Source organism: Isoptericola haloaureus (genome assembly GCF_036689775.1).
GTDB lineage: Bacteria > Actinomycetota > Actinomycetes > Actinomycetales > Cellulomonadaceae > Isoptericola > Isoptericola haloaureus.
The window spans coordinates 170,890-284,579 of record NZ_JBAGLP010000110.1 but is presented as its reverse complement, the minus strand read 5'-3'; the positions used below and the strand labels follow the sequence as shown (position 1 = coordinate 284,579).

General features: G+C 73.5%; 100 protein-coding genes and 1 tRNA gene (2 of these 101 only partly in view). 48 read left to right on the top strand and 53 right to left on the bottom strand.

The annotated features are described in order from the left end of the window. Both V5O49_RS05170 and V5O49_RS05165 read left to right on the top strand, forming a co-directional pair. Positions 1-2,207 carry the 3' end of an FtsK/SpoIIIE domain-containing protein gene (locus tag V5O49_RS05170; protein WP_332901287.1) on the top strand. 2,254 nt of this gene lie to the left of the window's left edge, so the window shows 2,207 of its 4,461 coding nt (coding positions 2,255-4,461); its start codon lies beyond the left edge, outside the window; its stop codon occupies positions 2,205-2,207. A 181-nt stretch (positions 2,208-2,388) separates the two neighbouring features. Beyond that, a complete protein-coding gene (locus tag V5O49_RS05165) occupies positions 2,389-2,637 on the top strand; it encodes a WhiB family transcriptional regulator (protein ID WP_171247655.1) in 249 nt (82 codons plus the stop codon). 76 nt (positions 2,638-2,713) lie between these two features. Here the strand turns inward: V5O49_RS05165 and V5O49_RS05160 are convergent, their stop codons facing one another. Continuing rightward, entirely contained in the window at positions 2,714-4,189 is a 1,476-nt protein-coding gene (locus tag V5O49_RS05160; protein WP_332901339.1) for a sensor histidine kinase, read from the bottom strand. Between the two features lie 63 nt (positions 4,190-4,252). Between V5O49_RS05160 and V5O49_RS05155 the strand changes: the two genes are divergently transcribed. The 6 genes from V5O49_RS05155 (at position 4,253) to V5O49_RS05130 (ending at position 11,287) form a co-directional block, all read left to right on the top strand. Continuing rightward, positions 4,253-4,753, top strand: coding sequence for a DUF2505 domain-containing protein (locus V5O49_RS05155; RefSeq protein WP_332901286.1), 501 nt, complete (start codon positions 4,253-4,255; stop codon positions 4,751-4,753). A 270-nt stretch (positions 4,754-5,023) separates the two neighbouring features. Beyond that, on the top strand, positions 5,024-6,370 hold the full coding sequence (locus V5O49_RS05150) for an ABC transporter substrate-binding protein (protein ID WP_332901285.1): 1,347 nt from the start codon (positions 5,024-5,026) through the stop codon (positions 6,368-6,370). Between the two features lie 134 nt (positions 6,371-6,504). Next, entirely contained in the window at positions 6,505-7,689 is a 1,185-nt protein-coding gene (locus tag V5O49_RS05145; protein WP_332901284.1) for a carbohydrate ABC transporter permease, read from the top strand. Beyond that, positions 7,686-8,606, top strand: coding sequence for a carbohydrate ABC transporter permease (locus tag V5O49_RS05140; RefSeq protein WP_332901283.1), 921 nt, complete (start codon positions 7,686-7,688; stop codon positions 8,604-8,606). Before V5O49_RS05145 ends, V5O49_RS05140 begins: the two co-directional genes overlap by 4 nt. A 78-nt stretch (positions 8,607-8,684) precedes the next feature. Next, the gene (locus V5O49_RS05135) at positions 8,685-10,256 is read left to right on the top strand and encodes a glycoside hydrolase family 1 protein (protein ID WP_332901282.1); all 1,572 of its coding nucleotides are present in this window, start codon (positions 8,685-8,687) and stop codon (positions 10,254-10,256) included. A 20-nt stretch (positions 10,257-10,276) separates the two neighbouring features. Beyond that, positions 10,277-11,287, top strand: a complete 1,011-nt coding sequence (locus V5O49_RS05130) for a LacI family DNA-binding transcriptional regulator (RefSeq protein ID WP_332901281.1) — start codon at positions 10,277-10,279, stop codon at positions 11,285-11,287. Positions 11,288-11,355: 68 nt separating this feature from the next. Here the strand turns inward: V5O49_RS05130 and V5O49_RS05125 are convergent, their stop codons facing one another. The 3 genes from V5O49_RS05125 to V5O49_RS05115 are packed head-to-tail and all read right to left on the bottom strand — an operon-like array spanning position 11,356 to position 16,795. Next, on the bottom strand, positions 11,356-12,375 hold the full coding sequence (locus V5O49_RS05125) for a 1-acyl-sn-glycerol-3-phosphate acyltransferase (protein ID WP_332901280.1): 1,020 nt from the start codon (positions 12,373-12,375) through the stop codon (positions 11,356-11,358). Position 12,376: 1 nt separating this feature from the next. Continuing rightward, positions 12,377-13,198 (bottom strand): patatin-like phospholipase family protein, encoded by an 822-nt coding sequence (locus V5O49_RS05120; protein WP_332901279.1) that lies wholly within the window; start codon positions 13,196-13,198, stop codon positions 12,377-12,379. A gap of 51 nt (positions 13,199-13,249) precedes the next feature. Further along, positions 13,250-16,795 carry a bifunctional proline dehydrogenase/L-glutamate gamma-semialdehyde dehydrogenase gene (locus V5O49_RS05115; protein WP_332901278.1) on the bottom strand — a complete coding sequence of 1,182 codons (3,546 nt, stop codon included), beginning with the start codon at positions 16,793-16,795 and terminating at the stop codon, positions 13,250-13,252. A gap of 220 nt (positions 16,796-17,015) precedes the next feature. Between V5O49_RS05115 and V5O49_RS05110 the strand changes: the two genes are divergently transcribed. Next, a complete protein-coding gene (locus V5O49_RS05110) occupies positions 17,016-18,284 on the top strand; it encodes a Glu/Leu/Phe/Val family dehydrogenase (RefSeq protein ID WP_332901338.1) in 1,269 nt (422 codons plus the stop codon). Beyond that, entirely contained in the window at positions 18,281-19,084 is an 804-nt protein-coding gene (locus V5O49_RS05105) for a putative protein N(5)-glutamine methyltransferase (protein ID WP_332901337.1), read from the top strand. Before V5O49_RS05110 ends, V5O49_RS05105 begins: the two co-directional genes overlap by 4 nt. Here V5O49_RS05105 and V5O49_RS05100 read toward each other — a convergent pair. The 3 genes from V5O49_RS05100 to V5O49_RS05090 form a co-directional block, all read right to left on the bottom strand. After that, positions 19,081-19,908, bottom strand: a complete 828-nt coding sequence (locus tag V5O49_RS05100; protein WP_278235189.1) for a tryptophan-rich sensory protein — start codon at positions 19,906-19,908, stop codon at positions 19,081-19,083. The genes V5O49_RS05105 and V5O49_RS05100 overlap by 4 nt on opposite strands. 69 nt (positions 19,909-19,977) lie before the next feature. After that, positions 19,978-20,745 (bottom strand): hydrogen peroxide-dependent heme synthase, encoded by a 768-nt coding sequence (gene hemQ / locus V5O49_RS05095; RefSeq protein ID WP_332901277.1) that lies wholly within the window; start codon positions 20,743-20,745, stop codon positions 19,978-19,980. 28 nt (positions 20,746-20,773) lie between these two features. Beyond that, on the bottom strand, positions 20,774-21,922 hold the full coding sequence (locus V5O49_RS05090; RefSeq protein WP_332901276.1) for a ferrochelatase: 1,149 nt from the start codon (positions 21,920-21,922) through the stop codon (positions 20,774-20,776). A 159-nt stretch (positions 21,923-22,081) separates the two neighbouring features. On the opposite strand from V5O49_RS05090, the gene V5O49_RS05085 reads away from it, so the two are divergent. Together V5O49_RS05085 and V5O49_RS05080 are read left to right on the top strand one after the other, a co-directional pair. Next, the gene (locus V5O49_RS05085; protein ID WP_332901275.1) at positions 22,082-24,034 is read left to right on the top strand and encodes a hypothetical protein; all 1,953 of its coding nucleotides are present in this window, start codon (positions 22,082-22,084) and stop codon (positions 24,032-24,034) included. A gap of 153 nt (positions 24,035-24,187) precedes the next feature. After that, the gene (locus V5O49_RS05080; RefSeq protein ID WP_278235193.1) at positions 24,188-24,613 is read left to right on the top strand and encodes an Hsp20/alpha crystallin family protein; all 426 of its coding nucleotides are present in this window, start codon (positions 24,188-24,190) and stop codon (positions 24,611-24,613) included. 81 nt (positions 24,614-24,694) lie between these two features. Here V5O49_RS05080 and V5O49_RS05075 read toward each other — a convergent pair whose 3' ends face one another. The 3 genes from V5O49_RS05075 to V5O49_RS05065 are packed head-to-tail and all read right to left on the bottom strand — an operon-like array spanning position 24,695 to position 27,198. Next, entirely contained in the window at positions 24,695-25,888 is a 1,194-nt protein-coding gene (locus V5O49_RS05075; RefSeq protein WP_332901274.1) for a glycerate kinase, read from the bottom strand. Between the two features lie 22 nt (positions 25,889-25,910). Then, a complete protein-coding gene (locus tag V5O49_RS05070) occupies positions 25,911-26,393 on the bottom strand; it encodes a MarR family winged helix-turn-helix transcriptional regulator (RefSeq protein ID WP_332901273.1) in 483 nt (160 codons plus the stop codon). A gap of 43 nt (positions 26,394-26,436) precedes the next feature. Then, a complete protein-coding gene (locus tag V5O49_RS05065; protein ID WP_278235196.1) occupies positions 26,437-27,198 on the bottom strand; it encodes an isoprenyl transferase in 762 nt (253 codons plus the stop codon). Positions 27,199-27,531: 333 nt separating this feature from the next. On the opposite strand from V5O49_RS05065, the gene trhA reads away from it, so the two are divergent. Then, positions 27,532-28,203 carry a PAQR family membrane homeostasis protein TrhA gene (gene trhA, locus V5O49_RS05060; RefSeq protein ID WP_332901336.1) on the top strand — a complete coding sequence of 224 codons (672 nt, stop codon included), beginning with the start codon at positions 27,532-27,534 and terminating at the stop codon, positions 28,201-28,203. 158 nt (positions 28,204-28,361) lie between these two features. Here trhA and V5O49_RS05055 read toward each other — a convergent pair whose 3' ends face one another. From V5O49_RS05055 to mca, 3 genes are read right to left on the bottom strand one after another with little or no spacing between them, the layout of a single operon-like run. Next, positions 28,362-29,183, bottom strand: a complete 822-nt coding sequence (locus V5O49_RS05055; protein WP_332901272.1) for a nitrilase-related carbon-nitrogen hydrolase — start codon at positions 29,181-29,183, stop codon at positions 28,362-28,364. Continuing rightward, positions 29,180-29,581, bottom strand: a complete 402-nt coding sequence (locus V5O49_RS05050) for a hypothetical protein (protein ID WP_332901271.1) — start codon at positions 29,579-29,581, stop codon at positions 29,180-29,182. Before V5O49_RS05050 ends, V5O49_RS05055 begins: the two co-directional genes overlap by 4 nt. Beyond that, positions 29,581-30,453 carry a mycothiol conjugate amidase Mca gene (mca, locus tag V5O49_RS05045; protein ID WP_332901270.1) on the bottom strand — a complete coding sequence of 291 codons (873 nt, stop codon included), beginning with the start codon at positions 30,451-30,453 and terminating at the stop codon, positions 29,581-29,583. Before mca ends, V5O49_RS05050 begins: the two co-directional genes overlap by 1 nt. Before the next feature lie 77 nt (positions 30,454-30,530). On the opposite strand from mca, the gene V5O49_RS05040 reads away from it, so the two are divergent. The 5 genes from V5O49_RS05040 to V5O49_RS05020 all read left to right on the top strand — a co-directional run bounded on the left by V5O49_RS05040 (position 30,531) and on the right by V5O49_RS05020 (position 34,222). After that, positions 30,531-30,968, top strand: a complete 438-nt coding sequence (locus V5O49_RS05040; protein WP_332901269.1) for a DUF4307 domain-containing protein — start codon at positions 30,531-30,533, stop codon at positions 30,966-30,968. Positions 30,969-31,133: 165 nt separating this feature from the next. Further along, entirely contained in the window at positions 31,134-31,616 is a 483-nt protein-coding gene (greA, locus tag V5O49_RS05035) for a transcription elongation factor GreA (RefSeq protein WP_278235200.1), read from the top strand. Between the two features lie 184 nt (positions 31,617-31,800). Further along, entirely contained in the window at positions 31,801-32,355 is a 555-nt protein-coding gene (ectA, locus tag V5O49_RS05030; RefSeq protein WP_332901268.1) for a diaminobutyrate acetyltransferase, read from the top strand. 101 nt (positions 32,356-32,456) lie between these two features. Next, positions 32,457-33,758 carry a diaminobutyrate--2-oxoglutarate transaminase gene (gene ectB / locus V5O49_RS05025; RefSeq protein WP_405001139.1) on the top strand — a complete coding sequence of 434 codons (1,302 nt, stop codon included), beginning with the start codon at positions 32,457-32,459 and terminating at the stop codon, positions 33,756-33,758. Positions 33,759-33,811: 53 nt separating this feature from the next. Next, complete coding sequence (locus V5O49_RS05020; protein WP_278235202.1) at positions 33,812-34,222, top strand: ectoine synthase; 411 nt, start codon at positions 33,812-33,814, stop codon at positions 34,220-34,222. Positions 34,223-34,322: 100 nt separating this feature from the next. On the opposite strand, the gene ilvA is transcribed toward V5O49_RS05020, so the two are convergent. From ilvA to V5O49_RS05005, 3 genes are read right to left on the bottom strand one after another with little or no spacing between them, the layout of a single operon-like run. Next, the gene (ilvA, locus tag V5O49_RS05015) at positions 34,323-35,543 is read right to left on the bottom strand and encodes a threonine ammonia-lyase (RefSeq protein ID WP_332901267.1); all 1,221 of its coding nucleotides are present in this window, start codon (positions 35,541-35,543) and stop codon (positions 34,323-34,325) included. Positions 35,544-35,589: 46 nt separating this feature from the next. Then, a complete protein-coding gene (locus V5O49_RS05010) occupies positions 35,590-36,837 on the bottom strand; it encodes an AI-2E family transporter (RefSeq protein ID WP_332901266.1) in 1,248 nt (415 codons plus the stop codon). A 57-nt stretch (positions 36,838-36,894) separates the two neighbouring features. Then, positions 36,895-37,506 carry a YdeI/OmpD-associated family protein gene (locus V5O49_RS05005; protein WP_332901265.1) on the bottom strand — a complete coding sequence of 204 codons (612 nt, stop codon included), beginning with the start codon at positions 37,504-37,506 and terminating at the stop codon, positions 36,895-36,897. A 111-nt stretch (positions 37,507-37,617) separates the two neighbouring features. Between V5O49_RS05005 and V5O49_RS05000 the strand changes: the two genes are divergently transcribed. Beyond that, positions 37,618-39,207, top strand: coding sequence for a Na+/H+ antiporter (locus V5O49_RS05000; RefSeq protein WP_332901264.1), 1,590 nt, complete (start codon positions 37,618-37,620; stop codon positions 39,205-39,207). A gap of 90 nt (positions 39,208-39,297) precedes the next feature. Continuing rightward, positions 39,298-39,969, top strand: a complete 672-nt coding sequence (gene msrA / locus V5O49_RS04995) for a peptide-methionine (S)-S-oxide reductase MsrA (protein WP_332901263.1) — start codon at positions 39,298-39,300, stop codon at positions 39,967-39,969. Positions 39,970-40,053: 84 nt separating this feature from the next. Here msrA and V5O49_RS04990 read toward each other — a convergent pair whose 3' ends face one another. Continuing rightward, positions 40,054-40,698 carry an NAD(P)-dependent oxidoreductase gene (locus tag V5O49_RS04990; RefSeq protein WP_278235208.1) on the bottom strand — a complete coding sequence of 215 codons (645 nt, stop codon included), beginning with the start codon at positions 40,696-40,698 and terminating at the stop codon, positions 40,054-40,056. 100 nt (positions 40,699-40,798) lie between these two features. Between V5O49_RS04990 and V5O49_RS04985 the strand changes: the two genes are divergently transcribed. From V5O49_RS04985 to V5O49_RS04975, 3 genes are all read left to right on the top strand, one after another. Next, complete coding sequence (locus tag V5O49_RS04985) at positions 40,799-41,176, top strand: winged helix-turn-helix transcriptional regulator (protein WP_278235209.1); 378 nt, start codon at positions 40,799-40,801, stop codon at positions 41,174-41,176. A gap of 38 nt (positions 41,177-41,214) precedes the next feature. Next, entirely contained in the window at positions 41,215-42,768 is a 1,554-nt protein-coding gene (locus V5O49_RS04980; RefSeq protein WP_332901262.1) for an ATP-dependent DNA ligase, read from the top strand. A 68-nt stretch (positions 42,769-42,836) separates the two neighbouring features. Beyond that, positions 42,837-43,196 (top strand): DUF5655 domain-containing protein, encoded by a 360-nt coding sequence (locus V5O49_RS04975; protein ID WP_171246975.1) that lies wholly within the window; start codon positions 42,837-42,839, stop codon positions 43,194-43,196. A gap of 63 nt (positions 43,197-43,259) precedes the next feature. On the opposite strand, the gene V5O49_RS04970 is transcribed toward V5O49_RS04975, so the two are convergent. Next, complete coding sequence (locus V5O49_RS04970) at positions 43,260-44,126, bottom strand: LysR substrate-binding domain-containing protein (RefSeq protein WP_332901261.1); 867 nt, start codon at positions 44,124-44,126, stop codon at positions 43,260-43,262. A 52-nt stretch (positions 44,127-44,178) separates the two neighbouring features. Here V5O49_RS04970 and V5O49_RS04965 point away from each other — a divergent pair, with 52 nt between their 5' ends. Then, on the top strand, positions 44,179-44,562 hold the full coding sequence (locus V5O49_RS04965; protein WP_332901260.1) for a DUF5997 family protein: 384 nt from the start codon (positions 44,179-44,181) through the stop codon (positions 44,560-44,562). 68 nt (positions 44,563-44,630) lie between these two features. On the opposite strand, the gene V5O49_RS04960 is transcribed toward V5O49_RS04965, so the two are convergent. Continuing rightward, positions 44,631-44,954 carry an Rdx family protein gene (locus V5O49_RS04960; protein ID WP_278235213.1) on the bottom strand — a complete coding sequence of 108 codons (324 nt, stop codon included), beginning with the start codon at positions 44,952-44,954 and terminating at the stop codon, positions 44,631-44,633. A 22-nt stretch (positions 44,955-44,976) separates the two neighbouring features. On the opposite strand from V5O49_RS04960, the gene V5O49_RS04955 reads away from it, so the two are divergent. Then, complete coding sequence (locus tag V5O49_RS04955) at positions 44,977-46,197, top strand: class I SAM-dependent methyltransferase (RefSeq protein ID WP_332901259.1); 1,221 nt, start codon at positions 44,977-44,979, stop codon at positions 46,195-46,197. 130 nt (positions 46,198-46,327) lie between these two features. Here the strand turns inward: V5O49_RS04955 and V5O49_RS04950 are convergent, their stop codons facing one another. From V5O49_RS04950 to V5O49_RS04940, 3 genes are all read right to left on the bottom strand, one after another. Further along, a complete protein-coding gene (locus V5O49_RS04950; RefSeq protein WP_332901258.1) occupies positions 46,328-46,729 on the bottom strand; it encodes an FKBP-type peptidyl-prolyl cis-trans isomerase in 402 nt (133 codons plus the stop codon). 66 nt (positions 46,730-46,795) lie between these two features. Next, a complete protein-coding gene (locus tag V5O49_RS04945) occupies positions 46,796-48,058 on the bottom strand; it encodes an RNA polymerase sigma factor (protein WP_332901335.1) in 1,263 nt (420 codons plus the stop codon). An 89-nt stretch (positions 48,059-48,147) separates the two neighbouring features. After that, on the bottom strand, positions 48,148-48,570 hold the full coding sequence (locus tag V5O49_RS04940) for a YciI family protein (protein WP_332901257.1): 423 nt from the start codon (positions 48,568-48,570) through the stop codon (positions 48,148-48,150). A 272-nt stretch (positions 48,571-48,842) separates the two neighbouring features. On the opposite strand from V5O49_RS04940, the gene V5O49_RS04935 reads away from it, so the two are divergent. Continuing rightward, positions 48,843-50,759 carry a glycoside hydrolase family 15 protein gene (locus V5O49_RS04935; RefSeq protein WP_278235217.1) on the top strand — a complete coding sequence of 639 codons (1,917 nt, stop codon included), beginning with the start codon at positions 48,843-48,845 and terminating at the stop codon, positions 50,757-50,759. Positions 50,760-51,119: 360 nt separating this feature from the next. Here the strand turns inward: V5O49_RS04935 and V5O49_RS04930 are convergent, their stop codons facing one another. Together V5O49_RS04930 and V5O49_RS04925 are read right to left on the bottom strand one after the other, a co-directional pair. Next, on the bottom strand, positions 51,120-51,953 hold the full coding sequence (locus tag V5O49_RS04930) for a Bax inhibitor-1/YccA family protein (protein WP_278235218.1): 834 nt from the start codon (positions 51,951-51,953) through the stop codon (positions 51,120-51,122). Between the two features lie 205 nt (positions 51,954-52,158). Next, a complete protein-coding gene (locus V5O49_RS04925) occupies positions 52,159-55,512 on the bottom strand; it encodes an efflux RND transporter permease subunit (protein WP_332901256.1) in 3,354 nt (1,117 codons plus the stop codon). 243 nt (positions 55,513-55,755) lie between these two features. Here V5O49_RS04925 and V5O49_RS04920 point away from each other — a divergent pair, with 243 nt between their 5' ends. Both V5O49_RS04920 and V5O49_RS04915 read left to right on the top strand, forming a co-directional pair. Next, positions 55,756-55,989, top strand: coding sequence for a hypothetical protein (locus V5O49_RS04920; protein WP_278235220.1), 234 nt, complete (start codon positions 55,756-55,758; stop codon positions 55,987-55,989). A gap of 25 nt (positions 55,990-56,014) precedes the next feature. Further along, complete coding sequence (locus tag V5O49_RS04915) at positions 56,015-56,689, top strand: helix-turn-helix domain-containing protein (protein ID WP_332901255.1); 675 nt, start codon at positions 56,015-56,017, stop codon at positions 56,687-56,689. On the opposite strand, the gene V5O49_RS04910 is transcribed toward V5O49_RS04915, so the two are convergent. Then, positions 56,682-57,635 carry an EamA family transporter gene (locus V5O49_RS04910; RefSeq protein WP_332901254.1) on the bottom strand — a complete coding sequence of 318 codons (954 nt, stop codon included), beginning with the start codon at positions 57,633-57,635 and terminating at the stop codon, positions 56,682-56,684. The two genes, V5O49_RS04915 and V5O49_RS04910, sit on opposite strands and share 8 nt — an antisense overlap. Positions 57,636-57,707: 72 nt before the next feature. Between V5O49_RS04910 and V5O49_RS04905 the strand changes: the two genes are divergently transcribed. Together V5O49_RS04905 and V5O49_RS04900 are read left to right on the top strand one after the other, a co-directional pair. Continuing rightward, positions 57,708-58,622, top strand: a complete 915-nt coding sequence (locus V5O49_RS04905; protein WP_332901253.1) for a LysR family transcriptional regulator — start codon at positions 57,708-57,710, stop codon at positions 58,620-58,622. Between the two features lie 92 nt (positions 58,623-58,714). Next, positions 58,715-59,101: a DUF6221 family protein gene (locus tag V5O49_RS04900; protein ID WP_332901252.1), complete on the top strand. Its 387-nt coding sequence runs from the start codon at positions 58,715-58,717 to the stop codon at positions 59,099-59,101. 16 nt (positions 59,102-59,117) lie between these two features. Here the strand turns inward: V5O49_RS04900 and V5O49_RS04895 are convergent. The 6 genes from V5O49_RS04895 to eno all read right to left on the bottom strand — a co-directional run bounded on the left by V5O49_RS04895 (position 59,118) and on the right by eno (position 64,631). Continuing rightward, positions 59,118-59,191, bottom strand: a tRNA-Leu gene (locus tag V5O49_RS04895). A gap of 120 nt (positions 59,192-59,311) precedes the next feature. Next, positions 59,312-60,778 (bottom strand): NAD(P)/FAD-dependent oxidoreductase, encoded by a 1,467-nt coding sequence (locus V5O49_RS04890; RefSeq protein ID WP_332901251.1) that lies wholly within the window; start codon positions 60,776-60,778, stop codon positions 59,312-59,314. A 161-nt stretch (positions 60,779-60,939) separates the two neighbouring features. Next, complete coding sequence (locus V5O49_RS04885) at positions 60,940-61,890, bottom strand: Ppx/GppA phosphatase family protein (protein ID WP_332901250.1); 951 nt, start codon at positions 61,888-61,890, stop codon at positions 60,940-60,942. Positions 61,891-61,939: 49 nt separating this feature from the next. Then, the gene (locus tag V5O49_RS04880) at positions 61,940-62,395 is read right to left on the bottom strand and encodes a DUF501 domain-containing protein (protein WP_278237536.1); all 456 of its coding nucleotides are present in this window, start codon (positions 62,393-62,395) and stop codon (positions 61,940-61,942) included. Between the two features lie 91 nt (positions 62,396-62,486). Then, a complete protein-coding gene (locus tag V5O49_RS04875; RefSeq protein ID WP_332901249.1) occupies positions 62,487-63,161 on the bottom strand; it encodes an FtsB family cell division protein in 675 nt (224 codons plus the stop codon). A gap of 189 nt (positions 63,162-63,350) precedes the next feature. Further along, complete coding sequence (gene eno / locus V5O49_RS04870) at positions 63,351-64,631, bottom strand: phosphopyruvate hydratase (RefSeq protein ID WP_278235228.1); 1,281 nt, start codon at positions 64,629-64,631, stop codon at positions 63,351-63,353. Positions 64,632-64,840: 209 nt separating this feature from the next. On the opposite strand from eno, the gene V5O49_RS04865 reads away from it, so the two are divergent. Next, positions 64,841-65,542 (top strand): hypothetical protein, encoded by a 702-nt coding sequence (locus V5O49_RS04865; RefSeq protein WP_332901248.1) that lies wholly within the window; start codon positions 64,841-64,843, stop codon positions 65,540-65,542. Positions 65,543-65,723: 181 nt separating this feature from the next. Here the strand turns inward: V5O49_RS04865 and ppdK are convergent, their stop codons facing one another. From ppdK to V5O49_RS04850, 3 genes are read right to left on the bottom strand one after another with little or no spacing between them, the layout of a single operon-like run. After that, a complete protein-coding gene (gene ppdK, locus V5O49_RS04860) occupies positions 65,724-68,408 on the bottom strand; it encodes a pyruvate, phosphate dikinase (protein ID WP_332901247.1) in 2,685 nt (894 codons plus the stop codon). Beyond that, positions 68,405-69,325 carry a pyruvate, water dikinase regulatory protein gene (locus tag V5O49_RS04855; RefSeq protein ID WP_332901246.1) on the bottom strand — a complete coding sequence of 307 codons (921 nt, stop codon included), beginning with the start codon at positions 69,323-69,325 and terminating at the stop codon, positions 68,405-68,407. Before V5O49_RS04855 ends, ppdK begins: the two co-directional genes overlap by 4 nt. Positions 69,326-69,374: 49 nt before the next feature. Beyond that, entirely contained in the window at positions 69,375-69,629 is a 255-nt protein-coding gene (locus V5O49_RS04850; RefSeq protein ID WP_332901245.1) for a PqqD family protein, read from the bottom strand. 195 nt (positions 69,630-69,824) lie between these two features. Between V5O49_RS04850 and V5O49_RS04845 the strand changes: the two genes are divergently transcribed. From V5O49_RS04845 to V5O49_RS04830, 4 genes are all read left to right on the top strand, one after another. Further along, positions 69,825-69,950, top strand: a complete 126-nt coding sequence (locus V5O49_RS04845) for a lasso RiPP family leader peptide-containing protein (protein ID WP_278235233.1) — start codon at positions 69,825-69,827, stop codon at positions 69,948-69,950. A 69-nt stretch (positions 69,951-70,019) separates the two neighbouring features. Continuing rightward, positions 70,020-71,171, top strand: coding sequence for an asparagine synthase-related protein (locus tag V5O49_RS04840; RefSeq protein ID WP_332901244.1), 1,152 nt, complete (start codon positions 70,020-70,022; stop codon positions 71,169-71,171). Then, complete coding sequence (locus V5O49_RS04835; protein ID WP_332901243.1) at positions 71,168-71,608, top strand: lasso peptide biosynthesis B2 protein; 441 nt, start codon at positions 71,168-71,170, stop codon at positions 71,606-71,608. Before V5O49_RS04840 ends, V5O49_RS04835 begins: the two co-directional genes overlap by 4 nt. Continuing rightward, positions 71,605-72,585 carry a hypothetical protein gene (locus V5O49_RS04830; RefSeq protein WP_332901242.1) on the top strand — a complete coding sequence of 327 codons (981 nt, stop codon included), beginning with the start codon at positions 71,605-71,607 and terminating at the stop codon, positions 72,583-72,585. Before V5O49_RS04835 ends, V5O49_RS04830 begins: the two co-directional genes overlap by 4 nt. On the opposite strand, the gene V5O49_RS04825 is transcribed toward V5O49_RS04830, so the two are convergent. The 3 genes from V5O49_RS04825 to mfd form a co-directional block, all read right to left on the bottom strand. Then, positions 72,537-74,393 carry an ABC transporter ATP-binding protein gene (locus V5O49_RS04825; RefSeq protein ID WP_332901241.1) on the bottom strand — a complete coding sequence of 619 codons (1,857 nt, stop codon included), beginning with the start codon at positions 74,391-74,393 and terminating at the stop codon, positions 72,537-72,539. The two genes, V5O49_RS04830 and V5O49_RS04825, sit on opposite strands and share 49 nt — an antisense overlap. Further along, the gene (locus tag V5O49_RS04820) at positions 74,390-75,511 is read right to left on the bottom strand and encodes a nucleotidyltransferase family protein (protein WP_332901240.1); all 1,122 of its coding nucleotides are present in this window, start codon (positions 75,509-75,511) and stop codon (positions 74,390-74,392) included. The genes V5O49_RS04825 and V5O49_RS04820 overlap by 4 nt, the downstream gene beginning before the upstream one ends. Positions 75,512-75,656: 145 nt before the next feature. Continuing rightward, positions 75,657-79,262 (bottom strand): transcription-repair coupling factor, encoded by a 3,606-nt coding sequence (gene mfd, locus V5O49_RS04815; protein ID WP_332901239.1) that lies wholly within the window; start codon positions 79,260-79,262, stop codon positions 75,657-75,659. A 222-nt stretch (positions 79,263-79,484) separates the two neighbouring features. On the opposite strand from mfd, the gene V5O49_RS04810 reads away from it, so the two are divergent. Beyond that, a complete protein-coding gene (locus V5O49_RS04810) occupies positions 79,485-80,144 on the top strand; it encodes a phosphatase PAP2 family protein (RefSeq protein WP_332901238.1) in 660 nt (219 codons plus the stop codon). Positions 80,145-80,176: 32 nt separating this feature from the next. On the opposite strand, the gene V5O49_RS04805 is transcribed toward V5O49_RS04810, so the two are convergent. From V5O49_RS04805 to V5O49_RS04795, 3 genes are all read right to left on the bottom strand, one after another. Next, on the bottom strand, positions 80,177-81,265 hold the full coding sequence (locus tag V5O49_RS04805; protein ID WP_332901237.1) for a glycosyltransferase family 4 protein: 1,089 nt from the start codon (positions 81,263-81,265) through the stop codon (positions 80,177-80,179). Further along, a complete protein-coding gene (locus V5O49_RS04800; protein ID WP_332901236.1) occupies positions 81,262-82,335 on the bottom strand; it encodes a glycosyltransferase WbsX family protein in 1,074 nt (357 codons plus the stop codon). Before V5O49_RS04800 ends, V5O49_RS04805 begins: the two co-directional genes overlap by 4 nt. A gap of 144 nt (positions 82,336-82,479) precedes the next feature. Beyond that, positions 82,480-85,734: a hypothetical protein gene (locus V5O49_RS04795; RefSeq protein ID WP_332901235.1), complete on the bottom strand. Its 3,255-nt coding sequence runs from the start codon at positions 85,732-85,734 to the stop codon at positions 82,480-82,482. A gap of 141 nt (positions 85,735-85,875) precedes the next feature. Between V5O49_RS04795 and V5O49_RS04790 the strand changes: the two genes are divergently transcribed. The 5 genes from V5O49_RS04790 (at position 85,876) to V5O49_RS04770 (ending at position 90,785) form a co-directional block, all read left to right on the top strand. Continuing rightward, complete coding sequence (locus V5O49_RS04790) at positions 85,876-86,754, top strand: hypothetical protein (RefSeq protein ID WP_332901234.1); 879 nt, start codon at positions 85,876-85,878, stop codon at positions 86,752-86,754. A gap of 13 nt (positions 86,755-86,767) precedes the next feature. Beyond that, positions 86,768-87,703, top strand: a complete 936-nt coding sequence (locus V5O49_RS04785; protein WP_332901233.1) for a glycosyltransferase — start codon at positions 86,768-86,770, stop codon at positions 87,701-87,703. 211 nt (positions 87,704-87,914) lie between these two features. Continuing rightward, positions 87,915-89,030 (top strand): ABC transporter ATP-binding protein, encoded by a 1,116-nt coding sequence (locus V5O49_RS04780; RefSeq protein ID WP_405001143.1) that lies wholly within the window; start codon positions 87,915-87,917, stop codon positions 89,028-89,030. A 7-nt stretch (positions 89,031-89,037) separates the two neighbouring features. Next, positions 89,038-89,862, top strand: coding sequence for an ABC transporter permease (locus V5O49_RS04775; protein WP_332901231.1), 825 nt, complete (start codon positions 89,038-89,040; stop codon positions 89,860-89,862). Then, complete coding sequence (locus tag V5O49_RS04770; protein WP_332901230.1) at positions 89,862-90,785, top strand: glycosyltransferase; 924 nt, start codon at positions 89,862-89,864, stop codon at positions 90,783-90,785. The genes V5O49_RS04775 and V5O49_RS04770 overlap by 1 nt, the downstream gene beginning before the upstream one ends. A 13-nt stretch (positions 90,786-90,798) precedes the next feature. Here V5O49_RS04770 and V5O49_RS04765 read toward each other — a convergent pair whose 3' ends face one another. The 4 genes from V5O49_RS04765 to V5O49_RS04750 all read right to left on the bottom strand — a co-directional run bounded on the left by V5O49_RS04765 (position 90,799) and on the right by V5O49_RS04750 (position 95,868). Then, positions 90,799-92,235 (bottom strand): apiosidase-like domain-containing protein, encoded by a 1,437-nt coding sequence (locus V5O49_RS04765; RefSeq protein WP_332901229.1) that lies wholly within the window; start codon positions 92,233-92,235, stop codon positions 90,799-90,801. Further along, positions 92,232-93,422: a polysaccharide pyruvyl transferase family protein gene (locus tag V5O49_RS04760; RefSeq protein ID WP_332901228.1), complete on the bottom strand. Its 1,191-nt coding sequence runs from the start codon at positions 93,420-93,422 to the stop codon at positions 92,232-92,234. Before V5O49_RS04760 ends, V5O49_RS04765 begins: the two co-directional genes overlap by 4 nt. A 175-nt stretch (positions 93,423-93,597) precedes the next feature. Then, positions 93,598-94,308: a class I SAM-dependent methyltransferase gene (locus V5O49_RS04755; RefSeq protein ID WP_332901227.1), complete on the bottom strand. Its 711-nt coding sequence runs from the start codon at positions 94,306-94,308 to the stop codon at positions 93,598-93,600. A 93-nt stretch (positions 94,309-94,401) separates the two neighbouring features. After that, complete coding sequence (locus V5O49_RS04750) at positions 94,402-95,868, bottom strand: apiosidase-like domain-containing protein (RefSeq protein WP_332901226.1); 1,467 nt, start codon at positions 95,866-95,868, stop codon at positions 94,402-94,404. 148 nt (positions 95,869-96,016) lie between these two features. Between V5O49_RS04750 and V5O49_RS04745 the strand changes: the two genes are divergently transcribed. After that, complete coding sequence (locus tag V5O49_RS04745) at positions 96,017-97,165, top strand: glycosyltransferase family 4 protein (protein WP_332901225.1); 1,149 nt, start codon at positions 96,017-96,019, stop codon at positions 97,163-97,165. On the opposite strand, the gene V5O49_RS04740 is transcribed toward V5O49_RS04745, so the two are convergent. From V5O49_RS04740 to V5O49_RS04720, 5 genes are read right to left on the bottom strand one after another with little or no spacing between them, the layout of a single operon-like run. Further along, positions 97,162-98,049: a glycosyltransferase family 2 protein gene (locus V5O49_RS04740; RefSeq protein ID WP_332901224.1), complete on the bottom strand. Its 888-nt coding sequence runs from the start codon at positions 98,047-98,049 to the stop codon at positions 97,162-97,164. The two genes, V5O49_RS04745 and V5O49_RS04740, sit on opposite strands and share 4 nt — an antisense overlap. After that, entirely contained in the window at positions 98,046-98,681 is a 636-nt protein-coding gene (locus tag V5O49_RS04735; RefSeq protein WP_332901223.1) for a PIG-L deacetylase family protein, read from the bottom strand. Before V5O49_RS04735 ends, V5O49_RS04740 begins: the two co-directional genes overlap by 4 nt. After that, positions 98,678-99,859: a polysaccharide pyruvyl transferase family protein gene (locus V5O49_RS04730; RefSeq protein WP_332901222.1), complete on the bottom strand. Its 1,182-nt coding sequence runs from the start codon at positions 99,857-99,859 to the stop codon at positions 98,678-98,680. Before V5O49_RS04730 ends, V5O49_RS04735 begins: the two co-directional genes overlap by 4 nt. A 22-nt stretch (positions 99,860-99,881) precedes the next feature. Next, positions 99,882-100,733 carry a sugar phosphate nucleotidyltransferase gene (locus V5O49_RS04725; RefSeq protein WP_332901221.1) on the bottom strand — a complete coding sequence of 284 codons (852 nt, stop codon included), beginning with the start codon at positions 100,731-100,733 and terminating at the stop codon, positions 99,882-99,884. Further along, a complete protein-coding gene (locus V5O49_RS04720) occupies positions 100,730-102,136 on the bottom strand; it encodes a glutamate-1-semialdehyde 2,1-aminomutase (protein ID WP_332901220.1) in 1,407 nt (468 codons plus the stop codon). Before V5O49_RS04720 ends, V5O49_RS04725 begins: the two co-directional genes overlap by 4 nt. A 142-nt stretch (positions 102,137-102,278) precedes the next feature. On the opposite strand from V5O49_RS04720, the gene V5O49_RS04715 reads away from it, so the two are divergent. Continuing rightward, the gene (locus V5O49_RS04715; protein WP_332901219.1) at positions 102,279-102,830 is read left to right on the top strand and encodes a dTDP-4-dehydrorhamnose 3,5-epimerase family protein; all 552 of its coding nucleotides are present in this window, start codon (positions 102,279-102,281) and stop codon (positions 102,828-102,830) included. Here the strand turns inward: V5O49_RS04715 and V5O49_RS04710 are convergent. From V5O49_RS04710 to V5O49_RS04700, 3 genes are read right to left on the bottom strand one after another with little or no spacing between them, the layout of a single operon-like run. Beyond that, positions 102,817-104,022, bottom strand: coding sequence for a class I SAM-dependent methyltransferase (locus V5O49_RS04710; protein ID WP_332901218.1), 1,206 nt, complete (start codon positions 104,020-104,022; stop codon positions 102,817-102,819). The genes V5O49_RS04715 and V5O49_RS04710 overlap by 14 nt on opposite strands. After that, positions 104,019-105,317 (bottom strand): class I SAM-dependent methyltransferase, encoded by a 1,299-nt coding sequence (locus V5O49_RS04705; protein ID WP_332901217.1) that lies wholly within the window; start codon positions 105,315-105,317, stop codon positions 104,019-104,021. Before V5O49_RS04705 ends, V5O49_RS04710 begins: the two co-directional genes overlap by 4 nt. Beyond that, positions 105,314-106,342 (bottom strand): NAD-dependent epimerase/dehydratase family protein, encoded by a 1,029-nt coding sequence (locus tag V5O49_RS04700; RefSeq protein WP_332901216.1) that lies wholly within the window; start codon positions 106,340-106,342, stop codon positions 105,314-105,316. The genes V5O49_RS04705 and V5O49_RS04700 overlap by 4 nt, the downstream gene beginning before the upstream one ends. Before the next feature lie 176 nt (positions 106,343-106,518). Here V5O49_RS04700 and V5O49_RS04695 point away from each other — a divergent pair, with 176 nt between their 5' ends. Genes V5O49_RS04695 through V5O49_RS04675 form a run of 5 tightly spaced genes read left to right on the top strand, consistent with a single transcriptional unit; the run spans position 106,519 to position 113,132 of the window. Beyond that, the gene (locus V5O49_RS04695; protein ID WP_332901215.1) at positions 106,519-108,516 is read left to right on the top strand and encodes a glycosyltransferase; all 1,998 of its coding nucleotides are present in this window, start codon (positions 106,519-106,521) and stop codon (positions 108,514-108,516) included. Next, positions 108,513-109,844 carry an O-antigen ligase family protein gene (locus V5O49_RS04690; protein WP_332901214.1) on the top strand — a complete coding sequence of 444 codons (1,332 nt, stop codon included), beginning with the start codon at positions 108,513-108,515 and terminating at the stop codon, positions 109,842-109,844. Before V5O49_RS04695 ends, V5O49_RS04690 begins: the two co-directional genes overlap by 4 nt. Then, the gene (locus tag V5O49_RS04685) at positions 109,841-110,956 is read left to right on the top strand and encodes a glycosyltransferase family 4 protein (RefSeq protein WP_332901213.1); all 1,116 of its coding nucleotides are present in this window, start codon (positions 109,841-109,843) and stop codon (positions 110,954-110,956) included. The genes V5O49_RS04690 and V5O49_RS04685 overlap by 4 nt, the downstream gene beginning before the upstream one ends. Further along, positions 110,953-111,993: a glycosyltransferase family 4 protein gene (locus tag V5O49_RS04680; RefSeq protein ID WP_332901212.1), complete on the top strand. Its 1,041-nt coding sequence runs from the start codon at positions 110,953-110,955 to the stop codon at positions 111,991-111,993. Before V5O49_RS04685 ends, V5O49_RS04680 begins: the two co-directional genes overlap by 4 nt. Beyond that, positions 111,990-113,132 (top strand): glycosyltransferase, encoded by a 1,143-nt coding sequence (locus tag V5O49_RS04675; protein ID WP_332901211.1) that lies wholly within the window; start codon positions 111,990-111,992, stop codon positions 113,130-113,132. The genes V5O49_RS04680 and V5O49_RS04675 overlap by 4 nt, the downstream gene beginning before the upstream one ends. Here V5O49_RS04675 and V5O49_RS04670 read toward each other — a convergent pair. Beyond that, positions 113,056-113,690, bottom strand: partial view of a glycosyltransferase gene (locus V5O49_RS04670; RefSeq protein WP_332901210.1) — the 3' portion only. It continues 574 nt past the right edge of the window; 635 of the gene's 1,209 nt are visible here — the last part of the coding sequence; its start codon lies beyond the right edge, outside the window — the gene reads right to left on this strand; its stop codon occupies positions 113,056-113,058. The two genes, V5O49_RS04675 and V5O49_RS04670, sit on opposite strands and share 77 nt — an antisense overlap.

The following is a 113,690-nucleotide window of genomic DNA, read 5'->3' as shown; positions in this document are numbered from 1 at the left end:
CGGGCGCCGCGGCGATCCGGGTCGGCGACCCCGGCCGCGCCGTGCTGCGCATCGGTTCCGCACCGCCGGTCGCGCTCCAGTGCGCCCACGCGGGAGCACCGGGCGGGGAGTCGACCCCGGCGGTGCGGCGGGTCCCCGGCACGCACCCGACGTCGCCGGCCGGAACCGCTGCCGCTCCGACGGCACCCGGTGGGCCCGAGGACGCCGACACCGTCGCCGCGGCCGTCACGGTCCTGCGCGAGGCGGCCGCGGCGGGCGGCCACCGCCCCGGCCCGGCACCGTGGCTCCCCGCCCTGCCGGCCCAGGTCACCGTCGCCGACCTGCCCCCGGACGCCCCAGCCGGGCCCGACCAGCTGCCCCTGGCGCTGGCCGACGATCCCGACCGCCAGCGCCGGACGGCCGCCTGCTGGCGTCCGGCCGACGGCCACCTCGCCGTCCTGGGCCCCGCCCGGTCCGGACGCACCACCGCCCTGGTCACCCTGGCCCGGGCGGCGCTGGAGCGCGGCCGCGCGGTGCACGTGCTCGCCCCCGCCGCCGCGCAGCACCGCTTCGCCCCTCTCGCCGGCCGTCCCGGGTTCGGCACGCTCGCCGGCGCCGACGACCCGCGCCGGGCGCGCCGCCTGCTGCAGCTCCTCGCCGCACCCGTGCCGACCGGTGCGGACGGTGGCCCGGCCCCCCTCGTCCTGGTCGACGACGTCGCGGCCCTGCGCGCCTCCCTCGCCGGGACCGACCCCTGGGACCCGCTCGTCACGGCGCTCTCCGCGGGCCGTGCGGCGTTCGCGGTCACGGCCGACGGCGCCACCGCGGGCGGGGTGGCCGCGCGCGTGGGACCGCGGCTGGTGCTGCTCGGCACCGACCAGCACACCGACGTCATGCTCGGTGCGCCCGCGCCCTTCGCCGGGACGGGCGGCCCGCCGGGACGTGCCGTCTGGCTCACCCACGAGGTCCCGCTGGCCTGTCAGGTGCTGTCGCCGGAGCCGGTCGCTCCGTGGCACGACGCGCGGGTCGGCGCCACGCCGGTCGCCGACGCGCCCGTGCGGGTGCTGCCGCTCCCCGCGGACGTGACCCCGGCGCACCTCGGCCGAGCCGCAACCGACCCGAGCCCGCACGGCACCACCGCACCCGGAGACGGGACCGCGGTGACGGTCGGGCTCGGCGGGGACGGCGCAGCCCCGGTCTCCCTCGACGTCGGCGAGGGCGCCCTGGTCGTCGGACCGCACGGCTCGGGCCGCACCATCACGCTGCGGACCGTCACCCGGGCCCTCGCCCGGCGCGGTCGGCTCGCCGCGGTCGTCTCCCGCGACCGGACCCTGCGCGAGGACGCCGGGACCGCACCCACGGCGGGTCTGTCCTCGGCGGCGGTACGGGGGCTCGTCGAGTCCCTGTCGCCCGGGTCGGGCACCGTCGTCGTCGACGACCTGGACGCCGTGGCGCAGTCGTGCCCGCTGGAGGCCGAACGACTCGCCGCGCTCCAGCAGGAGGGGCTGCGCGTGGTGGCCTCGGCGACCACCCAGGGGGCGCTGATGGCCCACCGGGGGGTGCTCGCCGAGCTGCGCGGGCGGCGCACCGGGGTGGTGCTGGCGCCGGGCGAGCGGGGCGCGGACGAGGTGCTCGGGACGCCGGTCGCCGACGTCGCGGACCCCGGTCCGCCGCGACCGGGGCGCGGCGCGCTGGTCCGGTCCGGGGAGGCGGTCTGCGTCCAGGTGGCCCGGCCTGTCGCGGCCGGGACGGGCTCAGCCGAGCGTGTGCTCGACGACGCCGCGCGTCATGAGGCAGACCAGGACGCCGGCGGCCAGCGCGAGCACCAGCACCCCGCCGAGCGTCACCACCAGGGACCCGCTGGTCAGCAGCGCGATGGCGATCAGCCCCTGGAAGATCTGCCAGCCGGCGACGGGCGACCGGCCGCCCCGGCGGCCCTGCCACAGGGCGCGCGCGGACCAGCCCAGGAGCCAGGCGAGGGCGAGGAAGAAGGCGGCCGTGAAGAGGCTGACGCCGAGGCTCTCCGCCTGGCCCACGACGAGGTCGACGATCATCGCGCCGGCGAAGACCACCATCGCCACGACCTCGAGCCCGACGCCCGCCACGACGGCGAGCAGAGCCCGGGGCATCCCGGCCGGGGACGGGGTGGCGTCGGCCGGGCCCGAGGGGGCGTCAGAGGTGGGCATCGTCGTGATGATACGGCTGACCTGCCCCGTTGTGCAGTGTGATGAAACCCTCAGGGTTCACGCGGCAGAAATCTCGGTGTAACCCCTTGTGCGGCGCTTCACGAGGTGTGAGTCTTGATGGCAGATTCCGAACCCCCCTGGACGACACCGGACCCGGACGGGCAGCCGTCGGCATGCGCCGGGTCGAGCGCCCGAGGCCGGGGACGAGCACTGAGGAGATGACATGGACTGGCGGCACCAGGCGGCCTGCCTCGACGAGGACCCCGAACTCTTCTTCCCGATCGGCAACACCGGCCCCGCGCTCATGCAGATCGAGGAGGCCAAGGCGGTCTGCCGTCGCTGCGACGTCGTCGACACCTGCCTCAAGTGGGCCATGGAGTCCGGTCAGGACGCCGGCGTCTGGGGCGGGATGAGCGAGGACGAGCGTCGCGCGCTCAAGCGTCGCACCGCTCGCGCGCGCCGCGCCGGCTGACCCCTCGCGACACGTCGCGCCACGCCCCCCTCGCTCCGGAGCGAGGGGGGCGTTCGCGTGCGGCGACGACCGCCGGTCAGCGGTGGGAGTCCTCGCGCAGCTCCACCGCGAGCACGACCTCCGTGCCGCCGCCCTCGCGGGGGCGCCAGTCGATCGTGCCGCGCAGCTCGTTCGTCACGAGCGTCTTGACGATCTGCGAGCCGAGCCCGCTCCGCGACGCCCGCCCGAGCTGCTCGATCCCGTCCCGCATGCCGACGCCGTCGTCCGCCACGACCACACGGAGCCCCGCGGCCTCGCGCTGCACGTCGATCCACACGGTCCCGGACTCGCGGTCGGGGAACGCGTGCTCGACGGCGTTCGTCACGAGCTCGGTGAGCACCAGCGCCAGCGGCGTGGCGTCCGGCGCGGGGATCATCCCGAAGGACCCCTGCTGCTCCGTGCGCACCGAGGTGTGGGTCGAGGCCACGTCCGCGGCGAGACGCAGCGCCCGCTTGAGCATGTCGTCGAGCCCGACCTGCTCGTCCAGCGTCTGCGACAGCGACTCGTGCACCAGCGAGATCGTGGCGACGCGCCGCATCGCCTCCTCCAGCGCGGCCCGCGCCTCCGGGACGTCCATGCGGCGGGCCTGCAGCCGCAGCAGGGCGGCCACCGTGGCCAGGTTGTTCTTCACCCGGTGGTGGATCTCGCGGATCGTGGCGTCCTTGGTCATCAGCTCGCGCTCGCGCCGACGCAGCTCGGAGACGTCGCGGCACAGCAGGACGGCGCCGATGCGCTGACCGTGGTCGGTCAGCGGCAGGGCGCGCAACGACAGCGCCACACGGCCGGCCTCGATGTCGGTGCGCCAGGGCGCGCGACCCATGACGACCAGCGGCATGGACTCGTCGACGGTGTTCTGCTGCTCGACGATCCCGGCGGTGACCTCGACGAGCGACTGGCCGACCAGCGGACCGATGACACCGAGCCGGTGGAAGCACGACAGCGCGTTGGGGCTGGCGTAGAGCACCTCGCCCTCGGAGTTCAGCCGGATGAGGCCGTCCCCGACGCGCGGCGCGCCCCGCCGCGGCCCCGTCGCGGCGTTGGGCGACGGGTACTCCCCGCGCCCGATCATCGCGAGCAGGTCGTCGGCCGACTCGACGTAGTTGAGCTCGAGGCGGCTGGGCGTCCGCCCGGACCCGAGGTTGGTCTGCCGGGCGACGACGGCGATCGCGCGGCCCTCGTGGACGACGGGCACGGCCTCCTCCCGGACGGCGTACGCGCCGAACCACCGGGGCTCGCGGGACCGCTGGGCGCGCGCCTCGGCCATCGCCGCGGTGAGCTGCGGCGTCTGCCCGTCGGGTGCGAAGGACCCCACGACGTCGTCGTAGTGCACGGTGGCACCGGTGCTGGGCCGGCACTGCGCCACCGCGACGAAGCGGCCGTCGCGGGTCGGCAGCCAGAGCACGAGGTCGGCGAAGGCGAGGTCGGAGACGATCTGCCAGTCGCCGACGAGGAGGTGGAGCCACTCGCCGTCCCCCTCGTGCAGGTCGGCGTGCTCGGCGATCAGGTCACTCATGGCGGACACGCCCACCAGCCTACGGGCCCGCACGGTGCCCGACGGCGCCGGTAGGGTGTGGACGTGCACCTGACGGTGGAGCTGACCTACCCGGCGGACACGGCTTCCGTGGCCGCCATGCTCAGCGACCCGGAGTTCCTGCGCTGGCGGGCCCGCGACCCGGGTGCGGCCGCCGCGACCGTGGTGGACCAGTCCGGCTCGCCGCACGCGGGGTTCACCGTGGCCCTGCGCCGGACCCTGCCCACCGACGTCATCCCCGTCCACCTGCGGCACGTGGTGGGCGACCAGCTGGAGATCCGCCAGGCGGAGGCGTGGGAACCCCCGACCGAGGGGCGCTACACGGGCACCGTGGTCGTCGAGATCACCGGCGCCCCGGTCCGTCTCACCGGCACCCTGCTCCTGGTCCCGACGGACGACGGCGGGACCCGGCAGGTCGTCGACGGCGTCGTGCACGCCTCGGTCCCCCTGTTCGCCGCGGCCGTCGAGGAGGCCGCCGCCGCAGCCGTCCGCCGCGCCCTGGAGGCGGAGGCGCAGGCCGGCCGTGACTGGCTGGCCCGGTCCTGACGGCCCCGCAGCCGCCCCGCCGACCCTTCCGCGCATCCGGACCCGCACGACGTCGCATCACGGTTTGATAACGGGAGCGCTCCCACACCACTGCTGACCTGCGACGACATCTGCAGGCAACATCACCGTCCGACAACTATCCCCGGGACGGCTTGACGCGGGCCCGTCCGCAGCGGAAGCATCGTGCTTGGTCATGGAAGCGCTACCATCCAACGATGTGGTTGCGCTCCCACAGCGCCGACACCGATCGAACCAGACAAGGGAGTCACCGTGCTCAGCAGCACCCGCCCGCGCCGGAATCGCCGCCTCGCCGCGGCCACCGCCGGCATCGCGTCCCTCGGCCTCCTCCTCGGCGCCTGCTCCGGCGACGCCGACGAGCCCGCCGGTGAGGAGACCGCCGCCGAAGAGGACGGTGGCGCGTCGACCGACGAGGAGATCACCCTCACGGTCGCCACCTTCAACAACTTCGGCTACACCGACGAGCTGCTCGCGCAGTACGAGGACGAGCACCCGAACGTCACCGTCGAGCACACGACCGCGGCGCAGGCCGAGGACGCCCGCACCAACCTGTCCACCAAGCTCGCCGCCGGCGGCGAAGGCCTGGCCGACATCGAGGCCGTCGAGGTCGACTGGCTGTCCGAGTTCATGCAGTACCCGGACCTGTTCGCCGAGATGCCGGCCATCGACGGCCGCTGGGTCGACTGGAAGGTCGAGCAGGCCACCACGCCGGACGGCAAGCTCATCGGCTACGGCACCGACATCGGTCCCGAGGCGATCTGCTACCGCTCCGACCTGCTCGAGGCCGCCGGCCTGCCGTCGGAGCGCGAGGAGGTCGCCGAGTGGATCGGCGGCGACAGCGCCACCTGGGAGAGCTACTTCGACGCCGGCAAGGAGTACGTCGACGCCAGCGGCAACGCCTGGTTCGACGGGGCGGTCGCCACCTACCAGGGCATGATCAACCAGGTCGAGGCCGCCTACGAGGACCCGGAGACCGGCGAGCCCAAGGACCTCGCCTCCAACACCGAGGTCAAGGACCTCTACGACCAGGTCATCACCGCCGCGGTCGACGACAACCTGTCGGCGGGTCTGGAGCAGTGGGGCGACGACTGGTCGGCCGGCTTCCAGAACGACGCCTTCGCCACGATGCTCTGCCCGTCCTGGATGACCGGGCCGATCGAGCAGAACGCGGGTGGCGTCGAGGGCTGGGACATCGCCGACGTCTTCCCGGGCGGCGGCGGCAACTGGGGTGGTTCCTTCCTGACCGTCCCGGCCTCCGGCGACAACGTCGAGGCCGCCCAGGAGCTCGCCGACTGGCTGACCTCCCCCGAGGTCCAGACGCAGGCCTTCGTCGAGGCCGGCACCTTCCCGTCGCAGATCGAGGCCCAGGAGTCCGACGAGGTGCAGTCCTTCGTCAACGACTTCATGAGCGAGGCACCCGCCGGTGCGATCTTCTCCTCGCGGGCGCAGGCCATCGACGGCGCCGTCTACAAGGGGCCGCACTACTTCTCCATCCACCAGGAGGTCCAGAACGGCATCAACCGTGTCGACCTCAACGGTGAGGACCCCGAGGAGTCCTGGGAGACCTCGGTCTCCTCGGTGAACGAGCTGGGTCTCTGACACCACCCGCGCGAGGGTGAGCGGTCACCGCACCCCACCCTTCGATCACCACCGTGTCGGGCCGGTCGCCGTCCCCCGGCGACCGGCCCGACACGCGCCCGCAGCACGTACCGGAGACGTACAGGAAGCAGCTCATGGCCCTCTTGTCCCCCACCAAGCCCGCGCAGCCGCGCGACGGCTCCGACGACCGTCCGCCGCGACGGCTCGGGTTCTCCCAACGACTCGGACGCCTCGACGTCAAGGTCTCGCCGTACCTGTACATCTCCCCGTTCTTCCTGCTCTTCGCCGTCGTCGGCCTGTTCCCCCTCGCCTACACCGCCGTGGTGTCGGTGTACGAGTGGAACCTGCTCGGCGGGCAGGGCGAGTTCGTCGGCATGCAGAACTACGTCGACGTCCTGCAGCAGCCGACCTTCTGGAAGTCGGTCGGGAACACCTTCTCGATCTTCCTGTTCTCCTCGGTCCCGCAGGTGATCATGGCGATCACCATCGCCGCCCTGCTGGACCAGAACCTGCGCGCGGCCACCTTCTGGCGCATGGGCGTGCTGGTGCCGTTCATCGTGGCCCCGGTCGCCATCTCGATGATCTTCGGCCGCCTCTTCGCCGACCAGTACGGGTTCATCAACGAGCTGCTCGGACTCGTCGGGGTCGACCCGATCGCCTGGCACGGCGACCGGATCGCCAGCCACGTCGCCATCGCCACGATGGTCAACTACCGGTGGACCGGCTACAACACCCTCATCTTCCTGGCGGCCATGCAGGCCGTCCCGCGCGACCTCTACGAGGCGGCCGTCATCGACGGCGCCGGCCGGGTGCGGCAGTTCTTCTCGGTCACCGTCCCGCAGATCCGCGCGACCGTCATCTTCGTGGTCATCACCTCCACCGTCGGCGGCATGCAGATCTTCGACGAGGTCCGCATGTACGACGCCGGCGGCCTCGGCGGCCCGAACCGCGACTGGATGACCACCGTCGTCTACCTCTACGACGTCGCGTGGGGCAACCAGAAGAACTTCGGCCGCGCCGCCGCGGTCGCCTGGCTGCTGTTCCTCATCATCGTCGCCGTCGGCATGGTCAACTTCCTCATGACCCAGCGGATCGCCACCGCCGGGCCGAAGGGCGCCAAGATCAGCCGCCGGCACACCAAGCGGCTGATGGCCGAGGCCCGCGCCGCCGCGGCCCGGGGCGAGACCCCGACGACGTCGGCCCCGCCGGGCGGCACCCCCGGCCCACAGCCCGGGTCGCCGCCACCACCCCCGGTGGACCCGCCCCCGCAGCCGTCCGCCGACTCGCCCACCACGAACTCCGGGGAGGACGTCCGATGAGCTCCGTCGCCGTCACCGCACAGACCGCCGGGGCAGGCGCCGCGCGAGCCGCCGCCAAGCGCCGCCAGCGCAAGGTGCCGCTCGGCGGGTCGGCCCGCCGGGCCGGACGCCTGACCTACTTCCTGCTCGGCGCCGTCCTGCTGATCTCGATCTTCCCGCTGTACTACACGCTCCTGCTCGGGTCCTCCGACCCGGTCGCGATCGCGCAGAACCCGATCCCGCAGTGGCTGCCCGACGCCAGCCTCTTCTCGCAGTTCGCCACGGTCATCACCGACTCGAACATCAACTTCTGGAAGGCGCTGTGGAACTCCACGCTGATCGGCGTCTTCTCGTCGCTGTCGGTGGTGTTCTTCTCGACGCTCGCCGGGTACTCCTTCGCCAAGCTGAACTTCCGGGGACGGGGCCCGCTGCTCGTCTTCGTCATCGCCACGATGGCGGTGCCGGTCCAGCTCGGCATCATCCCGCTGTACATCCTCATGAGCGAGATCGGCTGGTACGGCCAGGTCCAGGCGGTCATCGTGCCCGGCCTGGTCACCGCGTTCGGCGTGTTCTGGATGACCCAGTACCTCTCGGAGGCGCTGCCGTACGAGCTCATCGAAGCCGCCCGCGTCGACGGGGCGTCGATGTTCCGGACCTTCTGGTCGGTCGCGATGCCGGCGGCGCTGCCGGCGGCGGCGATGCTCGGGCTCTTCCAGTTCGTGCAGCAGTGGACCAACTACTTCTGGCCGTCGATCATCCTCACCTCGGACAACCCGACGCTGCCGCTGGTGGTGCAGTCGCTGCGCGACAACTACTTCGTCGACTACTCGCTGGTGATGGGTGGCGTGTTCCTCGTGACGCTGCCGCTGCTGATCATGTTCTTCTTCGTCGGCCGCCAGCTCGTCGCCGGGATCATGGCGGGTGCGGTGAAGGGCTGACGCGCGACCGACCGATCCTCCGCGGGGCCCGGACCGTCGCGTCCGGGCCCCTCCACCTCACAGGGAAGAACTGCTGACATGACTCTGATCGCACCGGGCGCGGGAGCCCGGACCGCAGCCCCCGGGACGACCGTCCCCTTCACCCCGTCCTCCCCGCTCACGGAGCCGACGGCCAACGCCCGCGGCCGCGTCGCGTTCCCCGAGGGCTTCCTGTGGGGAGCGGCCACCGCCGCCTACCAGATCGAGGGCGCCGGGGCCGAGGGCGGCCGGGGCGACTCCATCTGGGACGTCTTCTGCCGGGTCCCCGGTGCGGTCGTCCACGGTGACGACGGCATGGTCGCCTGCGACCACTACCACCGGTACCGCGAGGACGTCGCGCTGATGTCCCGGCTGAACCTGGGCGCCTACCGGTTCTCGAGCTCCTGGGCCCGGGTGATGCCGGACGGTCGCACCCCGAACCCGGAGGGGCTCGACTTCTACTCCCGCCTCGTCGACGAGCTGCTGGGCGCCGGCATCACCCCCTGGCTCACGCTGTACCACTGGGACCTGCCGCAGGCTCTCGAGGAGGCCGGCGGCTGGCCGGCCCGGGACACGGCCTACCGGTTCGCGGACTACGCCGCCACCATGCACGAGGCCCTGGGCGACCGGGTGAAGATCTGGGCGACGCTCAACGAGCCGTACTGCTCGGCGTTCCTCGGCTACACGGCCGGGGTGCACGCCCCCGGCCGGACGTCCCCCGAGCTCGGCCTCGCCGCAGCGCACCACCTCATGCTCGGGCACGGCCTGGCCGTGGAGGCGCTGCGGGACCGTGAACCCGAGGCGACGCTGGGGCTGACGCTCAACTTCACCGTCTCCGACCCCGTCGACCCGACGGACCCGGCCGACGTGGACGCCGCGCGCCGTGACGACGCCGTGTTCAACCGGATCTTCCTCGACCCGATCTTCCGGGGCGCCTACCCGCAGGACCTCCTGGAGGACGTCGCCCACCTGGGCCTGGCCGACCACGTCCGCCCCGGCGACCTGGAGATCATCTCCACGCCGATCGACGTGCTCGGCGTGAACTACTACAACGGCGGTGCCGTCTCCGCGACGCCGCAGGCCGGGACCCGTCCCGACGGCACCGCGAGCCCCGAGGGCACCGCCGGTCCCGACGGCGAACGCACCCCGGACGCGTCCGGGCCGGTGCGCGAGACCCGCTCGCCGAACCCGGTGCCGGACGGCGTGCACCCGCACAGCCGCGGCCTGCCCCTGACCGACATGGGCTGGGAGGTGCAGCCGGAGGGGCTGACGCGCTTGCTGACGCGGCTGCAGCAGGACTACGCGGGGCCGCGCGGCACGGCGCTGGTCGTCACCGAGAACGGCGCGGCCTACCCCGACGTCGTCGAGGCGGACGGCAGCGTCGACGACCAGGACCGGCTCGAGTTCATCGACCGGCACCTGCGCGCCGTCAAGGACGCGATCGACGCCGGTGCTGACGTCCGCGGCTACTTCGCGTGGTCGCTGATGGACAACTTCGAGTGGGCGCTCGGCTACACGAAGCGGTTCGGCCTCACCCGGGTCGACTACGAGACCCAGGAGCGTATCGTGAAGGCTTCGGGCCGCTGGTACGCCGAGGTCGCCCGCGACAACGCCGTCCCGGCACAGGATTGAGCGGAAGGTAATCTCCGACCGTGGTCACGAAGCACATCGCACCGACCCTCGACGACGTCGCGCGCACCGCCGGCGTCTCGCGCTCGACGGCATCGCGGGCGATCAACGGTGGCGACCGGGTCTCGCCGGAGGCGCAGCAAGCCGTGGACTCCGCCATCGTGCGCCTCGGGTACGCGCCCAACCGGGCGGCCCGGTCGCTCGTGACCCGACGGACGGACTCCATCGCGCTGGTGGTCCCGGAGCCGGACGCGAGGATCCTCACCGACCCGTTCCTCGCCGGCGTCGTGCGCGGAGTCAGCGAGGGGTTGGGGGGCACGGACCTGCAGCTCGTCCTGCTGCTGGCCCGCCAGGGCGAGCGCCCCGGGCACATCGCCCGGTACCTGACCAGCGGGCACGTGGACGGCGTCATCGTCGCCTCGCACCACAAGGACGACAACCTCGAGCCCGAGCTGCGGTCCGGCTCGCTGCCCGCGATCTTCGTCGGGCGTCCGTTCGACGCCGCCGGCCTGCACTACGTGGACGTCGACAACCGGGCCGGCGCCCGGGTCGCCACGCAGCGGCTCATCGACCGGGGGTGCCGGTCGATCGCGACCCTGACCGGGCCGCGGGACATGACCGCCACCCTCGACCGTTTCGACGGGTGGCGGCAGACGCTGACCCGGGCGGACCTGCCCACGGACGCCGTCGCCGACGGCGACTTCACGGTCGAGGGCGGGGCCGCCGCGATGGAGCAGATCCTGGCAGAGCACCCCGACGTCGACGGCGTCTTCGCCGCGTCGGACCTCATGGCCACCGGCGCGCTGCAGGTGCTGCAGGCACACGGCAAGCGGGTGCCCGAGGACGTCGCCGTGGTCGGTTTCGACGCCCTCGGGGCGGAGCGGACCACGCCGCGGCTGACCACCGTGCTGCAACCCGTGGTGGAGATGGTCGCGGCGGCGACGTCGTCCCTGCTCGACATGCTGGCCGGCGAGGACGTCCACCCCGAGCCGCGCATCTTCATCCCGCGTCTGGTCGAGGGTGACTCGGCCTGAGGCGGAGGTGCAGCGCAGGGTGAGGGCCGCAGCGCAGCAAGGCACCCGCCCGCAGCACAACCGCAGCCTCAGGCCGACAGGCTCTGCCTGACGACCCAGTCGTCGATCGTCCGCCACTGGTCGAACAGCCAGGTCTCGCGCGCGTCCTGGGCGGTCGGCACGGCACCGGCCGGGTGCAGCCAGGCGCGCATGGTGATGGTCTTGTCCATGGGCAGCTCGCGCCACACGTCCCGGACGGTCACGAGCCGCTCGAGCCCGGTGTGCGCGACCACCAGGACGGCGGCGTCGGGAGATCCCTCCATCGCGGCGTCAAAGCCGCCCACGTGCGGTGCCATCACCTCGGTCATGTCCTCGGCCTGGCGCGCCAGCGTCTCGTGCCCGGCCCGGCGCAGCGCCTCGATGCGCTCCGCGCGGCGACGCGGCGTGATGTTCCCGCCCTCGGGGAAGAGCACGAGGGCGTCGTCGACGGTCAGCCCGGCGGCGATCCGGTGCACCGTCTCGCGCGCACCCGGCCGACCCGTGGGACGCCGTGACGCCGGCGTCACGAAGGCCGAGGGCAGCCGGTTCAGCAGCACGTCGATCGCCGGGTCCCACTGCATCGTGTCCTTGAGCACGATCGCCGGCGCACGCCCCGACAACCCCAGCAACCGGTCGACGATGATGAACGAGTCGCCCGGCCCCGCGTGCCGGCTCAGCACCACCACCGGCGCGTCCGGCAGCGTCCCCGGCGACGGCAGGTCGAGCTGGATCCGCAGTCGCAGGGTCCAGCGCACCTGCCAGAAGAACAGCGCCAGCATCCCGCGGGCCAGCCGCACGTGCGCCCGGCGGTACCACGGCCGGTCGGTGAACAGACCGCACCCCGCGGCGAGCCAGAGGCCGAACATCGCGAGCAGCGCCGTCGCGTCCCACACGACGTAGAACGCCGCCATCCAGAGCAACCGCAGCGCGCGCAGCCCGCCGGGGACGACCCAGGTCAGCACGCCGCCGACGACGATCGCGAACATCAGCGTGGTCGGGACCATGAGGACGGCGAGCGCGACGACCAGCGGGGCGAGGACGACCCGGCGGGCCCACCGCGGTGGCAGCACGTCACGCCTCGCCGGCGAGGTAGGTCCGGGTCCGGTCGTAGGACCGCTCGATCCGGTGCCGGGTGACGTCCAGCCGCTTGTAGGCCCGGACCTTCTCGTCGCCGGGCAGCGATCCGCCCGAGGGCAGCACGTGCACGGTGACGTCCGCGGGCACGTCGGCGAGCTCGCGGTGGAACCGGTGCCGCCGGGAGATCTCGAAGGCGACCTTCGCCACGTCGGAGGGGCTGCGCGGGGCGGTCAGCGGTTCCTCGATCCGTCCCACCTGCAGCACGTAGACGGTGGTGGCTCCGCGACGGACCGCCTCCCCCAGGGGGATGGAGTTCACCAGGCCACCGTCGACGAAGTGCTCGCCGTCCACGACCGTGGGCGGCATCGCCCCCGGCACGGACGCCGAGGCCAGCACGGCCTCGACGAGCGGACCGGAGTCGAACCAGTGCTCCGACGCCCGTTCGATGCTGGCGGCGGCCACGACGAGCGGCACCTCGAGGTCCGCGAAGGTGCGGTGCTCCCCCACGGCCTCCTCGATGAGCGCGCGCAGCTTCGCCGGGTCGTACACGTGGACCCGCGAGCGGGCCAGGTGACGGACCTGCCGGTACCAGGGCTCGGCGTAGACGGCCGCCGCCGTCGGTGACGCCCAGGCCTCCAGCAGCCGGTCGACGACGGAGAGGGTCGGGTCGGCGGCGACCGCCGCGCCGTTGATGGCCCCGACGGACGTCCCGACGATCAGGTCCGGGTGGACGTCCGCCTCGAAGAGGGCCTGCAGCATCCCGACCTGCACCGCACCCCGGACACCACCGCCACCCAGCACGAACGCAGTCGTCACGCTGCCATGCTGCCACGGGTGCCGGCGCGGTGCGGCTCGTCCGCCGCCGTCTCAGGCGCGCAGGTGCCCGTACCGGTGCTTCGTCCGGCTGACGGCCTGCTCGCGCAGGAACGGCAGCAGCTCCCGGCGCCCCGCCGCCACCACGGGCTGGTCGAGCACGGTCGTCTCGCCGACGCGCTCGACCGCGGCGGCACGCAGTCCGGGTGCCTGACCGATCACACGGATCCGCCCGGTGATCCGGCCCGCCGTGACGGCGTCGGCGAAGTCCTCGTGCGACATCGGGGCCTCGTGCGGCACGCCCCAGCCGGCGTCGGACTCGGGCACGACGACGGTGCGGACCCCGGCCCGACGGGCACCGGCCAGCACGCGGCGCACCTCGACGGGCAGGGCGCCGTCACCGACGCGGACCGTGACCTCGGGCACGGGGCGGTAGCGGAAGCTGTTCTCCTCGACGGCCAGGCCGGTCGGGTCGTGCACGACGCCGAACTCGGTGTCCCACGCGACGGCGTCGGAGTCCTCGGCCCACGCGAGCCAGCCCTCGGGGTCGGCGGTGCGCGACGGCACGTCGGCGCCGTCGCTCCAGCGGCCGAGCTGGGCCACGTAGTTCGGTCCGCCCGCCTTGGCGCCGGGACCGACGACCGAGCCCTTCCAACCGCCGAACGACTGCCGCTGCACGATGGCACCGGTGATGTGCCGGTTGACGTAGGCGTTGCCGACCTCGACGCGGTCGAGCCACGTCGCGATCTCGTCGGCGTCGAGGGAGTGGATCCCGCCGGTCAGGCCGTAGGAGACGGCGTTCTGCAGCTCGATCGCCTCCTCCAGCGTCGCGGCGCGCAGGATGCCGAGCACCGGGCCGAAGACCTCGGTGAGGTGGAAGAACGACCCGGGTGCCACGCCGTCGCGCAGCCCGGGCGACCACAGCCGGTCCGGGTCGATCCCCGCGGCGTCGGCGACGTCGTCCAGGCGCCGGGGCTCGACGAGCCAGCGCTCCCCCGGCTCCAGCGACGTCAGCGCCCGGTGCAGCTTGCCGGTGGCCGGTTCGGTCAGCGGACCCATGACCGTCGACAGCGAGGTGGCGGGGCCGACGGCGAGCGACCGGACGGCGTCGACGAGCTGGCGGCGGAACCGCTCGCCCGTCACGGTCTTCTCGTCACCGACCGAGCCGACGAGGATCACCAGCGACGACGCCGAGCACTTCTGCCCGGCGTGCCCGAAGGCGCTGCGCACCACGTCGGCCACCGCGAGGTCGAGGTCGGCCGACGGCGTGACGACCAGGGCGTTCTTGCCCGAGGTCTCGGCGAGGACGGGTCGCTCCGGGTTCCACCGGGAGAACATCTGGGCGGTCTCCAGCGCGCCGGTCAGCACCACGCGGGACACGGCCGGGTGGGTGACCAGGTGCTTGCCGGCCTCGCCGTCGGGCACGCGCAGGAGCTGCACGGCGTCGCGGGCGACGTCGGCGGGCAGCCCGATCTCCGGGGCGACGGCCTCGAGGGCGGCCTGCACGGCCTCGACCGCGAGCTCGTAGCAGCGGGGCGTGGGCGGTGCCGGCTTGGCGAGCACGGTCGAACCGGCCGCGAGCGCCGCGAGCACGCCGCCGATCGGGATGGCCACCGGGAAGTTCCACGGCGGGGTGACGAGGGTGACGCCCTCGGGGGCGAAGTCGGCGCCGTCGACGGTGTCGAGCGCCTCGGCGGCCGCCGCGTAGTAGGCGGCGAAGTCGATGGCCTCGGTGACCTCGGGGTCGGTCTCGGCGACGGTCTTGCCGGGCTCGTGCACGGCGGCGGCGACGAGGTCGCCGCGGCGCAGCTCGAGCTGCCGGGCGGCCTCGCGCAGGACCCGGGCGCGACCGGCGGCCGGGACGGCGGCCCACTGCTCGCGGACCTCGACGGCACGGGCGACGACGGCGTCGATCTGCCCGGTGTCGGTGGTCTCGGGGGTCCGCACGGGCACGAACCCGCTGTCGGGCCCGACGAGGCGGGCGGCCCACTCGCGGTGCGCGGCGACGGCCGGGTCGGTGTCCGTGGCGTTGTGGAACCCGGTCGGCGACCCGGGCCGGGCGGCGTCGTGCGCGGTCGCCGCCGGGCGGGACGCAGGGACGTCGAACCGCGAGACGCGTCGCGGGACGACGGCGTCCGGGTCGTCGCGCAGGCCGTCGGCGACGGAGGCACGGAACGCGACCTCCTGGCGCTCCATCGGGGTGCCGCGCACACCGGGCTCGGCCGACGGCGGGGCGAAGGCGGCGTGCACGAAGTTCTGCTCGGCGGAGTTCTCCTCGAGGCGGCGCACGAGGTAGGAGATGGCGACGTCGAAGTCCTCGTCGCGCACGGCAGGCGTGTAGAGGACGACCTCGCCGTGCTGGTCGGGTGCGCCCCGGGAGACCTCGGCACGTACCAGCCGGGCCTCGATCGGTGCCATGCCCTGCAGCATCTCGATGTCGAGCCCGGCGCTGACGGCGCGCGCCCGGCCGAGCAGGATCGCGAGCGCCACGTCGAACAGGTTGTGCGAGGCCACACCGAGGCGGACGGCGGCGGTGCGCGCGGGGGTCAGGTGACGGTCGAGGATGCGCACGTAGTTGGCGTCGACCTCGGCCTTGGTGCCGTAGGGGGCGGGCGTCCAGTCGTGCAGCTCGGCCTCGACGTGCTCCATGGCGAGGTTGGCACCCTTGACCAGGCGCACCTTGACCGGCGCTCCGCCGTCGGCGACCCGCTGCTGCGCCCAGGCGGTGAGCTCGTCGAGGGCACCGAGCGCGTCGGGGAGGTAGGCCTGCAGCACGATGCCCGCGGACAGGTCGCGCAGCTCGGGGTGCTCGAGGACGTCGCGGAAGACGGCGGTGGTCAGCGCGAGGTCCTTGTACTCCTCCATGTCGAGGTTGACGAACACGCCGTGGTCGAGCGCGGCGCGGTACAGCGGCAGGAGGTGCTCGACCACGCGGTCGCGGGAACCCTCCAGGTCCCAGGTGACCAGCTGGGCGGCCACGGAGGAGACCTTGACCGAGACGTAGTCCACGTCGGGGCGCTCCACCAGCGCGATGGTGCGCTCGAGCCGCGCGGCCGCCTCCTCGTCGCCGAGCACGGCCTCCCCCAGCAGGTTCACGTTGAGGGTGTAGCCCTCGGCGCGGGTGCGGGCGAGGTGCTTGCCCAGGCCGCGCCCGGCGTCGGCGACGAGGTGGCCGACGAGCTGACGCAGCCGCACCCGGGCGGCCGGCACGACGACGGAGGGCAGCACGGGCGCCACGGCGGCGCCGACGCGGAACAGGGTCCGGTCGACGGGCGAGAGGAACGAGGCGGCGCCGGCGTCGCGGCCGAGGCCGGCGAGCGCCTTGGCGGCGACGTGGACGTCCTGGGGCCGGGCGACGTCGTCGACGAAGCCGACGGCGAGGTCGAGGCCGGCCGGGTCGGCGACCAGCGCGCCGAGCCGCTCGGCGGTGGCGCGGGTGCGACGGTCGGAGCGGGTGGCGACGCCGTCGGACCGCCCGGCCGCCTCGATCCAGGAGTGGGCGAGGGCGACGGCGTCCTCGACCAGGTCCGCGGGGCTCACGGTCGCGTCGCGGCGGGTCCCGGGGTCGCCGGTGCCGCGGTCGGTGGCATGGGTGCTCATGTCTCCAGGGTGCGCCCGACGGCGGGGTCCCGTCTTGTACAGAACCGGGCGTGCGGGACGCCGTTTGCGACAACTCGACAGGACCCGCGGCACGGTCGGGACCGCCCGGCGACCGCGGGGTACGGTACCGGGACGGCCCCGACCGGGCCGGTGACCACCGCAAGGGCACCGACCGGAGCCCCGCCGACGATGCCTCCGAGGAGGAACCCCTGTGACGACGATGTCGACCCGCCCGGCCCCGGCGGGCGAGGCCTCGGCCCTGGAGACGGCGCAGTCCCAGCTCGCGACCGCCGTCGCGCACCTGGGCTACGACGACGGCCTGCACCAGATGCTGGCCACGCCGCGCCGCGAGATCCAGGTCGCGGTCCCGCTGCACCGCGACGACGGGTCCCGGGTGCTCTTCCAGGGCTATCGGGTCCAGCACAACGTCTCGCGGGGTCCCGGCAAGGGCGGGCTGCGGTTCCACCCCAGCGTGCACATCGACGAGGTGCGGGCGCTGGCGATGTGGATGACCTGGAAGTGCGGCATCGTCGACCTGCCGTTCGGGGGCGCGAAGGGCGGCGTCGGCATCGACCCCGCCGACTACACCCCGGGCGAGCTGGAGCGGGTGACGCGTCGGTACACCTCCGAGATCATGCCGCTGATCGGCCCGGACACCGACATCATGGCGCCCGACATGGGCACCGACGACCGCACGATGGCGTGGGTCATGGACACCTACTCGGTCAACCGCGGCTACACGATCCCGGCGGTGGTCACGGGCAAGCCGCTCGCCGTGGGCGGGTCGCTGGGCCGCGGCACGGCCACGAGCGCCGGGATCGTGCACGTCACCGCCGCCGCGCTCAAGGAGGCGGACGCGCAGATGAGCGACGTGTCCGTCGCGATCCAGGGCTTCGGCAAGGTCGGTGGCAACGCCGCGACGATCTTCGCCGAGCGCGGGGCGCGGGTGGTCGCCGTCAGCGACCAGTACGGCGGGATCCGGGCGGACGACGGGCTCGACCTGGACCGGCTGGCCGACCACGTGGCCGAGACGGGCAGCGTGGCCGGGTTCGCCGACGCCGACCCGATCTCGAACGCCGAGCTGATCGCCCTGGACGTGGACGTGCTGGTGCCCGCCGCCGTCGAGGGCGTGCTCACCGCCGAGTCGTCGCGCACGGTGCGGGCACGGTGGGTGGTCGAGGGCGCGAACGGGCCGACCACCACGGCGGGCGACGCCGTGCTGGCCGAGCGCGGGGTCACGGTGGTGCCCGACGTGCTGGCCAACGCCGGCGGCGTCGTCGTCTCCTACTTCGAGTGGGTGCAGGCGAACCAGACGTACTGGTGGTCGGCGCAGGAGATCGCCGAGAAGCTCGCGCGGCGCATGGCCTCGGCCTACGCGGACGTCTCCGCTCTGGCCCGGCGCGACGGCGTCTCGCTCCGGGACGCCGCGACGATCATCGGCGTCCGCCGGACCGCCGAGGCGCACGAGATCCGCGGGCTCTACCCCTGAGCACGCCGGACCCGACCACGACGGCGGCGCTCATCGCCCGGCTGCGAGCGGCGGGGTGCGTCTTCGCCGAGGACGAGGCCGCGGCGCTGCTGCGGGCCGCCCCGGTGGGCTCGGCGCGGCTGGAGGAGCTGGTCGCGCGGCGCGCGGCCGGCGAACCTCTGGAGCACGTGCTCGGCCGGGTCGAGCTGGCCGGGCGGTCCTGGGCGGTGGGTCCCGGGGTGTTCGTGCCGCGCCGTCGCAGCGAGGCGCTGGTGCGCCTCGCGCTGGACCGCGTCGCGCCGCGGCCCGACGCGACCGTCGTCGACCTGTGCTGCGGCTGCGGCGTCGTCGGCGGGGCGGTGCTGGCGGGCCGGTCGGCGGCCGGGACATCGGCGACGCTGCACGCCGTGGACGTCGACCCGGTGGCGGCCGCGTACGCGCGCCGCAACCTGGAGCCGCTGGGCGGGGTCGCCCTGGTCGGCGACCTGTTCGCCCCGCTCCCGCACGACCTGCACGGCCGGGTCGACCTGCTGCTGTGCCACGCGCCCTACGTCCCGACGGACGCGGTCGCCACGATGCCGCCGGAGGCCCGCGAGCACGAGCCGCGACGCGCGCTCGACGGCGGCGACGACGGCCTCGACGTGCTGCGCCGGGTGCTCGCAGACGCTCCGGCGTGGCTGGCTCCGGACGGTGCGCTGCTGTTCGAGATCGCCGAGCACCAGTGGGCCGGGGCGCGCCGTGCGGTCGAGCAGGCCGGCCTCGCCGCCCGGAGGGTCCGGGACGAGGCCCTCGACGCGACGGTCGTGGTGGCGAGCCGCTAGGACCGGGTCCGGCGCCGCAGCAGGCTGATCACGACCGGGCCGACGGCGGCCACGGCGGCGGCGACCCCGGCGGCGACCGCCACGACGGAGTCCGTCAGCGGGCCCTCGGTGCGGCCGACCGCGATCCAGGCGAGACCCCAGCCCATGGCCAGACCGACCGGGACCACGACGGCGGGGCGGGCGGCGCCGTACCTCGCCATGGCCAGGGCGAGCACGGCGGCGACGGCGGCCAGGACCGCGCCCCACCCGCTGGCACCCAGGCCCAGCTCGCCGACGTCGGCGGCGGTGAGGGCGGCGGTGGTGTTGGCGAGCGTCGCCACGGACACCCAGCCCAGGTAGAGGCCGACCGTGACGTCGGTGACGACGGCGTCGAGCACGCGCGGTGCGGGGGTGCGGACCAGGCGGACGAGCACGAGGGACAGCACCGCGACGAGGACGGCGATCACAGCGACGCTGGCCCACAGCCAGCCGGCCTGCACGACGCCGATCCACGCGGCGTTGAGGAGCATCGAGGCGAGGATCCACCAGGACACGGACCGCAGCCGGGCGTCGGCCCCGCGCCCGGGCAGCGCCTGGACGACGGCGAAGAGGACGAGCCCGGTGTAGATGACCGACCAGATGGAGAACGCCGGGTTGTCGGGGGCCACCACGGTCGCCTCGGCGGACAGGGCGCCGCCGGCGGCGTCCTGGATCGGCTGGCCTCCGAACGCCCCGGAGCCGACGGCGGCACCGAGGATCGCCAGGAGGGCGCCGACGGCGACCACGACCTGCCGGACGCGGTCGCGGGCGGTGGCCTGCTGGGGTGTCGTGTCGTAGGTCGTCATGCCCCCAGCATGCCAAACCTCAGCATGCTGAGCATCTTGAGCGGGCCGAGCGTCGCGCCCGGCGCGCGGTCACGCCGAGCGCGGCAGGCGCTCCACCCACGCGGCCAGCTCCACGCGCGGGCCGGTGAAGAACGGCACCTCCTCGCGCACGTGGAGCCGCGCCTCGGTCGCCCGCAGGTCCCGCATCAGGTCGACGATCCGGTCGAGCGCGTCCGCCTCGAACGGCAGCAGCCACTCGTAGTCGCTCAGCGCGAACGTGCTCATCGTGTTGGCCCGCACGTCCTTGTACCCGGCGGCCGCGATGCCGTGGTCGCGCAGCATGGTGCGGCGCTCGTCGTCGGGCAGCAGGTACCACTCGTAGGACCGCACGAACGGGTACACGCACAGGTAGTCGCGCGGCGCCTCGCCGGCGAGGAAAGCCGGCACGTGCCCCTTGTTGAACTCCGCCGCCCGGTGCAGGGCCACGACCGACCACACCGGGGTCAGGACCCGGCCGAGCCGCGAGGCCCGCAGCCGCTGGTAGGCGCCCTGCACCGCCTCCACCGAGGGGCCGTGCACCCAGACCATGAGGTCGGCGTCGGCGCGGAGACCGGCGACGTCGTACACGCCGCGCACCACCACGTCACCGTCGGGGCGGGACGGGTCGCGGTCCGCGTCGGCAGCGCCGTCCCACAGGGCGTCCGCGGCCGCGGCGGCGAGCGCCGACCGCGCGTCGGCGTCGGCGGGGACCTCGCCGGACAGCGAGAACACCGAGATCATCGCGTAGCGGATCGAGGAGTTGATCGCGGCGGTGTCGACGGCCTCGCCCGTGTCGGCGTGGATGTGCTGGTCGCTCACAGGTGTTCCTCCAGGGTCCTTCGGTCGCTCAGCGGGTGACGTCGCGGGAGCACAGCGCCGGGACGCCGCTCGGCTCGCCGTCACGACGCAGGCAGCAGTCGACCTCGCACACGGACCGGAACGGGGGCAGGGTCCCGACGGTCGCCTGGTCGACGTCCTCGCCGCGGGCGAGGGCCGCCCGCTCCAGCAGCAGGTCCACCAGCCCGGCCACGAAGGCGGGCCGGGTGCCCACGGTGCCGGCGCGCACAGCCGTCATCCCGAGCTCGGTCGCGGTCTCCATGGCCTCGGTGTCCAGGTCGTAGGCGACCTCCATGTGGTCGGAGATGAACCCGATCGGCGCCATGACGACGTCGCGCAGCCCCTCGCCGGCCCGCTCCGTGAGCAGGTCGTTGACGTCGGGCTCCAGCCAGGGCTGGGTCGGCGGGCCGGAGCGCGAGCAGTACGACAGCTCCCACGGCACCTCGTGCCCGCGCGCCTCGGCGACCCGCTCGGCGATGACCGCCGCGACGTCGAGGTGCTGGGCGGAGTAGGTGGCCTGCGAGATGCGCGAGGCGGCCTCCATCGTGTCGGGGATGGAGTGCGTGACGAACACCAGCGTCGCGTCCGCGGGCGACCCGCCCTTCTCCTCCAGCGCGGCGTAGCCGTCGAGCACGGCCTCGACGTTGGCCTGCACGAACCCCGGGTGGTTGAAGTACGAACGCACCTTGTCGAACTGGACGCCCGTCGAGCCGTGCTCGTCGAGCTGGCCGCGCTGCTGCAGCGTCACGGCCAGGTCCTCGCGGTACTGGCGGCAGCCGGAGTAGCTGGAGTAGGCGGAGGTCACGAGCGCGACGGCGCGCTCGGCCCCCAGGTTCTCGAGCTCGGTGACGGCGTCGTCGGTGTACGGCTCCCAGTTGCGGTTGCCCCACACGACCGGCAGCTCGATGCCGCGCTGGGCGAGCTCGGCCTCGATCGCGGCCTTGAGGGCGAGGTTCTGGCCGTTGATCGGGCTCTTGCCGCCGAACGCGTAGTAGTGCTCGCCGACCTCCTCGAGGCGGGAGTCGGGGATGCCCTTGCCGGCGGTCACGTTGCGGAGGAACGGGACCACGTCCTCCGGCTTGTTCGGACCGCCGAAGGAGAAGAGCAGCAGCGCGTCGTACGGGGTGACGTCAGAGGTCGGCCGGTGGGTCGTCGACATGGACCCATCATCCACCGACCACCGGTGTGCGGGCACCGGATCGGGCCCGGGGACCGCGTGAGATGGAACCGACACGGCGTCACCTTCGACGTCGCGCCGAAGTGCGGTGGCGCGGGTACTCTCGACGGACCCGGTCCGGACCGTGAGCGAGGAGGCCCTGTGACGAGCACGCGCACCGCTCCCGCACCGGGCCGGACGGCGCGGCCCCGGCCGCCCGCCGAGGTCGGCCAGGTGCGCACGACGGCGCAGGCCGAGGAGCTCGCCGCCCGCCTGCAGCACCCCGACCGCGCCTGGCCCGTCGTGGTCGTCTCCACCCCGCGCGACCGCGGCCGTCCGTACGTCGACCCGGACCGCGTGCTGGACGACGTGCGCGGCCTGGCCGAGGTCGTCGTGATCCACACCGGCGACCCGTCGTGGGCCTTCTCCCACGGGATGCCGGACGCCACCCAGGTCTACGGGGGCGCCTCGCGGGTCTACCCCGTCGGCGTCGGGTGGGTGCACGACGTCGCCCGGTCGCCGCTGTGGATCGCCTACGACGACGCCGAGGGCACGCGGGTGCACGACCGGCTCGTGCAGGACGCCCTGGCCGCCGCCACCCGCGCGGGGCTGGTCGGCCTGGACCTGCTGCCCCCGACGCCGGCCACGACGACGGGCACGGTGCTGGGCCTGGTGGGCACCCGGGCGCTGGTGCAGACCGCCGACGGCACGACGGCGCAGGTCGCCCAGGAGCTGACGCTGCCGATCGTGCCGATCGACCGCCTCCTGGCCCCGGGGATGCGCGTCCACGGCGTGCTGGACGTCGACACGCGCCGCCTGGACGTCCGGGACATGCTGCCCGACGCCCTCGAGCAGACGTCCCGGGTGCTGTCGGGCTACCCGGCCGGAGCGGTCGTGCCGGCCCAGGTGCACCGCGTGGACGCCGACGAGGTCACGGTCGCCCTCGCCCCGGCGGTCACCGTGCGCGTGCGGCGCGAGCACGCGAGCCGGGGCGACGACGACCTGCGCGACCTGTTCACCGTGGGCGAGGTGGTCGCGGCCCGGATGCAGGCCGCCCGCCCGGTCCCGGGCCCCGAGGGCGGCCACCGCCACCCGTCCCTGCGGCTCGACGACGTGGACGACGCCGGCGGCGTGCGGCCCGCGATCAACCTGCTCGACGGCGGCCCGCCCTGGCTCCCGGCTCCCGCCGTCGTCCCGGACGACGAGCTCTCGGCCGACTCGGCGCCGTCGGGCCCGGCACCCACCCCGGCCCTGCTGGACCGGCACCGTCCGTCGTCCGCCCCCACGCCCGCCCCGCAGCGGCCGGCACCGGCCGAGAGGACGAGCCCGGGCCCCAAGCCGGGCCCCGGACCGCGCCGGGCGGTGCCGCCCCCGGGGCGCACCCCGGCCCCGGCGCCCGAGGCGTCGGAACCGCCGGACGCCGCGCCGGACCCGTCGACGGACCGCAAGACGCTGGTCAACCAGCTCGAGCTGTCCGTCCACGAGCAGCGCGCCCGGGCCGACCTCGCCGAACGGGAGGCGATCGAGCTGCGCGCCTCCGTCAAGGCCCTGGAGGTGGAGGTGGCCGGGCTGCGCGACCTCGCCCGCGAGCAGCGTGACCACCTGGACCGGCTCTACCGGGACGTCGAGCGGTACAAGGCCAGGATCCGGTCCGCGCGCAAGCAGCGTGGCGGCGACCCGGCACCGGCGCCGACCTCCGACCGACTGTTCACGGACCCGGTCGACCAGCTCCGCCACGACGTCTACGGCACGTGGGCCCAGGTGGTCGGCGCCACCGAGAAGGCCGACTACCCGCTGCCCGACTTCGCGGTCGGCCCGCAGTTCTGCGACTCGCTGGCCACGACCGGCCGCGGCCTCGAGGAGAAGGTGCACCGCGCGATCGTCATGGTGCTCGTCGGCCGGGCCCAGGACATCGCCGGCTACGAGCTGCACCGCCTGCGCCAGGGCGACGGCGGCGGCGACCCGTACCGGGTGCGCGAGTCGGACGGCGCCCAGGCCATGCGCCTGTCGCTGCAGGTCAGCGCACCGCAGGCGCGACGGCTGCACTACTGGGTGCTGCCCGGGGGCGGCGTCGAGCTGTCCCGCGTCGTGCTGCACGACGACGTCGAGCCGTGACCCGGCCGTTCACCGAGAGCGAACGCGGCAGATCTGGCACTCGTGGACCGAGAGTGCTAATTCTGGGGGTGTAGCCAGGTGACGCCGGACGGACCGGCGCACCCGTCGCGGGCCGAGGCCGCGGGCGCGGCCTCGTCGAGGAGGTGATGCGCGATGGCTACGTACTGGGACCCGTTCCAGGAGATGGACCGACTCTTCGGTTCGATCCCTCTCACCACGCGGAACGCCTCGGCGATGCCGATGGACCTGTTCCGCGAGGACGACCACTTCGTCCTGGCCGCCGACCTTCCCGGGATCGACCCCGGGAGCATCGACGTCTCGGTCGAGGACCGCACCCTGACCGTCCGGGCCGAGCGGACCGCACGCTCCGCCGAGGGTCAGTGGCTGCTGCGCGAGCGCCCGGCGGGCACCGTCGCACGGCAGATCACGCTCGGGCGCGGGCTGGCGCTCGACCACATCACGGCGGCCTACGCCGACGGCGTGCTCACGCTGACGATCCCCGTGGCCGAGGAGGCCAAGCCGCGCCGGATCGAGGTGGAGCACAGCTCGCACCCGCACACGATCGAGGCCGGCGGCTGATCGCCCGTCCGGGACCACGGCACGGCCGGTGCCGGAGCATGCTCCCCGGCACCGGCCGTGCCGCGCGCCGCCGCCGCGGCGTCAGCCCCGCCGGCGCCCCGCGAGCAGCAGGTTCGTCGCCGACGCCGCGACCTCCGCCAGACGCGTCGCCGTCCGGGGGATCAGCTCGTCGAGGCCGATCGGTCCCGGGGCGATGGAGAAGGCCGCGGTGATGCCGGCCGCACGGGTCTGCTCCGCCGGCAGCAGCACCTGCCCGGCCACGACGACCACGGGCGGCCGGGCCGGGGACGCGGCGGCCAGGCGCGCCACGCCGTCGGCCACCTTGCCGCGCACGGACTGCGAGTCGAACGAGCCCTCGCCGGTGAGGACGAGGGCGGCGTCCGCGAGCACGGCGGGCAGCCCGACCGCCTCGGCCACGAGCAGCGCCCCCGGCTCCAGCTCGGCGCCGAGGACGGCGGCGAGACCGGCCGGCACTCCCCCGGCGGCCCCGGCGCCGGGCAGCTCGTGCACACGGACGCTGGTCTCGCGCTCGAGCAGGTTGGCCCACCGGGTCAGCGCCTCGTCGAGGAACGCGACCTCTCCCGGACCGGCGCCCTTCTGCGGGGAGAAGACCGCGGCCGCCCCGAGCTCGCCGAGCAAGGGGTTGGTGACGTCCACGGCCAGGCGCCAGCGCACCTCGCGCGCTCGGGGGTGCAACCCCGACAGGTCGATCGAGGTGACGCGGGCCAACCCCTCGCCGCCGTCGGGGACCACCTGGCCGTCGGCGTCGAGCATCCGGGCGCCGAGCCCGGAGAGGATGCCCGCACCGCCGTCCGTCGAGGCCGATCCGCCGAGGCAGACGAGCACCTCGCTCACCCCGGCGTCCAGCACGGCCGCGGCGACGTCACCGGTCCCGCGCGTGCCCGCGTGCAGGGGCTGCAGCGGCTCGTCGCTCACGCCCGGCAGTCCGCTGGCCTCCGCCAGCTCGACGACCCCGGCACCGCCGTCGGGCGACACGGTCCAGCGGGCGGTGGTGGGGCGGCCGATGGCGTCGACGGTCTCGACGGTGTGCACCGCCGACTGCCAGGACGCGACGAGGGCGTCCAGCGTGCCCTCCCCGCCGTCGGCCATCGCGAGCGACGTGACGCGGGCGTCCGGTGCGGCCGCCAGAACACCCTCCCGCAGGGCGGCGGCGACCTCGGTCGCGTCCAGGCTGCCCTTGAACGAGTCGGGGACGAGGACGACGTGCGGCGGCTCGGCGGTCGGGGACGGGGCGGCGGTCGGCGTCGATGTCACGCGCCGAGGATATCGGCCCCGGTCAATCGTGCGGGGCCCAGTCCGGGATCTCGGCCTGGGCCGCACGCAGCTTGGTCAGCAGGCGCACGAGCTCGGCCTGCTCGTCGTCGTCGAGAGCACGGCCCACGTACTGGCCCATCGCGCGCACGTGCCGGCGTCCGACCTGTCGCTGCAGCCGGCTCCCGGCGTCGGTGAGCCCCACCAGCGTGCCGCGCGCGTCGTCCGGTGCCGGTGCCCGGGTCACCAGACCCCGGTCCTCCAGCCGCTCGACCATCCGCGACAGCGACGACTGGGCCAGCAGCACGTTCTCGTTGAGGTCGCGCAGGCGCATCCTGCCGCCTTCCGCGCGGGACAGCGTGAACAGCACGTCGTACTCACGGATGGACAGCTCGACCCAGACGTCGTCGGCCTGGAACCGGCGCATCAGCGTGACCTGGGCGCGGAACAACGCCTCCCAGGTCGTCGCGGCGCGTCGCGCCGACCCGGGAACCGGCTGCGTGGTCATCGTGTCCGCCTTCCTGTCCCGGCACCGGCGCCGGGGCCTCTCGTCACCGACCCAGTCTGCGCTCACGACGCGAGAAGTCGCGCAGCGCACGCAGGAAATCCACCCGGCGGAAGTCGGGCCAGTAGGCCTCGCAGAACGACAGCTCGCTGTGCGCGCTCTGCCACATGAGGAACCCACCCACCCGCAGCTCGCCGGAGGTGCGGATCACCAGCTCGGGATCGGGCTGGCCCTTGGTGTACAGGTGGGCGGCGATGTCCTCGACGTCGAGCCGCTCCGCCAGCTCGGTCAGCGTGGTGCCGCGCGCCTCCTCGGCGCGCAGGTAGGACCGCACGGCGTCGGCGATCTCGTGCCGCCCCCCGTACCCGACGGCGACGTTGACGTGCAGCCCCTCGACGTCCGCGGTCGCGGCCGCGGCCTCGCGCAGCGTGCCCACCAGACGCTCGGGGAGCAGGTCCAGCCGGCCCACGATCCGCAGGCGCCACCGCCCCGACTCGGCCAGGTCGCGCACGGCGTCGGAGATGATGTCGAGCAGGTCGGCCAGCTCGTCGTCGGAGCGGGCGAGGTTGTCCGTGGACAGCATCCACAGGGTGACGACCTCGATGCCGAGCTCCTCGGCCCAGCCCAGGAACTCGGTGATCTTGTCTGCGCCGCGACGGTGCCCGGTGGCGGCGGTCTCGCCGAACGACTTGGCCCAGCGGCGGTTGCCGTCGAGGATGACCCCGACGTGCCGAGGCATCTGCGCGGACGGCAGCGAGGCCGCGAGCCGACGCTCGTACAGGCTGTACAGCGGATGGGGCAGGCGCACGCAGGTCCTCACGGGTGCTCGGGCGGACGAATCGGGTCAACGGTACCGCCGCCCGACGTCGACGAACGCCCCGGACCGGCCCCGACGGGGCAGGGGGCGCGGAGTTGTCGCACGATCTTCACAGACTCCCGGCCGGATCCTGGCGCCGGTACCTTACGCTGGCGTAACCTACGGAACCGTAGGTTGTCGGCCCAGCAAGGAGGACACGTGACCGGAACCGCGCCGCACGAACGGCGGCACGTCGCCGTCCCCGACGCTGCCGACGTCGGCTCGGCGGCCAAGGACGCCGCCCGCGACGCCGCTCACGGCGCGCGCGAGACCGTCTCCGGCGTCGTGCAGACCGTCGCGGTGGGCGCCACCGCACAGGCCCGGCGGCTCAAGCCGAAGCTGCGCGGGTGGATCCACGCCGTGACCACGCCGCTCGCCCTGGCCGCCAGCATCGTGCTCGTCGTCCTGGCCGAACCCGTGGCCGGCAAGGTCGCGGCCGCGATCTTCGGCCTCAGCGCCCTGATGCTGTTCGGCACGAGCGCCGTGTACCACCGCGGCACCTGGTCGCCGCGGGTCGAGGCCGTGCTGCGCCGGATGGACCACGCCAACATCTTCCTCATCATCGCGGGCACCTACACCCCGCTGGCCGTCGCGCTCCTGGACCAGCGCTCGGCGACGATCCTGCTCACCATCGTGTGGAGCGGCGCCGTCGCCGGTCTCCTCGCACGCGTGCTGTGGATGAACGCGCCGCGCTGGCTGTACGTGCCGGTCTACGTCGCCCTCGGATGGGTCGCGGTGGCCTATCTCGGCCAGTTCGGCGCCACGGGCGGACCCGCCGTGGTCTGGCTCGTCGCCGGCGGCGGCCTGGCCTACACCCTCGGCGCGGTCGTCTACGGCACCAAGTACCCCGACCCCTCGCCGCGCTGGTTCGGCTTCCACGAGATCTTCCACGTGCTGACGGTGATCGGTTTCGCCTGCCACACCGTGGCGATCTACCTGGCCTCGCTGGCCGCCTGATCCCGGCGGCGGCGTCAGGGACGCCCGGGCGGCCGTGCGGGACGGTGGGGAGACGGGCCCTCGGCGGGTCGTCGATCGCGAAGTGCAGGTCGCGCAGCGACCGTGAACGCGACCCTGCCGAGGGCCCGTCTCCCCACCGTCCGTCCGCGACCGAGCGCTCAGGCCTCGCGGGGGACGACGGTGTACCGCCGGTTCACCAGGGAGGGGTTGGCCTCACGGGCCTTCGTCAGCTCCTCGGCGTCGAGGTCGACCGTGCGGTACTGCGGCTTGTCGTCCATCTCGAGGCCGACGACGCCGTCCGGCCCCACGAGCGTGGAGCGGCCCGTGACGCCCTTGCCCGCCATGCCGACGCCGATGGTCACGACCGTGTTCTCGATCGCGCGGGCGGTGAGCAGGGTGCGCCAGTGCTCGGCCTTCAGCGGGCCGGCCACCCAGGCGGCGGGCACCACGAGCACGTCCGCCCCGGCGTCGACCACGCGCCGCGCCGACTCCGGGAACCGCAGGTCGTAGCAGGTGATGACGCCGAACGTCAGGTCGCCGACGCGGATCGTGAGCGGCTCGGCGTCCACGGGCCCCGCCTGCAGCCGGTCGGACTCCCGGGTGCCGAAGGCGTCGTACAGGTGCACCTTGCGGTAGACGCCGACCAGCTCGCCGGCACCGTCGACCGCGACCACGGCGTTGACGCCCTTGCGGGGCCCGTCGTCGGGCCCGGGGTCGTCACCGGGCAGCGTGACGCCGGCGATCGCGGCGACGCCGGTGGCCGCCGCCTGCTCGCGCAGCAGGCTCACGAACGGGCCGTCGAGGTCCTCGGCGTGCTCGATCCCGACACCCGAGCGGTGGTAGCCGGAGGCGTACTCCGGCAGGACCAGCAGGTCCGCCGAGAGTTTCGCGGCCTGGGCGAACGCGTCGACGACGAGATACCGGTTGGCCTCGTGGTCGTCGGCGATCGTGACCTGGGCGACCGTGACGCGCGCCGTCATCGCGGCTCCCGACCGTCGTCGGGAGACCCAGCGTCCGGCGTGCCGGCGACCTGCTGCCCCTCCTCGGCGGGCCCGTCGGCCGGCGGGCCCGGAGCGACGTCGGGCGAGGTCGGCGTGGCCCCGGAGGGCCCGCCGTCGCCGGTCGCGTCGCGCCGGACGCCGATGCTGCGCCGCTCCGGGATCTCGATGCCGTGCTCGCGCGCGTAGTTGTCGGCCTTGCGCAGGTGGCGGCTGAGCGACAGGAACAGCAGGACGGCGGCGACGGCGATCGCGAAGGTCGCGAGGAAGCCCTCCAGACCCGGGGTGACCTCCCAGTCCTCCAGCACCCGCGCCGTCGGGCTGGGCGACGGGGCCGGTGCGACGTCCGCCGCGACCCGCGCGAGCAGCGCCGTCGGCATCAGGACCCCGTCCGCACGCCGGCGAAGAGGTCGTCCTCCGGCGTGCTGACCGGCACGCGGGAGTCCGCGAGCTCGAACTCCTCGGTGGACCACACGTCCGCCTCGATGTCGCGGGGGACGGCGAAGAAGAACCCGTCGGGGTCGATCTGCGAGGCGTGCGCGGTCAGCGCGGCGTCGCGACGGGCGAAGTACGGGGCCACCTCGATGCGCGTGGTCACCTCCCGCTCCGGGATCTCGCGCGCGGCCCGGGACTCGATCCAGTCGCCGAACGGCGACTCCAGCCCGGCGCCCTCCATCGCCTCGTGCACGGCGCGCAGCCGGTCCAGGGAGAAGCCGTGGTTGTAGTAGAGCTTCGAGGGCGTCCAGGCGTCCGCGCCGCCGTCGACGACGTACCGGCTCGCGTCACCGGCCGCGTGGTAGGCCTCGAACGCCACCTCGTGGCACTTGATGTGGTCCGGGTGGGGATAGCCGCCCGTGGGGTCGTAGGTCGTCATGACGTGCGGGCGGAACTCGCGGACGAGCTCCACCAGCGGCGCCGAGGCCTCCTCCAGCGGCACGAGGGCGAAGCAGCCCTCCGGGAGCGGCGGCTTCGGGTCGCCCTCGGGCAGGCCGGAGTCGACGAACCCCAGCCAGTGCTGACGCACGCCCAGCGCCTCGGCGGCGGCCGCCATCTCCAGGCGTCGCACGGCCAGGCGGCCCTCGACCGTCTCAAACTCGTGCCCCGCCGGCACCTCGAACGACGGGTTGAGCACGTCGCCGCGCTCGCCGCCGGTGCACGTGACGATCAGCACCTCCACGCCCTCGGCGGCATAGCGGGCCGTGGTGGCGGCCCCCTTGCTCGACTCGTCGTCGGGGTGTGCGTGCACGGCCATCAGGCGCAGTGGCTCGCCGGTCAAGAGTCCTCCCAGGGTGGTGCGGGATGTCCGCAGTCGTCAGGGACAATGGTGTCATGAGCCAGACGCAGCATCCCGCCGCCCCCGCCGACCGGTACGGCACCGCCGGACCCGCCGGCGGCTCGGCCCGCCGGGGCGGGCCGTTGGGACGGGGCGCGAAGGCGGCGATCGCGGCGGCACTGACGGCGGCGGTCGCCGGCACGGCCTGGTTCGCGACGCTGCGGCAGGCCGACGACCCGGTCGCCCACGACATGGTGTCGTTCGACGTCCTCGGCCCCGAGGAGATCGAGGTCACGTTCCAGGTGCACATGCCGGTGGGGACGACGGCGACGTGCACGATCGAGGCGCTGGCGCCCAGCTATGCCCAGGTCGGCACGCTGGACGTCCCGGTCGGCCCGGCGCAGACCCGGACCAGCGCCTACGAGGTCACGGTCGGCACCTCCCAGGAGGCGACGTCGGCCGTCGTCGCCGGGTGCACCCCGACCGCGCCGTGACGCCCCTGACGCCCCCGGGGGGACTGCCGCGCGGACGCCGGCGTCCGGTATCCTGACCTATTCACACGTAGTCCAGCACGAGCCGACGCGCGTGCCGACGCCCGTCGGCCGGACGAACGCGCGGCGCGCGCCGGGCACCGACGAGCACCAGAAAGGAGAGTCCACGTGACCGAGAGCAACGTCACCTGGCTCACCCAGGAAGCTCACGACCGGTTGACGGCGGAGCTGGAACACCTCTCCGGACCTGCCCGGACCGCTATCGCCGAGCGTATCGCCGCCGCCCGTGACGAGGGCGACCTCAAGGAGAACGGCGGGTACCACGCCGCGCGCGAGGAGCAGGCGAAGAACGAGGCCCGGATCCGCGAGCTCACCGAGAAGCTGCGGCACGTCGCCGTCGGCCGTCCGGCCGACGACGGCACCGTCGAGGCCGGCATGGTCGTGACCGCGGAGGTCGCCGGGGACGAGATGACGTTCCTGCTCGGCTCCCGCGAGATCGCCGGCACCACCGACCTGGACGTGTACTCCCCCACCTCGCCCCTCGGCGCCGCGATCGACGGCAAGAAGGTCGGCGACGAGGTGAGCTACACCGCCCCCAACGGGCGGGACATCCCGGTCAAGGTCACGTCCGCCAAGCCGTTCTCCGGCTGAGGCGCCCGCGAACGGCGGGTGGCGACGGCGCCGCAGGGCCCCGTCGCCACCGCCCGCGGAACCTCTCACCGTATCCACACATGTCCGCCCGGCGCAGCCCGGACCAGCGCAGTCGCGCGCTGACCTCCGGTTCGACCGCCGTGGTCCCGACGGACGGGCGTGAGATTTTGCCGGTGATGTGTCTATGGTTGAGTACGGTATGACGATCCCAGAGACAGGTCCGAACGCCCCCACGACCGCCGACTCGGTGTCAGGGGCGCCCGATGCAACCCTCACGATCCGTCGACCGGATGTCTCCGACGGCGCCGCCATGTGGCGCGTCGCCCGCGACTCCGGCTCGCTCGATCTCAACTCCTCGTACGCCTATCTGCTGCTGGCCGACCACTTCGCCGACACGTGCCGGATCGCCCTCATGGGCGACGACGTCGTCGGTTTCGTGACCGGCTACCGGCTGCCGGCGGACCCGACCCGCTACTTCCTGTGGCAGGTCGCCGTCGACGAGCGCGCCCGGGGCCACCGCCTCGCCGGCCGACTCATCGACGCCGTGATCGACGACCAGCCGGAGGTGAGCTCCCTGGTGACCACCGTGACCGAGGACAACACGTCCTCCCGCCGCGTCTTCCAGCGGTGGGCCGAGCAGCGCGGAGCGACCCTCGACGAGGTCACCGGGTTCGAGGCGCACCACTTCCCGGACGGCCACGAGGCCGAGCCCCTGCTGGTGATCGACGGCATCCGCTAAGACGCAAGACCTCGGACTGCGCCGGTTCGGCGCGCAGGTGACGACGCAGTCCTTCCCTTTCTTTCTCCGCACCGGCGCGCACCATCGAAGGAGTGTCCTCCGTGACAACCCTGTCCGCACCGACCCCCGACGCGTCCTCCCACGACGACCCCACGGGTTTCTCTGCCCTCGAGTCCGAGGTCCGCAGCTACTCCCGTGCCTGGCCTGTGGTGTTCGACCGCGCGACCGGCGCGACGGTCTTTGCCGAAGACGGCACGGCCTACCTGGACTTCTTCGCGGGCGCCGGCTCGCTCAACTACGGGCACAACAACCCCGTACTGAAGAAGGTCCTGATCGACTACCTCGCCGACGACCGCATGGTCCACTCGCTGGACATGTTCACGACCGCACGTCGCGAGTTCCTCGAGACCTTCCGCTCGCACATCCTCGAGCCGCGCGGTCTGGACCACAAGGTCATCTTCCCCGGCCCGGGTGGCGCCAACTCCGTCGAGGCGGCCCTGAAGCTGGCCCGCAAGGTGACCGGCCGCGAGTCCATCATCAACTTCACCAACGCGTTCCACGGCATGACGCTGGGCGCGCTGTCGGTGACGGGCAACTCCATGAAGCGCGGCGGCGCGGGCATCCCGCTGGTCCACGCGACGCCGATGCCCTACGACGACTACCTCGCCGGCGCCGAGGACGACTTCGCCTACCTGGAGCGTCTGCTCCAGGACGCCGGCAGCGGTCTGAACGAGCCGGCGGCGATCATCGTCGAGTCGGTGCAGGGCGAGGGCGGCATCAACGCGGCCCGCGCCGAGTGGCTGCGCGCGCTGTCCGACCTGTGCAAGCGCCACGAGATCCTGCTCATCCTGGACGACATCCAGATGGGCTGCGGCCGCACCGGCGGGTTCTTCTCCTTCGAGGAGGCCGGGATCTACCCGGACATGATCTGCCTGTCGAAGTCGATCTCCGGCTACGGCCTGCCGCTGGCCATCACGCTGGTGCGCCCCGAGCTCGACATCTTCGAGCCCGGCGAGCACAACGGCACGTTCCGCGGCTTCGCCCCGGCCTTCGCCACGGCGTCCGAGGCCATCCGCACCTACTGGTCGGACGACACCCTCGAGAAGGAGACCCTGGCCAAGGGCGCCATCATCGAGGGCTTCTTCAACGAGATCGTGGCGCGCTACCCGAAGCTCGACCTGGTCAGCAAGGGTCGGGGCCTGGCCCGCGGTCTGCAGTTCCCCGACGGCGAGACGGCCGACAAGGTGACCACCGGCGCGTTCGAGCGTCACATGCTCGTGGAGACCTCCGGTCCCGAGGACGAGGTCGTCAAGCTGCTGCCGCCGCTGACCATCACCGAGGACGAGCTGCGTCAGGGTCTGGCGATCCTGGACGAGGCCATCACGGCCGCTCTGGGTTCCTGAGCCGCTCGACGGCACGCTGACCCGACCACCGACCCATACCTCGAGGAGGCTCCATGCTCGTTCGCACGCTCGACGAGATCACCGACACCGACGCCGACATCAAGACCGAGAACTGGCGTTCCAAGCGCATCATCCTCGCCAAGGAGGGTGTCGGCTTCTCCGTCCACGAGACCACGCTGTACGCGGGGACCGACAACTACTTCTGGTACGCGAACCACTACGAGGCCGTGTTCATCACCTCGGGCGAGGGTGAGATCGAGGACCTCGCCACGGGTGAGGTGCACGAGCTCAAGCCGGGCACGCTGTACCTGCTCAACGACCACGACAAGCACAAGGTGCGGCCGAAGACCGACATCACGTGCGTGTGCGTGTTCAACCCGCCGGTCACCGGCCGCGAGGTCCACGACGAGAACGGCGTGTACCCGCTGATCACCGAGCCGGAGTCCCAGCCCGCCGCCGGCTGAGCTCCGCACGACGAGATCGACCCTCGTGGTTCGAGATCGACTCATGGTGAGTCGATCTCGAACCACGAGGGTCGATCTCGTTGCGGGGTGTCCGAAGCCGTCAGGTGACCTGGTAGCCGTCCCGCCGCAGCCGGTCCAGCACCGCCGCGCAGTGCTCGGGACCGGTGGTCTCGAGCTGCAGGGTCACCAGCACCTCGGAGACCTCCAGCGTGGTGTCGGTGCGCCGGTGGTCGACGCGCACGATGTTCCCCTCGGCGGCGGCCACCGTGTCCAGCAGCGAGGCCAGCGCCCCCGGCTCGTCGGACAGCCGCACCGAGATCTGCAGGTAGCGGCCGGCCGCCACGAGACCGTGCTGGACCACGCGCTGCAGCAGCAGCGGGTCGATGTTCCCGCCGGAGAGCACCGGCACCACGGTGCCGGTGAAGGCGCCCGGGGACGCGGACACGGCCGCGACGGCGGCCGCGGCGGCCGGCTCGACGACGAGCTTGCCGCGCTCGGCCACGAGCAGGAGCGCCCGCGACATCTCCGCCTCGGTGACCGTCCGGACCTCGACCCCCAGGCGGTGCAGCACCTCGAAGGGCACGTCGCCCGGCATGCCCACGGCGATGCCGTCGGCCATCGTCGACTCCAGGTCTCCGGCGATCGGACGTCCGGCCGCCAGGGAGGCCGGGTAGGCCGCAGCCGAGGCGGCCTGCACGCCGACGACCTTCACGTGGGGCGCGACCTCGGCCAGCACGGTGGCGATCCCGGCCACGAGGCCGCCGCCGCCGAGCGGCACGACGACGGTGCCGACGTCGGGCACCTGCTCCAGGATCTCCAGGGCCACGGTGCCCTGGCCGGCGACGACGTCGGGGTGGTCGAAGGGGTGGATGAGGACCTTGCCGGTGCGGGCGGCCTCCGCGCGGGCCGCGGACAGCGCCTCGTCGACGCTGTTGCCGAGCTGGCGCACCTCGGCGCCGTAGCCGCGGGTCGCCTCGAGCTTGGGGACGGAGGCGCCGACGGGCATGTAGACAACGGCCGGGATGCCCAGCTTCTCGGCCGCGAGCGCGACGCCCTGGGCGTGGTTGCCGGCCGAGGCCGCGACCACGCCGGCGCGCTGCTCCTCGGGGGTGAGCCGGCTGAGTCGGGTGTAGGCGCCGCGGATCTTGAAGGATCCGGCGCGTTGCAGGTTCTCGCACTTGAGGACGACGTCGGCGCCGGCGAGCTGGGTCAGCGCCCGGAAGGGATGCACCGGGGTACGGGTCACGACCCCGTGGAGCAGCTCGGCGGCTGCCTCGACGTCGGCGAGGGTCACTCGGTCCAGGGGTGTCGGTGAGTTCACGTGCCCCAGTATGCGACGCGGAGGCCCCGGTCCACGATGTCCTCGGTCACGTCGACGGGCCGCGGCGACCCGTGGCGCCGGAACCGCCCGGGTCGACGGGGCCGTCCTGCGGTGCGTCGTCCTCGCGGCCGCCGCGGTTCGACCACAGCAGCGTCCCGGGCAGGTCGGCGAAGGCCTGCTTGCGCAGCAGCGGGACGTGGTCGGCGGTGCCGAGCTCGGGGAACTTGTCGTGGCCGTGCAGGTACTGCACGACCGTGTTGAGCACGGCGGCGAGCGGCACCGCGAACAGCGCACCGATGAGCCCGGCCGCGAGGCTGCCGGCGGCGACGACGAGCACGACCGCGACCGGGTGCAGGGAGACCGCGTGACCCATGAGCAGGGGCTGCAGGATGTGGCTCTCGAGCTGCTGCACGAGCAGCACGATGCCCAGCATGATCAGCGCGGCCACCCAGCCCTGGGCCACGAGCACGACGGCGGTGGCGATCGCCCCGGTGACGATGGCTCCGAGGATGGGCACGAACGAGCCCACGAAGACCAGGATGCCGATCGGCAGCGCGAGGGACGGCACGAAGAACGCCGCGCCGATCCCGATGCCGACGCCGTCGACCAGGGCGACGAGGATCTGGGTGCGCACGTAGGAGGAGAGCGTGACCATGCCGCGGCGTCCGGCCTGGTGCACCTTCTCGCGCGCGGGCAGCGGGAGCAGGTTGACCACCCAGGTCCAGATGTTCCGGCCGTCCTGGAGGAAGAAGATCGTGCAGAAGATCGCGATGATGATGCCCACCAGGACGTGGCCCACGGTGCTCGCGGCGCCGAGCGCCCCGGTGATGAGGTTCGAGCTCTGGCTGGCCACCAGGTCCTGCAGCTGGTTCGTGTAGTTCGAGAGCTGCTGGGCGTCGAGGCCGAGCGGGCCCTCCGACAACCAGTCGACGAACTCCTGGAACCCCTGGACCGCCTGGTCCCACAGGTCCTGGAACCCGGCGACGATCTGGGAGCCGGCCAGCGTGACCAGGCCCGCGACGAAGACGATCAGGGCGACCAGCGACAGCGCCGTCGCCGCACCACGCGGGACACCGGCGTTCTCGAGCATCCGCCGCATCGGCCGGAGCAGGATCGTCACGAGCAGGGCCACGGCGACCGGCACGGCGATCGTCTTCAGCTGGCCGAGCAACCAGACGACCCCGGCGACCCCCGCGGCGATCAGCAGCAGCCTCCAGGACCACGCGGCCGCGGCACGCACGCTGGCGGGGACGGCGTCGCCGTCTCGACTCTCGGGTCCTGCCGGGCTGGTCACGGCCCCACCCTAGGCCGGTCATGACCGGAATGCCCGACGATCGCGCGCGGGGAACGGTCAGTCGTCCGGGAGCACGCTGCGCCGTTGCGGGTGGGGCGTCTCGCCCCGTTCGAGCATCGCCACGAAGCGTGCGGCGTGGCGTGCCCGGGTCTCCTCGCGCCGCGCCGTGGACAGGCGGTGCAGGATGGTCGAGCGGTTCTGCGCGCTCAGCCGCTCCCACGCCACGGCGGCCCGCGGGCTGGCGGCCAGCGCGTCGGCCAGCACGGCGGGGACCTCGATCGTGACGGCTCCCCCGTAGGCGGCGTCCCACCGGCCGTCCTGGTGCGCGCGGTCGATCTCGGCCTGCCCGCGGGGGCGCATGCGGCCCTCGGCGACGAGCCGGTCGGCGATCTCGCGGTTGCGCACCGACCAGGCGCTGCGCCGTCGGCGCGGGCAGTAGCGCTGCAGGGAGGTGTCCTCGTCGCGACGGCGGCTCTGGGCGTCGATCCAGCCGCTGCACAGGGCCTCCTCGAGCGCCAGGTCGCGGGTCAGGCCGGTGGGCCCCCGCCGGCCCTTGCGGGCGAGCACGACCCAGACGCCGTCGGTCGCCGTGTCCTCGTGGTCGTCCAACCAGGCGCGCCACGCGGACGCGTCCGACAGGATCAAGGGGTCGGTGGGCTCCGTCGCCATGGTCAGCAGGCTATCGGGGCGCCCGGCGTCCCGGGCGTCCGGCGGGTGCGCCGAGGGCCCGTCACGGGCAGACTTGCCTCGTCCCTCACCGCCGTCCCCGGGAGACGTCACATGTCGTCGGTCGCCCTGTGGGGAGTCATCGTCGCCGGGGTGGTGGTGCTGACCCCGCTCGCGGACCGCGTCCGCGTCCCCCTGCCGGTGCTGCTGACGCTGTTCGGCATCGCGCTGCCGCTGTTCCCGGCCGTGCCCGCCCTGCGCCTCTCCCCCGAGATCATCCTGCCGGTGGTGCTGCCACCGCTGCTGTTCGCCGCCACGCAGCGCTCGACGGTGCGGGAGTTCCGCAGCCAGTCGCGGCCCATCCTGCTGACCGCCGTCGGGCTGACCATCGCCTCGGCGGGACTGGTCGCCGTCGTCGCGCACGCCGCGGGCGCACCGTGGGCGGTCGCCTGGGTGCTCGGGGCGATCGTGGCCCCGCCCGACCCGGTGGCGGCGACGGCCGTGGCCCGCCGGCTGCGGCTGCCCGGCCGGGTCGTCACCGTGCTCGAGGGCGAGGGGATGTTCAACGACGCCACCGCGCTGGTGATCTACCACGTGGCCGTCGCCGCGGTGGTGGCCGGGTCGGTCACGGCCGGGGAGGTCGGGCTCGACCTGCTGCTCGCCGTCGTCGTCGGGGTCGCCGTGGGCCTGGCCGCGGGCTGGCTGGGCCACGTGGTGCTCGGGCGGCTGCACGTGCCCGCCGCGGAGACCACCGTGACGATCGCCCTGCCGTTCGCCGCCTACCTGCTGGCCGAGGAGTGGCTCGGCTCCGGCGTGCTGGCGGTGCTCACCCTCGGCCTCGTGCTGCGGTCGGTGTCGCACGCGTCGGTGACGTCCGGCGGCTGGCTGCTCGGCCGGGCGGTGTGGGAGTACGCGGACTACCTGATCACCGGGGTCGTGTTCGTGCTCATCGGCTTCGAGCTGACGTCGGTGCTGGACGGCAGCCCGGTGGAGCGGACCGCGCTCCCGCTGGCGCTCGGCGTCGTCGCGGTGCTCGTCGCGCTCCGGTTCGTCTGGATGTTCCCGGCGCTGTGGTGGCTGGGACGCGGGATGGCCTCGCGCGCCCGCCAGCAGGGCGCACCGCCCGAGGTGGCGGGCATCGGGGCGTTCACCCGGCGGGAGACGACCGTCGTCTCGTGGGCCGGGATGCGCGGCGTCGTCTCCGTCGCCTCGGCGCTCGCCCTGCCGCACGTGGTCGCCTCCGGGGACGACTTCCCGCTGCGCGACACCGTCGTGTTCGTCGGGCTGATGGTGGTGCTGGCGACCTTGGTACTGCAGGGGCTGACGCTCGCACCGGTGGTGCGGTGGCTGGGCGTCGGGCGGGCCGGCGACGGGACCGCCGAGATCGCCCGGCTGCGCGAGGAGGCGACGGTGGCGGCGCTGGAGGCCGTGCGGGTCCGGACCGACGTCCCGGTCCCGGTCCGCGAGGCCGTCGCCCAGCAGTACGAGGGGTACCTCACCGCCCAGCGGGCGCTGTCGCGGGCCCGGGCCCAAGGGGACGGCGACGACCGCTACGACGAGCAGGTCGACGCACTGCTGCGCGACGCCGTCGAGATCGAGCGGGACGTGTGCGTCCGGGCGCGCAACGAGGGGCTCGTCAGTCCCGAGGTCGCCGACGAGGTGCTCGCCGACGTCGAGGCCCGCGCGGTACGCGACCTCGACTGACCCGGGCGCTCGGCCCGGCCGAGGAACACCACCGGCCCGCGCCGCGTTGGCACCCTCGGACGGAGAGACCCGTCCCAGTCAGGAGGAACGATGATCTTCGAGAACCTGTTCGGCGGCGGCAAGACGACGATGGTCGCGCCGGAGGACGCCCTGCCGGGCCGGGAGGGGCCGGTGCTGCCCGCTCCCCGTCCGCACACCGTGCTCGGCACCTCGATCGTCGGCCCCTGGGAGCCCGGCACCCGCGTGCTGTACCTCGCCATGGGCTGCTTCTGGGGCGCCGAGGAGATCTACTGGCAGGTCCCCGGGGTCGTGAGCACCGCCGTCGGCTACATGGGCGGCACGACGCCGAACCCCACCTACGAGGAGGTCTGCACCGCGCGGACCGGGCACACCGAGACAGCGATGGTCGCCTACGACCCGGCGCAGGTGTCCGAGGAGGAGCTGCTGCGGATCTTCTGGGAGCGGCACGACCCGACCCAGGGCTTCCGCCAGGGCAACGACGTCGGCACCCAGTACCGCTCCGGCATCTACTGGACGACGCCGGAGCAGGCCGAGGCCGCGCGGTCCACGGCCGAGCGCTACGGCGAGGTGCTGGCCGCGAAGGGCTACGACCCGATCACCACCGAGCTGCGCCCGGCCGCCGAGGCGGGCCCGTTCTTCTACGCGGAGGACTACCACCAGCAGTACCTGTCCGACGCGAAGAACCCGCACGGCTACCGCTGCCACGCCACGACCGGCGTGCCGTTCCCCGCGGCCGCCTGAGCGACCGCGACGGCGACCCCACCGGGACGACGACGGCCCGTCCCTCGACCGTTCGGCGAGGGGCGGGCCGCGTCGTGCCAGGTGTCAGCTCGCGACGGTGAACCGCCGACGGCGGTGCGTCGGGTTCTCCAGCTCGTCGACCAGCGCGGTCGCGAAGTCGGCGCCCGAGATGAACGAGCTGCCCTCGTCGTCGGCCAGGAGCACGTCACCGCCGGTGCGGTACGTGCCGGTCTTCTCGCCGGGGGCGTAGGAGCCGAAGACGGCCGGCGGGCTGAGGTAGAACCAGTCGAGGCCCTCGGGGGCGTCCTGCAGGTCGGCGAGGATGTCGGTGAACTCCAGCGCCTCGGCCTTGAACGCGTCCGGGAAGTCGGGGCCGTCGACGACGCGCGGGCCGTCCTCGCTGACCTTCAGGGACCCGGCGCCGCCGACGACGGCGAGGCGCACCCCGTGCGCCGCGGCGCGGTCCGCGAGCCGGGCGTAGGCGGGGCGGACCTGGCCGGCCATGTCGCCGCGCGGGGAGACGGTCGCGACGACGACGTCGGCCCCCTGCGCGGCGCTGTCCACGGTCGCCTCGTCCAGGACGGAGCCGGTGGTGTACCGCACGCCGTCGACGGGCTCGGTGGGCTCGGACCGGCTCAGCGAGGTGACCTCGTGACCGCGCTGGGCGGCCTCGCGGACGATGTGCTCCCCGGCGTAGCCGGTGCCCCCGATGACGGTGATGCGTGCCATGACTCTCTCGCTCTCTGCTGGCATGTCACTCTCCAATGGAGAGTAGGTTTCCATCGGAGACTCTAGGACGTAGGATCGTGGTCCGCAAGGAGGATGCACCGTGACCGAGATCCCGTTCGACCCGTACCTCAAGGCCTGCCCGAGCCGCACGGTCCTCGACCGTGTCGCCGACCGGTGGACCGTCCTCGTCGTCGGCGCGCTGGCCGACGGCCCGCAGCGCTTCTCCGCGTTGGCGCAGCGCGTCGACGGCGTCTCGCAGAAGATGCTCACCCAGACGCTGCGCGGCCTCGAGCGGGACGGCCTCGTGCAGCGCACCGTGCACGCCGAGGTCCCGCCGCGCGTCGAGTACGCGCTCACCGCCGCCGGTCACGACGTGCTCGGCCCCCTGCAGGCCCTCGAACGCTGGACACTGGACCACTCCGCCGACGTGCTCGCCGCCCGCGAGGCCTACGACGCCGTCCACCCGGTGACCGCCTGAGCCCTGCGCATGTCGGTCCCGACTGCGACGATCGACCTGTGTTGCTCACCGAGCTGGTCCGGACGCACGCCGCGGTCGCCGCGACGCGGTCCCGCCTGAGCAAGCGCGAGCTGCTGGCCGAGGCGCTGCGGGAGGCCGCTCCGCCGTCGGCGCGCCCGCCCGAGGGCGACGACGGCGACGAGATCGAGATCGTCGCCGCCTTCCTGTCCGGTCGCCCCCGGCAGCGCCGCACCGGCCTCGGGTGGCGCACACTGTCCGACCTGCCGCCTGCGGCGGACGCCGCCACGCTGACCCCGGTCGCGGTCGACGCCGCCCTGTCCGCGATGCAGGCGCTCGAGGGCACGGGCTCCCACACGGCGCGCACGCAGGCCTTCACCGAGCTGTTCTCCCTGGCCACGGCCGACGAACAACGGTTCCTGGCCGCCCTGCTGCGCGGCGAGCTGCGTCAAGGCGCCCTGGACTCGCTCCTGCTCGACGCCATCGCCGCGGCGGCCGACGTCCCGACGAAGGCCGTGCGCCGCGCGGCCATGTTCAGCGCGCTGTCCGGCCCGATCGCGCGGGCCGCGTTGACCGGCGGGACGCCGGCGCTGGAGGCCTTCACCCTGCGTGTCGGCCGCCCGGTGCGCCCCATGCTGGCCTCGTCCGCACCCGACGTCGACGCCGCCGTCGAACGGTTCGCCGACACGTCCGTCGCGGCGGACGTGAAGCTCGACGGCATCCGTGTCCAGGTGCACGTGGCCGGTGACGACGTCGCCGTGTTCACCCGGTCGCTCGACGACATCACCGACCGCCTCCCCGAGGTCGTGGCGCTGGCCCGCTCCCTGGAGGTGGACGCCGCCGTGCTCGACGGCGAGGCCCTCGCCCTCGACGACGCCGGACGGCCCCGGCCCTTCCAGGAGACGGCGTCGCGCACCGGCACCCACGAGGCGGACCCGGGCACGAGCCTGCCGCTGACCGTGAGGTTCTTCGACCTGCTGCACCTCGACGGCACCGACCTCGTCGACGCCCCGGCCCGCGACCGCCTGGCCGCGCTCGACCGGGCGGTGCCGCCGGACGCCGTCGTCCCCCGGCTGGTCGACGCCGACGCCGGGGCGCTGCAGGAGTTCTTCGACGAGGTCGTGGGCGCCGGCCACGAGGGGCTGGTCTTCAAGGACCTCGAGGCCCCGTACGCCGCCGGCAAGCGCGGGGCCGCCTGGGTCAAGGTCAAGCCGCGGCACACCCTGGATCTGGTGGTGCTCGCCGTCGAGCAGGGGTCGGGTCGCCGCCAAGGCTGGCTGTCGAACATCCACCTCGGCGCGCGAGACCCCGCCGGCGACGGGTTCGTCATGCTCGGCAAGACCTTCAAGGGCATGACCGACGAGATGCTCGCCTGGCAGACGCAGCGGTTCACCGAGCTCGCCGAGGGCCCGACCGACGGCTACGTGGTGCGGGTGCGCCCCGAGCAGGTCGTCGAGATCGCCTTCGACGGCGTCCAGCGCTCCAACCGCTACCCCGGCGGTGTCGCGCTCCGGTTCGCCCGGGTGGTGCGGTACCGCGACGACAAGACCGCCGCCGAGGCCGACACGATCGACGCCGTGCGCTCCCTGCGCTGACCCTCCGGGGTCACGGTGGTCGTCCTCCGGCTTGCGGTGGCACGACGTCCGTCCGCACGATGCTGCCCATGGACCTGGCCGAGTACCTCGCCGCACACGAGGATTCTCGAGCGCTCTTCGACGAGCTGCGCCGGGTGATCCTCAAGCTGGGGCCGGTCACCGAGCGTGCGTCCGTGAGCCAGGTGGCCTTTCGGGACCGCCGCACCTTTGCGCTCGCCTGGGCTCCCGGACAGTACCTGGGAGAGCGCGCAGCGCCGCTCGTGCTCTCCGTGGTCCTCCCGTGGCGCGACGCCGACCCGCGGTGGAAGGAGATCGTCGGGCCTCGGTCCGGGGGCTTCCTGCATCATCTCGAGCTGCACGGGACGAGCGAGATCGATGATCAGGTCAAGACCTGGATCGCGGCGGCGTACGCCGCCGCCCGTTCGTGACCACGGCTCGGCCTGCCCGCATGCACTTGTCGCGACGAGACGACGTGACCGGGCGGTCGGCGCTCAGCGCCGCTTGCCCCGCCCCTTGGACCCGCCGGCACGGCCGCGGCGGGCGCCCGCCGCTCCCCCGCGTCCGCCCGCGGTCCCGGCCTTCTTCGCGGCAGCGCCGGACGCCTTCTTGGCGCCCGCCGCCTTGGTGGAGGCCCTCGCCGACTCCCCCGCCCGGCCGCGGGAGCTGTTCGCGGTACGACCGCGCACGATGCCGACCATCTCCTCGACGAGCTCGCCGGTCTCCTCGGACAGCCCGTCGCGCAGCCAGACCAGCCCGACCGGAGCCTCCGGACCGTCGTCGAGCACCCGGTGCACGACGTCCTTGCGCCGGTGCAGCCGTGCCAGGGACATCGGGACGACGACGACCCCGCTGCCGGTGGCGGCCCAGGCGATCGCCTCCGCGGTCGTGGCCGGGGCCGGGGTCACCAGCGTCCCGGTGCCGTCGTCGTACGCCTCCGGCGCCAGGCCGGGACGGGGCACGTCACCGGTGAACAGCACGTCGTCGCCCGGCACCCACAGCACGTCGTCGTCGAGGTCCGCGGGCGTGACGTGCTCGGACTCCTCGGTCGCCGCGAGCAAGTGGTCCCGGGAGACGACGACCATCGGCAGCTCGTCGTACAGCGCGATGGCGTGGAACTCCTCCTTGTCGACGGGCAGCCGGGCGATCGCCGCATCCAGGGCCCGTTCGCGCAGCGCGGTCGTGGCGTCGGCCGACTCCACCGGGACGAGGTCCAGCGGCACCCGGGGCAGACGCTGCTCCCACGTGCGGGCCCACTTGCCGGGCGTCGCGCCCGGGACGAACCCCAGGCGGAACCGGGGGGCTTCGTCCGCGGGCAGATCGCCGTCGTCGGGCCCCACGGGCCGGGTGTCCTCGCTCACGTGGCCAGGTTACGGTGCGGCGGCACGCGGCCCGCCCGACTACCCTGGGCGCATGGCCGGAACACCCTTCTCCCAGCAGGTCCTCAAGCCGACGAACGCCGCGAAGCGGCTCGGTGTCTACCTGCCCGCCACGCCGGCGGAGTTCCAGGAGAAGGGCCTCACCCGCGCCGAGCTGGAACAGCTCGAGCAGAACCCGCCGGAGTGGCTCGAGGAGCTGCGCCGCAACGGTCCCCACCCGCGTCCGGTGGTGGCCGGCCGGCTCGGCATCTCGATCGGCGGGCTGGCGCGCGGCGGCATCACCGAGCCGCTGACCACGGAGCAGATCGACGAGCTGCGCGAGGACCCCCCGGCGTGGCTGGTCCGCGAGCGCGAGACGGCCGCCGCGGTGCGCGCCGAGGAGGAGCGGATCGCGGCCGAGCGGAAGCCCGAGGACTGATCAGCGCGGCAGATCCTCGTCGGATCGGCACTTCGGACTGCCGCACCGACGACGGACTGCCGACGTGATCACTCGCCGGAGGCCACGCGGTCCGTGTGCCCGAGGGCCATGTCCGGCGCGACGGCGTCCCGTACGGCCTTCTTCAGGGGCGGGATCTCGGGGAACCCGCCCTCGGCCTTGCGGTCCCACAGCAGCACCGGCTCCTCGCCGGGCGACCGCACCAGCTCCACGCGGAACACCCCGCCCGTCCCCGGCACGAGCGCGACCTCGCCGAGCCGGGTGCGGAACGTCTGCAGCAGCTCCTGGGCGACCCACGCCGCCCGCATCAGCCAGCGGCACTGGGTGCAGTAGGTGATGGACACACGGGCCTCGGACGACGTGGCTTCGGTCATGCGCCCAGACTACGGTCGTGCCGTGACACCCCCCGCCGCCCTGCCGCCCACCGTGACCGCCGTGCTCGACCGGCTCGTGCCCTGGCCCGACGACGGCACCCGCGCCGACGGTCCGGTCGCCGTCGACGCCACCGACCGGCTGCTGCTGGCCGAGGCCGCCGATCGCCTCGCCGCGACGGGTCCGGGCGACGTCGTCGTCCTCGGCGACCGGTTCGGGGCGCTCACGCTCGGCGCGCTCGCCCTCGGCGCGCCGGACGTGCGCACGCACACCGACGCCCTCGGCGCCGAGCTCGCGCTGCGCCACCACCTCGACCAGGACCCCGACGACCTGCGACGTCGCGTGACGATCGTCGACGCGCTCGAGCCGGCACTGCTCGACGGCGCCCGGCTGGTGCTGCTGCAGCTGCCCAAGTCGCTGGCCGAGCTCACCGAGATCGCCGAGGCCGTCGCCCGGCACGCGGCCGACGACGTCACGCTCCTGGCCGGTGGCCGCATCAAGCACATGACCCGTGCCATGAACGACGTGCTCGCCGACCGCTTCACCGCGGTCCGCGCCACGCTGGCGCGCAGCAAGTCCCGGGCCCTGGTGGCGTCGGGCCCGCGACCGGAGATCCGCGACGCCGCGCCCCTGTACCCGGTCCGCGAGCTCCTGACCGACCCGGAGCTGCTGGCGGCGGCGACCCCGACCGACGGCGGCGCTCCCCCGCCCCGTCTCGACGTCGTCGCGCACGGCGGAGCGTTCGCCGGAGCGGCCCTCGACCACGGCACCCGGTTCCTGCTGAGCACCGCCGGTCGCTGGCCCGCCGCCGAGCGGGTGCACGACGCCGTCGACCTCGGGTGCGGCACCGGGCTGCTGTCCGTGGTGCTGGCCCGCCGCTACCCGCAGGCGAGCGTGGTGGCCACCGACCGCTCGGCGGCGGCGGTGGCGTCCACCCGGGCGACGCTGGCGGCGAACGGCGTCTCCGCCGTCGTGCAGCGCGACGACGCCGGGGCCGGCCTCGCCGACGAGAGCGCCGACGTGGTGCTGCTCAACCCGCCCTTCCACGACCGTGCCGCCGTCAGCACGGACGCCGCGCACCGCATGTTCGCCGCGGCCGGGCGGATCCTGCGTCCCGGCGGGGAGCTGTGGTGCGTGTACAACACGCGGCTGCGCTACCGCGGGTCGCTCGCCCGTGCCGTCGGACCCACGGACCACGTCGCCCAGGACCCCCGCTTCACGGTCACCCGCTCCCGCAAGGGGTAGTGCTCCCCCGGACGCTGAATGCAGCGGACGCGGGTAGGGCTGCACGGCGGGGTCGTCACCCCCGCAGTGGAGGTCGCGCAGCGACCGTGAACGCGACCCTGCGGTGCAGCCCTCCCCGCGTCCGCGATGCTCACTTCACGTCGACGACGTCCACGACGAACACCAGGGTCGCCCCGCCGGGGATACCGGCCTGCGGCACGCCGCGCTGGCCGTAGCCGTGCTCGGACGGGATGGACAGCAGCACGCGGTCGCCGACGTTGCGGCCGACGAGCCCCTTGTCCCAGCCGCCGATGACGGCGCCGACGCCGATCGGGAAGTCGATGGTCTGGCCGCGGTCCCAGGAGTTGTCGAACATCTGGCCGCCCCAGGTCTGGCCGTAGTAGTTGACGACGATGGTGCGGCCGGCGTCCACGACGGGGCCGGAGCCCTCCTCGAGCACCTGGACCTGCAGGCCCGACGGGGCGTCGCCCTCGGGGAAGGTGATCTCGGGCTTGTCGCCGAAGGAGCCGGTGGCGGTGGGCAGCGTGGTCATGGTGGTACCTCACGGTCGGGGACGGGGGGCCGACGGCGGTGCGCCGGTCGGCGATACCTCGTCAGCCTACGACGACCCGCCCAGGGCCGCGGCCTTGGCCTCCAGCACCCCGCGCTCGCGGTCGTTGCCGCACAGCCGCGCCGCGAGCTCCAGCTCGGTGCGGGCCTCGTCCCGGCGTCCGAGGCGGGACAGCAGCTCGCCCCGGACGCTGGGCAGCAGGTAGGTCCCGGTGAGCACCTCGCGGGCGGCGAGGTCGTCGACGATCTCCAGCGCGGCGGCCGGACCGGACGCCATCGACACCGCGACGGCCCGGTTCAGCTCCACGACGGGCGACGGTGCGACGCGGCCGAGCGCCTCGTACAGCACGACGATCTGCTCCCAGTCGGTGTCGTCGACCGACCGCGCGACGTCGTGCTGCTCGGCGATCGCGGCCTGCAGACCGTACGGCCCCAGCCCGCGTCCGACGGCGGTGGCCCGCGCCAGCGCGGCGCGTCCACGCCGGATCGCCCCGACGTCCCAGCGGCGGCGGTCCTGGTCGGCGAGCAGCACGGGCTCTCCGTCCGGGCCGGTGCGGGCCGGGAACCGGGCCGCGGTCAGTTCCAGCAGCGCGAGCAGACCGGCGACCTCGGGCTCTCCGGGCACGAGCCGGTCCAGCACCCGGGCCAGCCGGACGGCCTCCCGGGCGAGGTCGGCGCGGATCCAGTCCGTGCCGCCCGACGCCGTCGACCCCTCGGTGAAGATCAGGTACACCACGGTGAGCACGGACCCCAGCCGCTCGGGCCGGTCGGCAGCGGGCGGCACCTCGAACGGGACCCGGGCCGCGGCGAGCGTCTTCTTGGCCCGGGTGATGCGCGCCTGGACCGTCGTGCGCGGGAGCAGGAAGGCCCGCGCGATCTCGTCGCTGGTCAGCCCACCGACCACCCGCAGCGTGAGCGCCACCCGCGCCTCCGTGGACAGCACCGGGTGGCAGGCGGTGAAGATCAGGGCGAGCCGGTCGTCCTCGATCCGGTCCGGGTCCCACAGCAGGTCAGGTTCACCGGTGTCCGACGGCGGCGCCCCTGCGTGCGCCTCGCCCTCGCCGAGGTCGTGGCCCAGGGCGGCGTACCGCTCGTCGCGTCCCGCACGACGCCGGAACGCGTCGATGGCCCGCCGCCGCGCGGTGGTGAGCAACCAGGCGGTCGGGTCGCGCGGCTCCCCGTCGCGCGGCCAGGCCACGAGGGCCTCGGCCAGCGCCTCCTGGGCGACGTCCTCGGCCAGGGCGACGTCCCCGGTGTACCGGGCGAGCGCACCGACGACCCGCGCGGCGTCGATGCGCCAGGTGGCCTCCACGGCGCGGCGGGCGGCATCAGGGCCGTCCGTGCCCCGGGCGCCGCCGCCCGCGGTCGGGGTGCCGCCGTCGGGCACCCCGGCCGGGCCGGTCACTCCGTCCCGAGCTGCTTGCGCCACTCCTTCTCCTTCTGGATCCACTCGTCGTCGGCCGGGAAGTCCTCCTCGCCGTGCACGCGACGGATCTCGAGCTTGGTGCCCGGACCGCTGAGCGGCGCTCGCTTGGCCCACTCGATCGCCTCCGCCCGGGAGGCGACGTCGAGGATCCAGAAGCCGTTGAACAGCTCCTTCGTCTCCCCGTACGGCCCGTCCGTCACGACCGGGGTGTCGGAGGAGAAGTCGACGACGGCGCCCTCCGAGGCGTCCGAGAGGCCCTCGCCGGCGGTCAGGACCCCCGCGTCCATCATCGACTCGTTGTAGCGGCCCATGGCGGCGATCACCTCGGAGAAGTCCGTCTCCTCGTACTGCGCCTGGCCCTCGTCGGTACCCCGCATGATCAGCATGTACTTGGTCATGTCCCTCATCTCCTGTGATGTCCGGGCCTCCGTGTGAGACCTTCTCACCCTCAGGTCGAACGGGACAGCCGGGGATCGACACGAGCCGCGAGATCGGCACGCCGGATCTGCCAGATGTGATGCCGTCGCAGGTCGTGGCGCCGCACGGACGCGGACGGACCCCGGGTGACGGGGCGCGGACCAGGTGACGCCACGTCACAACTGTGTGAATCTTCTCGCCCCACCGTGGCGGGAAGTGGCGCGCGGACCCGCCCGCAACGCACTCTGGGTCCATGACGCTCGATGCACAGGCACCACCGCGCACGGACGGACGCAGCACGTTCCCCGCGATCGCGGAGTACGCGTTCCTGTCCGACTGCGAGACGAACGCCCTCGTCGCCCCGAGCGGCGCGATCGAGTGGATGTGCGTCCCACGTCCGGACTCCCCGAGCGTCTTCTCCTCGCTCCTGGACCGCGGAGCGGGCCACTTCCGCATCGGCCCCCACGGGGTCCGCGTTCCCGTCGCACGGCGGTACATCCCCGGCACCCTCATCCTCGAGACCACCTGGCAGACCTCGACCGGATGGCTCGTGGTCCGCGACGCGATGGTCATGGGGCCCTGGCACAACCTGGACGAGCGGTCGCAGACGCACCGGCGCACGCCGACGGACCACGACGCCGAGCACGTCCTGCTGCGCACCGTGAAGTGCGTCTCCGGGAAGGTCGACCTCGAGGTCGTGTGCTCGCCGATGTCCGACTACGCCCGGTACGAGCCCGACTGGGAGTACCTCGACGAGGGGTACTCGTCGGTGATCGCCCGCACCGGGGACGCCAACCCCGACCTGCGGCTCAGCTCCTCGCTGCGCTTCGGTCTCGAGGGCCGGCGCGCCCAGGCCCGCACCCGCATGGAGGAGGGCGACACCCACTTCGTCGCCATGGCCTGGTCCCCGCTGCCGACTCCCGGTTCCTTCGCCGAGGCCGCCGAGAAGATGTGGCGCACCGAGCAGTTCTGGCGCGACTGGATCACGCAGGGCTTCTTCCCCGACCACCCGTGGCGCATCTACCTGCAGCGGTCCGCCCTGACCCTCAAGGGCCTGACGTACGCCCCGTCCGGCGCGCTGCTCGCCGCGGCGACGACGTCGCTGCCGGAGACGCCCGGCGGGGAGCGCAACTGGGACTACCGGTACGCCTGGATCCGCGACTCCACGTTCGCGCTGTGGGGCCTGTACACCCTCGGGCTGGACCGCGAGGCGAACGACTTCTTCGCGTTCATCCAGGACGCCTGCCAGGACAACAAGCAGCTGCAGATCATGTACGGCGTCGACGGCGAGGAGGAGCTGCACGAGTCCGAGCTGAGCCACCTCACGGGCTACGAGGGTGCCCAGCCGGTCCGCGTCGGCAACGCCGCCTACAACCAGAGCCAGCACGACGTCTGGGGCGCGGTCCTCGACTCGGTCTACCTGCACACCCGCAACCGGGAGCAGCTTCCCGAGGCGCTGTGGCCTGTCCTGAAGCGTCAGGTCGAGGAGGCCGCCAAGCACTGGCACCTGCCCGACCGCGGGATCTGGGAGGTGCGCGGCGACCCGCAGCACTTCACCTCGTCCAAGCTCATGTGCTGGGTGGCGCTCGACCGGGGCGCCCGGCTGGCGCGGCTGTACGACGAGCCGGACTTCGCCGAGCAGTGGCAGAAGCTCGCCGACGAGATCCACGCCGACATCTGCTCCAAGGGCGTCGACGAGCGCGGGGTGTTCACCCAGCGGTACGGCGACGACTCCCTGGACGCCTCGCTGCTGCTGGTGCCGCTGCTGCGGTTCCTGCCGCCGGACGACGAGCGGGTGCGGGCCACGGTGCTCGCCATCGCCGAGGAGCTCACCGAGGACGGTCTGGTGCTGCGCTACCGCACCGAGGAGACCGACGACGGGCTGGCCGGCGAGGAGGGCACGTTCACGATCTGCTCGTTCTGGCTCGTCTCGGCGCTGTGCGAGATCGGAGAGGTGGAGCGGGCCCGGACGCTGTGCGAGCGGCTGCTGTCCTTCGGGTCGTCGCTGAACCTGTACGCCGAGGAGATCGACCCGCGCACCGGGCGGCACCTGGGCAACTTCCCGCAGGCTTTCACGCACCTGGCGCTCATCAACGCCGTCATGCACGTGATCCGCGCCGAGGACGACCCGGGCGACCACCGGGCGTTCCGTACCCCGAGCCGCGCCTGAGCCCCGCCGTCGTCCCCTCCGAGGTAGGCAACCCCCTGCCGAGGTAGGCGAGTTTCCGGCGAGGTAGGCAAGTTTCCGACGAGGTAGGCAACCCCCTGCCGAGGTAGGCAACGTGCCCGCGAGGTAGGCAACGTCCAGTCGGAGTTCTCGCCTACCTGAGCGAAGACTTGCCTACCTCGCCGAGGACTTGCCTACGTCGGCCGAAGGTTGCGTACCTGGACGGAGAGCTGCCTACCCGGGCGGAAGATTGCCGACCTCGCGGGAGACGACGACGGCCGGGCACCCCGCGCGGGGCGCCCGGCCGTCGTCGGTGCGCTGTGCTACCTCGCGAGGAGGTTGCCTACCTCGCGGATACGGGGGTCAGTCGCCGCGCATGATCGCCAGCAGGCGCAGGAGCTCGAGGTAGAGCCAGATCAGGGTGACGATGAGGCCGAAGGCCGCCGACCAGGCGAACTTGGCCGGCACGCCGCCCTCCACGCCGCGCTTGATGAAGTCGAAGTCCATGATCAGCGACATGGCCGCCAGGACCACGGCGAACAGGCCGATGACGATGCCCAGCGTGCCGCCGCGCATGCCCCAGCCGTCGAGCACGCCGGTCCACACCAGGACGACGTTGACCAGCGAGAACAGCAGGTAGCCGACCATGCCGATCAGCAGGAAGCGCGTGAACTTCGGGGTGACGCGGACCTTGCCGGAGCTGTACAGCCCCAGCGCCGCGGCGAACACGCACAGGGTCAGCAGGACGGCCTGCCCCACGATGCCGTCGTAGGCCGACTCGTAGAAGGCGGAGATCCCACCCAGGAACAGACCCTGCGCCACCGTGTACAGCGTGATGAGCACCGGGCTGGGGTTCTTCTTGAAGGCGTTGACCAGGCCCAGCACGAGGCCGACGATCATGCCGCCGATCCACAGGTAGGGCATCGTGTCGGTCAGCTGCCAGCTCACCGCGCCGACGACGACGAGCAGCGCGAGCAGCCCGCCGGTCTTCATGATGACGTCGGTGTAGGTGAGGCGCTTGGTGTCGACCGGGGTGGCCGACGGCGCCTCGTACATGTTCTGCAGCGAGGCGGCGTCGGCGGCCTGGGCCCCGTACGCGCCGTACTGCGCGGGACGCGCCGACGTCGCGGTGCCGCCGCGCGCGGTGCGGCGCGGCTCGCCGAAGACGTCGCTGTTCGAGAAGACGGGGTTGCTCATGCACTCCTCCTGGTCGCGGCTGCCGGGTGCCCGACGACGGGTTGTCGCGGGCAGGGCCGGGTCGCTGGCCGTCGCGGTTCATCCTATGCAACGCACGGCCGGTCCGACACGTTCCCGCCGATCTGCCGAGGATCGCGTCGGCACTCCGTGGCCGGTTCGGCAGTGCGGACTGCCGAACCGGCCACGGAGTGCCGACCCGACCGGCTCAGCCGGCAGCGGCGGCGGTCGCCTCGCGGTCCCTGCGCTCGACGGCCTTGCGCTCCCGCTTCTCCGCCCGGCGCCGACGACGCGCGGCCCGGCGGTCCTTGCGGCCCTCGACCAGCACGTAGAGCACCGGCACGATGAGCAACGTCAGGAGCGTCGAGGAGATGAGCCCGCCGATCACCACCAGGGCCAGCGGCTGGGAGATGAACGCGCCGCCCCCGGTGAGCCCGAACGCCATCGGGGTCAGCGCGAAGATCGTCGCCAGGGCCGTCATGACGATGGGTCGCAGACGCTTGCGAGCACCCTCGCGCACCGCGTCGTCGAGGTCGCGGCCCCGGCGTCGGTACTGGTTGATGAGGTCGATGAGCACGATGGCGTTGGACACCACGATGCCGACCAGCATCAGCACACCGATGAGCGCCGCGACACCGAGCGGGGTGTCGGTGACCAGCAGCGCGACGAGCGCACCCGTCGCGGACAGCGGCACGGAGACCAGCAGGATCAGCGGCTGGATCAGCGACTTGAACGTCGCGACCATGATCAGGTAGACGAGCGCGATCGCGGCCAGGAGCGCCAGACCGAGGTCCGCGAAGGCCTCCTCCTGGTCGGCCGCGACACCGCCGACGGAGACGGAGGCACCGGCCGGCAGCTCCAGCCCGTCGATGGTGGTGGTCACCTCGGCGCTCAGCGTGCCGAGGTCCTGGGCGCCGGGGGTCACGGCGACCGTCGCGGACCGCTGCCCCGCGGCGCGGCTGATCGAGGCCGGCGTCTCGACCTCCTCGACCGACGCGACGTCCGTGAGCGGCACCGCGCCCGCGGCGGTCGGGATCTCGATCTCCTCGACGGCACCGACGGTGTCCGGAGCCTCCCCGGTAACCACCAGGGTCTCCAGCGGCCCGTCGCCCAGGTCCACCTCCCCGACGGTCTGCTCGGGGTTCATCGCCCCGGACACGATGCCGGCGACCTGCGTCTCGGTGAGCCCGGCGTCGGCCGCGGCCTCCCGGTCGACGTCCACCTGCAGGACCGTCTGGGCGGTCGAGAGGTCGTTGGTGACCTCGGCGACGCCGTCCAGCTCGGCCACGGCATCCTGGACGGTCTCGGCGGCCTCGGTGAGGTCGTCGAGCTCGGTCGCCTGGACCACCAGGTCGATGGTGCTGGACCCGAACCCGGAGTCCCCGGTGGAGACGCTGACCTCGGTGGTCGGGCCCTGGCCGGCGAGGTCCTCGACGGCGGCACGGACGTCGTCCTGCGCGGCGACGCCGTCGGCGTCCTCGTCGAGCGTCACGGAGAAGCTCGCGGTGGGCGCGGCCCCGCCCCCGAAGAACACGGCCTCGGGCGAGTCGCCGGACCCGACGGACGTCTGCACCGTCTCGACGCCGTCGACGTCGGCGATGGCCTGCTCCATCGCGCGGGCGGCGTCGTCCTGCGCCTGCAGCGAGGTGGTGTTCTCGAAGGTCTGGGTCACCGTGACGGTGTCCTGGCCCGAGTCGCCGATGAAGTTGGTCTCCAGGCGCGGCACGAGCGCCAGAGTGCCGGCGAGGATGCCGACGGCGACGAGCAGGGAGACCCAGGGGTGCCGCAGGGACGCGGCGAGGCTGGGCACGTACGCGCGCTGCCAGAGACCGCGACGCTCCTGGGCCTCGGCAGCCTCGCGGATCGCCCGGCCGCCGTCGGTGGCCTCCTCGGCGCCCTTCGGCGGCTTGACGAACCAGTAGGCCAGCACCGGCACGATGGTGAGCGCCACCAGCAGGGAGGCGAGCATCGCGATGGCGACGGTGAACGCGAACGGCCGGAACAGCTCGCCCGTCATGCCGGACACGAGGCCCAGCGGCAGGAACACGGCGACGGTGCAGATGGTCGAGGCGGCGATGGCCCCGGCGACCTCGCCCGTGGCGGTGAGGATCGCGTCCTTCTTGTCCTCGCCGTAGGACAGGTGTCTCTTGATGTTCTCGATGACGACGATGGCGTCGTCGACCACGCGGCCGATGGAGATCGTCAGAGCGGCCAGCGTGAGGATGTTCAGGGTGTACCCGGTCACGTCCATGACCAGGAACGCGGTGGCCAGCGACAGCGGGATGGACACCGCCGAGACGAGCGTGGCGCGCAGCGAGAGCAGGAAGACCAGGATGACGAGGATCGCGAAGACCAGGCCGAGGCCGCCCTCGGTGGCGAGCCCCTCGATGGACTCCTCGATGAAGGGGGCCTGGTCGAACACGACGGCGGTGGTGATGCCGGCCTCGTCGAGCTCGGCGGCGTTGTCGTCGATGACCTCCTGCACGGCGTGCGAGACGTCGACGGTGTTGCCCTGCGGGGTCTTGATGATGCCGATGCCCAGCGACGGCTCGCCGTCGAGGCGGGAGAAGGACGTGGCCTCGGACTCCGCGACCGAGACGTCCGCGACGTCGCCGAGCAGGACGGGCTCCGGCGGGGCCGGGGGCGCGTTGGCGTCCGGGAGCTGCTCGGGGTCGGTCCCCGTCCCGCCCTCGGCGGGCGCCCCGGCGGCGCTGTCGGTGCCCGACGGCGGCACGGTGCCCTCGGCTCCCGGTGCGGCGGCCGCGGCGTCGTCCGTGACGCCCGACGTGCCGCCGTCGGCCCCGGCGGTGCTGGTCACGCTCGGCACGAGGGGGATCTCCTCGATCTCCTCGAGGCTGCCGATCCGGGTCCCGGCCTGCAGGGAGTACGTGTCGCCATCCTCGGTGACGGTGCCGGCCGGGACGACGACGCCGTAGTCGGCGAGCACGTCGGTCACCTGGGCGACGTCGAGGCCCTGCTCGGCGAGGTCGGCCGGGTCGACCTCGATGAGCACCTGGTCGTCGACGGCCCCGCTGACGGTCACGGACCGCACGTCGTCGACGTCCTCGAGGTCCGGCACGAGGACGGCCTCGATCTCGTCGGCCAGCCCGGCGAGGTCGGCGCCCGCACCGGACGCGGCGAGCTGGATGACCGGCAGGTCGTCGAGGGACCCGGTGATGACCTGCGGGTCGACGTCCTCGGGGAGAGAGGACTGGATCTGCGTCATGACGGTGGTGAGCCGCTGCGTAGCGGAGTCCATGTCGGTCCCGTAGGCGAACTCGACCGTGGTGGTCGAGATCCCGGTCGACGCGCTCGAGCTGACGGACTCGATGCCGTCGACGCCCTGCACCGCCGCCTCGATCTGCTCGGTGACGTTCTCCTCGACCACCTCCGGCGAGGCGCCGGGGTACGTCGCCAGGACCACGCCGGCCGGGAACTGGAGCGACGGGATCAGCTCCTGCTTCAGCGAGGTCAGGCTCAGGGTGCCGAAGACGAAGATCGCGACCGTGGCCAGGGCGACCACGGCTCGGTTCGCCAGGGACAGGCGGGCAAGACGGAACACGGAAACTCCAGCGCGAGGACGGGTCGACGACTCATCGTACGGCTGCCCAACGGTTCCTCAGCATGCGAAGTTCCCGTGAGGGCGACGTGATCGGGTGAAGAAGGCCATCCTCTGGACGACCTGGTCGAACGTATGTACGATGAAAGCCTGCCGGGCATCAACTTCCAAAACTCTCTTGGCAAAGAGATCTTTGCAACGCTATGTTGGGAACGTCAGCGGACATCCTCGCCCCTTGGAGTCGTCATGTTGCTCGCCGCCCCCACCTACCACCGCCGCACCCTCGCCGACCGCGTCATGGACCACCTGGCCGACGCGCTGGTCCGGACCGGGGAGCACCTGCACGACGCCCTGGCCACCCACGTCGCCCGGCGCGCCGCCGGAGCGCTCGCCCGCCGGGAGCGGGACCACCGCCGATACCTCGCCGCGGAGCAGGTCCGCGACAACGCCGCGCAGATCAACCCGTTGGGGCTGCGCTGAGGCGTCGGGACAGTACGGTCGAGACATGACCGACCCCTCCGCCGCGACCTCGAGCTCCCCCCGGAAGCCCGCGCCCGTGGGCGCGGCACGGCTGCGGGGGCTGTCGCACCCGCTGCGGGTCACGATCCTCGACCTGCTCCAGGTGCACGGGTCGCTGACCGCCAGCCGGCTCGCCGAGCTCGTCGGCGAGTCCAGCGGGTCCACGAGCTACCACCTGCGCCAGCTCGCCAAGCACGACTTCGTCCGCGAGGTCGAGGGCAAGGGCACCGCGCGCGAACGCTGGTGGGAAGCGACGCCGGGGGGGTTCGTCCTCGCTCCGTCCGAGAACGACGTCGACGACGCCGGCACCCGCACGGCACTGTCCCTGGCGAGCGCCGAGTTCGAACGCGCCCGCCAGGCGAAGATCTGGCGACTGCTGGACGCGCTGCGGGACGGCCCGCAGGAGTCCCGCTACGCCGACTGGTCCGACTCGGTCAGGCTCGGAACGGCGAACACCGTCGCGACTCCCCAGCAGCTCCACGACCTCATCGAGACCGTGCAGTCGGTCATCGACACCGAGCTCCACAAGCTCAAGGCCCAGGAGCCCGGCCCGGACGCCCGACCCGTCCAGATCCACTTCAACGCCTTCCCGGTCGTCGACCCCGAGCCGGCGCCGACCGTCCAGGACGACGCCGGCACCGGGGGCGGTCCGGTCACCTAGTCGGAGCCGGACCCGTGGAAGCAGCGACCCCCAGCGTGCGCTCCGGCGACCTCTCCGTGCCCGGCACCGTCGTCGGGCCGCGCCGCGGCGGCCGGCTGCCCAGCAGCACGCCGGCGACCACCAGCACGCCGCCGGCGAGCTCACCCGGGGTCGCCGTCTCCCCCAGCACGAGCCAGGCTGCCGTCATGCCGACGACCGGCACCAGCATCGAGAACGGTGCGACCACGCCCGCCGGGTGCCGCGCCATCAGCCACGTCCACAGCCCCGAGCCCACGACGGTGCCGAGCACCACCGTGTAGGCGAGCCCGACCACGGCGGCGACGGCGGCCGGGTCGTCGTAGGAGACCAGCGAGGTCCAGATGCGGTCCGGCCCCTCGACGACCAGCGAGACCGCCAGCATGGGCAGGGGCGGGACGACCGACATCCACAGGGCCAGGTGCAGGGGGTTGCGCGGCCGGGCCTGCCGGTTGCACACGTTCCCGATCGCCCAGCCGAAGGCGCCGGCCAGGGTGAGCAGGAAGGGCAGCACGGCAGCGTGCTCGGCGCGCTGCCACCCGACGACGGCGAGTCCCGCCACGGCGACGAGGATGCCCACGAGCTGCCGCCCGCTGACCCGCTCGCGCAGGAACGTCGCGCCGAGCACCACGGTGAACGGACCGGAGGCCTGCAGGACGAGCGAGGCGAGCCCGGCCGGCATCCCGGCCGACATCCCCCAGTACAGGAACGTGAACTGCAGGACCCCGAACCCGAGCCCGTACCCGATCAGCCAGCGCACCGGCACCCCGGGCCACGGCACGAGCAGGACGGTCGGCACCGCGAGCACGGCGAACCGCAGCGCCACGAGGAACATCGGCGGGTAGTGCTGCAGCGAGGCGTCGATGGCCAGGAAGTTCAGGCCCCACAGCAGCGCGACGACGGCGGCGAGGAGGCGGTGACGGGTCGGCATGGCCCCATGCTCGACGGCGTCGACAGTGAAGCACAAGCGACTTCTTCGACACCTGTGTTTTAGGCTGCCTTCATGGACGTCCGGCACCTCGACCTGCTGCGCGAGCTGGCGGACCGCGGCAGCATCTCCGCCGTCGCCGCGGCCACCCACCGCACTCCGTCGGCGGTGTCGCAGCAGCTGCGGACCGCGCAGCGCGAGCTCGGCACGGCCCTCGTCGAACCCCACGGGCGGGGGGTGCGGCTGACCGACGCCGGCCGGCTGCTCGCCGACGGTGCGGTGGAGGTCGCCACCGCGCTGGCCGACGTCCAGGCGCGCTGGGAGGCGTTCCGCGACGTGCCCGCGGGCACCGTGTCCGTGGCCGCTCTGCCGAGCGCCGCCTCCTACCTCTTCCCCGCCCTGGAGCGGGACCTGGCCGGGAGCGGCGTCGAGCTCCGTCTGACCGACCTCGACCTGGCCGAGGCGCAGTACGGCGCGATGACCGCCGACCACGACGTCGTCGTCGCGCACAGCATGACCAGCGTGCGACCTCCCGGCTCCGACGGGCTCGTCGTCGTCCCCGTCGTCGACGAACCCATCGACGTCGCCATGGCCGCGCACCACCCGCTCGCCGCCCGGTCCACGGTGAGCCCGGCCGACGTCGTCGACGCGGCCTGGGTGGGCGTCCCCCGCGGGTTCCCGTTCGACACCGTGCTGCAGAACGTCGAGCAGGCCACCGGGGTCCGGCTCGACGTGCGCCAGCGTCTGCTCGACAACCGCCTCGTCGAGGCGCTCGTCGCGTCCAGCCTGCGGCTGGCGGCCCTGCCACGGTTCACCACACCCGTCGGCGACGGGCTCGTGCTCCGCCCCCTCACCGGGGTGCCGGCCGTGCGACACCTCGCGGCGGTGATGCGCCCCGACCGCGCCCGGCGCCGGGCCGTCCGGCACGTGCTGGACGCCCTGGTCGAGGCGGCCCGTTCCACGGCACGCCGTCACGACGTCGTCGTCTGATGCACGGGACCGTTCTTGCGAGTCCCGACGATCGACGATACGCGTGGAGGAGAGGGGCAGAGACGTCCCCGGGCTTGTCTGGAGGGACGACCATGACCGTCGATCCGGCAGAGCTCGCGGCCTTCCTGCACGAACGGCTGGACGACGACGCGGACGCAGCGTCGGAGGCGAACGCCACGCGGTGGTCACCGGCCGGGAACGCCGTGGACTTCCAGCTCTGGTCCGACCGCTTCCCGGACGGTGTCGCGCAGTCGCGTCTGGCTGCCCTGAACAGGGCCAACGTGTGGCACATCGTCAACTGGGCACCACCGCGCGTGCTGGCGGAGGTCGAGGCGAAACGCCGCATCATCCGGGTCTGCCTCGACGAGGGGGCGGTCCACCAGGACCTCGAGCTCCCGTCGCGGCCGAACCAGGTCCTGCGGCTGCTCAGCCTGCCCTACGCCGGACACCCGCACTACCGGCCCGAATGGCACCCCTGAGCCGCACGCGGCGTCGTGCCCCCGCCCGGGTTCGAACCGGGACTGGACCGGGTTTAAGCCGGCTGCCTCTGCCAGTTGGGCTACGGGGGCGTTCCCGGATACGAGATCGGGCGGCCCCGATCGGCACCTCGGGCCCCGATCGGCAGCTCACGATACCGAACGGTGCGCGGTGTGCCGGTCGGGACCGCCCGATCGACGTCGCGGGAAGCGTCAGCCGTGCGTGGCCTTCTCCGCGGAGGCCTCGGCCTTCTGCTCGACCTTGTCGCCCTGCGGCTTCGGGGGGACCGAGGCCTTGCGGAACTCGTCGCGCGGGTCGTGCAGCGAACCGAGCGAGACGATCTCGCGGCCCATGAGGAACTGGCCCATCCAGCCGATGAGGATGCGGAACTTCCGGTTGCCGGTGGGCATCGCCATGACGTGGTAGCTGCGGTGGGCGAGCCACGCGAGGGGGCCCTTGAGCTTGAGGAAGCCGAACAGCTCCGCCACGCCCTTGTAGAGGCCGAGGGAGGCGACCACGCCGACGCTCTTGTGCTTGTACTCCACCAGCGGCTCGCCCTTGAGCGAGGCGATGATGTTGTCGGCCAGCTGGGTGGCCTCGCGGATCGCGTGCTGCGCGTTCGGGGGGCAGAACGACCCGGGGTTGAGCAGGTCCGGCACCGCGGCGCAGTCACCGGCGGCCCAGGCGTCCGGGACGACCTCGCCCTCGGTGCCGTCGTCGGTCGTCGCGGCGACCTGCAGCGTCGGGAGCACGGTGACGCGGCCCATGCGGTCCCTGGGCAGGTCGGAGTCGTCCTTGATGACCGGGTTCGGCTTGACCCCGGCGGTCCACACGATCGTCTCGGAGTCGAACTCGACACCGGTCGACGTCACGACGTGGTGGTCCTCGCAGGAGGACAGGAACGTGTTGAGGTGGAACTCGATGCCGCGCTTCTTCATCTCCTCGAGCGCCCACTCGCCCATGGGCTCGGAGACCTCCGGCAGGATCCGGCCGGCACCCTCGATCATGACGAACCGCAGGTCCGACTCCTCGATCGTCGGGTAGTTGCGGGTCGCGTAGCGCGCCATGTCCTCGATCTCGGCGAGCGCCTCGATCCCGGCGAAGCCGCCGCCGACGAACGTGAAGGTCAGCATCCGCTTGCGCAGGTCGGCGTCCCAGGTGGAGGAGGCGACGTCCATGCGGTTGAGCACATGGTTGCGGACCGCGATGGCTTCCTCGACGTTCTTGAAGCCGATGGCGTTCTCGGCGAGCCCGGGGATGGGCAGCGTGCGCGAGACCGAGCCCAGGCCGACGACCAGGTGGTCGTAGGAGACCTCGTAGTCCAGGCCCTCCTCCGGCGAGATCGTCACCTTCTTGTCGCCGTGGGCGATCTTCACGACCTTGCCCTGGAGCACGTCGATGCCCTGGAGGGCGATGCGGTGCGGGGCGACCACGTCGCGCGCGTCGATCGAGCCGGCACCGGCCTCCGGCAGGAACGGCGCGTACGTCATGTAGGGACGCGGGTCGACGACGACGATCGCCGCCTCGCGCTTGCCGAGCTTCTTGCGCAGCCGGCGCGCCACGTACAGCCCGACGGAGCCACCGCCGAGCACGACGATGCGCGGCACCTTGCGGGGGCGTGCGGCGGGCGCGGGCGCATCCTGGGCAGGGTTGTCCGTCGACAGAACGTTCTGAGGCATGACCGCCAGTCTACGACTGCCCGGCCGCGGATGTGTCGCGCGGTCACGAACTGTGCCCGCCGTCACCGCCGCGCAGCGCCGTGAGCAGGCGTTCCGGGCGACATCGCTCCACATCCACGGCAGAACGGACCTGCCGCGCGTCCCACGATGTGATCGATTCCTCAGGCGAGCGACAGCGCGATGCCGTCCAGGATGTCGCTCTCGCTGGTGACGACCTCGGTGAGCTCGCCGCCGGCCGCCGCCACCTCGTCGCGCACCCGCGCCACGATCTGCGACCAGATCAGCGCACCGGCGCCGATGACGTCGGCGCGTCCCGGGTGCATGAACCCGAGCGCCAGACGCTCGTCGCGGGTCCGGCCCAGCAGGTCCTCGCAGGCGGACAGCACGCGCGGGACCTCGAGCACGGTGCCGTTGATCGCCTCGCGCCGGTAGCTGGGCAGCTCCAGCGCGTGCGCGGTCACCGACGTGACGGACCCGGCGAGGCCCACCAGCGTGGCGGTGCGGGCCAGGGGCACGACGGCGGAGGCCGCGTCGAGCGCGGCGTCGACGTCCGCCCGGGCCGCGGCGATCTCGGTCGCGGTCGGCGGGTCGCCGTCCAGGTGGCGCTCGGTGAGGCGCACGGAGCCGACGTCCATCGACACGGCCGCGTCCGGCGTCGTCGTGCCCAGGACGAGCTCGGTGGATCCGCCGCCGAGGTCCACCACCAGGTACGGGCCGGGGTGCGTCGCGGCCTCGCCGCTGGTCGCCCCGCGGAAGGACAGCTCGGCCTCCTCGTCGCCGGTGACGACCTCGGGCTCCACCCCCAGGGCCGCCTGGACGCCCGCGGCGAACTCGTCGCGGTTGCGGGCGTCGCGGGTGGCCGACGTCGCCACGAACCGGGTGCGCGTCGCCCCCAGCTCCGCGGCGACCTTCGCGTACTCGCGCGACGCCGCCAGGGTGCGTTCCAGCGCCTCGGGCGCCAGCTCGCCGGTGCGGTCGACACCCTGGCCCAGCCGCACGATCTGCATGCGCCGGTCGAGCTCGATCAGGGTGCCGTCGGCGGCCACGTCGGCCACGAGGAGGCGGATGGAGTTCGTGCCGCAGTCCACGGCGGCCACACGGGTGCTGCTCATCACGCAGGCACCCTCTCACCCCGGGCCGACATCTGCCCGCCCGGCACCGTCAGCACGAGCACCGGTCCGGACGCCACTGGTCGCGGACCATGGCCAGGGCCTCGTCACCCAGCGGGTTCACCCCGGGACCGGCGGCGAGGCTGTGCGCGAACAGCACGTGCAGGCACTTCACGCGGGTCGGCATGCCGCCGGCCGAGATGCCCTCGATCTCCTCGACCCGGCCCAGCTCGGCCCGCCGCGCGAGGTAGTGCTCGTGCGCGGCACGGTAGGCGGCGGCCAGCTCGGGGTCCTCGGCCAGGCGGTCGGTCATCTCCTTCATCACGCCGTCGGCCTCGAGGCGCGACGCGGCGGCCACCGCACCCGGGTGGGTCAGGTAGTACGTCGTGGGGAACGGGGTGCCGTCCGGCAACCGCGGAGCGGTGCGCGCCACCAGGGGGCGCCCGCACACGCAGCGCGCGGCGACACCGACGACGCCGCGCGGGGTGCGGCCCAGCTGTTCGGCCATCACCTCGAGGTCGTGGGCGGTCGCGACCGTGGGGTCGTCGCCGGACGAGGTCGCGTCGGCGGACGGGATCGAGGGTTCGGAGCTCACCGGATCATTGTCCCCCGTCCGGCGCCGAGCTCTCGACGTCGTCCGGGTCACCTCCGGGATCGACCGTCGCGTGGTCCGTGGACTGCAGCGACTCCCACATCGACTGGTACCAGGGCGCGCCGGTCGTGGCGGGTCCGACCTCCGGCGTCGGCTCCTCGCCCGCCGCGGGTTCGCCGTCGGCCTCGATCTCGTCGGCGTCCACCACCCGCCAGGCGGTGTCGCCGGGCAGCACGTAGTTCAGCCGGCTGCGGGCCTGCTGGACGACGTAGGTGCGGTCGTCCCAGCGGGCCAGCTCGTTCTCCAGCCGGTCCCGGTCGGCCTGGTTCGCCGTCAGCTCGGCCTGCAGCCGGTCGATCTCCGCCTGCTGCTGCACCGCTCCACGCACCGTCGGCAGCAGCAGCACGAAGGCGAGCAGGACCACGACCGCCAGCACCATGAGCCGGACGGTGAGCACCTCGGGCAGGACGAGGCCGAGGCGGCTGCGACGGCGTTCCTCCCGCGCCGGTCCGGCCGGACGACGGGTACCGCCTCCCGCGGCCGACGACGACGCCGACGAAGCGGACGCGGCGGTCGACCGGCCGCGCCCGCCCGTGCGCGACGTCGTCCGCGCGCCGGGGCGGTCGTTCGGGCGCGCGGGACCCTTGCGGGGTCGCGGCGTGGCGGGACGACGGGAGGACACGTCCCGATTGTGCCGAACCGACGGGCCCGGACGGCTCAGCCCGGCCCGGCGCGCCCGGCCTCGGCCCGTCGTCGGCCACCGCGCGCGACCCGCTCGGCCCGCCCCCCGGGACGACGACGGCCGGTCGCCCTCTCCGCGAGAGGACGACCGGCCGTGGACCCCGGCGCACCGGGGACGGGTGGGGCTGACTCAGCCCTGGAAGCGCGGGAAGGCGCTGCGACCGGCGTAGCGGCCCGCGTCGTCCAGCACCTCCTCGATGCGCAGGAGCTGGTTGTACTTGTTGATGCGCTCGCCGCGGGCCGGGGCGCCGGTCTTGATCTGGCCGGCGTTGGTGGCCACGGACAGGTCCGCGATGGTGGTGTCCTCGGTCTCGCCGGAGCGGTGCGAGGTCATCGTGGTGAAGCCGTTGCGCTGGGCCAGGGTGACGGCGTCGAGGGTCTCGGTGAGCGAGCCGATCTGGTTCAGCTTGACCAGCAGCGAGTTGGCCGCCTTGGTCTCGATGCCCTTGGTCAGGCGCTCCGGGTTGGTGACGAACAGGTCGTCGCCGACGATCTGCACCTTGTCACCGACCTGCTCCACGAGGGCCGACCAGGAGTCCCACTCGTCCTCGGACAGCGGGTCCTCGATGGAGACCAGCGGGTAGTCGCGCACGAGCTCGGCGTAGAAGGAGATCATCTCCTCGGGCGTCTTGGCGCCGCCCTCCCACTGGTAGGAGCCGTCGGAGAAGAACTCCGTCGCGGCGACGTCGAGCGCGAGCGCCACGTCCTCGCCGGGCGTGTAGCCGGCCTTCTCGATGGCCGTGATGATGAGGTCCAGCGCGGCACGGTTGCTCGACAGGTTCGGCGCGAAGCCGCCCTCGTCGCCCAGGCCGGTGGCCAGGCCCTCGGCCTTCAGCACGCTCTTGAGCGCGTGGTAGACCTCGGCACCCGTGCGCAGCGCCTCCTTGAAGGAGGACGCGCCGATCGGGGCGATCATGAACTCCTGGATGTCCACGTTGGAGTCCGCGTGGGACCCGCCGTTGAGGATGTTCATCATCGGCACGGGCAGGACGTGCGCGTTCGGGCCGCCCACGTAGCGGAACAGGTCCAGGCCGGCGCTCTTGGCGGCCGCCTTGGCCACGGCCAGCGAGACGCCGAGGATGGCGTTCGCGCCGAGCTTGCCCTTGTTGGGGGTGCCGTCGAGCTCGATGAGGGTCTGGTCGATGAGGCGCTGCTCCTCGGCGTCGTAGCCGACGAGCTCGGGCGCGATGTCGTCGATGACGGCGTTGACCGCACCCTCGACACCCTTGCCCAGGTAGCGGCCCTTGTCGCCGTCACGGCGCTCGACGGCCTCGAAGGCACCCGTGGAGGCGCCCGACGGGACGGCAGCACGGGCGAACGTGCCGTCGTCGAGGGCGATCTCGACCTCCACGGTGGGGTTGCCGCGGGAATCCAGGATCTCGCGTGCGCCAACGGCTTCGATGCTTGCCACGGATGCTCCTTCTGACAGGGCTCGTGGGCGGTCGGGGCCAGGCCCGGACGCGTCACGTCCCGTGGCAGCCGACGCCCACGACGTTGGAGGGTTGACGCCCCCAGAGTAGCCCTCCGGCGGGCCCGGCGCCGCCCTGCCCGCCTGACGGTCACCGATGCTCCGAGATGTGGTCAGTCCACAGCACGGTCGGCCGCACTATCGTGGGGACGGTGGACGGCTTCTGGGACTTCGTCGGCTCCTACTGGTGGCTGGTGTTCCCGCTCAGCGGCATCGTCGGCGGCTGGGCCGGCGGCGTCCGCCGCTGGGACGAGCGACGACGCCGGGACAAGATCGAGATGTACCGCCTCCGGTACGGCGCCGAGAAGACCGCTGCGGAGTCCGAGGAGGCCCTGACCGGCGAGATCGAGCGCACACTGGCCGCCCACACCGAGACCGAGCGGCGCTGGCTCGACTACGAGCTCGACGCGGTCAAGGTCCTCGAGTTCCCCGTCATGACCGACATGCGCGAGCAGGTGACGATCGACTACCACCGCGCGCGCCGGGACGCCGAGAACCTGCGTCCGGACGACCCCGCCGAGCTGCGCGACCGCCGCCTGCTCGACCGGTACCGGGAGTCGGTGCGCGAGTACCAGCTCACCTTCGACGTCGCCGAGCGCGAGGCGAAGCGCCGACGCGCCTCGGACCTCTCGGCCGAGGAGCGTCGCGCCGTGGACCGGGCGAAGAAGCTGCTCGCGATCGCCGACGACGCCGGGGCCACGACGTCGGAACGGCAGTCCGCGTACCGCCGGGCCATGAAGGAGCTCGAGGGCATCCTCGTCCTGCCCGACGCCGCCACCGCGGCGATCGAGCAGCGCATCGCGGGCGAGCTGGGGACCGGGCACCGCCCCGACCGCGAGCGCCCCTCCGGCTGAGACCGGTCCTCCCGCGAGCCCCGCGCGGGGAGCACGGGACCGCCGAGGGAGGCAACGTTCCGCCCAGGTAGCACAGGGTCGGCCGAGGTAGGCAACTCTGTGGCGAGGTAGGCAACACCGCCTACCTCGCCGCGGGGTTGCCTACCTGGCGGCTGGGTTGCCTACCTGGCCGGAGAGTTGCCTACCTCGCGGGGTGGTCGAGGGCGACCTGCGCGGCGGCGAGCCTCGCGATCGGCACGCGGTACGGCGAGCAGGAGACGTAGTCCAGCCCGATCTCGTCGAACAGCGCGATCGACGCCGGGTCTCCCCCGTGCTCGCCGCACACGCCCGTCTTGAGCCCGGGCTCCGTCGACCGGCCCTTGCGCACCCCGATCCGGACCAGCTCCCCGACGCCGTCGGCGTCGATGCTCGCGAACGGGTTGGCGGCCAGGATCCCGGCGTCGACGTAGGCACCCAGGAACGAGCCCTCGGCGTCGTCGCGCGAGATGCCGACCGTCGTCTGGGTCAGGTCGTTGGTGCCGAACGAGAAGAAGTCGGCGTGCTCGGCGATCGCGTCGGCGACCAGCGCCGCCCGCGGCAGCTCGATCATCGTGCCGACGGTGTGCGGCACGCCGCCGTCCGGGACCTCCTCGGCCCACGTCGTCTCGACGACCTCGCGCATGCGCCGCAGCTCCTCGTCGAACCCGACCAGCGGCACCATGATCTCGACGTGCGGGTCCAGCCCGCGCTCGCGGACCGCGAGCGCGGCCCGGGCGACGGCGCGCACCTGCATCCGGGCGATCTCCGGGTACAGCAGCGCGAGCCGCACGCCCCGGGTGCCCAGCATGGGGTTCATCTCGCTGAGCCGCTTGACGTGCGCCAGCAGCTCGCGGGCGTCGTCGAGCTCGGGGCCGGTGGTGCCGGCGTCCTCGAGCCGCTGGACGTGCACGGACTGCTCGACGAGGTCGGGCAGGAACTCGTGCAGCGGCGGGTCGATGAGCCGGATCGTGACCGGCAGCCCGCTCATCGCGGTGAAGATCTCCTCGAAGTCGGCCTGCTGCATCGGCAGCAGCCGCTCCAGCGCGTGGCCACGGTCCTCCGGCGTCTCGGCGAGGATCATCGACTGCACGACGGGCAGCCGCTCGGCCGCCATGAACATGTGCTCGGTGCGGCACAGCCCGATCCCCTCGGCACCCAGCTCCCGGGCCTTGGCGGCGTCCGGACCGGTGTCGGCGTTCGCCCGCACGCCGAGCCGGCGCGCGTCGTCGGCCCAGGCGAGCACGGCGCTGAAGTCGTCGGTGATCTGCGGGGGCACGAGCGTCAGCGCCCCGGCGTACACCTCGCCCGTGGTGCCGTCGATGGTGACGGTGTCCCCCTCGGCGAGCACGGTGTCCCCGACGGTCAGGGTGCGGGCCTCGACGTCGATCTGCAGGTCGCCCGCCCCGGCGACGCACGGCTTGCCCATGCCGCGCGCGACGACGGCGGCGTGCGACGTCATGCCCCCGTGCGCCGTGAGCACCCCCTGGGCCGCGATGACCCCGTGGATGTCGTCCGGCGTCGTCTCCCAGCGGACGAGCACCACGGACTCGCCGGCCTCGCCCCGCTCGGCCGCGGTGTCGGCGTCGAACACGACGGCGCCGACGCCGGCGCCGGGCGAGGCGTTGAGCCCTCGGGTGAGCGGCTCCTGCCCGTGCTCGGGGTCGAGCCCGGGATGGAGGAGCTGGTCGAGCTGGGCCGGCTCGATGCGGCGCAGCGCGGTCGCGGTGTCGATGACGTCCTCGGCCACGAGGTCCCGGGCGACCTTCAGCGCCGCCGCGGCGGTGCGCTTGCCCGTGCGGGTCTGCAGCAGGTACAGCGTCCCGTCGTCGACGGTGAACTCGATGTCCTGCATGTCGCCGTAGTGCTGCTCGAGCCGGTGCATCGTGTCGAGCAGCTCGCGGTAGGCGTCCGGGAGCACGTGCTCCATCTCCGCCAGCGGCAGGGGCGTGCGGATGCCGGCGACGACGTCCTCGCCCTGGGCGTTCACGAGGAACTCCCCGTAGAGCTCCTTGGCCCCGGTGGAGGGGTTGCGGGTGAAGCACACCCCCGTGGCCGAGCCGTCCCCGCGGTTGCCGAACACCATCTGCATGACGTTGACCGCGGTGCCGAGGTCGTCGGAGATGTCGTGCGCCCGGCGGTAGACCCGCGCCCGCGGCGTGTCCCAGGAGGAGAACACGGCCTGCACGGACCGGCGCAGCTGCTCGCGCGGGTCCGTGGGCAGGCCCTGCCCGGTGTGCCGCAGCGCGACGGTGCGGAAGGTCTCGACGAGCTCCTGGAGGTCGGAGACCGTCAGGTCGGTGTCCAGCTCGATCCCGCGGCGCGACTTGAGCGCCGAGATCTCGTCCTCGAAGGCGTGCCCCGGCACCCCCTCGACGACCTCGCCGTACATCTGCAGGAAGCGCCGGTAGCAGTCCCAGGCGAACCGCGGGTTGCCGGACTCCTCGGCCAGCCCGACGACGGACTCGTCGGAGATCCCGAGATTGAGGATCGTGTCCATCATGCCGGGCATCGACATCACCGCGCCCGAGCGGACCGAGACCAGCAGCGGGCGCTCCGCGGCCCCCAGACGCCGGCCGGTGCGCTGCTCCAGCGCGTCCAGGTGGGCGAGGATCTCGTCCCACAGCTGCTCGGGCCAGGTGCCGCCGGCCTCCATCGTGACGACGCAGGCCTCGGTGGTGACGGTGAAACCGTCGGGCACCGGGACACCGATGCGGATCATCTCGGCCACCCCGGCGCCCTTGCCGCCGAGCAGCGGTCTCATCGCCGCGGTGCCTTCGGACAGGTCGTACACGAGACGGTGGTCCTCGTGCGTGGTGGATCGCTCGTCGGTGCGTACCTGTGCGGTCATGGCTCCCTCGCCTCCGTCTCGGCTCCGGGCGGAAGGGGGTCGCTCCGCCCGTCGACGTGCTCGGACAGGACTGTACGGGCGCGGCGCCGTGCTGTCACGAGGTCGATGATCCGTCCGGCCGCCTCCTCGAGGGCCAGCGTGGTGGTGTCGAGCACCGGGCAGCCGAGCCGCCGCTGGACCTGGGTGATGTCGTCGAGCTCGTCGACGATGCGGGCCAGGTCGGCGTACCCGCCCAGGCGCCCGGCGTCCTGCCGGCCGGCTCCCATCAGGTCCACCCGCCGACGACGGATGGTCACCAGCCGCTCCGGGTCGATCGTCAGCCCCACGACCTTCCAGGGGTCGATCCGGAACAGCTCCGGAGGCGGCGGGACGCCGGCGACCAGCGGGATGTTCGCGGTGCGGTACCCGAGGTAGCCGAGGTACATCGACAGCGGCGTCTTGCCGGTGCGCGAGGCCCCGACCAGCACGATCTGCGCCTCGGCGAGGCCCTCCGGCGTGGCGTGGCCGTCGTCGTTGGCGATCGCGAACTCCATCGCGTGGATGCGCTCGAAGTAGTCCGCCGCGAGCCCGACCGGCTGCACCAGGCGCGCCGGCTCGGCGCCCGTGCGCGCGGTGACGGCGTCCAGCGCCGGGGTGAGCAGGTCGGCGCACGGGATCTCGAGCTCGGCGCACCGGTCGATCACCTGCCCGTGCAGCACCTCGTCCACCACGGTGCAGAAGACGACGGCAGGGTCCGGATCCGCGCGCAGCTGCTCGACGACGTCGTCGAGCCCCTCCTGGCTGTGCAGGCGGGGATGGCGCACCACCACGACGTCGAGGTCGGGGTACTGCGCCTGCACGGCACGACCGACGCGGGCACCGGTGTCACCGGTGGAGTCCGCGACGACGTGGATGACGACCCGCTCCGTCGTGGGCATGGCGACAGCCTAGGACGCACGGCGTCCGCTCGACCGACGAGCCGGTGGGCTACTCGACCAGGAGACTCCGACGGCGGAGCTCGTCCACGAACGCGGCCGCGTCGTGCCGCGCCCGCTCTTCGTCGATGTCGAACTCCTCCACGAGCGCCGTCGCGAGCTCGCCGGTGTCGGCGCCGTCGACGAGCGCCTGCGCGAGCAGCGTGCCGGCACGGTTCGTCGTCAGGTAGGTCGACGAGGCGAGGTCGAGCAGGACGAGCTCCCCGTCGATCTCCTGCCACGTGACGCCGTCGGTGCGAAGCCGCATGCCTCTCCCCCTCCTGGTGGTCCTCGGGCATCCAATCATCGGCGCCGGCAGCCCACCGCGCGGAGCGGAGATTTCATCCCCACCGGACGCTCTTCACCCGGTCGCGGGGAGATTTCACCCCTGGGTCTCGATGCGGGCGGGGCGGCCCCGTGCGAATACTGAAACCGTCGCGCACCACAACGGAGAGGCACACCCATGTACGAGGCACCCAGCATCCGCGAGGTCGGCACGGTCGCCGGGCTCACCCTCGAGGGCCAGTTCGCCCTCGACTACGACGGCCACCTGTTCCGTGGCGACAAGGAAGACGGCGGCCTCTCCTGAGGCGTCGAGAGATCCGTCGGCGGCACCCGCGGTCCCCCCGTGGGTGCCGCCGACGCGTCGCACGACACCATGAGCCGTGACACCTACCGCCCCACCACCCACGAGATCGCGTGGGGCTGGTTGCCCGGCCTCGTCGCCCCGCCTGCTCACCGACAGGCCACGGCGCGCCCGATCGGGGCCCTGGCCCACGTCGTCGCGCGCACGGCCGGCGACCGCCAGGTCTTCGTGGCGTTCTCGGGCGGCCGCGACTCCTCCGCGGTCCTGGCGGCAGCGACGCACGCCGCGCACCTGGCGGGCACGAGGGCCCCGATCCCCGTGACGTTCGTCTACCCGGGCGTCCCGGAGACCGACGAGTCGGCGTGGCAACGCTCGGTCGTCGATCACCTGGGCCTGCAGGAGTGGTGGCGATTGCCGGTCACCGTCGAGCACGACCTGCTCGGACCCGTCGCGCAGGCGAGCCTCCGGCGCCACGGCCTGCTCTGGCCGGCCACGCTCCACACCCACGAGCCGCTCCTGGAGCGGTGCGCCGGCGGCGCGATCCTCACCGGCGAAGGCGGCGACGAGGTCTTCGGCGACCGCCGTCTGCGTCCCGTCCGCCGGACCGCCCGCCATCCCCTGGCCGCCGGCAGCCCGCGCCGCGCCGCACTGGCTGCCGTGTCGCCCGCGCGCAGCCGACGTCGGCACCTGCGGATGACGGTCGCGCTGCCCTGGCTGCGCCCCGCCGTCTACGACGACCTGGTCGAGCGCGTGTGCACGGACGACGTCGCAGAACCCTTGGCGTTCGGCGCCTCGCTCCGCTGGGTCGCGCGGCGACGGAGCGTCACCGAGTTCCGCCGGAACTACTCCGCGCTCGCGGCCGAGCACGAGGCCACCGTGTCCCACCCGTTGCTCGACCCCGAGTTCCTCGACGCCCTCGCGCGGCACCACCCGACGGGCTTCTCCTCCCGCACGGAGGGGATGCGAGCCGTCTTTGCCGGCGCCCTGCCCGACGCCCTGCTCGCCCGGACGTCGAAGGCCACGTTCACCCACGCCTTCCTCGGCGAGGCGACCCGGGAGTTCGCCCGGAGGTGGGACGGGAGCGGCGTCCCGCACGACCTCGTCGACGCCGACGCGCTGCGGCGCGCCTGGCTGAGCGCCCGGGTCCCGGGGCCGACGAGCCTGCTGCTCCAGTCGGCGTGGCTCGCCGGCCAGGCGTGCCTCCCGGCCGAGGAGGCGGCATGAACCTCCGACGCACCGTCAGCGGCATCGTGCTCGCGGCACGGTCGGCCGCCGTCTACGTCGTCGCCGAGACCGGGCTGCGGACGCTCGGCCTCCGTCGCACCTGCGTCGTCCTGGGTGTCCGGCTGAGCGGACCGTCGAGCACCGCGGCCCGGACCACGCTCGACACCAGCCGGCTCACCGGTCGCGAGCTGCGGGCGCTGCGTGTCGCACGCCGCGTCCTGCGGCTGCGCGCGGTGAACGGCACCTGCCTGCGCTCGGCGCTGGTCCTGGGCCGCACGCTGCGCGCCCGCGACCCCGAGATCGTGCTGGGAGTACGCCGCGTGGGCGACCGGATCGCTGCGCACGCCTGGTTGCGGGTCGACGGGGCCGACCTCGACCCGGAGGGCCTCGCCGACCGGTACCTCGAGCTCGGCCGACCGAGCGGGAACGCCGCATGACCTCGTCCGCCGCCCTGTACGGGCTCGCCGTGGACAGCGAGGTCCCGATGCCGACGCGGTCCGGCCGCCTCACGACCGACGGGACCGTCCGCGTCCGTCGTGGCGCGGACGTCCCCGCGACGACGGACGCCCCGCCCGGTCACGTCCTGCTGCACCACGCGAGTCCCGACCGGCCCTGGTACACCGCGACGCGCACCGGCGACGGCTACCACCTGCGGTTCTACGGAACCTGCGAGTTCGTGCTCGGCCACGACCTGGAGGACGTGGTCCTGCACGTGACCGACGGCGCGGATCCCGGCGTCGCGCACGTGCTCGCCTCCGGCGCCCTCCTGGCCTTCCAGCTCTACCTGCGCGGCCACGCCGTCCTGCACGCCAGCGCCGTCCAGGTCGGCGACGGTGTCGTCGGCTTCGTGGGGCGGTCCGGCATGGGCAAGAGCACGATGGCGGCCTTGCTCTGCGCCGAGGGGGGCGCCCTCGTCACCGACGACGTGCTCCGGATCGACCCGGCGGGAGACGACCACGTCGCCCGGCTCGGCGCCACCCAGCTCCGGCTCCGCAAGGGCGCCGAGACGTTGGCAGGGCGGTTCGGCACCGGCTCGCCCGGACGAGGGCGCAGTGCCGACGACCGAGACCTCCTCGCCCCCGGGCGTGCCGCGAGCGACGCCGTGCCGGTCCGTGCTCTCGTCGTCCCGCTGCCCGAGCGCGACCGGGACGAGCTGGAGGTCGTCCCGGTGCGCGGCGCGGCCGCAGCGCTCCTCGTGCTCAGCTACCCCCGTCTCCTGGGCTGGCAGGACACCGGCGTCGCCGCACGGCAGCTCGCCCGGGTGTCCGCTCTCGTGGCCCGCGTCCCCGTCGTCACCGCTCGCGTGCCGTGGGGCCCGCCGTTCCGCGACGGCCTGGGTGCCGAGCTGGTCGCGGCCCTCGGTCCTCACGGGGTCGAGCTGGACCAGCCGTCGGGGAAGTACGCGCCCGCCTGAAGATCGAACAGCTCGGCGTAGAGCCCGCGGTGGGCCATGAGCTGCTCGTGGGTGCCGGACTCGACGACCCGGCCGGAGGACATGACGTAGATCCGGTCGGCCCCTCGCACGGTCGCGAACCGGTGCGAGACGAACAGCGCGGACCGACCGTGCAAGGTCCGGCGGAGCGAGGAGAAGAGGTCGTGCTCGGCCCGCGGGTCCAGGGCCGCCGACGGCTCGTCGAGGATCACCAGGTCGGCGTCCCGGTAGAACGCCCGGGCGATGGCGAGCCGCTGCCACTGCCCGCCCGAGAGGTCGGCGCTGTCGTCGAACATCCGCGACAGGCGCGTCGCGTACCCGTGCGGCAGGCGTGCCAGCGCGCCGTCCACCCCGGCGGCACGAGCCGCGGCACGGACGTCGTCCCGCCCGAGCTCGTCGCGGCGGGCGTCCGCGCCGGCGTCGTCGAGCGCGATGTTCTCGGATGCGGAGAAGGCGTACCGGACGAAGTCCTGGAAGATCACGGCGATCCGGCTCCGCAGGTCGGCGTCGACCAGCGTGCCGTACGGTCGGTCCCCCCACATCGCGTGACCGGTGTCCGGGTCGTAGAGGCCGGCGAGGACCTTCGCCGCCGTGGTCTTGCCGGAGCCGTTCTCCCCCACGACGGCGACGACCTCACCGGGACCGACCGCGATCGACACGTCCGTCAGCGCGTCCGTCGTCGCCCCCGGATATCGGAAGGACACGTCCTGGATGCGCGCCCCGGCGAACGGGGGGGCACTGTCGCGCCGGTCCGGCGCGGTCGCCTCCTGCCGCGCGTGGTGGCGGAGGAACGACTGCAGGTCGTCGAGGTAGAGGCCGGACTCGTGGACCTGCTGGACACCGCCGACCAGTCCCTGGAACTGCCCCTGCAGGACCCGGATGCCGACGATCGCCGCACCGGCGTCCGCGATCCCGACCTCCCCGTTCGCAATGAGGACCACCAGCACGAGCAGCGTCCCGGCGAGCACGACGCCCGAGAGCACCTGGCCGAGGGTCGACAGCCGCAGGCGGCGCAGGAGGTGCTTGCGCAGCGCCTCGAGGTAGGTGTCGTACAGGGTGCGGTACCGGTCGCGCAGCCAGGTGGACACCTGGAACGCGCGGATCTCCTTGGCCTCGTCGCGGTTCGTCTGCACGAAGTTGACGTACATGCGTTCGCGCTGGTTGGTGGTCTGCGCCACCGTGAAGCGGAACTCCAGCGCGCTCTCGCGCCGGCTGGTCAGGAGCACCGGCACGGCTCCGACCGCGAGCAGCGGCAGCAACCACGGGTACAGCGCGACGAGCGCGGCGCCGACACCGATCGACGACACGAGCGTCCCGATGACGGTGAAGAGACCCTGGGTGACCTGGAAGGGTCGGGTCGCGGCGCTCTGCCGGACCCGTTGGAGAGTCTCGAAGAACTCCGGCGACTCGAAGTTTCGCAGCGGCACCGTGGTCGCCACGTCCTGCACGCGTTCGTTCATCGACCGGGCGACGAGCTCGCCGAGCAGTCGTCGCACGCTGCCCTGCGCCACCCCGACGACGGAGCCCAGCGCCATGAGGACCGCGAGCGCCACGACGGACCACACCAGCGCCGTGGTCACACCGGCGTCGGGGAGATCGAGGATGCGCTCCAGCACCTGCGCCACGACGAGGACCTGCAGGCCGAGTGCGGCGGCGGCCAGGATCTGCAGGCCCACCATGGCGACGAACAGCCGCGGGCTGCAGGACCAGACGAGCCGGGTCGAGCGGCGCACGAGCTCGGTGACACGGCGCCCCGGGCGCTTCGACCGGGTCGGTCCGGTCCTGCTCATCGTCGGCCTCCGCTCACGGCCGTGGCGAAGTAGGCCTCGCGGGCCGCGACATCGGGCACGTCCTCCTGGAGCGGCCGGACCGCGTCCCGTCCGGCCCGGTGCCGCCATCCGATGAGTCGCGCCTGCACGTGCTTGGCGGCCAGCTGGCCCGCGCTCACGGCGGCGGACGGTCTCGCGGCCGCGTACACACCGCCGCCGAGCCGGGCGTCGCCGGGCAGCCCCGGGAACGGGTGCCTGGCGTCGCGGGAGCGGGCCAGCCGTCCCCAGGCGTTCGAGGCGACGCCGGCCAGCTCCTCGCAGCCGACGCCGTCGTGCCCGGCGACACGGTAGGCACGGTCCAGGACCAGCGCGACCGGCACGGATGCGCGCGCCGCTCTGCTGCGCCGTGCGAGCTCGTCCCACGCGACGTCGGCCGTGACGTAGTAGGCGTCGGCGAGCCACATCAGCCGGTTCGCCCCCGCCTGTGCGGCGTGCACGGCGACGTGCAGCGCCTGGTCCTCGGCGTCGAGCATCGGGACGGAGATCCCGGACAGCTCGCGCCGTCGCCGCCGCGCCAGCATCGCGTCGACGTCGAGGGGGAAAGCACGGCGGACCGACGGCGCGACGGCCAGGTGCCAGTGCACGTCGACGTGCGTGCCGTGGCGGCCGACCATGGCCAGCTCGCCGCGTCGGGAGGAGCGCAGGGCCGGCCAGTTCCGGTCGAGCAGCCGACCACCGACGTCCTCGACGATCCGGACCGCGTCGCGGAACGCCGCCGGCTGGACGAGGAGGTCGAGGTCGAAGTACTCGCGCATGTCGGCGTGCGGCCAGACGACCGAGGCGAGGGTCGCCCCCTTGACCGCGGCCCACGCGATGCCCGCCCGGTCCAGGGCCGCGCCGATGCCCTTCAGGTCCTCCAGGGCCTGGAGGTGCCGGAGCAGCTGCCGCTCCCGTGCCGACCGGAGCGCCGGAGCCCATCCGTCGGGCAGCTCGTCCCAGCCGCGCACGGCACGGGCGATCGCCGGCGTGACCCGGTGCAGCCGGCCGGCCTCCCAGATCTCGCTCCCCGTCGCACGGTCGAGTGCGGCGGAGCGCTGCGCCGGACGGTCGAAGGCCGCATCGAGCAGCAGCCGTGCCACGGGGCGCAGAGACGGGGCCGGACCGGCCGCCGAGCGTCGTCTCGCAAGTGCCACGAGCCGAGCATGACGCGGCGGGGGCGGTCAGGACACCGCGCGGGCGGATTTCACCCGGGTGGTGGACCGGGTGCGCGACGACCCCGAGCCGTCAGCGTGACGCGGTCCCGGCCGCCGCCGCGGCGGACACCTCCCCGAGCACGACGGCGTCGATCAGCTGGCGGGCCCAGTCCAGCAGTGCCGCACCGCGCAGCGGCTTGCCGCCGATGCGCGCCGTCGTCGGGAAGGGCACCAGAGCGGCGCGGATGCCGGGCTTGAGGACGGTGCCCGGGTAGAGCCGCTTGAGCCTCATCTGGGCCGACTCGGCGAGGTCCAGCGGCGCGAAACGGATGTACTTGCCCTGGGCGGTGACGTCCGTGAGCCCGGCGCGACGGGCGTGGTTGCGGAACTCGGCGACCCAGAACAGCGACTCGGTCGGCTCGGGCAGCGCCCCGTACCGGTCCGTCAGCTCGGCCCGCACCTCGGCCAGGGCCGCCGAGTCCTGGGCGGCGGCGATCTTCTTGTACGCCTCGAGGCGCAGGCGCTCGGTGGCGATGTACGTCTCCGGCAGGTGGGCGTCCACGGGCAGCTCGATGGTGATCTCCGGCTCCTCGGCGTCCCCCTCGCCCTTGAAGGCCCGCACGGCCTCGCCGACCATGCGCACGTACAGGTCGAACCCGACGCCGGCGATGTGCCCGGACTGCTCGCCGCCGAGCAGGTTGCCGGCCCCGCGGATCTCCAGGTCCTTCATCGCGATCTGCATGCCGGCCCCGAGGTCGGTGTTCGCCGCCATGGTCGCGAGCCGGTCGTGGGCCGTCTCGGTCAGGGGCCGCTCCGGCGGGTACAGGAAGTAGGCGTAGGCGCGCTCGCGACCGCGGCCGACCCGTCCGCGCAACTGGTGGAGCTGGGAGAGCCCGAAGGTGTCGGCACGCTCCAGGACCAGGGTGTTGGCGTTGGAGATGTCCAGACCGGTCTCGACGATCGTCGTGCACACGAGCACGTCGACCTCCCGCTCCCAGAAGGCGCGGATGATCTGGTCGAGCTGGTTCTCGCTCATCTTGCCGTGCGCGACGCCGACGCGGGCCTCCGGCACGAGCTCGCGGATCTTGGCCGCGGTGCGATCGATCGACTCGACCTTGTTGTGGATGTAGAAGACCTGGCCCTCGCGCAGGAGCTCGCGGCGCACGGCGGCGGCGATCTGCCGCTCCTCGTACGCCCCGACGTAGGTGAGCACCGGGTGGCGCTCCTCCGGGGGTGTGGCGAGCGTGGACATCTCCCGGATCCCGGTGACGGCCATCTCGAGGGTGCGCGGGATCGGCGTCGCCGACATCGCCAGCACGTCGACGTTGGTGCGCAGCTGCTTGAGCGTCTCCTTGTGCTCGACGCCGAACCGCTGCTCCTCGTCGACGATCACCAGGCCCAGGCTCTTGAAGGTGACCGAGCCGGTGAGGAGCCGGTGGGTGCCGATGACGATGTCGACGGACCCGTCCTTGAGCCCCTGGACCGTCTCCTCGGACTCCTTGGTGCTCTGGAACCGCGACAGGGCACGCACGTTCACCGGGAAGCCCGCGTACCGCTCGGAGAAGGTGTCGAAGTGCTGCTGGACGAGCAGCGTCGTGGGCACCAGCACGGCGACCTGCTTGCCGTCCTGCACCGCCTTGAACGCCGCGCGGATCGCGATCTCCGTCTTGCCGTAGCCGACGTCGCCGCAGATCAGCCGGTCCATGGGGACGGTCTTCTCCATGTCGGCCTTGACCTCGTCGATCGTGACGAGCTGGTCCGGCGTCTCGACGTAGGCGAAGGCGTCCTCCAGCTCGCGCTGCCACGGCGTGTCCGGGCCGAAGGCGTGCCCCGCGGTGGCCTGGCGCGCCGAGTACAGGCGGATGAGCTCGCCGGCGATCTCGCGCACGTGCTTGCGGGCGCGCGCCTTGGTGTTCTTCCAGTCGGCACCGCCCATCTTGTTCAGGCTCGGTGACTCGCCGCCGGTGTACTTCGTGACCTGGTCGAGCTGGTCCATCGGCACGAACAGCCGGTCGCCCGGGTGCCCCCGCTTGGACGAGGCGTACTCGATGACGAGGTACTCGCGGGTGGCCCGGTTCGCCCCGGCACCGAGCGTGCGCTGCACCATCTCGACGAACCGGCCGACCCCGTGCTGCTCGTGGACGACGAAGTCGCCGGCCTGCAGCTGCAGGGGATCGACGACGTTCCGCCGACGCGAGGGCATCTTGCGCATGTCGCGGGTCGAGGAACCCTGCCGACCGGTGAGGTCGGCCTCGCTGAACACCGCGAGCCGCAGCTCGGGGACCACGAAGCCCTTGCCGACCAGCGCCGGCACCACGTGCACGACGCCGCCCTCGGGCTCGGCCGCCAGGTCCGTGGACAGCCGGGCCGCGGTGTCGGCGGCGCCGAGCTGCTCGACCATGCGCTTGGCCGGGCCGGGGCCCTCGGTGGTGAGCACGAGGCGCCACCCGGCCTTCTGCAGGCCCTGGACGTCGTCGAGCGCCCGGGCGACGTCGCCGCGGTAGGACTCGACGTCGCGGGCCGCGATCGTCACCGTGGTGCCGCCGTCGTCCGTGGTGACCGCCGGGACCTCGTCGTCGGACACCTCGGCCGCGTCGAGGGAGAACGCCGACAGCGTCCACCAGCCGAGCCCGCGCCGCGCGGCGACCTCGCGGGTCTCGGCGAAGGTGGCGAACGACGCGGCGGACAGGTCGATCGGGGCGTCGGCACCCGCCACGGCCCCGGTCCACGCCGCGGCGAGGAACTCCTCGGTCGTGGCCACCAGGTCGTGGGCACGACGCCGGACCCGCTCGGGCTCGTCGAGGACCAGCAGCGCGTCGTCACGGACCAGGTCGAGCACCGGCACCATCCGGTCGACGAGCACCGGGGCGAGGGACTCCATGCCCTCGACGGCCACGCCGGCGGCGAGCTTGTCCAGCATGTCCGTGGCGCCGGGGAGCTGCTCGACGAGCCCGGCCGCGCGCTCCCGCACGGCGTCGGAGAGCAGGATCTCCCGGCACGGCGGCGCCCAGAGCCCGTGCTCGGCGATCTCCAGGGAGCGCTGGTCGGCCACGGCGAACCACCGGATCTCGCTGATCTCGTCGCCCCAGAACTCGATGCGCAGCGGGTGGTCCTCCGTCGGCGGGAAGACGTCGAGGATGCCGCCGCGCACAGCGAACTCGCCCCGGCGCTCCACCATGTCGACACGGGTGTAGGCGGCGGCGACCAGGGCGTCGCCCACCGCGGTGAGGTCCGCCTCCTGCCCCGTGTGCAGCTCGACGGGCACCAGCTCGCCGAGCCCCTCCACGACGGGCTGCAGCAGCGCACGGACCGGCATCACCAGCACGTCGACCGGACCGGTCGGCCCGGTCTCGTCCGGGTGCGCGAGCCGACGGAACACGGCGAGGCGCCGGGCCACGGTGTCGGCACGGGGCGAGAGCCGCTCGTGCGGCAGCGTCTCCCAGGCGGGCAGCACCGCGACGGCGTCGGACCGCTCGTCCGGCAGGTAGGCACGCAGCGCCGCTGCCGTCTCGTCCGCGTCGCGGCCGGTCGCGGTGACCACGACCAGGGGGCGCTGCTCGGCCGCCGCGGCGAGCAGCGGGGCCCGGACACCCTTCGGCCCGACGATGTCGACCTCGCCACCGCTCCCGACGGCCTCGAGCGCGGCGGCGGCGCCGGGGTCGGCGAGCAGAGCAGGGACGATGCCGGTGAGATTCATGGAGATCCTTCGGGCGCACGGCGACGGGCCCACCTCGCCCCGGGACGGGGCGTGCGGGCTGACCGTCCTAGATTACGCCCGACGACACAGGCCCTCCGCGCTGCAGTGCCAAGGCACCCAAGAATTCCCCGGTCGACGTCCGGTCCTGCCCGTTTCACCCCCGCAGATCGTTCGCGAGCCCCGGCACGCGCGGCATGATCGACCCACGACCAACGGAGACCGATGTCACCGACGCGCGCCACACTCCCCGGCGGGACCAGGTCCGAGCAGCTCCTGCTGCTCGGGCTCCTCCTGGTGAGCGCCGCCGTCCTCGCGGCCCTGTTCCTGGTCTCGGTCCACACCCCGGACGGGCGCGCGGCCGACGAGCACGTGCGGGTCTGGACCGTCCGCGAGCTCGCCGGGCTCCAGCCCGTCGGGGCCTTCCTGCGCTCGACGTTCCCGCTCGTGCTCGCCGCGACGTCGGTGGTGCTCGCCGTCGTCGCCCTGGTGCATCGCCGCGTCGCACCGGTGGTGGCGGCGTCGTCGGTCGTCGCGGTCTCTGTGGTCCTGGCGCGTCTCCTGCGCGAGCGGCTCCCCCGGCCACCGGGCGGGACCCCGCTGGACGGCGACGCCGTCGTCAACACGTTCCCCAGCGGCCACGTCGCCGCGTCGGCGAGCCTGCTCGTGGCGGTGCTGCTGCTGTGGCCGCGGCGCCCCGTGCCCCGGACGGCCCTGGTGCTCGCCGCCGTCGTGCTCCTCGCCACGGCTCTCGGTTCGGTCGTGACCCACACCCATCGACCGAGCGACGTCGTCGGTTCGGTGCTGCTGGTCGCTGCCGTCAGCTCCGCGGCGGTTCTGGTCGCCCGAGCGGCGGCGGCCCGTGGCCGCAGCAGACCCCCGTGACCGTCGTCGTCCGCGGGGCCGAACGCCGGTGGTCACACCGTGCTGCGGTAGAGCTCCTCGTACCGGTCGACGGTGCGGGCGAGCGAGAAGTCCTGCGCCCTCGCCGCGCCGGCCTCGGCGAGCGCGGCCCGCCGGCTCGCGTCGCCCAGCAGGTCGGCCAGTGCCGCACCGACACCGTCGAGCGGCGTCAGCAGGGCCGCACGACCCTCGTCGCTGACGTAGCGGGCCCCGACGTTCGGGGTGGCGACCACCGGCACGCCGCTCGCCATCGCCTCGACGTACGGGATGCCGAACCCTTCGTAGTCGGACGGCAGGCAGAAGACCCAGGCCCGCCGGTAGGCATCGGCCAGCTGCGCGTCGTCCAGCGCGCCGAGCGCCCGGACGCCCGGGCCGGCGTCCTCGGGGACGTCGCGGGAGACCATCCACAGCTCCGCCTCGGGGTGGCGCGGACGCACCTGCGCGACGAACTGCCGGGCCAGCTCGTCGCCGTTCTTCCGACCGACCCAGGCTCCGACGAACAGCACGACGGGGTGCGGGGTCCGCTCCCCCGCCCCGGTCCCCGGGCGGAAGCGGTGCAGGTCGATGCCGTTGGGCACCACGTCGCGCACCCACGGGTACCAGCGCCGCGTGCCGGGCGAGACGACGACCGTGTGGTCGGCCACGACGCTGGCCAGGACCTCGGACATCCCGAGCAGCACCATGCGGGTGCGTTCCTTGAGCCCACGGATCCGGCGGGCCTCCTCGAAGCAGGAGCCGTGCAGCGTGCGCACGTGCCGGTCCGTCCGACGCCGCCACATCCAGTAGTCGTCCCCGTGCGCGTGCACGACGTCGTACCCCGACAGGTCGAGGCGACGCACCGCCGCGGCGAACCGGAAGGTGCGCAGGGAACCGGACAGCTCGACGTGCCGGTGGCCGTAGACCGCTCCGGCGACGGGCGGGCACTCGCTGATCACGTCCACGTCGTGGCCGCGCCGCACGAGCTCCGTGGCGAGCTCGTGCACCTGGTAGCCGACGCCCTGCTTGCTGGTGCTCGGCAGGTAGTAGGAGATCATCGCGACGCGCAGCGGCCGGCTCGGCGCGGGGTCCCGCGTCTCCACCGCGGTCGGTGGGGTCGAGGTCATCCCCCCTCCCCCTCCCGCAGCCCGTCGCGCAACGCCTCCAGCCAGCCGTGCCCGTGGCGCAGGTCCGGCTCGAGGTGGTTGCCCTCGGCCCACTCGTTCCAGGACTTGACCCACAGCAGCCGTTCGTCGGGCGGCCGGTGCGCCACGGAGGCGGCGGCCCGGCGCACGTTCTCGCGGAACCTCGCCGGCGTCGCGCCGTGCAGCACGACGCCGCGCCGTCCGGAGCGGGGCGTGTTGTCCCAGTTCGGGTACACGCACGGCTGGACGAGGTCGCCGGTACGGTTCTGCTCGTCCCAGGCCGTCGAGTACGGGTGGATCTCGGGGCCGCCCACCACCTTGCGGTAGGCACGCATGCGCAGCATGTCGAGCCGTGACCTGCCGGCCGGCATGCGCATGTACACGCCGGCGTCGAAGCCGTCCTCCTTGACGCGGTCGTAGCGCACGCCTCGGCCGTCGATGTCGCTCATCTCCGCGACGAGGTAGAGGCCCTCCAGGCCCGCGCGGCGGGCCAGCGACTGCCACAGGTCGACGAACCGACCGGCGTCGGGCAGCTCCTCGGGACGGAAGACGTAGAACACCGGTCGGCCGTCGACCCGCAGGTAGCGTGGGTCGCGGAACGCCGGCAGGACCGTCTCGAAGTGGGCGGCGTGGTCCTCGTCGCCCGGGTAGTCCTGGCGCACCAGGACTCTGTCGGCATCGCCGTGCCAGATCCCGCTCCAGGTCTGGTTCGCCCAGGCGAGGCAGAACGACAGGTCGGGCCGGCCCGAGGCGAGCACCTCGGCGAAGGGGCGCTCGAGGATCCGTCGCCCGTTCCCGAACCAGTAGTGCCAGTAGGCGAACGCCTCGACGCCGTGGGCGCGGGCGAGCTCGGCCTGCGCGTCCCGCGTCTCCGGCACCCGGAGGTCGTAGAAGCCGAGGTCCGCCGGCAGGTGGGGCTGCACGTGCCCCGGGTAGAGGCGGCGCGCACGGGCCACGTTCGTCCACTCGGTGAACCCCGGCCCCCACCATTCGTCGTTCTCGGGGACGGGGTGGAACTGGGGCAGGTAGAACGCCACCGCGCGCGTCGTCATGGCTTCCTCCTCACGCCGCCCGGCCACCCCCAGTCTCGGACCGTCGTCACCGCCGCTCAACGCCCGGCGGGGCTTTTCACCCCGGCTGACTCGTCCCGGGGACGGAAGTTCACCCGGCGCCCCGACGACCGCCCCGGTCGCCGGTCACGGCGCGGACCAGGCCTGCACGGCACTCACCGCGACGAGCCAGTCGCTCTCGGTGGCCAGCCCCATGAACGTCGTCGGCGGGCCGCCGAGCACGCCGGTGTAGTTGACGTCGAGCACGCGGGTGCCGCGGATCCGCGTCCACGGGACGGTCACCCGCACGGCGGTGATCTCCACCGGGTCGGTGCGCAGCAGCGCCGCGCGGTCCCACAGCTGGTCGGTCCGGGTGCCGATCTCGCGCCACTCCCCGCCCGACGTCCGGACCTGCACGGTGTAGTGGCGCAGGCCCGCCGTGCAGCAGCGGATCCCGGCGGTGGCGACGGCGACGCGATCCACCTCGACGGGTTCGTCGAGCCGAACCGTCACCGACGGGGCGGGGTCCACCGACCCGTCGGCGAGCCGGCCGGAACGCCAGGGGTCGCGGACGGCGAACGTGCCCGACGTGATCGTGGCCGGGTCCCCGGCGTCCGGGTGGGTGGACGACGCCACCACCGCGGCTCCGGCGAGCACGTCCGGGCCGAACGCCTCCGGGGCGCGGACGGCGAGCTCCCGCCCCGCGGGCGCGCGCAGCATCACCGGGCTGCCGTTCACCGGCACCTCCGTCCCGTCGGCCCCGAGGTCCACGGGCGCCTCGGCACCGTAGACGTCCCGGCGCACGACCTCGACGTCGTCCGTGGACGCGTCGTCACCGGGCGCGACGACGACGGAGGTGCTCAGCCCCTCGGACCACAGCGCCAGGATCGACGACCCGTCGTCGGCCACCGCCCGCACCGCGTGCACGCCCGGCACCCCCGTCGCCACCGTCGTCGCGTCGTCGTACCGGTCCAGCAGGGGCGCGGTGGCGGCCATCGCCGCGCCGGCGGGCTTGACGTAGCCGTCGTACTGCACGAGCGACCACGAGACACCGTTCTCGCCGAACCCGCCCTCGCTGAAGAAGTAGGTCCACTCGGCGACGTCCTCGACCTCGTACCACCACAGCTTGCGGGCCACGTCCCACGCGGCCGCCCAGAAGTTCACCACCCCGTCCGACCACCACCCGGACTCCGTGTCCCACCAGGCCAGCCCGTCGCAGTCGGCGAGGATCTCGCGCAGCGCGTCCGTCTCGGCGCCGTCGCGGGAGAACCCCTCCTCCTCCCACGACCGGTTGTACCCGGTGTACGGGTGGATCCCCACAGCGTCCATCGACGCGCACCCCCCGGCGTCCACCAGGCCCCGCCACCAGTCCAGGGCGAACCCGAGCGTGTTGCCCCCGACGACGACGGCGTCCGGGTCGGCGGCGCGCACGGCGCGCGCGAACGGCGCACCCACCTCACGCTCGTAGCGCGCCGCGTCGTCGTAGCCGGTGTTGTTCGGCTCGTTCCACGGCTGCCAGGAGGTGATCCCGGCGCCGTGCTCGTGCAGACCGGCGACGACGGCCTCCACCCAGCCCTGCCACGTCCCTGCCTCGACGGCGGCCCGGTCCGCCTCGCTGCCCTGACCGACCTGGGCGACGAGGCGGACCCCGGTGCGCTCGGCCAGCCGGACCGCGGCCGCCAGATCGGCGAACGGGTCCACCTCCGCACCGTCCTCGGCGTGCAGGCCGGCCCCCGGCAGGGCGTCCCAGGAGATCGCCGTCGGGTCGGGAGGCGCGCTCGGGTCCGGGACGAGCGCGCCGAGGTCCAGCTGCACCCGGTGGGACCCGACCCCGAGCTGGTCCGCGAGCTGCACCCCGCGCAGCGGTGCGGCGCCGCCCCAGTCCGCTCCCTCGGCGAGCGCCGCGGGGTCGAGCCTGCTGCCCTCGGGGGTCACCGTGTACCGCAGGCACGTGCCGGACACGGGCGCGTCGTCGGCGCCCAGCAGGGCGGCGTCCACCTCGTACACCCCGGGACGCGCGGGCGGGAGGTCGAGGTCGACCGTGCCGCCCTCGGCCGGCAGGTCGACGACGTGCACGTCCCCGACGACGGGGGACGGCACGCGCGGGTCGCCACGCACCTGGTAGCGCAGCCGGTACCGGTCGGCGTGCGCGCCCCAGGCGGGATCGAACGCCGCCACCACGCGCGGTGTCTCCTCGGCGCCGAAGACCGCGTAGGGCCGGTCGACGAGGAGGCCGGCGCCCAGGCCCAGCGTGGCCACGAGGTCCTCGGTACCGGCGGTGATCGCGACCGGGTCCCGCAGCCCGTACGCCATCCGCTCGTCGCTGATCGCGGTGAGCGAGACGGCGCCGTCGTGCCCGTGCGTCAGCAGGAAGTAGTCGCCGTCGTCGTGCAGCACGGGAGTGCGGTCCCACGGCACGAACGGCTGCTCGACGTCGCCGCCGGTGGCCGGCCAGACACCGTGCCGCACGCCGTCGGTGCCGTACCAGCGCAGGCCCGTACCCGGTTCGGCCAGCAGCAGCCCGCCGTCGGGGGCCGACGCGGCCCCGGTCGCCCCCGTCCACGGCAGACCCGGCACACCGACGAGGCGGTCCGACGACGGCGGCGCCCCGAGGCGCGCACGCTCCGCACCGTCGGGCCCGACGACCGTCAGCGAGCGGCCGCCCGGGCCGTCCGCCCGGTAGACCACGGCGCCGTCGTCCAGCGCACCGAGGACGGACCCGTCGACGTCCAGCGGGTCCAGCGCCTCGCCGTCCGCGGTCACCCGGTGCACGACGGCACCGGCGTCACCCACGCCGACGATCCTCCCGCCGTCCGTGGCGTCCCACGCCGTCGTGCCGCTGACCAGGTCGGTGACGGCACCGGTCGTCTGGTCGCCGGACGGCAGCGCGACCCGCCACTGCTCGGTGCCGTCCGCGGCGATCTTCAGCAGGTCGCGGCGGCCCATGAGCGGATCCACGAGATAGATCGCGCCGTCGTCGTCGACCTCGAACGAACCGACGCCGAAGATCTCGTGGCCGGGTTCCCACGGCAGCTCGACCACGGTCTCGCCCTGCGGGCTCCCGTCGTCGAGATCGAAACGGGCGACGGTGTAGGTGGCCTCGTCGCGGGACATCACGAAGCCCGTGCCGCCGTGGACGCGGGCCGTCACCAGCGTGCCGGCGGGCGGCAGCACGTCGGGCACGACCGTACGGAACCCGGGCAGGGCGGCCGCGTCCACGCCGTCGTCCACGACCTGTCCGAGGTCCGGCACGCCGCACACCGGCACGTCGCCCGTGACCACCGTCGCCGCCGGCGCCTCCACCGGCTCCGGCACGTCGTCGGCACCCGGGACGAGGACCAGTGCCACCACGACGGCGCACGCCAGCAGGACCCCCACGACCACCACGGTGCGTCGTGCCACGGTGCCTCCTGCGCTCGTGCCGCTCCTGTCCACGCTAGGCACCCGGTCCCGGCACGGGCGAGCCTCGGTGCAGGTTTCACCCCGTCCGGGAGCCCCCACCTGCTGTCGTCCACCCCGTCCGACCGGTGATGATGAGTCCGGATGGCGATCCCACCCGTCGACGCGTCAGGAGGCCGTGCCGCGATGGACCCACGTCGTGTCGGTGCGTACGTCCTGCCGGGCGACCCCACCTGGCTCCGGCGCACCCTCTCGGTCTACTACCCGCTGCTGGACGATCTGGTCGTCCCGGTCCCGGACGGGGCCCGCGGCTGGACCGGGCGACGGCTGCCCGTGGAGGAGTGCCTCGACATCGTCCGGGACGTCGACGCACGCGGCATCGTGCGCCTCGTCCACGGGAGCTGGGTCGATCCCCGCGACCCGCTCGGCGCCGAGACCCGACAGCGTCAGGCCGCCGTCGACGCCCTGGCGGGGACGGACTGGGTCGTCCAGGTCGACGGCGACGAGCTGCTGCCGTCCGCGGACCTGCTCGTCCACGCGATGGACCGCGCCGACGCCCGTCAGGTCGACGCCGTCGAGCTGCCGATGCGGGTCGTCTTCCGGCGCACGCGTCGCGCCCGCTACGAGGTCGTCCAGTCCGACGGCGCCCCGCATCTCGAGTACCCCGGGCCCGTGCTGGTCCGTCCGTCGGCGCGGTTGCGCTCGACCCGGCGACCGGAAGGCAGTGTCCTGCGACTCGTCGTGCCCGGCGACACCTCGCTGCAGGCCGTGCGGCCCCCGGAACAGGGCGAGACCCGCGAGGACCTCCCGGTCGACGTCGGCAGCCTCGTGCACAACTCGTGGGGCCGGACCCCGCGCGAGATCCTGGCGAAGATCCGCTCCTGGGGACATGCGAACGACATCCACCGGTACCGGTTCTACCTCGCGGTGTGGCTGCCCACCCCCATGACGTGGCGCCTCCTGCGCAACTTCCACCCGCTCGTCGGCGAGCTGTGGCCACGTCTCGACAAGGTGGCCGACTGAGGTGCCGTCGTCGGTGCGCAGCCTGGTCGTCGTCCTGTCGTTCCACGGGGCCGAGGACACCCTGGCCTGCGTCGACTCGGTGGTCCGGGGGTCTCCCGCTCACGACCTGCTCGTCATCGACAACGGGTCGTTCGACGGCGTGCTGGAGCAGGTCGCGGCCAGGTGGCCGCACGTCGAGACGCTGCAGACGGGGACGAACCTGGGGTTCTCCGGCGGGATGAACGCCGGCGTCGCCGCCGGCCTGCAGGACGGCTACGACGTCGTCACCGTCCTGAACAACGACACGCTCGTCGACCACGGCGCGCTCGACGAGGTCGTCGGCGTCGCGGCGGGCGGTGGCGTCGCCGTCAGCCCGCGCGTCCTGTACCGCGACGACCCGAGCCGCACCTGGTTCGAGGGCGGACGACTGGACCCGGACGACGGGCTCCCCCGGCACATGACTCCTCACGAGGCCGCCGCGGCCGGTGCGCGCGACGAGGGCGATCCCTACGCCGTCGACCTGCTGGCCGGGTGCTGCGTGACGGCGTCGGCCGCCACCTGGCGAGACGTCGGGCCCTTCGACGAGCGGTACTTCCTCGACTTCGAGGACTCGGACTGGAGCATGCGGGCACGGTCCGGCGGCACCGCCTTGCTGGTCGTGCCCCGCGCACGGATCCGGCACGGGGTCTCCCGGTCGTTCACCGGTGCCTACGCCTACCTCGGCACCTACTACTACCTGCGCAACCTCCTGCTCTTCGCCTCCACGTGGCTGCCGGCACGGCAGCGTCGACGTCTCCTGCGGACACGGGTGCTGCCGGCCCCGGTGCGCGACGGCCGGGAGCACGGGCTGCGGGCCGGGCTGCGCACCGGTCGGATCCTGACCGACGTCGCTCTCGCCCGGCTCCGGGGCTCCTACGGCAGAGCGTCGGTGCGCCTCGAGCGCCGGGCACAGCGCTGGTCGGCCGGCTAGGTCTCCGGGCCCCGGACCGGGCGCTCCTCCCGAGCGGATTCACCCCGACGCGGCCGCTATTCACCCGATCCCGCCGTTCCGGAGGACCGCCACCACTGTCTACGGTTCTGGTGTGGGCCAACACGAAGGGTCGGCGATCGTCGCGCGCGGTCTGGGCAAGTCCTACCGGATCGCCACCTCGGGGCGCTCCCACGACCGCCTCTCCGAGGCGATGATCGCGCGGGCCAAGGACCCCTTCCACCGGCGTGAGTTCGAGACGTTCGAGGCCCTCCACGACGTGTCGTTCGACATCCCCTGGGGCGAGGCCGTGGGCATCGTCGGACGCAACGGCGCGGGCAAGAGCACCCTGCTGAAGATCCTCACGCGCATCACCGCGCCGACGGCAGGACGCGTCGAGCTGGGCGGCCGCGTGGGCAGCCTCCTCGAGGTGGGCACAGGATTCCACCCCGAGCTCACGGGGCGCGAGAACATCTACCTCAACGGCTCGTTGCTGGGCATGGGGCGTCGCGAGATCCGGCGCCGCTTCGACGACATCGTCCGCTTCTCCGGCATCGAGAAGTTCCTCGAGACCCCCGTCAAGAGGTTCTCGTCCGGCATGTACGTCCGGCTGGCCTTCGCCGTGGCAGCACACCTGGAGACGGAGATCCTGGCCATCGACGAGGTCCTCGCCGTGGGCGACGCCGAGTTCCAGCGCAAGTCGCTGGACAAGATGCGTGACGTCGCCAAGGACGGGCGCGCCGTGCTCTACGTGAGTCATCAGATGCAGACGGTGACCGCCCTGTGCAGCTCGGCGATGTTCCTCGACCGCGGGAACCTGATCAAGACCGGTTCCGTCGACGACGTCATGGCCGCGTACCGCAACAGCTTCGACGACTGGCGTTCTCGCCAGGTCGACGCGAAGCACCGCCCCGGCACCGGCGAGATCCGGTTCGAACGTGTCGACACGACCGAGATCCGCGAACCGGCCGACGACACGGTCGTGACGTTCACCGTGGGCGCGAACCCCGAGGTCGTGGGCAAGTACTTCGTGTCGTGCCTCGTCGTCGATCATCAGGGAGCCGTCGTCGCTCAGTGCGACTCCCGACTCGTGAGCCAGTGGTTCGACCCCTCCGAGCGCCGCGGCGGAGAGCTCCGGATCAAGAACCTGTGGCTCAAGCCCGGCACCTACACGATCGACGCGTTCGTGTGCCAGAACGGTGTCCTCGACGGGTGGCGCGGCGCCGCGGCGTTCGAGGTGCTGCCACACCTGCCGTACCCCGACCTCGTGATGGACGAGGGCGTGGAGCTGGGCGCCGTCTTCGCTGACTTCGACTACGAGGCCTGGTGAGCGCCGGATGTCCAGCGCGCGGATCGTCATCACCCCGCCGGGCCGGCTCAACATGCCACGCTGGCACGAGCTGTGGGAGGCGCGGGAGATCTTCTACCGGTTCGGCATCCGCGACGTCGTGCTGCGCTACCGGCAGACCGCGATCGGCGTCGCCTGGGTGGTGCTGCAGCCCCTCGTCACGGCAGGCATCTTCTCGATCGTCTTCGGCCGGGTCGCCGGTCTGCCCACCGGTGGCGTGCCCTACATGCTCTTCGCCTTCGCCGGGACGACCGCATGGACCGTCTTCTCCGGCGTCCTGTCACGGGCCGCACCATCCTTGGTGGCGAACCAGGCGCTGGTCTCCAAGGTCTTCTTCCCTCGCGTCGTCGTCCCCCTGTCGACGGCGCTGTCCGTGCTGCTCGACTTCGCCGTCTCGCTCGCGATGTTCGCCGTCCTGCTGGTCGTGTACGGCGTGAACCCCGGCTGGGCGCTGCTCGGGCTGCCGCTGTGGACGGTGTGCGCGGTCGCGCTCGGCTCCGGACTGGGCCTGGCGGCGTCCGCCATCATGGTGAAGTACCGCGACGTCACCTACGTGCTGCCCTGGTTGGTCCAGGTCATGATGTATGCGACGCCCGTGGCGTACTCCCTCGACGCGGTGCCCGCCAACCTCTCGTGGCTGTTCGCGGTGAACCCCCTCACGTGGCTGATGGAGTGCTTCCGCTGGTCGATGCTCGGGACGGCGGCACCGCCCGCCTGGCAGGTCGTCGGTCTGGTGGTGGCGTCGCTGGTGGCACTCGCCGGCGGGCTGCTGGTGTTCCAGCGACGCGAGCGCGAGTTCGCGGACGTGATCTGATGGACGCTCCCCGCGTGACCGTGGTCATGTCGACCAACCGCGTCTCCCCCTACCTCCCCGAAGCGCTGCAGAGCGTCAAGGACCAGTCGTTCACGGACTGGGACCTGATCGTCATGGACAACGGCTCGCCCGATCCCGAGGGAGTACGCGACGCGGTCGCCGCCGTCCCCGGGGCCGCGGTCGTCGCCGAGGCGGGCCACGGTGTCTCGATCCCGCTCAACCACGGCGCGGCCTTGTCCCGAGGAGAGTTCGTGACCTTCCTCGACGACGACGACGTCTGGCTCCCCGACAGGCTGGAGCGGTTCGTCGCCGCACTCGACGCCGACCCGGAGGCCGGGGCGGTCTACTCGTCCGTGGACTTCATCGACTCGCGCGGCGAACGCGGCGAGCCGCTCTTCGTCGCCGGAGACGAGACGGGTCGTGACCTGCTGGCGGGCCGGTACCCCTTCCCCAACGTCGTCTCGATCATGTACCGGCGTACGGAGTTCCTCCGGGTCGGCGGGTTCAACCCGGCCCTGCACTACGCCGAGGACACCGACCTGACCTTCCGCATGCTCCAGTACTCGCACATGATCGGGGTCCCCGAGGTGCTGACCCTGTACCGACGCCACGAGCAGAACGTCACGAAGGTCCTCGCGACGGACCTGCACGACGCCTCACGACGCATGATCGGCATGCAGCTCTGGGGCGCCGAGCACCACCGGGACCCCGCCGTGCTGCACGACCTGCGGGCCAACCTCGCGGCGCTGGACCGGCGCGACGCCGCGGACTCGGTGGGACAGGGCATCGACCGGCTCCGCCGCGGGCACGTCGCCGGGGCGTCCCGGATGCTCGCGCGGGCCGTGCGGCTCGACGCGCGGACCGCGGCGCGCGAGACGGCACGACGGGTCCGGAACCGGCTGCGGCGGCCGGACCCCACCTGAGCAGGCCGGAGGCTCAGCCCACGGCGTGGGTGCCGAGCACGAGCAGCCAGTCGCCGTCGCCGGCGGCGTTCGGCCCCGGCGTCGTCATGGACCCGGCGGGCGTGGCCGGGGCGGGTTCGCCCGTCGTGGGGTCGACCCACCAGGCCCCGGCACCCGCTGCCAGCCGCTCCACGTCGAGCGTGATCGTCCGGTCCGTCGGTACGTAGACGAGCGCGAGGTCACCGTCAGGGCTCACCGCTGCCGTCGCACGGTCGCTCCCGAGCTGGTCGGTGGCCCCGGCATCCCCGTCCGCACCGCCGGTCAGCAGGCGCCCGGGGTCCGGCTGCAGCGTCCACCACGGCAACGACGCGACGACGTCACGGACCCGGGCCACCTGCTCGGCACCCTGCGAGCGCAACCGTTCCTGCCAGCCGGGCAGGAACTCCCAGTCGTCGCTGCCGTAGACGTCGCCCGGGGACCCCGAGGTGATCGCCCACAGCACCTGGCGTCGCAGGGTCTCGGTCGTGGTCGGCTCGCCGCCGGTGTTGTTCTCTCCCTCGTAGTTCGACTCGGCGAGGAGCGCCGGCCGCACCGGCGCCGTCTCGTACGCCGCGCTCACCGCCTCGTAGACCGGCTGGTACGTGTAGACGAAGTCCCAGTCCACGAGCGGTCCCCAGTGCTCGTCCTGGCCCGCGAACCGGACCGAGATGAGCTGAGCGGAGAAGGGACGCTGGTCGCCGGTGGATCGGATCCCCGCCTGCACCGCCTCGAAGCAGGCGTCCGTGGCCGGATCGGGGGTGTAGTCGCCGCCCGTCATCCACAGCACGTTGGGCAGGTCGGCCGCCCAGGCACCGACCATCGCACCGTACTCCCGGCACACGTCGGGCGGCGGTGAGCCGAACGGCTCGGCGATCGTCCAGCTGTCCACGGGGTAGAGCAGCACCGTGAGGCCGAGCTCGGCGGCGCGCCCGAGCGTCGCGTGCGCCCGGTCCCAGTAGACAGGGTTCCAGCGGGTGACGTCGCCGTCCGTGAACGGCAGGACCCCGTCGACCGTCGAGCCGTCGCCCGACGGCCCGCCGTTCGCGGGATTGCCGAGGAGGGAGACGACGAGCGCGTTGAACCCCTGCTCCGAACGAGTGGTCAGGTAGGTCTCCGCCTCGTCGGGCAGGAGGTCCACGAGCAGCGACCAGGGGGCGTCGCCCCGGACCAGGATCGGGTCGCCGTCCTGGTCGACGAAGAAGCGCTCGTCGTCGGAGATCGCGCTCACCCAGCGGGGTGCGCCGTCGTCCGCCGGACGAGCGGTGGACGGTGTCACGGACCGGACCGGCGCGTCGGCCGCCGGCGGGCGTTCGTACCACCCGTCCTGCGTCGGCGCCGCCGGCTGCAGCAGCTGGTAGCCGACGAGCGTCCCCGCCGCCACGACGGTGACCACGACGACCGTCAGCACGGCGCCCCGGACCGGCCTCCTCACGACGCCACCGGCTCGGTGTCTCGGAGGCCCAGAGCGGCCCGTTCGCGCGCGTCCTGCGCCAGGACCGCAGCACGGTCCCGGGCCGCCGCAGCCCGCACACGCCCCGACTCGGCGGTGTGGTCGGCGAGGATCTCGCGGACCTGGGTCACGATGACGTCGGCGTCGTAGGTGTCCCGGTCGTGCGCGCGGTCGGAGGGCCCGTAGGCGGCGACGAGGGACGCCTGCTTGTGGCCGTAGCCCGTGGCGACCACCGGGATGCCCTCGCTGACCGCGGCGATCAGGTTGTGGTAGCGCGCGGCGACGAGGACGTGGCAGCCGTCGAGGCTCGCGGCGACGTCCTCCACGGTGCGCGCCTCGCAGAGCTCGACGGCGGCGTCCCGGTCGAGGGCGCGGACGCGCCGCACCACCTCGGCCGCGACCCGGAGATCGAGGTCCTCGCCGGTCACGACGCGCACACGGACCCCCGCCTCGAGCAGGGCCCGTACCAGCGTGACGCTGCGCCGGGTGTACTCCTCGCGTCCGGCGTCGCGTTCCGTCCCGCCCCAGTCCATGACACCGACGGCGACCACGGGGTCCGTCCGCGCGCTGCGCGGTGCGGCCGGTCGCGTCACCGGTTCGCGGCCCAGCACGAGATCCGGGACGACCGGCACGTGACGGCGCACTCCGAGCGCGGCCACGGCACGTACCGACTCCTCGTCGCGGACGGTCAGCACGTCGGCCCAGGAGAGGACCCTCGCGAAGAACCAGCGCACGCCGCGCGAACCCCGGGTGTCGACGCCGACGCTGAGCAGCAGCAGGGGCCGGCGCCACAGACGGCACCAGACCGCCAGCCAGAACAGGGAGAAGGGGATGCCCCGGGGCCGGACCCCGTGCCCCTCGAAGATCCCCGTGCCGGGGACGATCACCGCGTCCACGGACCGGACCACTCCCCCGAGGTGCAGCACGTCGCCCACGCGTCCGGTCAGGCTCGTGAGCCCGTGCCGCATCGGGCCCGGACGGCGGATGTCGACCGCCTCGATGCCGTGCTCGGCCTCGACGTCCTCGGGCCGCTGCGCCACCGCCAGCGGCCGCGCGCCCGTGCCCTCGAGCAACCGGAGACCGGCCACGAGCGAGGCCTCGTTGCCGAAGTTGCCGATGCCCGTCTCGCCGAAGAGCGCGACCCGCGACCCGCCCCGGTCACGCCTCACGACGCACCCGGAACATCTCGCCGGGAGCGGTCGGCGCGCGTCCTCGCTGATGACGCCTCACAGCACCCCCCTCTGATCAGGTGATCCCAGTCTCCGGCACTCCCGGGGGCAGGGTGAACCCGTCGGAGAGGACTTCACCCGTCGGGGCCCGGCAGAGTCCCCTGGTCCGTCGGCGTCACCGGCCGCGGATCTCCGCGACGAGCGTGCGGCCCCAACCACGGCGTTCGAGGTGTCGATGCCACCGGATCCCCAGAGGTCCGAGCAGGTCCCGCAGCTTCTTGGACGTGAAGACACGCCGCCACGACGCATCTCCCTGCGGGGTGATGGTTCGGACGGCGACGACGTCGCCGGCCAGTCCCGCGAGCTCACGGAGCCGCTGCGGAGTGGGGCGCTCGTGACGCGCTCGAGGGTCCTGCGGAGGAAAGCGCCCGTGCTTGCCCAGCACGGCGGCGTTCTGCGCCGCGACGACGATCAGCCCCCCGGGCACGATCAGACGAGCGAGCTCTCGCATGAACGCCTCCTGGTCGGAGACGTGGGGCAGCGTCTCGAGACTCACGATGACGTCGAAGGACCGGGCGGGAAGTCGTTCGACGAGGATGTCCCCGGAGATGAAGGTCGCCGCGGGCGTCCGCTGCCGCGCTCGGGTGATGACGTCCCGGCTGATGTCGATCCCGGTCGCCTCGCCGTAGTCGACGAGCTGGTCGACCAGCCAGCCGGTGCCGCAGCCGATGTCCAGGAGGCGCAGGTCCGTGCGGTCGAGCCCCCGGACGGCCCGGTGCACGGCACGCGCCTGGTCCAGGGGAACCTGATCGAGCCCGTCGGGCTGTCGGTGCCTCGCGTTCCACTCGTCCCAGTAACCGACCTCGGCATCGGTGACAGGCTCCATCTTCCGAGAGTGCCGCACGTCGATCTTCCTGCGACCCGAGACGGACGTTTTCACCCGGCGGCGAGCACCCCCACGGCTGCACGCACAGGACGATCAAGCCGCTCCGTCGAAGGCGAGCAGCCAGTCCGTCGCTCCGTCGCTGTTCGGACCGGGCGTCGTATAGGTGGGCCCGTCTCCCGCCGGCGCCTCGACGCCGGAAGCGGGATCGATCCAGCGGGCACGGAGGTCGGGCGCGAGCCGGGCGCGGTCCACGGTGATGGTCCGCGTGCTCGGCACGTACACCAGCGCCTGCGATCCGTCCGGCGTGAGCGCCGCTGTGACGTAGTCGTTGTCCAGCACGTCCGTCGGGGCGTCGTCCGTGAGCAGCGTCCCGCGGCCGGAGGTCACGAGCGGGTCGTCGGTGTCGGGCCACAGCCGCCACCAGGCGAACTCCTCCACCACGTCGAGGGCGGTCGCGGCTGCGTGGGCGCCCGAGGAGTCCAAACGAGTTTCCCACCCCGGCAGGAACTCCCAGTCGTCGGTCCCGAAGAAGGCACCGCAGGCTCCCGACGTCATCGCCCAGAGGACCTGGCGTCGGATCGTCTCGTCGGTGGTCGGCGGGGTCTCCGGCTGGTTGTTCTCACCCTCGTAGTTGCCCTCACCCATGACCGCCGGGATCGAGGGCGCGGCCTCGACCGCGTCGAGCACCGCTCGATAGGTCGGGAAGTACGTGTAGACGAAGTTCCAGTCGACGCGAGGCCGCCAGAAGGGGTTGTCCGTCGAGACGGACTTGTCGTAGCCGAGCTGGATGGAGAACGGCCGCTCGACCGCCGTGTCGAGACCCTCGCGCACCGCGTCGAAGCAGCGGTCGACGTCGCTGCCGTCCTCCGGCTCGTTGGTCACGGGGAAGTAGTCGCCGCCCGTGACCCACACGATGTTCGACAGGTCGGCGAGCCGCGCTCCGACCTCGGCTCCGTAGGTGCGGCACTCGTCGATCGAGCGTGGCACGAACGACGTCCCGATCGTCCACCCGTCGACCGGGTACAAGAACATCGTGACCCCGTGCTCGGACGCCGCGGCCACCGCGGCGTGCACGTGGTCCCAGTACTCCGGGTTCAGACGGGTGACGTCGCCGTCCAGGAACGGCGAGACGTCGTCGACGGTCGCGCCCGAGTCCGACGGCCCGCCGTTGCCCGTGGCACCGAGCAGGGAGACGAGCAGCGCGTTGAATCCTTGCTCCTCGCGCGCGGCGAGGTAGTCGCGGATCTCCTCGCTCGAGAGGTCGGTCAGGAGCGACCACGGAGAGTCCCCCCGGACCAGGACCGGCCGCCCGCTCTCGTCCTGGAAGGAGCGCCCGTCCGCGGACACCGTCCACGCCGTCCCGACGCCCGGTGCCCCCGGCGGCGCACCGCCGTCGTCCGGCACGGACCCGACCTCCGGACCCTCGCCCTCGATCCGGAGAGCCTGCGGGTTCGCGTCGTCACGAACGGCCAACCAGACACCGACCGCGGCCGCTCCCAGGACGACGACGGCCACGAGGGCCGCCGTGATCAGCCGACGACGCGCGTTCCACGAACTCATCTCACCCCTCCGACGGACTACGGCCAGTATCGGCGGCCCCGGCAGCGGCCGGGCTCGGCATCGGCAACTTCACCCTCGGGAGCCGGGGCCGTCGGACACCGCCCGTCGGTACGATCGCTCCAACGACGCCTCGTGACCGGGACCTACCGTGCAACGCCGCCACATCCACGTGATCACTCCGGGCGACCACTTCTCGCCCCGCACCGGGAGCGCCATCCCGACGGTCGTCCACGGGCTGGCCTCGGCGGCACCGTCGAGCGCGCCCCGCCCGAGCGTCGTCGTCGCACGAGGGACGTATCCGGACCGCTACCCGAGCGCCGACGTGATCGAGTACTCGGCTTCCCCGCCCCGACCCCGGGACCGCTGGGGCGACGCCGTCTGCTCGCGGATCACGGCGACGCGGCCCGGCCGACGACGTGAGTTCGCCGCCCCGCTCGCGGAGCAGGGCGACTGGGCTCCCGGCATCGTGCTCGCGCACAACGCCCCGCAGGCGATCCCCCTCGTGGATCCCGACGTCCACGCCCCGGTGCTCTACGCGCACAACGACCTGCTCGGGACCTACTCCCGACGTGAGGTCGCGAAGGTCCTGGACCGGAGCACGGCCGTCGTCTGCGTGAGCGCGTTCCTGGCGGACGTCACCCGGGAACGGATGCCGTCGTACCTGCACGACCGCGTCCACGTGGTGCGCAACGGTGTCGACACCACGCAGTTCGCGCCGGCGGCGGAGGGATCCGGCAGAGATCGTCTGGAGGTGCTCTTCGTCGGGCGCATGGTCCCCTCGAAGGGCGCGCACGTCGCGCTCGCCGCGATGGGTCGGCTGGGCGACCGCGACGTCCGGCTGACGATCGTCGGGAGCGCCGGGTTCGACGCGACCCAGCCGCTGGACGACTACGAGAAGGAGATCCGGCGGGAGGCGGCGGCCCTGGGAGCTCGGGCGCGTGTCCTGCCGTTCGTGCCGAGGGACGAGGTCGCACGCCTGATGTCCACGGCGGACGTGCTCGTGGTCCCGTCCGTGTGGCCGGAGCCGTTCGCCCTGACGGCGCTCGAAGGTCTGGCGTCGGGATGCGCCGTCGTCGCGTCCCGGACCGGAGGGATCCCCGAGGCCACGGGCGATGCCGGCGTCCTCGTCGAGCCCGACGACCCCGCGCAGATCGCCGCCGCACTGACCACGCTGCACGACGACTCCGCCGCCCTGGCCGCCGCTCAGGACTCGGCGCGGCGCTACGCGCTCGCGCACGACTGGCGACGGACCTGGGACACGCTCGCGGCGACGCTGCCCCCGGCGGACCGCCCCTAGGGGGCGGGCACGGGCCACCCGGCCGCCACGGCGACGTCACGCGCCATGCCCCGCCAGCGCGGCACGACCCAGGAGGAGGCGACGGCGCTCCACGCGCGCACCTTCTCCCCGGCGGGGAGGGGGGCACGAGCCACGGCACGGAAGAGCTCGGCGTTGAGCCGGGTCTGCGGGAACGCGAACCGCACCGCGGCCCGGGGCGCGTGCCACCTGACCTGTTCGTGGCCCTGCTGCGAGAGCTGTGCCCCGTGCCGTCGGGGTCGGAAGAGGAACTCGTCGGACTGCAGCATCGGACCACGGCACAGCAGCTCGGTGTTCAGCACGATGTCGTCGCCGACCATCGCGATCATCCCCCGGGTCTGCCGGAGCACCGACGAGCGGATGAGGCCGTAGACGACGTGCGACGCCTGCGCACGGAGCAGGTTGCGGACGCGGGCGGCGGCGTCCGGCGCGTCGAGGCCCATCGCACCGTCGTGGAGGGTCTCGATCACGACACCCTGCTCGTCGATGACCTGGGCCCGGGAGCAGGCGAACGCGGCGCGCCCGTCGGCGTCCAGCAGCTCCACGCACGACCCGGTGAAGCCGGGCAGCTTGACGTCGTCGGCCGCCAACCAGGTGAAGTACTCGCCGCGGGCCAGCCGTGCCACGTTCATGTAGTTCCACCCGCCGCCACGGTTCTCGTCGTAGCGGCGGTAGACGACGCGGTCGTCCTCGGCCGCGGCCTGCCGGCACAGGTCCGAGGTGCCGTCGGTCGAGCCGTTGTCCGACACGATGATCTCGATGTCCTCGAACGACTGACGGCGCGCCGAGGCCAGTGCGTCGTCCAGATACTCCTCGCCGTTGTAGACCGGGAGGCCGATGGACACCCGAGGCGGACGCGCCGTCACGGCTCGAGCACCGTCTTGTAGGTGGTGAACGCCTCGGCGTACCGGTGCTGCGCCTCGATCCCCCGGATCCTCAGGTGCCCGAGGAACATCTCGTCGTCCCACCAGGCACGGTCGACCTGCGACGGGTAGCAGCTGGTCAACAGCTCGATCTTCCGTCGCGCCTGCTCCGCGGTGACCGGGACGTACACGTTCGGACGTGCGAGGTCGCCGTCCCACTTGGGGATCTCGTAGTGCAGCACGGTCGGGCCGCGCCAGACGGTGGTCGTCAGCTCACCGACGAGGCGATGGTCCTGGTGCGCGTCGTCGGGCCGCGGCGCGAAGACGAGGTCCGGGGCAGGGACCCGGCGCGCCACCTCGTGCAGCGCCGTCTTCACCGCGCCCCAGTGCTCCGGCAGGCGTCCGTCCGGGAGACCCGCGAAGTGCGTCTCCAGGGCGTCCGCCGTGAAGGCCCGGGCCGCGTCGCGCGCCTCGTCCTGCCGCTCCGCGCCACCCGTCATCGTCAGCACGGCCCCACTGATCCCTCGCGACTCGCGCAGGGCGAGGAGGGTCGCCCCGCAGCCGATCTCGACGTCGTCCGGATGGGCCGCGAGGCAGACCACCGTGACCGGACCGCTCCCGCCGGTGAGCCTCATCGGCCCTCCTCGACCAGCGACGTGGCGGGCGATCGGTCGTCCGTCTCCCACAGCCGCGCCACGGTCACCCACTCCCGGTCCAGGCGCGCCGCGGCCGCCGTGATCGCCCGGTCGGCATCGAGGCGGCGGTGCTCCCGCTCGACCACGACCTGGTCGACGGCGGCCGCCACCACCGACGGCTCGAAGGTCTCGATGTCGAAGCTCAGGTCGCCGCTGCCGAGCGCGCGCAGAAGCTCACCGTGCTTCGTGCCGTAGGCGAGCGCGATCACGGGGGCGCCCGCCAGCGCGCCGACGACGAGCGTGTGATAGCGGGCCCCGACCACGACCGAGGCCCGGGACATCAGCGACGTCAGCTCGGCCACGTCGCCCGCGGAGCTGACCTGCGCGGCCGAGGAGGACGCGATCTCGTGCGCGGTCGGCAGGTCGCACTCGTCGCCCCCGACCAGGACCACCGGGTGCCCTGCCGCCGTGAGCAGGTCGACGAGCCGGACGGAGCGGTCGACGTAGCGCTCGTGGACCTCGGCCCGTCGGTCCGGGTCGTCGTCCTCGGCGAAATAGCTCATGACGCCGACGACGACGGGGCGGCCGCTCCCGGCCCTCCGGTCCGCGACGTCGGACGTCCGCGAGGACCCCAGCACGAGGTCGGCGACCACCGGGTCGTCCGGCCGACCGGCCCCCATCGCGAGCAACGACCGGCGGGACAGCTCGTCCCGGACGGACCGGTACGCCGACCACCGTGCCACCTGCCGGACGAAGAACCGCGTCAGTCGCGCGTCCTGCTCCTGCACCCCCACGTCGAGCAGGACGAACGTGCGACGCCGCGCCCGCGCGGCCAGAGCGAGGCTCCAGATCTCGAACGCCGTCCCGAACGGCCCGGCACCGAGCCGTTCCCAGGCCCCGCCACCCGCCACGACGACCACGTCGACGTCGCGCAGGACGTGCCAGGCCCGAGGCAGCGCCGAGAGCCTGTTGGCGGCGACGCGGACCGCTCCGGCGACGGACCGGGTCGAGCCCGTGGACGGTGGCACCAGCTGCACGGCCGCCAGCCCGCGCTCCCGGGCCACGCGCTCGGCGCCCTCGGCCACGACGAGGACACGTCCCCGGTCACCGATGCGCTCGAGCACGGCCGTGAGGGTGGCCTCGTTGCCGAAGTTGCCGATGCCGAACAGGCCGAACACGGCGATCCGAGGATCGCGCCGGTCAGACGTTCGCACCGATCCGCCCGATGACCTCGCCGACCTCGACCTCGGGCACGCGGCGTGCCTGGTGCTGCCGCACGGCGTCCCAGACCGCCCACGGACGGTTGCCCACCCGGTTCATCTCGTCCAGGGCGGACCTCTCCTTGAGCGTGTCCATCGGCGCCCAGAACCCCTCGTGCGGGTGCACGCGGAACCGGCCGTCGCGCGCGGCCCGGACGCAGGCGTCCATGACCAGGTCCTCGCCCTCGTTCAGGTAGTCGAAGATGCCCTGGCGCAGCACGAAGTAGCCGCCGTTGATGCACATGCTCATGCCCGCGACGGGCTCCAGGTCACGCATCGTGCCGTCCGGCTCGTAGCGCACCACGTGGAAGGAGTCCTGGGGTGCGACCGCCATGAGCGAACCGACCGCGTCGGTCCGCAGGAAGTCGTCGACGATCCGGTCCATCGGCGCGTCGGTGAGCACGTCGCCGTAGTTCGCCAGGAACACCTCGTCGTCGTCGAGGTAGCGCCGCACCCGACGCAGCCGCTCGCCGATCGCCGTGTCCATCCCGGTGTCGACGAACGTGATCGTCCACTCGCTGATGTCGCTGCCGAGCAGCTCGATCTCCTGGCCCCCCTTGGTCAGGACGAAGTCGTTGGAGTGGGTCTCCTGGTAGTTGAGGAAGTAGTCCTTGACGGCGTTCGCCCCGTAGCCCAGCGCGAGGACGAACTCCGTGTGCCCGAAGTGCGCGTAGTACTTCATGATGTGCCACAGGACCGGGCGCGAGCCGATGGGCATCATGGGCTTCGGCAGCGAGTCCGGGCCGGACCGCATGCGCATCCCCAGCCCTCCGCAGAACAGCACGACCTTCATGAGCCGATCCTCTCGGTGTGTCGGTGGGAACGGAGACGTCGTGGTGCCGCCCGGGCGCGCAGCGCCGGCGCGACGGGTCGCCCGCGCAGCAGACCGTCGGTCGTGCCGGCGTCGAGCGCCGCCGCGTAGACCGGGAGCGCGCCGCGGACCGCGTCGACCGTCGCCTCGATGTCCGCGTCCGTGTGGGCGGCCGAGACGACGAACGACTGGCAGAGGATCCCGCGCTCGAGCAGCTCCTGCAGGAACAGGGTCCGGTACGCCTGCGACGGGGAGCCCTCGGGGTCGCGGGTGCCGAACACGAGACAGGCGGGGTGCCCGGAGACGGTGACGTGGTCCTGCAGGCCGGCGTCGGCGACCACCGCCTCGACGCCCGCCCGGAGCTTCTCGCCCTGGGCCGCCATCACGCCGGGGACGTCGGTCCGTCGGTATGCGTCGTGGACGGCGAGGTAGGCGGCCAGGCCCGCCGTCTCGGCACCGTGCGTGGTGGACATCAGGAAGACGCGGTCCGCGTCGGTGTCGAGACCGCCGAGCTCCATGAGGTTCCGCCGGCCCGCGAGCGCCGAGACCGCGAACCCGTTCCCGAGCGCCTTGCCCCAGGTGGACAGGTCGGGGGTGACGCCGTGGACCGCCTGGGCGCCGCCCGACGACCACCGCATCCCGGTGATCATCTCGTCGAAGACCAGCACGATCCCCTCGCGGTCGCACAGCGTCCGCAGGCCCTGCAGGTACCCCGGCGACGGCGACGCCCCGGCCGTCTCCGCCTCGAGCACCAGGGCGGCGATGCGCCCCGGGTGCTGGGCGACGAGCGCCTCGACCGCACCGAGGTCGTCGTAGGGGAACTCGACCGTCAGGTCGCGCACCGCCTGCGGGATCCCGGCCGACATGCTGGTGGTGCCCATGAACCAGTCGTCGACCGAGAAGAACGGCTGGCTGCCGCAGAGCGCCACCAGGTCGCGTCCGGTCGCGGCGCGGGCGAGACGCACCGCCGCGGTCGTCGCGTCCGAACCGTTCTTCGCGAACTTCACCATCTCCGCCGTGGGCACCTGGTCGAGGAACGCCTCCGCCGCGCGGAGCTCCCAGACGGTGGGGCGGGAGAAGCTGACCCCGTCGGCGATCGCGGTGGACACGGCGTCCACGACCGGCCGGTAGCCGTGCCCGAGCGTCACGGAACGCAGTCCCATGCCGTACTCGACGAACTCGTTGCCGTCGACGTCCCAGACGTGCGACCCCGCGCCGCGCACCACGACGGGAGCCATCTGCTCCGGGTACTGGTCGGAGCCGCGGGCGTAGGTGTGGGCACCGCCGGGGACGAGCTCGTGCAACCTCGCCTGCGCCTCGGCCGAGGCGGCGAAGGAACGCACTCCCGGCGACGAGGTGAGGCCTGCGGGCATCTCCTGGGTCATGGCCGCTCCCTGGTCGACGACAACCAGTCTGCTCGGCCCGGGGTCGGTCGCTGAAGAGCCCGGTCGCCTTTTCATCCGGTCACGGCGAGACTTCACCCGGCGGCCCCGGAGCATCGCCGGGCCGAGACCCTACGGTGGGTGCATGGAGGTGCTGCCCACCCGGCTCGAGGGCGTCCTGCTGCTGGCCCCGACGCCGCACGCGGACGACCGCGGGGTGTTCACCCGCACGTTCGACGCCGCCACGGCCGCCGAGGCGGGGATCGACCCGGCAGCGTTCGTCCAGGACTCGCAGTCGCGGTCGTACCGCGGGGTCGTCCGCGGCCTGCACGGTCGGGTCGGCGACGGCGAGGCCAAGCTGGTCCGTGTGGCGCACGGGGCCGTCCTCGACGTCGTCGTCGACGCCCGTCCCGGGTCCGCCACCTTCGGCCGGTGGGAAGCCTTCACCCTCGACGACACCGACTTCCACGTGCTCTACGTCCCGCGCGGGATGTTGCACGGGCACCAGACACTGACCGGGACCGCCGACGTCTGCTACCGGATCGACGCCGAGCACGACCCGACCGAGGACGTGGCGGTGCACCACCTCGACCCCGATCTGGCCGTCCCGTGGCCGGCGGAGATCACGACGGTCAGCGCACGCGACCGCGCCGCCGGGTCGTGGGCGGATCTCGCCGCCCGCCTCACGGCGTCCTGACCGGCACCGGATCCACCACCGCCGGGGCAGGCTCGGCCACCACCCAGTGCCCGCCCGAGGCCTCGACCTCCGGGTACCGTCGGCGCACCTCGTCGAGGAGGTCCGGCACGAACAGGACCACCCATGGCGGCCGCAGCTCCGCGAGCGCGGCCGGCGCCACGATCGGGACCCGGCGCCGGGAGCTCCCGCCGGCCGTGCCGGGCATCGACCGGCCGTGCTTGGCCGGCGAGGCGTCGACGACGGCGCGCAGGTCGTCACCCGTCACACCGGCCACGGTCAGCAGCGCCACGGCCCGCGACGCCGCCCCGTAGGCGACGACCCCGTCGGCGCGGTGCGCGTCCAACCAGGTCCGCAGCGCGGTCGCCGACCGGACCACGGACTCCTGCAGCCGACCGAGCTGCACGCCGTCGGTCACACCGCCGGCCCGTTCCTGGTCCAGCATCTCGTCGACGGCGCCGAGCCTCGGGGTGCCGGCGGCGTCCGCCGCGCGCCGGGAGCCCGCGCGGGCGAGGGCGAGCACCACGGTGCCCCCGTACAGGTCGTACCACCACAGCCCCACGGGCACGAGGCCCACCGCCCGGGCGGCGTCGACCAGCCAGGTCACCGCGTAGTAGGCGAAGTGCCCGTGCCGCAGCGCGTTCCAGGCGCCGGTGCGCAGGATGGTGCCGATCGGGTGCACGTGCAGCGCGAGCACGCCCTCGTCGGCGAGGCGTGCGGCCCGCCCCTCCAGCGCGGCCCGCTGGTCGGCGTCGTGCATCATGCCCAGGGAGTCGACGACCAGGTCGACGGCCTCGCCGTCGCTCGCGCCGTCGTCGGCCGCGACCAGGCCGCGCGCGGCGAGCGCGGGGAGCCAGGACCCGCCGTGCGGGCTCGGGAGCTCGGCGACCCGGCCACCGGGGACCGCCAGCCCGGCCTCGACGAGGTCGGCGGCGGCCTGCTCGGACTGGTCCACCAGTGCCGCGGGCTCCACACCGCGCGGCTCGTCCGCCTCGGTCGGGTCGTCCTCGAGCTGGGCCAGACCGCAGGCCGAGCACAGCACCATCCGCAGCGGGTACGACAGGTCTGCCGCCGGGTCGCCGGCGAGCGGGAACACGTCGGCCGCGGGCTGCTCGCCCAGGTCGAGGACGACGGTGCCGTCGGCGCCGGCGCACCACCGGCACCGCCAGGAGGGGACGGGGGCGCTGCCGGTCATGTGCCCGGCTCGAACACCTCGAGGTGCGGGAGCGCCACCACGAGCCGGCCTCCCCACTGCGCGACGTGCGCGAGCTGCGCCGAGATCTCCTTGCGCAGGTTCCAGGGCATGATCACGACGTAGTCGGGTCGAGCCTCGTCCAGCGCCTCCGGGGCGTGCACCGGGATGTGCGTCCCGGGGAGGAACCGCCCGTGCTTGTAGGGGTTCCGGTCGACGGCGAACTCCAGCAGGTCGGCCCGGACCCCGCAGTGGTTCAGCAGGGTGTTCCCCTTGCCCGGGGCCCCGTAGGCCACGACCCGCTTGCCCTCCCGTCGCGCCGCGAGGAGGAAGGACACGAAGTCGTCCCGGACCGTCGCCACCTGCTCGGCGAACCCGTCGTGCCCCTCGACGGTGTGCAGCCCGAACGCCTCCTCGGCGGCGAGCACCCGGGCGACGGCGTCGGACGGGCTCGCGCTCCCGGCCTCGACGGTCTCCGTGGGCGCGGACCACGTCCGCAGGGACCCGCCGTGGGAGGCGAGCTCCTCGACGTCGACGACGGTGAGGCCCGCCGCGGCGAGCACCCGCTGCGTGGTGAGCAGCGACAGGTAGCTGAAGTGCTCGTGGTAGATCGTGTCGTACTCGTTGCCCTCGATGAGGCGCAGCAGGTGCGGGATCTCGATCGTCACGCGTCCGTCGTCGGCGACCAGCGCACGCAGGCCCTTCGCGAAGTCGACGATGTCCGGCACGTGCGCGAACACGTTGTTGGCCACGACGAGGTCGGCGGGCCCGTGCTCGCCCCGGACGGCCCGGCCGGTCTCCTCGCCGAGGAACTCGACGAGGGTGGGGACGCCGCGGGCGACCGCCGCCTCGGCGACCGTGCGGGCCGGTTCGATGCCGAGGCACCGGATCCCCCGCTCCATGACGTGCTGCAGCAGGTAGCCGTCGTTGCTGGCGACCTCGACCACGAACGACGCGCCCGGGACGAGACCGAGGCGCTCGACGGCCGCGTCGACGTAGCGCCGGGCGTGCTCGACCCAGCTCGTGGAGTACGACGAGAAGTAGGCGTAGTCGTCGAAGATCTCGGTCTCGGGGACGTAGGCGGGCAGCTGCACGAGCAGGCACCGCGTGCAGAGGCGGACGTTGAGCGGGTAGAAGGTCTCGCCCTGGTCCACCTGGTCGGCACGCAGGATCGCCTCGCACGGCGGGGACATGCCCAGGTCCACGAAGGTGCGGTCCAGCCGGGCGCCGCAGAGCCGGCAGGCGGGGCCGGGCGCCTGCTCCGTGGCCGCCGTCGGTGACGTCGACGTCGCGGTCATGCCGCCACCTCCATCCGCAGGCGGGCCAGGTCGAGCCGCCCGGCGTCCGCCAGCTCCTGGATGCGGTGGAGCCGCACGAAGGTGTGCTCGAACTGCTCGACGGTGAGGTGCCGCTCCTGCATGTCGCGCCACAGCTCCTCGATGCCGTCGCGGACGGTCCAGCGGGGCGCCGCGGCCGGGAGCAGGCTGCGGATCTTGGTGAAGTCGACGCGGTAGTTGCGGGCGTCGGCCCCGGCACCGGGGGCGAACGTCACCGGGGCCCCGGTGACGTCGGCGACCTGCTCGGCGACCGTGCGGATCTGCACGACGTCCTCGTCACGCCCCACGTTGAACGCCTGGTCGTGGATCACGTCGCGCGGAGCCTCGAGAGCGGCCGCGAAGGCGGAGGCGATGTCCTCGGCGTGCACGAGGGGCCGCCAGGGCGACCCGTCGGACTGCAGCCGGACCTCACCGCGGGTGTACGCGGTGCCGGTGAGGTTGTTGACGACGATGTCGGCCCGCAGCCGGCGCGAGCTGCCGTAGGCCGTGGCGTTGCGCAGGTAGGTCGGGCTGAACGAGTCGTCCGCGAGCGGCGAGATGGCCTGCTCGGCCCGCACCTTCGACTCCCCGTAGGGGGTCACCGGGTGGAAGTCGCTGGACTCGTCGACCGGTGCGTCGCCGGCGGCGCCGTACAAGGAGCAGGACGAGGAGAACAGGAAGCGCTCCACCCCCGCCTGCTTGGCGACCTCGGCCATGTGCACCGCGCCACCGGTGTTGACCGAGTAGGTCGCGTCCGGGGCGAGGTGCCCGATCGGGTCGTTGCTGATCGCGGCCAGGTGGACGACGGCGTCGAAGCCCTCGAGATCCTCCGGTCGCGCGTCGCGCACGTCACCGGTCCGCTGCTCGTAGTCGCTGTCGGGGGTGCCGAAGTCGCACCCGTCGTACCAGCCGACGTCGAGCCCGACGACCTCGTGGCCGTTGGCCCGCAGGAACGGGACGAGCACGGCTCCGAGGTAACCCCGGTCGCCGTCGACGAGAACCCTCATGTCAATCTCCTCCGATCGCAGGGGACCTCGCCACGACGTTAACCAGAAGTCCGCGACCCGCACAGGTGCCGACGGGGTGGAATTCGCCCCACGGCGGGGTGAAGTCCTGCGCCGCACAGGCTATTCACCCCGTGGCGGGGTTTCACCGGCCACCCCGCCGGGAGACGATCTGCCTCATGAGGGTCGTGCGCGTCTCCCACAGCGCCGTCGTGGACGCCTGGCGTGACCGCGAGCGCGAGCTGCGTCGCCGGGGCGTCGACGTCGCCCTGCTGAGCGCGCGCAGCTGGTCCGAGGGCGGGCGGCAGGTCCCTCTCCGGCCTCGTCCGGGCGAGGACGTCCGCGGCGCGCGGACCGTCGGGACGCACCCGGCGCTGTTCCTCTACGACCCGATCGCCCTCTGGCGCGTGCTCGGCCGCTCGCACGACCTCCTCGACGTCCACGAAGAGCCGTTCGCCCTGGCCACGGCCGAGGTGCTCGCGGTCCGGGCGGCGCGGCGCGCCGTCGACCGGCTGCGCGGACGGCCTTCCCCGGCCCCGCCCTACCTCGTCTACAGCGCCCAGAACCTGCCCAAGCGCTACCCGTGGCCGTTCGGCGCGCTCGAGCGTGCCGTGCTCCGGCACGCCGGCGGGGCCCACACCTGCAACGCCGGGGCCGCCGTGATCCTGCGGGACAAGGGCCTGCGGGGCCCGGTCGCGACGATCCCGCTCGGCGTGGAACCGCAGGACCCGGACCCGCGCGACCGGCGTCGACGTCCCCAGCCCGGCGACGGGGAGATCGTGGTCGGCCTGGCCGGACGCCTCGAGGAGCACAAGGGCGTGGCCGTGCTCCTGCGTGCCCTCGAGCTGGAGCCCCGGCTCCGCCTCGTCGTGGCCGGCGGGGGCACGCTGGCCGCGGCCGTCCGGACGGCCGGGCACGCGCACGGCCGTGCCCGGCTCGTCGGGGCGCTCGAGGGCGAGGACCTCGGCGCCTTCTACCGCTCCGTGGACGTCCTCGCCGTGCCGTCGCTGACCACGCCGGGCTGGGTCGAGCAGTTCGGCCGCGTCGCCGTCGAGGCGATGGCGTGCGGGACTCCCGTCGTCGCGAGCGCCTCGGGGGCGCTGCCGGACGTCGTCGGCGACGCCGGGCTGCTCGTCCCGCCCGGCGACGCGCGCGCCCTGGCGACCGCCCTGACCCAGGTCGTCGACGAACCCGGGCTCGCCGACCGGATGCGCGCCGCAGGCCTCGAGACGGCCGCGCGGTGCTCCTGGTCGTCGGTGGCCGCGGCGTACCTCGACCTCTACGAGCGCGTGCTCGACCCGCCGGTCCCGGCCGTCGATCCGCCGGAGGTCGTGGTCGTCGCCTACGGCGGAACCGAGCTGGTCCGCCAGGCCCTCGACCCGCTCGTCGGCGCCTACCCCCTGACCGTCGTGGACAACTCCTCCCTGCCGGGCATCCGGGAGATCGCGGAGCAGGCCGGCGCCCTCTATCTCGACCCCGGTCGCAACGGGGGGTTCGCCGCCGGGGTGAACCACGCCCTGGCGCACCGTCGGCACCCCGGCCGCGACGTCCTGCTGCTCAACCCGGACGCCGTGGTGGAGCCCGACGACGTCGCCCGGCTCCAGCGCACGCTGCACCGAGGACCCGGCATCGCGAGCGTCGGGCCCCGGCAGGTCGACGGCGACGACCGTCCCGCCCGGGTCGTCTGGCCCTATCCGTCGCCGATGGGCGCCTGGGTCGAGGCGCTGGGGCTGGGCGGGCTCCGCCGGGTCCCCGCCCGGCGCAGCTTCGTCGTCGGTTCGGTCCTGCTGCTGGCCGCGGAGGCGTTGGACGACGTCGGAGGGTTCGACGAACGGTTCTTCCTCTACGCCGAGGAGTCCGACTGGGCCTACCGCGCGAACCGCCGCGGCTGGCGTCACGTCGTCGACCCCGACGTCGAGGCACGACACCTCGGCGGCGCGAGCTCCGCGGACGCCACGCGCCGCGACACGCACTTCTACGCCTCCCAGGAGCACTTCCAGCGCAAGCACTTCGGTGCCGCCGGATGGCAGGTCGCCCGCGCCGGGTCCGTCCTCGGCGCCGCGGTGCGCACGGCCGTGACGCGAGGCGACCGGCACGAGACCGCCCGGCGACGCCTCCGGCTCTACGTGGGCGGGCCGGCGGCCGCCGAGCGCCGACTGCGGACGGCCGGCCCGTGATCGTCGCGGGCCGGGTGCTGGGTCTGACCGCGGTCGCCGCCGGCCTCGCGGTCATCGGCTTCCTGCTCCCGGAGCACACCGAGGTCGCGCTCGGCCTGGCGTTGCTGGTGCTCGTCGTCGGCCTCACCTTCTACGACCCCGTCGCGCTGCCGGTCCTCGCGATGCCCGCCCTCGTGATCATCCTGCGGGTCGGGGCCGGCGGCCTCGACCTGTCGGTCAGCGACGTCGCGCTCTTCGGCGCGCTCTGCGCGGCGGTCCTCCTGGCACCGCGGCCCTTCTCCCCCACGATGCGCTCGCTGCTGTGGCTCACCGTCGTCTACCAGATGGCCACGCTCTTCACGGTCCTCGCCAACCCGTACCTGGAGAACACCGTCGAGTGGTTCCACGCCTGGCTCTCCACGGCCGGCGCGCTCGTCGTCGGGTGGTCGGTCGGGCGGGCGGGCCGAGCCCGCGTCGGCCTGACGCTGTTCCTGGGCGCCTGCCTGGTGATCGCCGTCCTGACCCTGATGACGGCGCTCCAGCAGCTCGCCGCCGGCTACACGGGCCCGGTCTACCTCGACTGGCCCTGGGCGATGCACAAGAACCTCGTCGGCTGCGTGCTGTGCTTCGCCGCGCTGGTCGCCTGGGCCCGACCCTCGTGGGTCGGGTGGCCGCGCTGGTTCGCCTGGGCGGCGTTCTGGGCGTGCGCGGCCGGGACCGTCGCCTCCCAGGCACGGCAGGCCCTCGTCGCCCTGGCCGTCGGGGTCATCCTCGTCACGCTGCGCGGCGACCCCGACCGCAAGCGCTCCAAGCTCATCCTCCTGGCCGCGATCCCCGCGGTGTGGGCCGTGTTCCTCGCGGTCGCCGAACAGCTCTCCGCGGACAACGAGTTCAACTCGGCCAACCAGCGGCTCACCTGGTTCGAGCAGAGCCTCGAGGTGTGGCGGACGAGCCCGTGGTTCGGCGTCGGGCTGCGCTGGTGGTCGTCCGGCCGCACGGAGTACTCCTTCCAGCCGCCGAACGCCGAGCTGGAGGTGCTCTCGACCACCGGCGTGGTCGGCCTGGCCGGGTTCGTCGTGCTGTTCGGCGGCACGCTCATCGTGCTGTGGCGCGCGGACCGTCGCTTCGGCACGCTCGCCGTCGCGGTCGTGCTGGCCAAGCTGGTGCAGGGCCAGTTCGACCTGTTCTGGACGGCGGTGGTCGTGTCCGTGCCGATGGCGATCGCCGGCGTCTGCGTCGGGGCCGAGGCCTACGCCCGGTCACGGGACACGGTCGGGTCCGGGAGCCACCGGCGAGAACCGAGCGTGCCGCTCGGGTCGCTGGACGAGGCGGGGACCGGGCGACCATGAGGATCCTGCAGATCGCTCCCACCATCGGCCCGGGCACCGGGGTCGGCGCCGTCGCCCACCACCTCGAGCAGGAGTGGCAGCGGCGCGGCGTGCGGACCGCGCGGTTCACGCTCGAGGACGCGGGCGGTTCCTGGCTCCCGGCACCGGGGTCGGGTGTCCGCGGCAGGTTGGCGCTGGCAGCGCGCGTGGTGTGGTTCAGCACCGTGGGGACGGTCCGCGCGCGCCGTCTGCTCGCCCGCGAGCCCGGGACGCTCAGCGTCTGCCACAACGACGTGCTCGCCGGCGACGTCTACGTCAACCACGGCATCGTCGCGGCGGCCATGCACGCACGGGGGGCGTTCGTCCGGCGCATGCTGCGCAACCCGCTGCACGTCCTGACCACGGTGCGCGACGCGATCCGCTACCGCACCGGCACGCACCGGGCCGTGGTCAGCCTGACCAGCAGCGAGCGCGACGCGCTGCGCCGCTGGTACGGAGGGCTGCGCGTCCCCACGGCGGTGATCGGCAACGGGGTCGACGTGGAGCGCTTCACGCCGCCCACGGAGGCCGACCGGGCGGAGGCCCGTGTCCGTGCCGACGTCCCCGAGGGGGCCACCCACGTGGTGTTCGTCGGCCACGAGTTCGACCGCAAGGGGCTCGACCTCCTGCTGCGGGCCGCGGCGGACCTGCCCGCGGTGCACGTGACCGTGGTCGGCGGCACGCCGGACATGCTCGCCGACGTCCGTCGGCTCCTCGCCCGGCTGGGCACCGCGTCCCGGGTCCACCTGGCCGGAGCGGTCGCCGACCCGCGGCCCTGGCTTCGGGCGGCCGACGCCCTGGCGCTGCCCAGCGCCTACGAGGCGAACGCGCTGGTCGTGCTGGAAGCCCTGGCGTGCGGCGTCCCGGTGGTGGCGACGCCGGTGGGCTACGCCCCCGACGTCGTCGACGACGGGCGCAACGGCTGGCTCGTCGAACGCACCGTCGCCGGTGTGCGGACCGGGCTGCGCGCCGTCGCCGCGCTGGACGACGACGCGCTGGCGGCGGCACGGCACGCGGCGCGCAAGACCGCGGAGCAGCACGACTGGGGGACGGTCTCGCAGCAGTACCTCGACCTGTTGGAGCAGCTCGCATGAGGATCCTGCACGCCGTCCGGTCGGACGGGTTCGCCGGGGTGGAGCGTCACGTCGCCCGCCTGGCGCGGGCGCAGTCCGCCCTCGGCCATCAGGTCACGATGGTCGGCGGGGACGCCCGACCCGTCCGCCGGACCCTCGACGGGGCGCCCGTGCGGCACGTCCCGGCGGCGACGACGCCCGACGTCGTCCGGGCGCTGCTCCGCCACGGCCCGGGCGCCGACGTCGTCCACGTGCACATGACCGCCGCCGAGATCGCCGCCACCGTGGCGGGGACGCTGCGGCCGGACGTCGGCCCGGTGGTCACGACCCGGCACTTCGCCCGACGGCGCGGCTCCGGACGGCTCGGGCCCCTCGTCGGCGCCGTAGCACGGCACCGTGTCACCGCCCAGATCGCGGTGAGCCGGTTCGTCGCCGAGGCCGTGGACGGTGACTGCGTCGTCGTCCACCCGGGAGTCGACCCCGTGCCGACCACGCCGGCGCCGGCCGCGTCCAGGACGCCCACCGTCCTCGTCGCCCAGCGGCTCGAGCCCGAGAAGCGGACGGACCGGGCCCTCGAGGCCTTCGCCGTCTCCGGCCTCGCCCGGGACGGCTGGACGCTGGAGGTGGCGGGCGACGGGTCCGAGCGGCCCGCCCTGGAGAAGCGCGCGAGCGAGCTCGGCATCGTCGAGGACGTCCGGTTCCTGGGCGTCCGCGACGACGTCGAGCAGCTCATGACGACCGCCGCCCTGCTGCTGGCGCCCTGCCCGGTGGAAGGACTGGGCCTCAGCGTCCTCGAGGCCATGGCCGCGGGCCTGCCGGTCGTCGCCGCCGACGCCGGTGGGCACCGGGAGCTGCTGCGCGGGCTCGACCCCGACGTGCTCTGCCCGCCGGACGACGCAGCCGCGGCGGGCCGGGCGCTCGGCGCGCTCGCAGCCTCCCCGGCGCGGAGGGACGCGACGGCGGCCGAGGCACGGGACCGCCAGCGCCGGCTGTTCAGCCCGGACGTCCAGGCCGAGACGACGGTCCGCACCTACCGAGACGTCCGGGGCGCCTCGTGACCGACGTCGTGCTCGTGTCCCTCGAGGCCTGGGACGCCGTGTGGCGGCGGAACCAGTACCTCGTCGCCGAGATGCTCCGCGCCGACCCCGCGCTGCGGTTCCTCGTGGTCGAACCGGCCGCCGACCCGCTGTTCGCGCTGCGCCGGGGACGGGCTCCCCGCACGGGTCGGGGGCTGCGGCCTGCGCCTGCCGTCGACGGCGTCGCGGCGGGACGCCTCTGGCTCTACCAGCCCACCAAGCCCCTGCCGCGACGGCTCGACCACCGCGCCGACGAACGCCTGGCGCGCGCGACGGTCCGCGCGGCGCGTCGGCTCGGCATGTCGCCGGTGCTGTGGGTCAACGACCCGGCCGCCGCGACGCTGCTGCGGGACTCCGGCTGGCCGGCCCTCTACGACGTCACCGACGACTGGCTGGCGGCCGAGCGCACCGCGGCGGAGCACGGACGGCTGGTCCGGGACGAGGGCGTCCTGCTCGAGCGCTGCGCCGAGGTCGTGGTCTGCTCCCCCGGCCTCGCGGCGACGAAGGGTGCCGCACGTCCCGTGACGCTGATCAGCAACGCCGTCGACGTCGGACGCTACCGGGCGCCGCACGCCCGGCCCGAGGACCTGCCCGAGAGCCCGGTCGCGCTCTACCTGGGCACGGTCCACCCCGACCGGTTCGACGTCGGGCTGCTCGAGGCGACCGCTCGCGCGGTGCACGGGCACGGGTCCGTCGTGCTCGTGGGCCCGGTCGTCGACGTCGCCCGCGAGGACCGGGCCCGGCTGGAGGAGATCGGCGTGCAGCTGCTCGGCGCGCGGGACTGGCGCAGCGTCCCGGCCTATCTCCAGCACGCGGACGTGCTGATCGTCCCCCACGTGGTCGACGCCTTCACCGACAGCCTCGACCCGATCAAGCTCTACGAGTACCTCGCGGCCGGCCGGCCCGTCGTGTCCACACCCGTCGCCGGCTTCCGTGACCGGTCCGACCCCCAGGTCCGGGTGGTCGCACCGGCGGACTTCCCTGGTGCCGTGCGGGCCACGCTGCGGTCGCGCGCCCCGACGGCCGACGTCCCGCCCGACGTGCCTACCTGGACGGCCCGCGCCGTCGACATGGCCGACGTCGTCGCCCGCTGCGTGCGACCTCCCGCCAGACGGCCGTGACCTGCTCCGCCGTCCGCCGCGCCGTCAGGGTGCCGGACACCTCGGCGTGCGCGCGGTCGGCCCGCTCCTGCGCGCGGGGCAGGTCGTCGAGCACCTCGACGACCGCCCGGGCCAGCGCCGGGACGTCGCCGGGCCGCACGAGGACCCCGCGCCCCTCGCGACCGCGGCCGACGATCTCCGGGACGCCGCCCGCGTCCGTCGCGACCACGGGGACCCCGCGCGCCATCGCCTCGACCACGACCTGACCGAAGGGCTCGGGCACCGGCGAGGCGTGCACGAGCACCGTCGTCCGGTCGAGCTCGGCGCTCGGGTCGGCCACCGGACCGACCCACCGGACGCGGTCGGCGACGCCGAGCCGCCGCGCCTCGGCACGGACGCGGCGGGCGTGGTCCTCCTGTCCGAAGAGGGGCGCCCCCACGACCCGGCACTCGACGTGCGGGTGGTGGGCCAGGATCTCGGGCAGGGCACGGACCAGCTCGAGCTGCCCCTTGGTCGGGCTGATCCGTCCGAGGATCCCGACGACCGCGGCGCCCTGCGGCACCGGGCGCGGGCGGTCCC

What these genes read in the sequence shown, in the direction of transcription:
- V5O49_RS05050 (WP_332901271.1), bottom strand. Translation starts at nt 29,581, where the DNA reads ATGCCGACGGCGCTGCTCGCGCGGGTCGCGGCGGACGTCGCACCGGCC.
- V5O49_RS04750 (WP_332901226.1), bottom strand. Translation starts at nt 95,868, where the DNA reads ATGAGTTCGTGGAACGCGCGTCGTCGGCTGATCACGGCGGCCCTCGTG.
- mfd (WP_332901239.1), bottom strand. Translation starts at nt 79,262, where the DNA reads ATGAATCTCACCGGCATCGTCCCTGCTCTGCTCGCCGACCCCGGCGCC.
- V5O49_RS05145 (WP_332901284.1), top strand. Translation starts at nt 6,505, where the DNA reads ATGGCCCTCTTGTCCCCCACCAAGCCCGCGCAGCCGCGCGACGGCTCC.
- V5O49_RS05005 (WP_332901265.1), bottom strand. Translation starts at nt 37,506, where the DNA reads ATGGCGACGGAGCCCACCGACCCCTTGATCCTGTCGGACGCGTCCGCG.
- V5O49_RS05070 (WP_332901273.1), bottom strand. Translation starts at nt 26,393, where the DNA reads ATGACCACGCAGCCGGTTCCCGGGTCGGCGCGACGCGCCGCGACGACC.
- V5O49_RS04920 (WP_278235220.1), top strand. Translation starts at nt 55,756, where the DNA reads ATGTTGCTCGCCGCCCCCACCTACCACCGCCGCACCCTCGCCGACCGC.
- V5O49_RS04705 (WP_332901217.1), bottom strand. Translation starts at nt 105,317, where the DNA reads ATGACCGCGACGTCGACGTCACCGACGGCGGCCACGGAGCAGGCGCCC.
- V5O49_RS05100 (WP_278235189.1), bottom strand. Translation starts at nt 19,908, where the DNA reads ATGACGACCTACGACACGACACCCCAGCAGGCCACCGCCCGCGACCGC.
- V5O49_RS04830 (WP_332901242.1), top strand. Translation starts at nt 71,605, where the DNA reads ATGACCTCGTCCGCCGCCCTGTACGGGCTCGCCGTGGACAGCGAGGTC.
- V5O49_RS05140 (WP_332901283.1), top strand. Translation starts at nt 7,686, where the DNA reads ATGAGCTCCGTCGCCGTCACCGCACAGACCGCCGGGGCAGGCGCCGCG.
- V5O49_RS04710 (WP_332901218.1), bottom strand. Translation starts at nt 104,022, where the DNA reads ATGACCGGCAGCGCCCCCGTCCCCTCCTGGCGGTGCCGGTGGTGCGCC.
- V5O49_RS04910 (WP_332901254.1), bottom strand. Translation starts at nt 57,635, where the DNA reads ATGCCGACCCGTCACCGCCTCCTCGCCGCCGTCGTCGCGCTGCTGTGG.
- V5O49_RS05080 (WP_278235193.1), top strand. Translation starts at nt 24,188, where the DNA reads ATGGCTACGTACTGGGACCCGTTCCAGGAGATGGACCGACTCTTCGGT.
- V5O49_RS04975 (WP_171246975.1), top strand. Translation starts at nt 42,837, where the DNA reads ATGGACCTGGCCGAGTACCTCGCCGCACACGAGGATTCTCGAGCGCTC.
- V5O49_RS04960 (WP_278235213.1), bottom strand. Translation starts at nt 44,954, where the DNA reads ATGACCGAAGCCACGTCGTCCGAGGCCCGTGTGTCCATCACCTACTGC.
- V5O49_RS04990 (WP_278235208.1), bottom strand. Translation starts at nt 40,698, where the DNA reads ATGGCACGCATCACCGTCATCGGGGGCACCGGCTACGCCGGGGAGCAC.
- V5O49_RS05110 (WP_332901338.1), top strand. Translation starts at nt 17,016, where the DNA reads ATGTCGACCCGCCCGGCCCCGGCGGGCGAGGCCTCGGCCCTGGAGACG.
- V5O49_RS04850 (WP_332901245.1), bottom strand. Translation starts at nt 69,629, where the DNA reads ATGCGGCTTCGCACCGACGGCGTCACGTGGCAGGAGATCGACGGGGAG.
- V5O49_RS04880 (WP_278237536.1), bottom strand. Translation starts at nt 62,395, where the DNA reads ATGGCCGAACAGCTGGGCCGCACCCCGCGCGGCGTCGTCGGTGTCGCC.
- V5O49_RS04905 (WP_332901253.1), top strand. Translation starts at nt 57,708, where the DNA reads ATGGACGTCCGGCACCTCGACCTGCTGCGCGAGCTGGCGGACCGCGGC.
- ppdK (WP_332901247.1), bottom strand. Translation starts at nt 68,408, where the DNA reads ATGACCGCACAGGTACGCACCGACGAGCGATCCACCACGCACGAGGAC.
- V5O49_RS04720 (WP_332901220.1), bottom strand. Translation starts at nt 102,136, where the DNA reads ATGACCCAGGAGATGCCCGCAGGCCTCACCTCGTCGCCGGGAGTGCGT.
- V5O49_RS04700 (WP_332901216.1), bottom strand. Translation starts at nt 106,342, where the DNA reads ATGAGGGTTCTCGTCGACGGCGACCGGGGTTACCTCGGAGCCGTGCTC.
- V5O49_RS04950 (WP_332901258.1), bottom strand. Translation starts at nt 46,729, where the DNA reads ATGACCACGCTGCCCACCGCCACCGGCTCCTTCGGCGACAAGCCCGAG.
- V5O49_RS05040 (WP_332901269.1), top strand. Translation starts at nt 30,531, where the DNA reads ATGAGCCAGACGCAGCATCCCGCCGCCCCCGCCGACCGGTACGGCACC.
- V5O49_RS04940 (WP_332901257.1), bottom strand. Translation starts at nt 48,570, where the DNA reads ATGACCAAGTACATGCTGATCATGCGGGGTACCGACGAGGGCCAGGCG.
- V5O49_RS04790 (WP_332901234.1), top strand. Translation starts at nt 85,876, where the DNA reads ATGGCGATCCCACCCGTCGACGCGTCAGGAGGCCGTGCCGCGATGGAC.
- V5O49_RS04770 (WP_332901230.1), top strand. Translation starts at nt 89,862, where the DNA reads ATGGACGCTCCCCGCGTGACCGTGGTCATGTCGACCAACCGCGTCTCC.
- V5O49_RS04715 (WP_332901219.1), top strand. Translation starts at nt 102,279, where the DNA reads ATGGAGGTGCTGCCCACCCGGCTCGAGGGCGTCCTGCTGCTGGCCCCG.
- V5O49_RS04755 (WP_332901227.1), bottom strand. Translation starts at nt 94,308, where the DNA reads ATGGAGCCTGTCACCGATGCCGAGGTCGGTTACTGGGACGAGTGGAAC.
- V5O49_RS04890 (WP_332901251.1), bottom strand. Translation starts at nt 60,778, where the DNA reads ATGCCTCAGAACGTTCTGTCGACGGACAACCCTGCCCAGGATGCGCCC.
- V5O49_RS05055 (WP_332901272.1), bottom strand. Translation starts at nt 29,183, where the DNA reads ATGACGGCGCGCGTCACGGTCGCCCAGGTCACGATCGCCGACGACCAC.
- ectA (WP_332901268.1), top strand. Translation starts at nt 31,801, where the DNA reads ATGGTTGAGTACGGTATGACGATCCCAGAGACAGGTCCGAACGCCCCC.
- V5O49_RS04885 (WP_332901250.1), bottom strand. Translation starts at nt 61,890, where the DNA reads ATGAGCAGCACCCGTGTGGCCGCCGTGGACTGCGGCACGAACTCCATC.
- V5O49_RS04780 (WP_405001143.1), top strand. Translation starts at nt 87,915, where the DNA reads ATGATCGCGCGGGCCAAGGACCCCTTCCACCGGCGTGAGTTCGAGACG.
- V5O49_RS04840 (WP_332901244.1), top strand. Translation starts at nt 70,020, where the DNA reads ATGAGCCGTGACACCTACCGCCCCACCACCCACGAGATCGCGTGGGGC.
- V5O49_RS04930 (WP_278235218.1), bottom strand. Translation starts at nt 51,953, where the DNA reads ATGAGCAACCCCGTCTTCTCGAACAGCGACGTCTTCGGCGAGCCGCGC.
- V5O49_RS04855 (WP_332901246.1), bottom strand. Translation starts at nt 69,325, where the DNA reads ATGCCCACGACGGAGCGGGTCGTCATCCACGTCGTCGCGGACTCCACC.
- V5O49_RS05020 (WP_278235202.1), top strand. Translation starts at nt 33,812, where the DNA reads ATGCTCGTTCGCACGCTCGACGAGATCACCGACACCGACGCCGACATC.
- V5O49_RS04775 (WP_332901231.1), top strand. Translation starts at nt 89,038, where the DNA reads ATGTCCAGCGCGCGGATCGTCATCACCCCGCCGGGCCGGCTCAACATG.
- V5O49_RS05000 (WP_332901264.1), top strand. Translation starts at nt 37,618, where the DNA reads ATGTCGTCGGTCGCCCTGTGGGGAGTCATCGTCGCCGGGGTGGTGGTG.
- msrA (WP_332901263.1), top strand. Translation starts at nt 39,298, where the DNA reads ATGATCTTCGAGAACCTGTTCGGCGGCGGCAAGACGACGATGGTCGCG.
- V5O49_RS05115 (WP_332901278.1), bottom strand. Translation starts at nt 16,795, where the DNA reads ATGAGCACCCATGCCACCGACCGCGGCACCGGCGACCCCGGGACCCGC.
- V5O49_RS04685 (WP_332901213.1), top strand. Translation starts at nt 109,841, where the DNA reads ATGAGGATCCTGCAGATCGCTCCCACCATCGGCCCGGGCACCGGGGTC.
- V5O49_RS04680 (WP_332901212.1), top strand. Translation starts at nt 110,953, where the DNA reads ATGAGGATCCTGCACGCCGTCCGGTCGGACGGGTTCGCCGGGGTGGAG.
- V5O49_RS04805 (WP_332901237.1), bottom strand. Translation starts at nt 81,265, where the DNA reads ATGACCTCGACCCCACCGACCGCGGTGGAGACGCGGGACCCCGCGCCG.
- V5O49_RS04845 (WP_278235233.1), top strand. Translation starts at nt 69,825, where the DNA reads ATGTACGAGGCACCCAGCATCCGCGAGGTCGGCACGGTCGCCGGGCTC.
- V5O49_RS04810 (WP_332901238.1), top strand. Translation starts at nt 79,485, where the DNA reads ATGTCACCGACGCGCGCCACACTCCCCGGCGGGACCAGGTCCGAGCAG.
- V5O49_RS04735 (WP_332901223.1), bottom strand. Translation starts at nt 98,681, where the DNA reads ATGAGGCTCACCGGCGGGAGCGGTCCGGTCACGGTGGTCTGCCTCGCG.
- V5O49_RS05090 (WP_332901276.1), bottom strand. Translation starts at nt 21,922, where the DNA reads ATGTCGACGACCCACCGGCCGACCTCTGACGTCACCCCGTACGACGCG.
- V5O49_RS05165 (WP_171247655.1), top strand. Translation starts at nt 2,389, where the DNA reads ATGGACTGGCGGCACCAGGCGGCCTGCCTCGACGAGGACCCCGAACTC.
- V5O49_RS05160 (WP_332901339.1), bottom strand. Translation starts at nt 4,189, where the DNA reads ATGAGTGACCTGATCGCCGAGCACGCCGACCTGCACGAGGGGGACGGC.
- V5O49_RS04965 (WP_332901260.1), top strand. Translation starts at nt 44,179, where the DNA reads ATGGCCGGAACACCCTTCTCCCAGCAGGTCCTCAAGCCGACGAACGCC.
- V5O49_RS04725 (WP_332901221.1), bottom strand. Translation starts at nt 100,733, where the DNA reads ATGAAGGTCGTGCTGTTCTGCGGAGGGCTGGGGATGCGCATGCGGTCC.
- V5O49_RS05135 (WP_332901282.1), top strand. Translation starts at nt 8,685, where the DNA reads ATGACTCTGATCGCACCGGGCGCGGGAGCCCGGACCGCAGCCCCCGGG.
- V5O49_RS04800 (WP_332901236.1), bottom strand. Translation starts at nt 82,335, where the DNA reads ATGACGACGCGCGCGGTGGCGTTCTACCTGCCCCAGTTCCACCCCGTC.
- mca (WP_332901270.1), bottom strand. Translation starts at nt 30,453, where the DNA reads ATGGCCGTGCACGCACACCCCGACGACGAGTCGAGCAAGGGGGCCGCC.
- V5O49_RS04915 (WP_332901255.1), top strand. Translation starts at nt 56,015, where the DNA reads ATGACCGACCCCTCCGCCGCGACCTCGAGCTCCCCCCGGAAGCCCGCG.
- V5O49_RS04900 (WP_332901252.1), top strand. Translation starts at nt 58,715, where the DNA reads ATGACCGTCGATCCGGCAGAGCTCGCGGCCTTCCTGCACGAACGGCTG.
- V5O49_RS04695 (WP_332901215.1), top strand. Translation starts at nt 106,519, where the DNA reads ATGAGGGTCGTGCGCGTCTCCCACAGCGCCGTCGTGGACGCCTGGCGT.
- V5O49_RS04835 (WP_332901243.1), top strand. Translation starts at nt 71,168, where the DNA reads ATGAACCTCCGACGCACCGTCAGCGGCATCGTGCTCGCGGCACGGTCG.
- V5O49_RS04825 (WP_332901241.1), bottom strand. Translation starts at nt 74,393, where the DNA reads ATGAGCAGGACCGGACCGACCCGGTCGAAGCGCCCGGGGCGCCGTGTC.
- V5O49_RS04935 (WP_278235217.1), top strand. Translation starts at nt 48,843, where the DNA reads ATGACGCTCGATGCACAGGCACCACCGCGCACGGACGGACGCAGCACG.